Genomic DNA, 91,890 nt, shown 5'->3' on the forward strand with positions numbered 1-91,890 from the left:
CATCAACAAGGAAGATGCAGCTGGCTTCTTCAATCTCATCAACACTATGCATGAGCATACCTCCATCATCATAACTACAAATAAGGCTCCTACAGAATGGGCCCAGACCCTCGATGATGAAGTGCTGGCATCTGCCTTGCTCGACCGAATTCTCTACAGATGTGAGGTGATAAATCTCAAAGGTACAAGCTATAGAATGGAGAACAGACAAACCATTTTCGACAAACAAAACATTAAAAAAACAGAAAAATGAAACTGGTTGGTTAACTTTACGAAAAACTGGTGTGTTTAGATTTGCTTATTACACGATTTGCATGGAAATGGGGCTATGGTGATGATTTTGAGCGAGAAATGGGGTGGATTGAGGCGGATTTTAGGCAATTTGAGGGCAATTTTACGAGGGGGCGAAATGGGTTGACGAGGACATGAAACGCTGAAAAACACCGATTTTGCAAAGAAAAGAGAGCCGTAACTTCCTCGTGGGAAAGAATATTTTTCCTCGCCTGAAAGATAACGTTTATCTACCTGAAAGTAACGTACTATTAATTCGAGCATTTTTAGCACAAAACGTCACAGATCCCAGTATCCCAGTTTTCTAAACGCACCTTGCCTCTTAATAATACATATATATTTATATAATTATACATATATTAACATTTATAAAAGAGTATATTAGGGTAGGTGGGCTGAAAAAAAACTGGGATACTGGGAAACTGGGACAGGCAGCACTACCACCGCACTCGGCTCGAAGATAACAACAGAGGATATGCCTGATACTCAGACATATCCTCTGTTTTAATTAAAGTGGAGCTGGAGGGAGTCGAACCCTCGTCCGCACAAGGAAACCATACGCTTTCTACACGCTTATCTTGGCCTTCATTTTCGAGCTGCAGCAAGACCCAAGCCACCAACTGCAACCTTATCTCCTAAAGCTTCATCCCTGCATCGGAGCCTACATGGACTATTTCCGATTTAACCTGCGCCGCTTGATCTCTGGATTCGGAACCACATCCTCGGAGCGACGTCTCGTTCCTCTACCTTGTAAAGGAATAAAGCCAGTAATCTACTATACTTCGATTAGGCAGCGAGAGCATACTCATTGTTGCCAATTATAATTTCCTTGACTCAGATTATGGAGGGAACCAAAGAAGCCTCCGCGTGCTTACGTACCATTTCATCTCGCCGTCAAATCCAGTCAACCCCAAGATGAAAATCGTCGTAACGAGAAACGCTCGCTTGCGATTTCGCCTGCAAAGATACCACTTTTTCTGTTACAAACAACATTTTTAGCCATAAAAATAGTATTTTTGCCACGATTTATATAATAAAAAAGGGCAAACGAGCGTTTAAAAGTATAATGAATACTAAGAGTTTTATAGCAATATGCGCTACAGTGGTGTTAGCAAGCTGCTCAACACCACAGAATTTCAACTATCTGCAAGACCTGGAAAACGGTCAGCAGACAGCAATCACCGTTGATGGTCATATCAGATTGCAGCCAAACGATCAGATAACAGTCATTGTGAAAAGCAAAGACCCACAACTGAGCAATCTGTTCAACAAATCGTTAGCCACCCAGATCAGTCAAGGCACTACTGCTGGCAGCCAATATATCGCGCCATACACGGTGAGTCCGCAAGGAACCATCGAGATACCCGTTGTTGGCGAGATTCAGATCAGCGGGATGACTCGCTATGAGGCCGAACAAGCCATCAAACGAGAACTGCAGAAAGAGCTACTGAAAGATGCCAACGTGACAGTAGAGCTACATAACATGACCTACACGGTAACAGGTGAAGTAAAAGCACCTGGTGTTTACAAGATTGAGAAAGACCAGCTGACCCTCATGGAAGCATTAGGTAAAGCAGGCGATCTATCGCAATATGGTAAGCGCGATTCAGTTATGGTGGTTAGAACCGAAGGTAATATGCAGAAGACATACATTCTGAGCCTCAACTCAGCAAAAGACCTTTTCGGCTCAGAAGCCTACTATATCCACCAGAACGACATTATCTACGTGAAAGCAAACGATGTGAGAGCACGCCAATCGACTGCAAACGGCAACGAAACCCGCAGCATATCATTCTGGTTATCAATCGTTTCAGTACTCACTACGGTAGCCGTTCTCGTATTTAAATAAACAACGAAGAAAAAATGGATTTACAACAGTATCTGTACGAATGCAAGAGACATTGGCGGTGGTTTGTAGCATCAACCACAGCCACAATCCTTATAGCCATCCTATTTCTGCTGACAACCGTATCGCAATACGAACGCAGCGCCACCATATTAGTAAAGGACGAGAATGGTGGCAGCGGACTATTGTCGTCGATGTCAGCCAACATGGGCATGCTGGCAGGAATGGCTGGAATCAATATTGCCTCGAATGTGAACAATGAAATGGAGATTCTTTCGAGTCCATCGCTGCTGATGGAAGTTGTGAACCGATTGGGACTCGATACCCATTATGAGATGTACGACGGATTGATGAAACGCGAGTTATGGGAGGAGACACTGCCAGTAAAACTATCTTTCCCTAAGCTATCAGATAAAGACGGTGCCAGTATGAAAATGGACCTGCACCAGGACGGCACCTTTACCCTCTATAAGATACGCAAAGACAAAGACAAGGTAGATGAAGAGATTCCTGGCAAGGTAAACACCATATGCCAGACGCCCATCGGCCCCATCAGCGTCATCGCCACCAAGCACTTCAAGCAAGTGATGGACAAAAACGGCGATATGACCATACACATCACCAAGGAGAAAAAGTTCGACCAGGTAGAAGGCTGTATGAAGACATTGGATGTTTCCTTAGCCAACGACCAGACGAACATCATCCATATAGGCTATCAGGATCAGATAGCCGAACGAGCAGAACTGATCATCAACACCCTCATTAAGGTGTATCAGGATGAATGGATGAAAGACAAACAGAGCACGGCTGACATTTCGACCAAGTTTATCAATGAGCGCATCAAAGACATTGAGCAGGAACTGAGCGGACTCGATAAGAACATCGCACAGTTCAAGGGCAGCAATCTGATGCCCGACTATGAAGAGGCAGCCAAGATGTATATGGCCAACGCAGCACTCACCTACGAACAGCAGGTGAAGGTGAACAACCAGCTATACATCATGGAGCAGATGCGCCAGCAGGTGAACCATACGGAAGGCAGCAATCAGGTATTGCCAGCCAATCTGCTTCCTGACAACGATAACGTAGCCAAGCAGATAAACGAATACAACAAGCTGCAACTGCAGCGCAACCAGATGGCCGACAACAGCAGCGAAAACAATCCGCTGGTAAAGGATCTGGATGCGCAGCTGGGCAGCATGCGCAAGGCGATCGTTAACTCACTGGACCACAGCGTAGCTCAACTCAAAGCCAGTCAGAAGGCCGTGAACCGTGAGGACCAGAAACTGAAGCAGCAGATATCGGCAGCTCCATCAGAAGTTACCAAGGTGCTTCCCGCCGAGCGTCAGCACAAGATCATCGAGGCCCTCTACATCTATCTTTTAGAAAAGCGCGAGGAGAACAGCCTCACCCAAGTGTACAACTCGCAGAATCTGCGCATCGTATCGCCACCTATGGGAAAACTCAAGCCTATATTCCCCAAGAAAGGCACGAGCCTGCTCATTGCCCTATTCCTCGGCCTGGCTATTCCTGCCTTCTATTTCTATCTGAAGCTAAATGTCAGGAGCATATTAAAAGAGGCATAAAAGCAAGGAAGCGATGGTGTTGGTTTTTCTTTATTTTGCCCTGTTTCTTATAGTACACTTAGTGGCAAAGCAGTTTAAAACCGTTGGAGCAGCCCGTCTGTTCCAATTGGTGGCATGTTTTGTGCTGCTATTTGGCTTCTTTGGATTCAGAGATATCTCTGTACTTAACGACACCTCGCATTACTATGGTTTTTACTATCTGAAGGCTCACCTGTTAAGCTACAAGACTGAGCCTGTCACCACCTTTCATCTACTGGACAAATTTGAGTATGGATTCCAGATACTCATCCACATCCTGGTGCGATATGTATCTGACAATCCCTATACAATCATCATTTTTTCGAGCCTGGTAATTACCATTGGCGAACTATGGATTATCGACAAAAATGCAAAGAGCATAGCCTACGCGTGCTTCTATATGTTAGTAGCCAGCATGTTTTTTTCCCACTATTGCATTATCCGTCAGACATTTGCATTGTTATTATTCTATATTGCATTCGGATATTTAGAGCAAGGAAAAAAAGTAAAGTACTGCATATTGGTACTATGTGCCAGCATGTTCCATATTTCGGCCTTATTTCTGCTTTTCCTACCAATTGTTGTACACATAAAGCCCTCCAAACGCCACGCAGCAATAGCTATAAGCACAGCATTAGTGCTGGCTGTATTTCTTTTTGAAATCCTTTCGCTATTGGGACTGCGCGATCACCCCTACTATCAAAAGGCCATACAAAAAGGTACACTCTCAATGATTGGTTTAGTTGACTTGCTGTTTATGTGCCTATTCGTAGCGCTATGTCTTTTGGCTCAAAAGCTTAACAAGGCACTCTCAATGAAGCCCATATACTTTTGGGTCTTCCTAACAGCCTTTTGCGTTTCCCTTTTGGCCCCAGTCATCTACCCTATTTCGCGAATTAATGAATATCTGTGGCCCTTCATGATCTTCCAACTCCTACGGTATATCGAACCTGCTGCTATGCGCCAACCATACGGACAGCCTAGCAACAAATTCAACAAATTACTTCGCATAATTGTTATTGCTCTATTTGCCATTAGGCTGATAGGCATTAACACCATCCGTCCGGAATGGTTGCATATTGATGATTATAAGTTTTACGATTTCTCGAAAACTCATCACACCTACAATCTGTATCCACTAAAATGAAAGATAACATAAAAACAATATACTCACAGATAAAGGCCTCGGACATTGCCCTGAGAATGAGTAACGGAGCCATATGGTCGTTCACAGGAACAGCCTTAGGTAAGTTTCTGGTTTTTCTGAGCGGCATATTATGCGCTCGCATTCTCGGCAAAGAGCAGTTTGGCCAGTTGGGAATGGTACGCTCCACACTTGGCATGTTTATTATTCTTGGAGCAGGTGGAATAGGCGTAACAGCCACAAGATACATAGCGGCATTCAGGAAAGAACAGCAAGCACATGCAGCCTCAATCTATCGCATGTCTTTCATCTTCTCACTGGTACTTGGCATTACCATCACCACTATTGCACTTGCCACATCACCATTGCTATCTGCAGATTATCTAAAAGCCCCTGAACTAACCAATCCATTGCTCATTGGCAGTGTAATATTACTGTTATCGATACTAAACAGTTCGGAAAACGGCACGTTGGCTGGACTCGAAGATTTCAAATCAATAGCCATCAATACGCTAATAGGTAGCTTTTTCGAGGCTGCCTGTATGGTTGTTGGGGCTTATTTCTATCAGTTAGAAGGTGCAGTAGCAGGTTTTGCGATTGGAGTTTTGTGTCTTTATATAGCCAACAAGCTGTCAGCTATCAGGGCGCTCCAAAAAGCAGGAATATCAGCCTTTGCAAAGAGTGTTAATCGTGAAGACTGGGCTTTGATATTAAGTTATAGTATACCCGCCACCCTATCGGCACTCACAGTTACACCTGTTTTCTGGTTAGTTCGCTCCATGTTGGTAAGAGTAAGTAATTATGGCGAATTAGGTATTTTCGAGGCTGCAGACCAATGGAAAGTAATACTACTGTTTATACCAGGCACTATCTGCCAGATTGTACTTCCGATTATGTCGAGTATTACCGACTATCACACATTCCGCAAAGCCCTTATAGGCAATCTTGCTCTTATTGGTGGCATAGCAACCATACTGGCTTTTGTATCATGGTTTGTTGCTCCACTACTAATGCCTCTCTATGGCAAAACCTTTACTGATACTACCACTCTAACGGCTTTGGCATTTTCTACCATCCCCACAGCACTTGCACAAATACTGGAGATGACGCTCTATAGTCGAGAAAAAATGTGGACATGCTTTGGATTTAATATCGTATGGGGCATATCAACAGTAGCATTAGCCTACCTTTTTCTTGAAAATCAGCAAGGAGCCTTTGGCATTGCAATGGCCATACTTCTGGCATATATATTAAAGTTACTATGTATGGGTAGTTATCTATCGATTATAACGAAAGGAGGCAAGCAATGATTATGTTCAGTATCGTGATACCAACCTATAATCATCTGCCACTGCTTAAACGTGCACTTGATTCGGTTCTGCAGCAACAGGATGCAGACTATGAGGTGATTGTGACTGATGATTCTGACAACAATGAGATTTCAAACTACATCAAATCTATCGATAAACCGATTAGATACTTTCGCCACGAATCAAGCGGAAAAGCTGCTGATAATTGGAATTATGGCCTATCGAAAGCTGAAGGGAAGTTTGTGATACTGATGCATCATGATGAAGCAATGGTTAGTAAAACACACCTTAGACTCATCGCTCAGCAAATGGAGAAATCAGAGGTTGTCATTACAGATGTGGAGGTATTGCAACATGGAAAGAAGAGACACAGACTTACAACAAATTTCACACAACGTTTTGCCTGCCAGCATCCAAAGCTTTTGTTCTTACAAAATACCATTGGCCCTACAGCCTGCTTAGCATTTAGGCGAAATCAAATGCAACAGTTTAATTCCAACCTAACATGGCTGGTAGATGTTGAATGGTATTATCGAATGCTACAAGGGAAGCAAGTTTCTTATTATAAGAGTTGCAAGATACAGTCTTATCACGGACACGAAAGACAAATCACTCAGCATCTGAACGTCATGAAGGAATTCAGAAAAGACAAAGTCATCATCAACAACACATATGGAAGAAAAATACAATTAGCCATCTGGTTATATGAACACATAATACTTGGAACCAAAAAGCTATTAGGGAAAATATGAAAATCGTGAAAGTCATAGGTGGTCTGGGTAACCAGATGTTTCAATTTGCTCTTTACAAGGTGCTGCAACAACAGTTCCCAAACGAGCGGATTCTTTTAGATCTGCACTGTTTCAATGGATACAAGAAACACTATGGCTTTGAAATCACCAGAATATTCCATGCAGGATATGAGGAAGCAAAACTGCTGGAGATAGCACGATTAGCCTATCCCTACCCCAACTTTCAAACCTGGAGAATAGGCAGCCGACTGCTTCCCGTACGCAGAACCATGCTGAAAGAAAAAGCGAATCTAAGTATCGAGAAACATCTGCTTGACGATACAGGTGATAAGTACTATGACGGATATTGGCAGCACGAAGACTATTTCATCAATCAGCGGGAACTAATACTCAAAACGTTCAGATTCCCGGACTTTACGGATGAAAGAGATCTCAATCTGGCACAACAAGCAGCAAACTGCAATAGCGTGGCCATCCATGTGCGACGAGGCGACTATATTACCGATAAGCTCTTTAAGGACATCTGCACCATCGACTATTATACAGATGCCATACATGAAGTATATTCAAGAACGACGCCAGATTTATTCCTGATCTTCTCAAACGACATCTCATGGTGCAAGCAGAACCTATCAGCACATATCAAACATCCCATTATCTATGTAGATTGGCATAGAGACTATGAAAACTATAGAGACATGCAGCTGATGACCTACTGCCAGCACCATATCATTGCCAACTCTTCCTTCTCGTGGTGGGGCGCCTGGCTTCATCAAGGCAGCCAGCAAATCGTCATCTGCCCGGAAAAATGGATGAATATCAATCATCTGGTGTCGCCAGCTTCCCCAACATGGATAAAAATCAGCTCAAATCCATGATTTCCGGATGGCATGATATGCATACTTTACAAAATAGAAGAGAGACAGATACAGATTCAGACTCTCCACACGACGATAAATGAACCACTGCCAACGCATGGTTACAAATTTATTTGAAGAGATAGAGGCTTTTCGCACTCTATATAATGCATCTACATAACCTGTATTGACAGCCTCGCCACCATGACGCAATAACGAAAGCCACAATGCATAGTCTTCATGTCCACAGGAAGGAAAGAAGCATTTTCCAATCTTTTCCGCATCATAGATAGCTGTAAGACAGCCTATGACATTTCCTTCCAACAGTTTTCTGTACCCTACTTTCATTGGCATAGAGAGCACGCGATTATTCCGAGTGCCAGTCTGACTGACTTTCTCAAAATCCGAAAAAACAAGAAAAGCTTCGGAATGCTTCGCAAAGCAATCTAATTGATGCTGCAATTTCGAAGGCAACCAAACATCATCACTATCCAGAAAGGAAATATAACGACCTTTTGACTTTTCTATGCCCAAATTCCGCGGCACAATAGGAGAACCAGAACATGCAGGCGTTCTATATAGATGGATTCGATCATCTACTGAAGCAAATCTCATCACTATTTCAGAAGATGAATCAGAGGAGCAATCGTCAACAACTATCAGCTCCCAGTTGGGATATGTCTGATTAATCACTGAAGAAATAGAACTCTCCAGATAGTCAGCATTATTATAAACGGGCATGATAATTGATACCAATTGATTCATATGCATATATAAAACCGACGCAAAATTACACTTTTTTCCTGAGATAAGAACTATTTGAATTATTTTTTTTAGAATACATAATAAATAAATGGAGGTAACGTTATAATAAGTATAACAATAAACAATAAATATCTGGATGAACCAAAGCTACTCGTATATATTTGATGGTATGAACGCTTTTGAAAAAGAAGTCAAGCGATGGATTGATTTCTTTTTTGCAAGCGTGTGCTTAATAGTTTTCTCACCACTATTTCTGGCTTGCTATATTGCTATCAAACGCAATCACGACGGTCCTGTGATTTTCAAACAAGAACGTATCGGACGATTCGGGCGGCCTTTCACCATCTATAAATTCCGTAGCATGCGAATCAATGCAGAAGAAAACGGTCCTCAATTATGTAATGACGGTATCGACGAGCGCCTTACAAAGACCGGGAAATTCCTGCGTGAGCATCATCTTGACGAACTACCCCAACTATGGAATATCTTTCTTGGCGATATGGCATTTATCGGACCACGACCAGAGAGAGCATATTATATTGAACAAATTATCAAACAAGATCCACGATATACATATCTCTACCAAATACGTCCAGGCATTACCTCGATGGCTACACTATATAATGGTTATACTGACTCTATGGAGAAGATGCTGAAACGTCTGGAAATGGACCTTGACTACTTGGAGCATCGCTCATGGTGGTTAGACATCAAGATACTTGGGCTGACATTTCTTAGAATTATCTTTGGAAAGAAGTTTTAGTATTTTCTGAATTCCAAAGTATTGTTAGCATCATCAAGCACCATATGGCTACTTGTTAGTTTCACGATATTAAACTCGGCAGAAGTACTGCCTATACCATAAGGAACCAGCAAGTCAGCGTCCTCGAGGGCAACATCGTCTAAGTCGCGATCCACTCTATAAGGGGCCGACAACTTCAGTTTGTTACCTTCGCGAGTAAAACTCATCACAATATCCTGATGCACCTTATTCACATCGCGCAATTCCAGGATATGCCCCTGGAATGACCACGTGATACCAGGCGAAGAAGTCAGCTGCCAAAAGCCGTCAAGATGACCATTGTCAGAGTATTCCTTATCACAACCTGTCAATAACAAGGTTACACCTATTATCATATATAATATACGTTTCATCTTCATGAACTGTTACTTTATTAATCCTTTTTTGACGATTGACAACTGAAAACCGAAGTTGTCGCCTCGCAACTTGCCAAAATCAGCAGCTACAGCACCTTTTATGCTCCAGCCTGCTTTTAGAGTATAATCAGCCTCAGCCATACAACTCACATTCTCCATAGGGCAGGTTGGCAGATAATAATACGAGCCATAACTCTTTTGCCAGGAAGCCAACACACGATAGTGCAATTGTTGTAAGGGCGAGCCACTAAAACCTAAGTGCCAAGCCACAAAGCGGTTATGCTCCACCTCAATATGGCCATCGGCATTATAGAGCGGAGAAACGTAAAGCGGATTACCCATCACCTGCCCCCAATGCTGCCAACCAGTATAGAGATGGTGATTATAGTAATTATCGCGACCACTAATCTGGTAGCCTACATGACTGGTCTGATCATGATAAACCGGACCGCCCTGATACTTGGTGTACAGATACTCTACAACAATATCGTTAAGCCACGCATTAGCTTTTAGTTGTAATTCGGCACCTAACAGCCAATCCTTAAAGTCGTACCAGAAGAACTTATCGCCACTCTTGTTTACATGAAACATCATCGAGTTATCCTCAAAAAACTGATCGGCATATACAGCCAGATTCCAGGTGGGCTGATCGTAACTAAAACGTGCTACCCACGAGCCCAACTGATTACCTTCTACATTCTTGAAATTGCCATCAGTAGCATCAGTACCTCCAGGAATAAAGGCATTCTTAAAGGATTTCAGTCCTTCATCGTTGACATACACCGTTTCTACGCCATTCTCAAACAAATGCGAGGTACCTCCAAACTGGCAGGCCATTTCCAAACCCAACTCTGCTGTAAAGTTACCTGGTCCTATCTTCAGATAACCTGCCTTACTATGATAGAGCGTACCCTCGGTGTAACGGTTCTGGGGAGCTACAAAATCCTTTTGCCAACCAGCGTCGGTGGATTTGCCGTAGGCTATATGTCCTTTCAGCGCTAACCAGTTATTTGTACCAGGGATTGTCCAGTATTCAGGCAACGCCAAACGTACCTGAGGCACTGGGCGGGCATTGATACCAAGCGTCTGTGAGCCTGTACTCAACTCCTGGTTCTTCAGTTCCATGGGATATTCCTTGGCTCCGACAGTCAGCGTCCCCTTCAGCCATCGGCCTTCTACATATGCCTGCTGTACAATCACTGTACTTGTAAAACCAGCAGCTACCGCGATATCAGCACCATAACCTATCCCCCACTTCCGATTATCATCAGCAGAAAGCGGGCGCTCTATAGATCCACGCAGATAGCCATTGGCTGTTTTGAGTGAACTGAGTCCATACTTATTAGCATTCAGCCACAAAGGGGTATGGTCACCATCGGATAGCGTAGCCTGCATCTCCGCCCGATAATGAATGCTATCGGTAAGCGAACGTTGTTGAGCGCTCATAACCAGAGAGCTACACATTATTAATAATATAGATACAAATTTCTTCATATTGGGGGCAAAATTACACAAAAATATTCATAATTAAAAGACATATAGGGATTTTCCTCTGCCCATTTAGGGAAAATCCTTTGTATATGAGATAGAAATGTTGTTTCTTTGCAACGTGAAACAATAATTTGAATGTCGAACCAATTAAAAAGATACGATTATGAAGAAGATGATATTCGCACTGATGGTGATGCTGACCTCAACAATGACAGCAAGTGCAATGAGCTATGAGCAGGCTCGCAACGAAGCCCTGTTTCTCACCGATAAGATGGCGTACGAGCTGAACCTCACTGACGAACAGTACGAGGCTGCCTATGAAATAAACCTCGACTATCTGATGGGAGTAGCTGGACGCGATGATGTATTCGGCACTTATTGGGAGCGCAGAAATCTCGATTTGAGCTACATCCTGTTCGACTGGCAGTGGAATGCTTATATTGCAGCATCCTACTTCTACCGTCCACTTTATTGGGAGGCTGGATACTGGCACTTCGGCATCTATCGTCGCTATCCACATCGCGATTTCTTCTACTTCGGTCGTCCTCACTTCTATGCAACTTATCGTGGTGGACACGCTTGGCACATCCACGGTACACATGGCTACTACTATGGACGTAGAGAGCACTTCCGCCCTACTCACAGAGAGCACTTTGGCATGCACGATCGTTGGAATCGTGGCGACTTCCGCAATCTTCGTCACAGTTCTACCCGCGTAACTGGTCGTCACGATAGTCATCGTTTCGAGAGTCGTCCCAATAGCCATCGCATTGAAAGCCGACCAGAGAATCGCCACTACGAGAACCGCAGCAACGGCATCAATCGTCGCAACGACAGTTCTTTTGGAGGTTATCGCGGTGGTTCGCACAGCAGTTCACACAGCAGTTCGCATGGAACCCGCAGCGTAGGCAACAGTTCGCATAGCAGCTCTAACAACTCTTCTTCAGGCTCAAGCCACTCTGGTGGTAGCCGTATGGGAGGTCGTCGATAGGAACTATAACTCAAGGATGCGGACTTCAGCGTTCTGCATCCTTTGAATCTCGCTCATTGGTTTTTGATAGTAATATGATTGTATAGCTTTGTTGATGATGCCATGGCCTACGGCCAATACCTTCTTTCCCGGGAATGTCTCTCTGACATAAGCGATGAATTCGCCTGCCCTGGAAAGAAGGTTCTCTAATGTTTCAATATCATCAGGCCATGTCTCACCTTTTAAATCCGGAATATAACGACCAGTAAAACTACCCCAGTCGCGTTCGCGAAGCAAGGGTGTCGTCAGTACCTCCAACTGATGTGGTTCGGCAATGATACGTGCAGTATCAATAGAGCGTTTCAAGTCGCTGGCCAGAACAACATCAAGTGGTTTATCCTGCCAATCACGACTGAACTCCTGAGCCTGGCGAATACCATTCTCGTTCAGTTCACCTTGGGTCTGTCCCTGCATAATCTGATTGGCGTTATCTATCGTCTCGCCGTGTCTAACCAAGTATAAAGTTGTCATCATCTTTTAAAATTTGCTGCAAAATTACAGAATTATTTGCTCATTCCACCTTATTTTACTATATTTGCACCGTAAAACCAAGAAATTATGAAGATGAAGATACTACAAAGTTCCATTTTCCGTGCCATTTGCGCCATAGCCATTGGTATCATGCTGATTAAGTACCCAGATAACACCGTTACATGGATCACAGTTGCTATTGGCATTCTGTTCCTATTATCAGGTGTCATATCGATGGTTGTGTATTTCAACGCCAACAAACATGTATCCGACTATAAGATTTCCGATGCTGAAGGCAATGTCATCACGGGCGAAAAACCAACATTTCCACTTGTTGGATTAGGTAGTATTATCTTAGGATTGCTGTTAGCCATCACCCCACACATCTTTATTACAGCGCTCATGTATATCATTGGAGCGATACTGATACTTGGCGCTATTAACCAGTATATGGTACTTGTAAAAGCACGCAGATTCGGAAAAATGAGTTTTGCTTATTGGATATTTCCATCTGTAATCCTGCTTACAGGTCTTTATGTCATGCTCAGGCCAATGAGCCCTGCCAGCATGGCTATGCTGATACTCGGTTGGTGCTCACTGTTGTATGGTATAACAGAAATCATCAACTCGCTGAAAATCCAGTCAAACAAGCGAAAAGCAGAGAAAGCACAGGAGATCCCTGTAGCTGAGGAAGTAAAAGAAGATGTTACGGAAGTGACTACACTCCCGTAACGATTCCTTCGATATATGTTTTGAGGATGTGGATTCCCGTACGGTTATCACCTCCCCAGGGAACTATCAGATCAGCGAACTTCTTGGTTGGTTCGATAAACTGTTCGTGCATGGGCTTCAGTACCTTTTCATAGCGGTCCAGAACCATATCTACCGTACGTCCACGCTCTACAACATCGCGACGGATGTTACGAATCAGTCGTACATCGCTATCCGTATCCACAAAAATCTTCAAATCCATCATATCACGGAGCTTCTTGTAATGCAAAGCCATGATTCCCTCAATGATAATCACAGGCTTAGGCTCTACATGGATGGTTTCCTTCAGACGGTTGCTCTCTATATATGAATAGGTAGGCTGTTCAATTGTTTCACCATTCTTCAGTTTCTTGATGTGTTCCGTCAGGAGCTTCCAGTCGAAAGCATCAGGATGGTCGAAGTTGATAGCCTTACGCTCTTCGGGCGTCAACCCTGTAGTGTCGTTGTAATACGAGTCGAGGGGCACAACTGCTGCACAATGTGGAGGCAGAGCTTTGGATATTCTCTTAACAACGGTAGTCTTACCAGAACCTGTACCTCCTGCAATTCCAATGATTGTCATAATCCTAAGTATTTAAACACAATATTATAAAAGTCTGCTTTACGTTCTGTTTTCATGGGATAGGCCCTCGAACTGCTGGGCATGCGATAAAGACGCAGCATTCTGCCATCGAGCTTAAAATCTGCATACTCCCCCACCTTGGGGCTCATGATTCCATAATGATTACAAAACAAATCTGTAGCCAATTGGCCTGCTGTTATCACAGCCTCGCAACAAGGTAAGCTTCTGAGCATAGCATCGAGATCGGTTGGTTCAACAATCTCCAGATCCTTATCAGATGCATTATCCTTGGTTCTGCGAATACGGGTGGCGGTATCATACATGGCTATTCCCTTCTCATTCAAGAAAGGAATGATACGTTCCAAGTCGAACCGCTTCTCCTGTTCAAGCACAAAATGCTGCTTGTCATCAAAGAAACAGATGCCAAAAATACGCCACATATCATTAATAAAATTGGGATAATAGAAACGCATACACCATCGTTTCTCTGCAGGCGGGAAAGTACCAAGCATCAACAACTTGGCATTCGCAGGCAGAAACGGTTCGAATGGATGTCGCTCTACTATCTCACTCATTTCTCCTTCATTAAGTAAACCAAAGTTGGCAAATGATCACTATAACCGTTCAACCACTTACCACCAGCACTTGTACGCAAGGTATTTCCCCTAAACGGTCCATCTTGCTGAATCAGATAATCGCGGCGGAAAATCTGATAATCCAGAAGTTTCAAGGTAGAGAAGTCCTTCTGACCAGTCTGATTGAGGAGATTAGATGATAGGATAATCTGATCGAACAGATTCCAAGAACCTTGGAACTGGAGTGTACCCTGACCAGAAGCCAACATATTCCACCAAGGATTAAATAGACCCCCCTCTTCTACTTCACTCATTTCGCGCTTAGCACCTAAGCACTTCGACATCGACAAATCCTGAGGATCGTCGTTCATATCGCCCATAATGAATAATTTCACATTAGGATCGTCTTTCTGTAACGAATCCTTGACTGCGCGTAGCTGCATTCCACCATCCTCACGAGTATAAGAAGCAGCTCCACGCGAAGGCAGATGGTTAACGATAATAGTTACATGCTCTTTTGCCAGCATGCCGCTCACCACCAGGAACCCACGGGTGGCACGGCCCGCATCCTCAGGCCTATTATATATATAAGGTACGAGCTTATAGTTCTTCACCTTAAACAGTTGGGGATTATAGAGCAATGCACAATCGATGCCACGCTGATCGGGACCTTCCACATGTACGAACTGGATACCGCGCGCTTTGAGTGCCGGCTGGTTCACAAGATCGGTCAAGCACTTGGCATTTTCCACCTCAGCCACACCAATAGCTGCACAACCTACATCCGGAAGCTGATCTGTTCCCATATCAGCCAACACACGAGCCATATTCTTTAACTTATTGGTGTATTTTTCCGTATCCCATTTAAAATTACCCTCTGGCAGAAATTCGTAATCATTCTTTCCTTCATCATGAGTCGTATCAAACAGGTTTTCCAGATTATAGAAACCGATACCATACACCTGCTGTCCTTTTTTGTTTTTGGCATGGCATCCTACCAAAACGAGGAGTAAAAATAACGATAAAAACTGAAATCTTCGCATATTAGTACTAATTATGATGCAAAAATAGCACAAAAATCTGAGTAAACAAAGAAAAAAACACAAAAAGTTTGTAAATTCAGAAAAAACTTCGTAACTTTGCACCCGCTTTATGCGAAATTTATATTTATAACATTAATATTTAAACTCAAAATGAAAAAAGGTATTCATCCAGAAAACTATCGCCCCGTCGTATTTAAGGATATGTCCAACGGCGATATGTTCCTTACGAAGTCTACTGCAAAGACAAATGACACTGTAGAATTCGAAGGCGAAACTTACCCAGTGGTAAAAGTCGAAATTTCAAGCACCTCTCACCCATTCTATACAGGTAAGAGCAAGCTCGTTGACACTGCAGGACGTGTCGATAAGTTCATGAGCCGCTACGGTAAGGCTGCGAAGAAGTAAGATAAAACCGCAAAGAACATTAAAAGATGCGTCCATGGTAGTTGCATATGCCAAGGCCGCATCTTTTTTTATTATATTACAATAGGAATATTATTACAACACGATATGAAAACAGTTTATGACTTCACTGTCAAAGACAGAAAAGGTAAGGACGTATCTCTGAAGGAATACGCCAACGAGGTGTTGCTGATTGTAAACACAGCAACAAAATGTGGATTTACACCACAGTACGATGAATTGGAGAAACTTTATGAAAAGTACCACAGTCAAGGTTTTGAGATTCTCGATTTCCCATGCAACCAGTTTGGTCAGCAGGCTCCTGGTACTGATGAGAGCATCCATGAGTTCTGTAAACTGAACTTTGGTACAGAATTCCCTCGCTTCAAGAAGGTAAAGGTAAATGGCGACGACGCTGATCCTCTTTACAAGTTCCTTCAGGAACAGAAGGGATTCGCCGGTTGGGACATGACCCACAAGATAGCCCCCATCCTCGACGACATGCTTTCAAAAGAGGATCCTGACTATAAGCAGAAAGCAGATATCAAGTGGAACTTCACTAAATTCCTTATTAATAAGAAAGGACAGGTAGTTGCACGCTTCGAGCCCACTGAGAACATCGACAATATTGCCAAGCAGATCGAAGAACTGCTCAAGTAATAGCCAACATCATAATAAACAGTTATCATATGGAACATACCAAGTGTTTAATTATCGGTAGTGGCCCCGCAGGTTATACTGCAGCCATTTATGCCTCACGTGCCAACTTGAGTCCAATCGAGTATAGCGGCATGCAGCCAGGCGGACAGCTCACCCAGACCACAGAGGTTGAGAACTTCCCAGGTTATCCTCAGGGTGTTGACGGCAATCAGATGATGATGGATCTGCTGGAACAGGCTCAACGCTTTGGAACAGATATCCGTAGTGGAGAGATTGTCAAGGTTGACTTTTCGAAAGCTCCATACGTTTGCACTGCCGACGATGGTACAGAGATTGAAGCTGATACCGTAATTATTGCCACTGGTGCTTCTGCCAAGTATTTAGGACTTGACGACGAGCGCAAGTACAACGGACAGGGGGTTTCTGCATGCGCTACCTGCGATGGTTTCTTCTATCGCAAGAAGACTGTGGCAGTAGTAGGTGGCGGCGATACCGCTTGCGAAGACGCTCTCTATCTGGCAGGACTGGCCAAAAAGGTCTACCTGATTGTCCGCAAACCTTTCCTTCGCGCTTCTCAGGTGATGCAACAGCGCGTAAAGGAGAACGAGAACATCGAGATTCTTTTCGAGCATAATACCCTTGGTCTTTATGGCGAGAATGGTGTTGAAGGTGCCCATCTGGTTAAGCGTAAGGGTGAAGCCGATGAGGAACTGGTTGACATTGCTATCGACGGATTCTTCCTTGCAATTGGCCACAAGCCCAACACCGACATTTTCAAGGAGTGGTTGGATATGGACGAGACAGGCTATCTGAAGAAGATTGACGGTACGCCAAAGACCAAGATTCCAGGCGTATTTGTTGCAGGCGATTGCGCTGACCCCGTATATCGACAGGCTATCTCCGCTGCAGGTTCTGGCTGCCAAGCAGCTATCGAAGCTGAGAGATTCTTGTTGAACAGGTAATATAATTTGAAAAGGCTCGTCTCACGACGAACCTTTTCACCAAATTACTTAAAAAACTAAATTAATCAACCATAAACCTTAACCATTAAAATCTTTTTCTGCTGCAAATATACATCAAGTTTTTTAAATACGTGTTTAAATTAAGATTTTTAATGTTTAAAATGCGTGATTTAACTAAAAATCAACATAAAATCATCATTTTTAAACATTTTAACGCTTCAAAAAGCAAATTTTATCGAAATAATTAGGCTCGTATTAAAAAAATAACTATTTTTGCACAAGTCAATTTTATCAATAATGGACAGCCGTTTACTATTAACCCTCCTAATAATGGCGATAGTGACCATTATTTTCTTCGCAGGAAGACGTCTGTATCTGCGAAGCCAACAAGTACGGAGAAGAATTCAGATGAGTGCGATTTTTACAAATATCACGCACGAGTTACTCACCCCGCTTTCAGTCATCTCTGCTTCAGTAGACAAACTTCGTGATACGGAACCCCAGTATTGTCACGAATATGATCTGATGCAATTCAATATCCAGCGCATGGTAAGGCTACTGCAACAGATATTGGAAACCAGCAAATCAGAGGCTGGCCAACTCAGACTGATGGTTGCTCAAGGCGATGTGATGAAATACATCCGCCAAACAGCAGAATGTATTGGGCCACTCATTGCCAAAAAGGACATGAAATTCACCATCACCTGTCAACCAGAGAGCATGATGGGGTGGATTGATACTGACAAATTGGACAAAATCATCTATAACCTTCTGTCGAATGCTGCAAAATACGGCAAAGAAGGCGGTAATGTTTCCATCAGTGCCATCACCAATACCAATTACGACGAGATAGAAATCACCGTGAGCGATGATGGAGACGGCATATCCCCCAAACAGATGAAACACCTGTTCAAGCGTTTCCATGATGGTGACTATCGTCAACATCAAACGATCGGCACAGGTCTGGGCCTCTCATTGACACGTGATCTGGTGTATCTGCACAAAGGAACCATCAATTGTAAAAGCGTAGTTGGGCAAGGAACCGAGTTCATAGTAAAACTACCTATTAATAAAGAAGCGTTCGCTCCTAATCAGATAGATGAACAGCACAAGATAGACTTCAATATTCCAAAGAATGCGATTGTTGATATCAACACGATTATACCAGATATAAATGCAGACCCAGAAGAGCCTACAGAGGATGGCTACAAGCTGCTTGTAGTTGAGGATAATCTGGAACTTCTGATGCTGATGCAACAACTGCTTAAGTCGAGCTACCATGTGTATATAGCCCGAAATGGCAGCGAAGCCATGAAAGTGATTCGCGAAAAGGATCTCGACTTAATCATCTCTGATGTGATGATGCCCGAGATGGATGGACTGGAACTGACAAAAGCCATCAAAACAGACCCCAATTTCAATCACCTGCCCATCATCCTCCTGACAGCAAAGACCCAGGAGGAAGACGAGAAGGAGGCACTCCAATGCGGTGCCGACGAATATCTCAGAAAACCATTCCGCCTGGGTGATCTGAAACTACGCATCGATAATATCATTGAGAACCGAAAGCGAATGCAGACGGAATACAGTCAGATGTCGGCAGAAGAAGAGATACACCATATTTCGAAAGCCCCAAATCCTGACGAGATCTTTGTCAACCACGTATTAGAACATATTCATGCCCATATTGATGACGAATCCTACGATAGAGACGCATTAGCTGCTGATATGGGAACCAGTGCTTCTACCTTATATAACAAGCTGCGCTCAATTACAGGCATGAACGTATCGACCTTCATCCGCGATGTCAGAATGAAAGAGGCCAGACGACTGGGCATGGAGAATCCTAATCTGAGAGTCAGCGATTTGGCATACAGTGTTGGATTCCACGACCCACGTTATTTTGCCACATGCTTCAAGAAGCAGTTTGGCACTCAGCCGAAGGAGTTTTTGGAGAGTTTGCAGAACTTGAGACGAGGAGGCCAAGAAAAGTAAACGCACCATTCATCATCAATAGTTCATAACCGAAGTGATAGCCTGCCAAATACCAGGTTAATGCATCAATGGCATAACACACCAATGGCGATGCTATACAGATATATGGCACATAATGGTCACGAGGCATACGCTTGGTCAACATGCCAAAGGCAAAGAGGCCTAAAAGCGGACCGTAGGTATATCCGCAGATGGTATAGATGGCATCAATAACGCTGGTAGAGTTCAGCATTCTGAACAACAGAATCATCACCACAAACATCAGACTGATCATCAGATGCGCCCGTTTGCGTAGTATTTCGTCACCTGCCCTACCCCTGATATCCACACAATAGCTGGTAGTTAGCGAGGTCAAGGCAGAATCAGCACTCGAGAACGATGCCGCCACGATACCTATTGTAAAGGGAACCAATACCGACAGTCCGCTACGCTGAACGAATCCAGGCAGCAGCGCATCAGACACCCCACTCTCGCCCAGCATCACCAACAGAGCCCCCAGCGAGAGGAACAACAAATTAGCAGGTACAAAAGCCACGCCATACGTACACATATCCTTCTGGGCTTCGCGCAGCGATTTGCAAGTCAGGTTCTTCTGCATCATATCCTGATCGAGGCCCGTCATCACAATGACGATGAACACACCACTCAGAAACTGCTTCCAGAAATTCTGCTTCGAAACCCAATCATCCATCACAAACATCCTGCTATGTTCATCGGCAGCTATGGCACTAACAGCCTCAGGTATCGTCAATCCCAATTCGCCCACCACCTTATATATAATAAGGAGAAGAGCAGAGAACAGACAGATGGTTTGAAATGTATCCGTCCAGACCAGCGTCTTGATGCCCCCGCCCCGTGTGTATAACCAGATAAGGGCAACCATCGCCGATACGGTTACCACAAACGGGATGCCCATCTCATCGAATACGAACTGCTGCAGAATCATACAGACCACATAAAAACGCACCACGGCGCCTATCATCTTAGATAGCAGGAAAAACGAGGCCCCAGTCTTGTAGGCACGCTGCCCCAATCGCTGTCCCAGATAGGAATAGATGGTTGTCAGGTTCAGGCGATAATAGAGGGGAAGCAGAATGAAAGCCACAGCGATATAACCCAATATAAATCCCAAACAGGTTTGCATATAAGTCATATCGATTTGGGTCACCATACCCGGCACTGACACAAAGGTCACACCAGATATCGAGGCTCCCACCATGCCAAATGCCACCATATACCAAGGCGACTGACGATTGCCGCGAAAGAAGGTTTCATTCGTAGCACGCCGTGCAGTCAGTCGGCTGATAGCGAACAAAACTGCAAAATAGCCTAATATTATTGCAATCATCCACATAATTGGGTGCAAAGTTACACTTTTTTTCAAAATTATCAATTACCAACTGTCAATTATCAACGAAAAATGTTATCTTTGCAGTCGGAATTCCAAATTCTAAAACGTATTATATTATGTCTAAACAAAAAAAATTCATCCTCCAAGAGAGTGAGATTCCCACACAGTGGTACAACATTCAGGCAGACATGCCAACCAAACCAATGCCTCCCATCCATCCTGCCACCAAGCAGCCTCTGGGTGTAGACGATCTGGCACACATCTTCCCTCGTGAGTGCTGTGTACAGGAGCTTGATACTGAGCATCGCTGGATTGATATTCCAGAAGAGGTGCTCGAGAAGTACAAGTTCTATCGTTCTACTCCATTGGTACGCGCCTATGCACTTGAAGAGGCTTTGGGAACACCTGCCCATATCTATTTCAAGAACGAAAGCACCAACCCATTGGGTTCACATAAAATCAACTCTGCCATTCCTCAGTGCTACTATGCCAAGCAGGAAGGCACCACTAACGTAACCACCGAAACCGGTGCCGGACAGTGGGGAGCAGCCCTTTCATACGCTGCCAAAATCTATGGTCTCGACTGCGCTGTTTATCAGGTAAAGATTACCATGCAGCAGAAGCCATACCGTTCAAGCATCATGCGTACCTTTGGTGCTGTGGTAGAGGGTTCACCTTCGATGTCAACCCGCGCCGGTAAGGACATCCTGACTAAGGATCCTACCCATTCAGGTTCATTAGGTACAGCCATCTCTGAGGCTGTTGAGCTGGCTACAACTACACCAAACTGTAAATACACCTTAGGTTCGGTATTAAACCACGTAGGTTTGCATCAGACCATCATCGGTCTTGAGGCCGAGAAGCAGATGGAGATGGCTGGCGAGTATCCTGATATCGTGATTGCTTGCTTTGGTGGTGGTTCAAACTTCGGTGGTATCGCCTTCCCATTCATGCGCCACAACCTGTGCGATGGCAAGAAGACCGAGTTTATCGCTGCCGAGCCCGACAGCTGTCCTAAGCTCACACGTGGTCAGTTCCGCTACGACTTCGGCGACGAGGCTGGTTATACCCCACTGCTGCCTATGTTCACCCTGGGTCATAACTTCAAGCCCAGCAACATCCACGCTGGTGGTCTGCGCTATCATGGTGCAGGTATGATTGTGAGCCAGTTGCTGAAGGACGGTCTGATGCGTGGTGTCGATATTCCACAGCTCGAGACCTTCGAGGCTGGTATGCTGTTTGCACGCACCGAGGGTATCATCCCTGCTCCAGAGAGCTGTCACGCTATCGCAGCCACTATCCGTGAAGCCAAGAAGTGCAAGGAGACAGGCGAAGAGAAGGTTATCCTCTTCAACCTCTCAGGTCACGGACTTATCGATATGCCAAGCTATGATTCATTCATCAAGGGCGACTTGCAGAACTACACCGTTACTGACGAGATGATTGCCCAGAACCTGGCCGAACTGGATAAGCAGTAATCCTATTTTATCTGAAATAGTAATCCCCACTCGTTTGTGAGTGGGGATTATTGTTTTTGTTTAGAATATGCGTCCTGTTATCGTAAGTTTCAGCACTGGATAAACTGTCAACTTATCAATAAGCTTCGAAATGTCGTCATCGCTATCATTCAACTCGTTTATCTTAACCTCCTTATTGTCCTGATATACTTTAAGTTTTCCCATAAACTGGCAGCCAGCCTCGAAACGGAAACCTACGCGATGCTTGGGTACCAGGCGTCCCACACCCAGTCCGACATATGGACGGAAATTCTTTACGCGGATGTCACCGTTGATATCACCCTTGTCGTCAAACTTAACATTATATTTGTCAAGTTCGGCAGAGATGCCATTCAGAATCACGTCTTTAAATGCAGGATAATCTTCGATAATACCCTGTATAGCGTCGCTGTGACCATTCAGTTTGCCAAGCTTCTCGCCGCCAAACGAGAAACCACCAGCCACGAAGAAAGTGGAATTACCTCCGAATGGATAGATATTCAGCTTCACATCCATCGTTGTGCGCTTCAGGTTTCCTGTAATTTTTACTTTGTCTTTGCTGGGTACATATACTGGTATGTCGGGAGAAATGTTGTAATTTACGTTAACGTCTCCTTTAATCTTGATGCCTGGCATAAAGTTCACACCAGCACTCAGTTCCAGATAGTCGGTAATAGGTGCAGCTACACCCACACCGATACCCTCGGTGCTTGCCGATACATTCAAACCTACGTGGTTAAAAACCCCACGCTCATAAGACTCTTGTGCCGATGCAGTAGTTATTCCCATCAACAGCATTAAACATGCAATCAGTCGTTTTTTCATAAGCTTAATTATTTCAGTTAGAACTCTTTCGATATTTCTCAATTGCAAAGATAAAGATTATTATTGATATTTGCAAGAAATTATATTTAAATTCTAATTAAACTATTAGTAAATGCCATTCTGAGTATATAAAAATCTACTTCTTCTCCATCTTCATTCAAGTTAGATAAGAATCCGCCTCAGGCTTCCTATTCTCATTCACCAACTTATATTCGACTTGTAGAAATAGGCTATGGTCAGACGGTGATGGGTTTCGTTGTCTGAGGTGGTGGCGATTTGGCCTTGGCTTGCGTCGTAGTATTGCGGCTCCTTGAGGAAGAAGAGGCGGCTGGCCGTGTCGCGCACCCAGAATGTAGAATCGGGGTTTATGGGCATTCCTGCCTTCTCGAATATATTGAGGAGGCTTGGGTCTTTTTTTAGGATATCTAGCACAGTCTGTAGTTCTTTCATCAACGGGAAACGGAAACTGTAATATGTGTCGAAGTTAAAGCCCTCGTACTTGTCGTCCTTACAAAAAGGTTTACCACCCTGCATCGTGATATACTTACGGGGTGTCTTGCCCAGTACTTTCAGCAGAATGCCGCGCTGACCCTCGGATTCCTCACGTATGCAGATGTATCGCGAGGTTATCATATACTCATATTTCTTGTTGATTTGTGAGGTCAACCATGGTAAATCTGCGATTTCGCCTAATGTAAAGCTCTTCTTGTCTGTTTCCATTCCTATTAAATATACCAATCTATGTTCAGAGATTTTTAAAATTTCGGCAAAAGTACTGCTTTTTTGTGAGGTGTACAACTATTGCAGAAATAAAATATTGTCGATTCTTGTCCTTTTATTGTCAAAAAGTGTGATTTTCTGATGAAATTTGAAATAAAAGTTGTAATTTTGCAGCCATAAATGTCAAAAGAATGATGCAGACAGAGCCAACGTTAGCACAGTTGTTACAGTTCGTTGAGCAAAACGGAGTGCGTGTGGATAAGGAGATACACGGTTTCCACTTTACGGGCGAGGATATCGTGTTTCCTCATGTAGTTTCTCTTTTATGTCTTCGCGGTAGTGCGCGTGTCAAATTCGACATGCAGGAGTTTACAATTGAAAAAGACGACTATGGAATCCTCATGCCCGGCCATGTGTATCGAAGCATCGCGTGTTCAGACGATTTCACTTATACACGCGTTTTTATCTCTGCAGAAATGATTAGCGAGCTGAAGGCGCATGCCTTTAGTCATGATTCACACAAGTTCAACTACGCGCCACACTGCCATCTTACCGATGTGCAAGCCAAGCGCATGATGGCGTTGCTCGAACTGTTAGAAGCCATTGCTTCGCACGACACCACTGACCTGCAACTGCGGCGGCAGATATTATTGTCGCATCTGGCTGTGGGCTACGAGTTTGTCAATTACTATCGTCGCGAGCAGGACAGACAATGGACGGAGAGCCGTCCGGCTACGATTTACAAACAGTTCTGCGATCTGGTGGTAGAACACTACCGCGAGAATCGCAATGTAAATTACTATGCGGGGCTGATGCACTACGATCCGCGTTATTTCTCAAAAATATTCCGTCAATACAGCAACGGTCTCTCGCCTTTGGAGTGGATTCAGCAGTATGTAGCAACACAGGCGAAGCTTATCATGGATATTCATCCCGAAAAGACGGTCAAGGAGACAGCCTACCAACTCGGTTTCTCATCCACCGCTAATTTCTGCCGATACTACAAGCGTGCCACCGGCATATATCCGCAGGAGTATAAAAAGAAACATGCATAAATAACGTGGTAGGTGATTGCCGATTTTGAAGGATTTTTACAAGGCGGTACTTATCTAGGAGATTGCCGTAACTTATCTATGAGATACCCGTAATCTATCTACCAGATACATTACGGCTCGTTTTTTGCGGGCCCGTGAGGAATTTTTTTCTCTCTAACTAGGGAAATAATTTTTCTGTATTTGAGCGCTGGCACGCATAGCAACACGCAAGATTTCTGCTCCGTACAAGCGGCAGCCACGAGCTATACACTCACAACGAAAAAACAATACATTTGAGCCGCACAAACAGTACATTTTCACCATCCTGAGCACACACACGCTAACAGGTAAACGTTGCAGCGTTGCCGTTGCAACGTTGCAATAAGGACTATCCTACCCCTACACAGGATGGATATCCGATATATATTAGCGGATTATGATAAATAGAAATAATTTAAAATAGTTATTATACTCCTTCATGCAACGTTGCAACGGCAACATTGCAACACTTGCTCGCAACAATAGCCTCGAAAACATTTGGTGGGTTAAATAAAAAGCCGTACCTTTGCAAGCAGTAACAGTAAACTTACCCAAATTTATGCAATACAAAATAGAATCACTTGAAAAGCTTGACCAACTATTGGCCGATCCGCAGTTTGACATTTGCCGTCGCGAGGGGCAAACACCGCTGCAAGCATTGGCTTGGCACTTGATAACTCACAAGCCATTCGATATTAACGTTATATTAAAAGGTACGTGCGCGCGCGAAGATACCATAGTTTGCGAGCCGCATTGGAACGACGATGACTTTACGGAGCAGATAAACGCCATGTACGCCCCACAGTTCACACTCGACAACAAAGAACTGCGAACATGGCTGGAAACCACACCGCTGCACGATGTTGCCGCATGGACAGCCTACATAGTACGACGTGTGGAGTTGGATAAGATATCGAACTATTACGATGCCGCCCAGGATTTTTATGCCGACAGCTGGTACGAATGGAGCGACTACGAGAGTGGCAAGCTGGCAGCAAAAGATTTTGTAAACGTAGTGATAGCCAAAGTTGACGAGGTGAACGCTCACATAGCCGATGGCAAGCAGCACGGCTTATCGATGGACGAGATAGTACTGCACGATGCCATGTGGGGATTGCTACCTAAGAACATCGACGACGAACTGGGTGCTATTGCACGCGACACCCTGAAAACCGCCATCAGCAGTCTGCCCTCACGCCCATACATCTGGAGCGAGGCTGGAAAAGAAAACTATGCACAGGACATGGTAAAAATGGCAGCCGAAAAACTGCAAGCACAGGGCTACGACATTAATTACGGCAAAGGCTACTCGATAGAACAAGGCTACCTGCTGGATTACTTCAGCCGCCTGTATTGGAGAGAAGCTGCAGCAAAACCCGAGGATTAACCACACAAAAGCTAGCAACACTATGAGAAGTTTTGACGAAGAAGCCCCCCACTCAACAGCGCGCAAAGAATTCGTAAATCTTTCAGATAGCGAACTCAACAAAACATTTGATTTAACCGCAATAAGAAGTGAGGTTTACAGATTGATACGCAATGAGGGCACCAAGCCCTGGAATATAAAAGAACAAGAACTGCTGGAGACCGACAGCGACAAGCGTGCCGAATGGATATTTGCCACCCGGCTATTAGCTTCGTACGGCACATCCATACCACAGATTGAGCATCTGCTAAAATCGGCCCCACCTGCATTAAAACTCCAAATGCTAAGTAAGAAACGTACCGAACTCATTAACCAGTTTGCTGGCACCGAGGCAGGGCAACATTGGATGATGTGCATGAAGGAGCAAGATGGATGGAAATATGTAGCGCAGTATGCCTATGGTGCAAACGGCATACAGGATTCGGGGTTGTTGGATAGATTTATGCTGATGCTCGACCAGATAGCGATTATCCACGACGTAATTAATGGTCGTGGTCGGAAATATGGTTTCGACATAAGTATAGTAAGTACAGAGAGCATAAATGCCACCAAACAATACTGCAAGCATCCAGAGCATGCACATTTAATTTTGCAACTACTGCACAAGATGATTGATGGCCAAAACACGCCTAAACGTTCATCGCGCCCTATACGCGCAGCACTCCAATCGGGTGCATTCTGCGAAAGGCCCTCGTACGCATGGTTCGACAACGAATTTGGTAACTCATGCAAGAACGACAGTTCAAGCTATTACTCATATACCGACATGGAGAAAGAATGCCCGTACGACGACAAGCTCTATGATGAATACAAAAACGATTTCAAGAAATTCAAATAAAGAATTATGTCCGAGCGGGTGTCCGAAAAACCACCCGTTCGGACTACACAACAAACTATTTTCGGACTAAGAAACCACCCATTCGGACACCTCCGGAAGAATCCAATCTTGCATTATTTTTATTACTAGTTTTGCACTCGCTAAGGTCAAACGAAGGCACGGTGCCGGGGAGGCCTAACCAGCAATACTAGTAATATATGCGACGTATTTTTATTGTGAATGGAAAAAAGATGGCACAGCCCATCAACTCGAAGGAGGAGTACTTTAACCTGCGCAACAGCGAGCAGAACCGAATGCGCCTAGCACTCGCCAGAAAGGGCGACGAAGTGGCCAAGAAACAGCTACTGCAGATGGCCTACAACGACTTGATGCCCGACGGCAAAGTAGAAGGCGCCTGCCACCCCAGCTCGATGTTTGCCTACGACATTGATTGCGAAAGTCTGGTAGAGAGCAACCGCATCGCCAAGAAGCTGATGGAGATGAAAAGCGAAATCGGCCTGCTGGAGATGAGCCGCTCGGCCCGCTACGGCCTGCACCTGGTGCTGCGCCGCGAGAAAGGTAAGACCATCCTGGAGAATCAGGTACGCGTATCCATCCTCACCCAGACCGAGATGGATAATGGGGCGCACGACCTGGGACGTGTGATGTTTACCACCACAGCCGATGCCGAAGAACTGCTGTACCTGGACGACGCCATCTTTGATGAGACAATGACCATCGAAGAGAGCGAACAGGAGTACAAAACATTGAAGGAGCGCGAGAAGCTGGGACTTGAAGAGGTACCCGCAGGCGCCAAGAAGGCCAACAAGCACTATCGCCCTTGGGAGGACAGCTGCACCAAAACAGCAGTCCAGCCCGCGATGGAAGTTACTACTATTAATGATGTACCCGCGAAGCCCGACATGCGCTACCTGAAAGTGTTCGACCTGTTTATGGAAGAGGCAGGACTCACAGAGCGTTCGCTGCAGATAGAGGGTGTACGCCACAACTCGCTGCTAAGCATTCTCTCGATAGGTGCCAGCCGATTGATTTCTAAGGCACAGATGATTGCAGTAGTGCGCCATCGCATGCCTGAGTATGCTACTGAGGATGATTGCCAGAAGCTCATCGACGACTTCTACAAGAAAACCGATCCCAACGCAGCCCTTACCAAGCGCCAGCGTGAGATACTGGCCGAGGCCTTTGGCGACAACGACGATGAAGAAGCCATCGAAGCCGAAGATGCCCAGGAAACCAGCAACAAGCACCGCCGCAAACTGATAGCCAAACTGCTGCCCTCAGGCCTGCGTGAGCCCGTAATGGCTGCACCTAAGGAGATGCAGATGAACGTACTGTGCGCCATCATGCCCATTGCAGCCACCTATGCCGACCAGGTAGAAGTGATGTATGCCGACGAGAAGAAGCAGTACCTCGGACTGATGTCGATTATCGTAGCCCGCCAGGCAGGTGGTAAATCGGGCTGTAAAGAGGCCGTAGAGTGCTGGATGAAGATTCTGAAAGACGAGTCGGATGCCTATCGCCGTCAGGAGGATGAAATCAAGCAGAAGAACAAGTGCCGCAAAGCCAACGAGCGCGCACAGGAGATGCCTCAGTTACCTATCCGCAAGCTGCCTATCACGGTATCGAACTCTACCTTGCTTAAGCGATTTAAAGGTGCACCCGGACATTGTCTGTACTCGTTCTGCGAAGAGCTCGACACCCTGCTGAAGACCAATTCGGCAGGCAACTGGAGCGCCAAGTACGACATCTATCGCTACTCGTTCGACCGTGCTGAATGGGGCCAGGATTACAACAGCGATCAGGCCGAATCGGGTGATGTACAGGTTATCTACAACTGGACCATCTTTGGCACCTACGGCTCGTTCAACAAATGTTTCCAGCGCGACAATGCCGAGAACGGACTAGGAGGCCGCGTACTGATATCTGAGCTGCCCGACACCCGTTTTGCCAAGATGCCCAAGTACCGTCCCTTGTCAGACGAAGAACAGGAAGCCATCCAGCAGGCAGCACGCCGACTGAGCGAACTGAAAGGCTACGTTGACACGCCTCGCCTGCGCAAAGCTATCAGCAAATGGGTTGAAGGCAAGCGCATACTGGCCCTGAAGAACAACGATGAAGTGATGGATAACTTCCGCCGCCGTGCAGCAGTCATCGCCTTCCGTTGTGCCGTAGTGTTCTATCTCCTTTCAGGTGAGGAGCGCGAATCAAAGGTCTGTGTAGATTTCATGCTGATGATGGCCGACTACTGTCTGGACACGCAGATGCGCATGCTGGGCAATATGATTGAGAGTCAGCAGGCACAGAACGCCCCCGCCGAGGTTCGCACCATCAGCGACAAAACCACCTTCGACAAACTGCCCAAGGAGTTTACCTACGCTGATGTGAAGGATGCCAAAGGCCCTGGCTACAGCGACTCATCCTATCGCAGCTCAGTAAGCCGATGGAAAAAGTTCGAACTAATTGAAGAAATCGGAGTTGGCGCAAACAAAAAGTTCCGAAAGAAAGTGGCATAACCTTAACAATAATCCCCTCCAAAATGTGGAGGGGATTACTGTGTTTATCGGATTCTGTCCATCGAGCGGACCAGCTTTTCATCTGCCAGGATAGCTCGGCGCGCCATCAGATAGAGTATCAATGCGATAGCCGGGAACACAGCCGGCCATGTGGGACGGAAACTAACGGCTCCCCACGACTTATCGCCCACCATCTGACCTACAACAAAGAATACCACATACCAACCAATGATAAACAACACATTGAAGAGACAGAACAACGCCTGCATCTTGCGGTTGTTATACATAAATATGGTATAGGCAGCAATCGCTGTAGTAGGCAACAGCACAGCCATAAGAGGCCAGGTATCGAAATGGTGCTTGCCAACTGGATCGGTAAACCAAAGATTATACACTCTGGCCACCTCGATGCCTCCCAGCTTAAACGAGCCTATCTGCATACAAAGACAAATGACGGTCATAATAATGGCCGCCAAAAGATATAATGTCTGCTTACGCTGTATCATATTAATCTTCCTGGTTCTGGTTCTCGCGAGAAGGATCACGCCAGTAAACCTTATCCTCAATAAACTCCTGAGTAGCCAGAAGACTTGGTTTTGGCAGCTTTTCGTAGTAACGAGAAATCTCGATCTGCTCACGATTCTCGAATACCTCCTCGAGCGAATCGTTGTATGAAGCGAACTCAGCCAGCTTCTTTGAGAGATCGTCCTTAATCTGCAGGCTGATCTGATTAGCACGCTTGCCAATGATAGCTACGCTCTCGTAGATATTACCTGTGTCATCACACAGATCCATAATGTTACGTGTTACGGTGTTAACCGGTGCTTTTGACTTCTTATAATCCATATCTTAATCTTTAATAACTTTTTTGCACTTATTGATATATTTCTCTGCCAACTGGGCATTCTTTGACTCGGGGAACTCGTTCAGGAATCCATAGCACTCATCCTCTGCATCACGATAGCGGTCCAAGCGTTTCTCTTCCGAACTGTTCTCAGCCAACTCGAACTTTGCTTTCATAATCAGCAGCATCAAGTCCTCGCGAATACTGCAATAAGGATAGCTCTTCAGACAATTCTGAGCCGTAATGATGCAGGCATTATAGTTACTCTCATCATTCGAGTTGATATTTCCGAAATAGCCTCCCAGATTGTAGTAGAGTTCTGCTGAGAGATACTCCTTCTGAATCAGTTTATCATGCAGCTCATAAAGACGAGCCTGCGCCTGAGAACGGAGTTGCGACTCAGGGAAGAGATCTATGAACTGCTGATAGGCAGTGATGGCACCATTGGTAGGCGACTGATCGAGACGGGGTTCTGGCGCACTCTGATAGAGCGACTGACCAACATAGAAATAAGCCAGTTCAGCATAAGTACCACGAGGATAGCTGGACGTATATTTCCTGAAGGTCTCCGAAGCAGCATCGTAATCCATATTACCATACTGAGCCATACCTAACATATAAAGACATTCCTGAGCCTCATCAGAGCCCTTCTTGATAGTCACCAGTTCTTCCAGAAGCGTAGTAGCCTGCTGGAACTTTCCACATGCGAATGCCTCTTTTGCGTACTCATACTTATAATCAGCGTCTCCATACTTGTAGACACTGTTAAACTCAGAGGCGCAACTGCTAACAAGCAAGGCCACACATGCTAATGTTATGATACCTTTATTCATATTCGGGGTGCAAAATTAGCACTTTTCGCGCAAATAACAAAGTTTTAATACATGTTTTTGGTGTTTTTTGATGTTTTTTTAATAACTTATTCGTATCTTTGCACACTCAATGAGTAAATTTATACTAACATCGGAATACAAACCTACAGGCGACCAGCCTGAGGCAATACGCCAACTGACTGAAGGATTGGATCGCGGAGACCGTGCTCAAGTACTACTTGGAGTCACGGGCTCAGGTAAGACGTTTACAATGGCAAACGTCATTGCCCAGCACAACCGCCCCACCCTGATTCTGAGTCATAACAAGACCCTTGCTGCCCAGCTATACGAAGAAATGAAGGGCTTTTTCCCTCAGAATGCAGTCGAATATTATGTAAGCTATTATGACTATTATCAGCCAGAGGCATATCTACCGAGTACAGACACTTATATCGAAAAAGACCTGGCTATCAACGACGAGATCGATCGCCTAAGACTATCAGCCGTATCTAACTTATTATCAGGCCGCAATGACGTAGTCGTTGTATCATCAGTTTCATGTATTTATGGTATGGGCAGCCCCGTTGCCTTACAGGAGAACGTGATAGAACTGAAAAAAGGCCAGATTCTCGACCGCAACGCCTTGTTAAGAAAGTTAGTACAGGCTTTATACGTCAGGAACGATCTGGATTTGCAGCGCGGCAACTTCCGCGTAAAAGGCGACACCGTTGACATAGCAATGGCTTATAGCGAGGTGGTGCTCCGCATCACATTCTGGGACGACGAGATTGACGCCATCGAAGAGATGGATGCTGTAACCTTCGACCGTCTGGCCAGCTTCGACGAATACCGCCTCTACCCCGCCAACCTCTTCATGACCTCGCAAGAGCAGACCAACATCGCCATCCACCAGATTCAGGACGACCTGATGAAACAAGTACTCTTCTTCGAGGAAGCAGGCGACTCCATCAAAGCCCAGCGCATCAAGGAGCGTGTAGAGTACGACATGGAGATGATCAAAGAACTGGGGCATTGCTCTGGCATCGAGAACTACAGCCGCTATTTCGATGGCCGAAAAGCCGGAGAACGCCCGTACTGTCTGTTGGATTTCTTCCCCGATGACTACCTGCTTATTATCGATGAGAGCCACGTCAGCGTGCCTCAGATCAGCGCCATGTACGGAGGCGACAGAAGTCGCAAGCAGAACCTCGTAGAATATGGTTTCCGCCTGCCTGCAGCCTTCGACAATCGCCCGCTGAAGTTTGAGGAATTCCAGGAAGAGGTCAATCAGGTCATCTACGTCAGCGCAACACCAGCCGACTACGAGCTAAACGAGGCAGAAGGCGTTGTCGTAGAACAAGTCATCCGCCCCACAGGACTGCTTGACCCGGAAATCGAAGTCCGCCCCAGCGAGAATCAGATAGACGATTTAATGGACGAGATCCTGACCCGCAGAAATCGTGGCGAACGCGTACTCATCACCACCCTGACCAAACGTATGGCCGAGGAATTGACCGAGTATCTACTGAACCACAGCGTAAGCACCGCTTATATCCATAGCGACGTAGCCACACTTGATCGTGTAAAAATTCTAAGCGACCTACGCCAAGGCGTCTACGACGTATTGGTAGGCGTCAACCTGTTACGCGAAGGCCTTGACCTGCCCGAAGTATCGCTCGTAGCCATCCTCGATGCCGACAAAGAAGGATTTCTGCGCAGCCACCGCAGCCTGACACAGACAGCAGGTCGAGCCGCCAGAAACGTCAATGGAAAAGTGATTATGTACGCCGACACCATCACAGCTTCAATGCAACTGACTATCGACGAGACATTACGTCGCCGCATCAAGCAGATGAGGTATAACGAGGAGCATCACATCACTCCAAAGCAGATTATTAAGAACCTGACGTTCAGCGCCTTACAGAAAGAGAACAGAGCCGATACCAAGGAACTGATACGCGACATCTCCCTGGCAGCAGAGAATGGCGACACTGGCAAAATGATAGCAGCCGATCCAATTGAGCAACGCATGACCAGACCACAGATGGAGAAGCTGATAGAAGAAACGACCAGGAAAATGAAAGAAGCCGCTAAAGCACTCGACTTCCTACAAGCTGCGCAATACCGCGACGAAATTGTTCGCCTACAAAAGGAACTGGAACTGAAGTAAGAAGTAAAAGCAATTAGAAATAGTGGATAGTTAAACGTGAAAATATACAAAAAAAACAAAAGCAGTAGCAAATTATTCACTATTCACCTTTCACTATTCACTAAAAATTAGTACTTTTGCACGGTTTTATTAATATAACAAAGAAAATGAAAAAGTTTTTGATAGCCATCCTGATGGCAATGCCCATGTTAGCAGCAGCTCAGGATAACACCTGGGAACGAATAGAACAGGAACCCGTTCAAAAAGAGAATCCTGATGCCAAATATCTGGCAGAAGGCGCAGTCCCCGTTGTTGACGGCAAAGTTTGCTGGCAGACAACCATCACTGCTCCAGGCAAGTCAGCTCAACAAATCTACGACATCCTGCTCAAGCAGATGACCAAGATGGTGAACGAGCCCAACCAGATTGCCAATAGCACCATAGCCCTTCAGAATTCAGAGACCTACGAATTGGGCGCCGTCTTTCATGAGTGGTTGGTCTTCAAGAGTTCAGCGCTTTCGCTTGACCGCACGAAATTCAATTTCCAGCTATTTGTTAAGTGCGCTAACGGAAAGGCTGAAATCAAAATAACACGTATCACATACGATTATGATATGGATCGCAAGCCTGTTCACTATGATGCAGAAACTTGGATCACAGACAAGTATGCAGTCAACAAGAAGCGCACTAAGCTTTATCCGCTCTCTTCTAAATTCAGAAGAAAAACAATAGATCGTAAGGACTTCATCTTCAACAAGTTCAATACGCTGCTTAACGAAAATAATTAATAATGAATAAAGATCAGATACGCAACATACTGAATATCATTTTTATGATTATGGCCGTAGTGGGAGTCATCTGGTACCTGACTTCCGATAAGACTACGGGAACCTATATTATCCTGTTTTCGATGTGCTTTAAGATAGCAGAATCATCAATGCGAATGATCAAGTAATCCATGTACAGAAGACTTACTACACTTATTTTAGCACTGCTGACACTTAGCCAACTAAGTGCCCAGACTGATCGTCAGTTTAATCAAATTGACGAGGACGGAAACATCTCTCAACGAAGTGGTAACGGAAACTTCAACAAACACAGCAAGGATACGACCCAGAATAAAGTAATCCCCAAGGGACTCTATTCATGGACTATCGATAGGAGATTCGGCGATGTAATTCCTACAGAGCCAGACACCCTGTCCCATCTGTTTATGAACACCACCTTCAACACCGGCATGTATGGCGACTACAACACCACTGGTAACAACTACAGTGCCCGCATGAGTCGTATATTCATTGACCGTCCATATGGCGAGTATCATATATTCACAGAGCCCTACAGTTTTGTCAAGAAGCAGCCCGATGCATTTCTTTTTATGAATACTCTATCGCCATATACCAGTATACTCTATGACAATTGTGGCGACAAGACCAATGGCGAAGACCATATAGATGCAAAATTTGCCGTCAACGCCAATAAACGTCTGAATTTCGGCTTCGACCTTGATTATGCCTATGCTCGTGGCTACTACAGCAACCAGAGTATCGCGCATTTTAACGGAACCATCTTCTCCTCTTATCTGGGCGATCGTTATCAGATGCATTTCTTCTTCAACGCCGCTCACCAGAAGACTGCCGAAAACGGAGGTATCACTTCTGACGACTATGTGACCCATCCTGAATCATTCACCGACAACTACACAGAAAGCGAGATTCCTACCGTACTTTCTAAGAACTGGAACCGCAACGACCATCAACACATCTACCTATCCCATCGCTATAATCTGGGATTCTATCGCATGGTCAAGATGAGTGATGAAGAAATAAAGGCACGACAGTTTGCCAAGGAATCACAAAAAGAGCATGAAGCTGACATAGAAAAACAACATCAGGACATAAAAGAAAGCCGTAGGAACAAGGAGCAGCCCAAGCCTACAGGTCGCCCTGAAGGAGCAAAGGTGATGGGCAAAGAACCTCAGCAAGACCAACTCACCATAGCCGCAGATACCACACGTATCAAAGTTGACGGACAAGCCGCTATCGATAGTCTGAATCATCTTCAAGCCATCCAGGATTCTATCGATGCGACCATGAAGAGAGAGTATGTACCAGTGACAAGTTTCATTCACACACTCGACATCGACAATTACAACCACATCTATCAGGCATACAACGCCCCTGCGGACTATTATAAGGACACCTATTATAATCAGGGCCTGAAATACGGCAATGACTCCATCTACGACCAGACCAAGCATTTCCGTATCAAGAACACCCTTGGACTGGCACTTCTTGAGGGATTCAATAAATATATGAAGGCAGGCTTAAAGGGATTTGTCACCTATGATTATTGCACCTATTCCATGCCTGATATCGAAAATGGCAACCTATTCTGGAATAATTGGAACGAATACGATCTGAGCATAGGCGCCCAACTCAGCAAAACTCAAGGCAAGACGCTGCACTTCAACGCGACTGCAGAGACATGGATAGCCGGAGCCGACAAAGGCGACTACACCATCGACTTCAGCACCGATCTGAATTTCCCATTGTTCGGCGATACCGTTCAACTGGCAGCATCAGCCTATTTATACCATTGCTACCCAGTGTTCTTCCAGTCAAAGTATCATTCAAAACACCTCTGGTGGGACTTGAATCTTGATCAGGAGACACGTAGTCGCATTGAGGGCACATTCAGTTACCAGAAAACCGATACGAAGTTACGTGTAGCTATCGATAACATCAAGAACTACACCTACTATGGCATGAGTTACGACTTGACAGCAGACGGAGGACGCAAGAATATGACGGCATCCGTACTTCAGGAGAGCAAAAGCCTGAATATACTCACAGCCCAGATTCATCAGAACTTCCGCATAGGCGCATTAAACTGGGAGAATATTCTCACATATCAGAATTCAAGCAATCAGGATGTACTGCCATTACCCGATTGGAACATCTTCTCAAACCTCTATCTGAAGTTTAAGATTGCCAAGGTTCTTGGAGTTGAATTGGGTGCTGATGCCACCTTCTTCTCAAAGTATTACGCCCCCGACTTCTGCGCGGCCATCAACCAGTTTGCTGTTCAGAAGAACGAGGAAAGTCGCATCAAGTTAGGTGGCTATCCGTTTGTAGACGTTTATGCCAACATGACGTTAAAGGGTGTCAGATTTTTCTTAGTGATGAGCAATGTAGTAAATGGTGGAGGCAATCACATGAAATTCCTCACGCCACACTACCCCGTCAATGGTTCAGTACTTCACTTCGGCGTTTCCTGGCCATTCTTCAACTAAAGAAGAATCACTCCTAAGCTAACGCAGACACCATAGATAAAGATATTACGCGCTGTTTCTCCTAAGCAGAGATTCAGCGCTTTTCCTTGGTATATACGCTTCATCTTCAAATAGGTATAGAAATGAAGCATCAGGTATATAAAAGGGAATAAGAATGCCAACACGTGTCCGTTCATTAGGAAAGTACCGCCCAAGATGACAGCCCCGACACCAACGCCAACATACAGCTGCAAACCAGCCTCAGCTCCCAAACGCACAATAATCGTTTGTTTACCCGCTTCACGGTCATTATCCCTATCACGGAAATTATTTACTATCAAGAGCGCATCAATGACCAAGCCACAGGCTATCGAAGCCAGAAAGACCTGCCAACTGACAGTATGCAACTGAACATAATATGTACAGCAAACCGGCACTATACCAAAGAATACCAGCACCAGGATATCACCCAATCCCTGATAAGAAAACCAAGTAGTATAAAGAAAGGCGAAAACCACGCACAACATACCGATAAGCACCATTTCCCAACCACCAAAGTAAACGAGCGGTAAGCCAATCACACACGCCAAACAGGTAGTCAGAGCAATAGCTTTCTTCATAGAATCAAGTTTCACCCATCCTTGTGCACAGGCTCTACGCGGCCCCAAACGCGTTTCGGCGTCATCGGTACCATTGACAAAATCATAGAAGTCATTGATGAAGTTCGCATCAATCTGCATTGCGAAAGCAAAAAGCAGACATAGTATGGCAGCTGTCCAACTGAAAATGCCTTCACCATACAAAGCCGAATCAGCATAGGCTAAAGCCACACCAATCATTACAGGAACAGCCGCTCCAGACAACGTTTTAGGACGAGCCGCCAGCAACCACGCTTGAGCCGAATCTATCACAATTTTCTTATCTTCTGCCATTATTTTCCAATTTTTCTTGCAAAAGTAACTACTTTTTTGTAAATTTGCAAAGAAAAATAAAACTTTTTATGACAAACAATACACCAAGTCTGGACCTTGTGGAGTTTATCGAAACACAGATTCTCCCTAAATATGCAGAATTTGACCGTGCACATAATCTGGAGCACGTAACAAGGGTTATACGTAATTCTCTCGAGCTGATCAGAGCAACAGGAGCAGACATCGACATGGTTTACACCATTGCAGCCTACCACGACTTGGGAATGTGCGGACATCGTGCCGACCACCATATCCGAGGTGGCAAGATATTAGCCTCAGATGCACGACTGAAGAAGTGGTTTTCCCCCGAACAGATCAAGATTATGAAGGAGGCCGTTGAAGATCATCGCGCCTCAGCCAGCCGAAGTCCCAGATCTATCTATGGAAAAATTGTAGCTGAAGCCGACAGGGATATCGATCCAGAAAGAATCATCCGCCGTTGCATCCAGTTCGGAATGGCCAACTATCCGGAAAAGACAGAAGAAGAACACTGGATTCGTTTTAAAGAACATATGGCCAACAAATACTCCAAGGAAGGATACATCAAACTATGGATTCCCAATTCACCGAATGCCAAACGTCTCAGCGAACTGCAGAACATCATCGAACAGCCTCAGCAATTACGCGAAGCCTTCGACCGGATTTTTGCCGAAGAGATTGCTACCCCAGATACAAATAGTAAATGATAGCCAGAGCAACTGCCACTGCTATCAGAACAGCTGACTTGATGAGACAAGAAGCCGCCTTCTTAATCACCAAGAAAGCAACAATGATAGCAACGAGTACAAATATGTAATAACCGATATTTCCCATATTCTACTTAAATAATTTCTTGAATGGTGTGGGCACAGGCGTTTCGAATTCCATGGGCTCACCTGTTATAGGATGATGGAAACATAGCAACCAAGCATGCAGACACAAACGGTGGATAGGATCATCACCATTACCATATTTGGTATCACCACAAACAGGATGTCCCATATCAGAAGAGTGTACACGAATCTGGTTCTTCCGTCCTGTTTCAAGTTTAAACTCCACCAACGTATGCTCGGTTGTGCGGTCGAGCACATGATAATGGGTTACGGCATATTTTCCACCATTATCAGTAGGTGAAGAATAAGTAACGTATGCCTTGTTATCTTTCAACCAGTTAGCAATTGTACCTTCATCGTTCTCCATCTCACCAGAGCATACTGCCACATAGCGACGATCATACACGATATCATGCCAGTTATGTTCCAGTATCTGCTCTGTCTCCATGTCTTTTGCATACACCATCAGGCCACTCGTATCGCGATCCAGACGATGAACCACATGAGCCGTACATTTCTGGCGTGACTTCTTGAAATAATCATCGAGTACAGTCTTCACATTCAACGTTGAATGACCAGCTGCCATTGAAAGGATACCCTCGGCCTTCTCAATGACTATCAGCCACTTATCCTCATAGACAATCTTAACGTAACGGCTCTTAAACGACTGCTGGTTACGTTTGGTCTTACTAATGGCCACCTTCATGCCGGGCTCCAACTGGAAGTCAAACTGGCTCACGGTCTTACCATTCACCTTGATACCTCTACCCTGCAGAGTCGCCTTAATCTTCGTACGACTTTGCTGAACATTGGCCAACAGCCATTCTAACAATGGCATCGACTCGTTGACTACGAAGTGCTCGTAGTCACCCTCACGATTATATCCTGCGTTATATCTCATATTGGCGGCAAAGATACAAAAAAAACCGCAGATATTCGAATCTGCGGCATTTTTTTTATTAATCGAATGGATTAATAGAACTTGAAGTATCTTCTGGCATTGTTGTAACTGATATCCTCTACCATACGTCCGAGGATTTCCATATCACAAGGCAACAAGCCTTTCTCAACATCGTTTCCAAGGATATTACAGAGAATACGACGGAAGTACTCATGGCGTGGATAGCTCAAGAAAGAGCGACTATCAGTCAGCATTCCAACGAAGCGGCTCAGCAGTCCAAGTACAGAAAGCGCATTCATCTGACGTACCATTCCATCCATCTGGTCATTGAACCACCAACCAGAACCGAACTGGATTTTGCCTGGCTCACCACCCTGGAAGTTACCCAGCATTGTAGCAATCACCTCGTTAGCACAAGGATTCAATGTATATAATATGGTACGCGTGAGCTTATCCTTCATATTCAGTTTGTTGAGGAAGGTCGACATAGCCTTGGCTGTATTGAACTCTCCGATAGAATCGAAACCTGTATCAGGACCAAGCGCGTTATACATCTTAGTATTGTTATCACGGATAGCACCATAGTGGAACTGCTGTGTCCAGTCTGCATCAGCATCCATCTCTGCCATAACCGTCAGGAAACAGTTCTTAAACTGACGGATCTCCAAATTAGAAAGCTGCTGACCACGCATAGCCTTCTCGAAGATGGTCTCGATCTCAGAATCGGTATATTCCTCATCGTAGAACTCCTCGATACCATGATCCGAGAGTTTACAACCATTCTCAGCAAAGAAGTCGTGACGCTTCTGCAGGGCATCAACCATATCAGCAAACTTCACGATATTAACACCACTCACCTCGCTCAACTGCTCTACATACTTCGAGAACTCAGGCTTCTCAATGTTCATGGCCTTGTCAGGGCGCCATGCTGGAATCATCATAGGATCATCCTTTGCCTTTGTCTTAGCATACTCAATATGGTTATGCAGATCGTCGACGGGATCATCGGTTGTACAAACACACTCTACGTTATAGTGTTTCATCAGACCACGAGCAGAGAATTCTGGCTGCTGCAGTTTCTCGTTACATTCGTCAAAGATTTCGCGAGCAGTCTTGGGAGAAAGCTGCTTAGTGATACCGAAAGCGGTCTTCAACTCAAGATGAGTCCAATGATAAAGAGGATTACGGAAAGTGTATGGAACGGTCTCTGCCCACTTCTCAAACTTCTCCCAGTCGCTGGTATCCTTACCAGTGCAGTACTTCTCATCGATACCATTAGTACGCATGGCACGCCACTTATAGTGGTCGCCACCCAGCCACAACTCGGTGATACTCTTGAACTTGTGGTCTTTAGCCACCATCTCAGGAATCAAATGACAATGATAGTCGATAATGGGCATCTTAGCCGCATGATTGTGATACAAGTCCTGCGCCACCTGGGTCTCCAGAACGAAGTTATCATCATTGAATTGCTTCATAAAACTGTATGTTTATAGGTTCTTCTTAAATTTTTCTGCAAAGTTAATTAAAATCTCGAATAAAAGCACTATCTTTGCAAAAAAATAAAACGTAAACGATGACGTACCGAAGCAAAGTACTCCTGATATACACAGGAGGCACCATTGGCATGAACCGGAACCCACGAACAGGGGCACTGGAGCCATTTGATTTCGAGCACCTATTATATAATGTGCCCGAGTTGAAGCAGTTTGATATTGCAATTGAGACCTACCAGTTTGACCCTCCGATTGATTCGAGTGACATGTCTCCCCGTATGTGGACCGACATCTCGCATTGTATCGCAGATCATTATGACCAATACGACGGTTTTGTTGTGCTGCATGGCACAGACACCATGGCTTATACAGCCTCTGCCCTATCCTACATGCTCGAGAATCTGACAAAACCTGTCATTTTCACAGGTTCCCAACTTCCTATCGGGCAGTTGAGGACAGATGGCAAAGAGAACCTGATTACGGCCGTCGAGATTGCAGCCGCTAAAGACCGTGAAGGTCATGCGCTGGTACCCGAGGTAGGCATCTATTTTGGTGGGCATCTGCTTCGTGGCAACCGAACCACCAAACAGAGTGCAGAAGAATTCAATGCGTTCGAATCATTCAACTACCCACACCTGGTTGAGGCAGGCGTCAATATCACCTATCATCAGGACCGTATACTAAAACCAGATTGGGGAAAACCAATGGTTCCCCACTTCCGATTAGACAACAACGTGATTATATTCTCGCTCTTTCCCGGTATCCGCGAAGACTTGATCCGCCACATTATCCACACCCCAAATCTGAAGGCCATCGTCATGCGCACTTTCGGTAGTGGTAATGCGCCTCAACGTCCCTGGTTACTGAAAGCTCTTCGCGAAGGAACGCGCAATGGCAAAGTAATCGTCAACATCAGCCAGTGTATGCAGGGAGCCGTAGAGATGAGCCGCTACGATTGCGGATATCATCTGCAGGAAGCCGGAGTCATCAGTGGACGCGATTCTACCGTAGAAGCAGCTGTTACCAAACTGATGTTCCTACAGGCACATTATCCTGACGATCCGGAAACAGTTCGGAAGTATATGCAACAGAGTATAAGAGGAGAGATATCATATTAACGATATCTCTCCTACTTTTTCCAGAAACGGAATGTAATGTCCTCCATTCCTCCATCCGCTTTGATCCGATACAATCGCTGATTAGTCTTCGGATTTTTCAAGGGGCCTAAATGTTTGATAAAAGGTCCGATCTTGATATAATCGAAATCACATTTATTGATGGCAGATGATATAACGGTTTTTCCACTATACCAGGCAATCTTAAACTCAGGGTGCGCCTCGCGAATATACAATGCCAGCTGATTGACCGACTTCGGATCGCCATCTCCACCCATAAACGAGATACAGGTTATATCAGTACCGAACTTACCAACAAGAGTGTCGATGGCCTCTGTATCAAGAGGCAATCCGATATCCTCCCAAAGATAATAGCTATGACACCCAGGACAGCGACACGGGCAATTACTGATGTTAATTGCCAGTGTCACTTCGTCCGGTATCTCCTGAAAAACTATGCCGGTATTAACGTATTTCAGCATAGTTTATTCTCCCCTGCATAGTAGCGACGAGCAGCCTCTTCCTGACGAGCCTGTGAGAAGTTGCTAACACGCTTCAAGTAGCCGATAATGCGGGTCATATAGTCTACATTCTTAGAATGGCAATGTGGACATTCTTTCAGATAGCGCTTGTCAATGTAACCACAATCGTTGCAGACTGTATTGGGAATATTGAATGTAAAATAGTTACAGCCTTCCTTAGCAGCCACCTTCAACAAATGCAGATATTGTTCCTTTGACAAATGCTCATCCAAATTCATATGCAAAGCCGAACCACCAGTCAGATGTTCAATATATGGAGCACCATGGAGTTTGAACTTGTCAATGATGGTGAGCGAGTCATCCTCAACTACATAGAAGTAGCTGTTGTAACAGTCACGTGGCACAAAATAGCCGTCCTCACGATCCCACTTAGCATGCTTCACACCAACATTCTCGGCAGGAATCATCTCGCAGTTGAACATAACATCCTTAGAGCGATACTGACGATTATATTTCTCTACCAAGCCAAGGATACCCTGTACAAAGTGCAGATACTCGTCATTCGGTGTAATCTTCAGCCCCATAAACTCAGCAGCCTCAACCAAACCGTTGATACCGATAGTCAGATACTGACGGGCAATGTTGATGTAGCCTGCATCGAACAATGGCAACATACCCTGCTGCTGAAGATCTTTCAGATTCTCATTGTAAGCCAACTGAACCTTATGACAGAGATCAATCACACCACTCAGATACTCCAGATAGTCAAGCTTATGATTCACTGCATACTGAATACAGCGGTTCAGATTGATGGTAAGCACACTTTTAGAACCTGTGCTGACACCACCCGCTCCAAGGGTATAGCTGAAACCATTGTCGGTAATCTCATTACGGAGACGGCAACAACTTGACAACGAATCAGCATTATCGCTCATATAAGTAAAGAACGAGTGACCTTCAGAATACATTTCGGCCGTAAACTCCCCCCACTCTTTATCCTTACATTCACCATTTTCATCAACCAACAAGGCCATGGTTTCTACAGGGAAAGTCAACAGAGTCTTGGTACGTTCCTGGTTAAACCACTTCATAAAACGCTTCTGGAGCCAAGAAAGACCATCCCAATCGGGCTTAGAACCATCGGGGAAGTAGAACTCGCCAAAGATGCTCTCGAAATAGTAACGATCGTAGTAAGCAATATTCCAGAATACAGCCTGATAGTTACGAGCACCTGTTGGCTGATTCAAGGTATAGACAATCTGCTCAAAGTAATCGGTAATGATCTTGTCGATGGTACGTTTCTTCAAACTGAGGTCAGCCTGATCATTAGCACGCTTGTAGTAATCCAATCCATACTCCTTTCCCATGAAATAGTTCATATACATGAGGAACTCCGGCGTAGCACATGCACCACTCAGCATAGAACTAACCATAAAGACCATATTCACAAAGCCTCCAGCGAACGATTTCATGTTGGTTGGTGCAGTTGAATTTCCACCAATAGCTATAGTACCACCAATCAACCAAGGATACATGGTGATAGAAGCACAGTAGTTGGCCAACGATGTTTCGTCGTTCTTATATATAAAATGGTGTGTCAGCTTGTCGATATACTCATCAGCCAACTGTTTACCATACATTTTCTTAATTCGGTCGGTCAGGAGTCGGCGATTCAAACGGATAAAGTTAGATTTAGGCAGTTCACCGATCAAAGTAGCAATATTCTTATGTTCAACATTGGCATTAGCATCGTACTTTGAACCTGTAGCAGCATTAACCGACTCACAATACTCTGAAAGGAAAACCATCTTTTCAAGGGTTTCACGATCCTCTGAGTGGAGCTGTCTATATAGAATGAACGACTTAGCCACCTTATAATATCCTTCGCGCATCAATGCTTCCTCCACTTGGTTCTGGATATCCTCTACAGTGATATTGTCGTGCATATCAAGGTGATTTAAGATTTTAGACACGATGGCCAGGTCAGCAGGTTCCTGTACACTTTCAAATGCCTTCACGATGGCATTCATGATTTTGTCGAGTGAGAACAAGTCTTTCGAACCGTCTCGCTTAGTGATAGTAAAGTTTTTAATCTCCATTTTGTTGCCAATAATTATTAAATTTGCAATTTTAAATTCTTTCTGTAAGTTTTCCTTTTTAGGAAACTTTTTTGTTTTTTAATTCGGAAAAGTTTTCCAAAAAGAAAAACCGAATTCGGATGCAAAGATATAAAATTATCACAAAAAAGCATTCTTGGCAGAAATAAAAGATGTATAAAAGAAAGTTAAAAAAGAAATACCACACTGCAATAATCACGCATAACACACTGATATACAAACATATTCAAATCAAACAAAACAAACATGTCGCGCCAGAAAGTGTTTACAAAAGCAAAATCAAGCCGAACATTCAGTCTCCGTATTTTTACACACCAACAAGTGAGAAGATTTTCTTTTTGGAAAACTTTTCCATTTTCAAAAATCAAAAAGTTTCCACTTTTCTACCAACATGAGTTATTATTCACCCTCTCATCGTATACCTTAATAATATATAAAAGCAGCCCAAAATTTGGTTTATTCGAATAATTATATTAACTTTGCAGAAAATACAATTTTTCACTCAACTAAACAAGTACAATTATGAAAGAATTAAAAGGAACAAAAACTGAAAAGAATCTGCAGGATGCATTCGCAGGTGAGTCAATGGCACGTAACAAATACAGTTATTGGGCATCAAAGGCCAAGAAGGATGGCTTTGTACAGATAGCCGCCATTTTTGAGGAGACCGCCAACAACGAGAAGGAGCATGCCAAGATGTGGTTCAAGCTTTTGGAAGGTGGAGCCATCAAGAGCACACCAGAGAATCTTGAAGCAGCAGCAGCCGGCGAGAACTACGAATGGACCGACATGTATGCCCGTATGGCCAAGGAGGCCCGCGAGGAAGGATTCAACGAGATTGCTGCCAAATTTGAGCTTGTAGCCAAAGTAGAAGCAGAGCACGAGGCTCGTTATCGCAAATTACTCGACAATGTCAAGAAGGAACGCGTATTTTCAAAGGACAACGACGTTATCTGGCAGTGCAGCAACTGTGGTCACATCGTCATCGGCAAGAAAGCCCCACAAGTATGTCCAGTATGCGATCATCCACAGGCTTACTTCCAAGTAAAAGCCGAGAATTATTAATAGAATATTTTTCTAAGTACTTTGCAATTGAAAAGTACTTAGATTACAATTGTTCTCTAAGTACTTTTCAAAATATGCCTATTTAAGATAAAATAATCTGCACTATGCGCTCTGCTGTTCTACCATCCCAACGGTCAGGCAGAGCGCATTTTTTCCACTCTCCACTCACCATTTTCTTTACCGTTTCTCTCAGTTTGTCAGCATCCTCACCTACCAACACATTAGAACCTACATTCACCGTTTCCTGATGTTCCGTATAATTGTTGAGAGTGATACAAGGCACGCTGTTAAAGGTTGCCTCTTCCGACACATTACCTGAATCCGTAATAATACCAAGCGCATGAGCCGTGAGCCAGCCGAACTCCAGATAGCTTAACGGCTCAACGATCTCGATTGCCAGTCCCATATTCTCTACAACCTTACGAGCATTACCTCGCAACGGTGCAATAATACGTATACCATTAGCCGATTCAACCAAAGCCCGCAGCATACGCTCCAGATTATCCACATCAGCAATAAGCGCCTTGCGGTTCAGGGTAAACACCAGGTATTTCTGCTCCTCTAACGAGGGGATTGAGACCGGCTTCTTCAGTCTGTCGTAATTATAGCGGAGGGTATCCATCAAGATATTACCCACCATATAAGTCTGCGAATTCTCCGACTGTTCACGTGTGGCCACACCAGTACTCTTCACACCAGCAGTAAACAGATAGTCTGACAATGCATCGATCACAAGTCGGTTAATCTCCTTGGGCATGTTGATATTAAACGAGCGGGTTCCTGCTACCAGATGTGCCAAACGTATGCCACGCTTCTTGGTCACAATAGCAGCAGCCATGGTCGAAGCCAGATCATCTACCACGATTACCACATCAACAGGATGCTCATCAAGAAATGCATCGAAACGAGCCATCACCTGACTGGTAATCTCATTCAGACTCGTCGAATCCACACCTAAATAATATTGAGGGCGAGGCATCTGCAGGTCGTCAAACAGCGAAGGCTCCAATGTAGGATCATCTTCACGTCCGGCATAAACCAACAAACAAGTTGCCTCAGGATATCTATCGATAGCCCTTACCAAGGGCGATACTTTCACAAAATTCGGGCGTGCGCCCGCAATGATACAAACAGTCTTTGCCATACTCCTTCTTTTTTTTGAGTGCAAAGATAAAGAAAATCTTCATATTTACCAAGAAAAATGCCAAAAGGTTTGGATAACTCATAAAATAGTTGTATCTTTGCAGCAGAAACAGTGGGTCGTGCCTGATAGATCGGGATACTCTACATTAACAAAACAAAATCGGGATCGTTTCCCTTGCCAATGGCGGGCCACGATTATCCTCCACGAGGAGAGCAGCAATGCCGGTGGATTACAACAGCAGGGAGCCCCCACATCGTGTGAAACAGGAGTTTTCACCAAATCATCGGCACGTACCCTTTTCTTTTTATATTAAACATTATATTGATATGTTTTCCGGAATCATCGAAGAATTTGCTACCGTAACAGCTATCCGTAAGGATCGCGAAAATATTGATTTCACATTGAAGTGTTCATTTGTCGATGAATTGAAGATCGACCAGAGTGTCGCTCACAATGGCGTATGTCTGACCGTTGTTGCTATTGAGAATGGCACCTATACCGTCACAGCCATGAAAGAGACACTGGACCGCACCAACCTTGGATTACTTCAGGTTGGCGACAAAGTGAATGTAGAACGCTCAATGATGATGAATGGCCGTTTGGATGGCCATATTGTTCAGGGCCATGTAGACGAGACGGCACGATGCATTGCCATAGAAGACGCCAATGGTTCCACCTATTTCACCTTCGAATACCCCGAGAATAGAGAGATGGCATTAAAAGGCTACTTCACCGTGGACAAAGGCAGCGTTACCGTGAATGGTGTCAGCCTGACGGTTTGCAACCCCACAACCAATACTTTCCAGGTAGCTATCATCCCATACACTTTTGAGCACACAAACTTCTGCGACATTCGTGTCGGTTCTGTGGTCAATATCGAATTCGACATCCTTGGCAAGTATATTGCCAGATTACAACAACTTTAAATTGGTATCCTACAATAATTCTGATGGAGCGGAGACGAAAGTCTTCGCTCCATGTTGTATCAGGAACTCACGATCACGGAATCCCCACAACACAGAAATACAAGGCATACCAGCATTTGCTGCTGTCTGGATATCCACATCACTGTCACCTACATATACAGCACCGTCCTTTTCTACTCCAAGCTGTTTCAAGGCTGCGAATACCGTATCGGGAGCCGGTTTCTTCCGGATTCCCTCTGCTTCATGTTCACCTATAGCCACCTCTATGGTATCAGGAAAGAAATGGCGACAAAGTTCCACCGTCGCTGGCATCATTTTATTGCTCACTACTGCCAAACGACAGCCACGAGCTTTCAAAGTGGTCAACATCTCCGGTATACCAGAATAAGGACATGTTGTATCCTGTGAATGATGCATATAATGCTCACGAAACGTTGCAAAAGTAGCCTCAAAATCCGGATGACTCGCACCACCAGGAACAGCTCGTTCCATGAGCAATCTAACACCATTACCAACAAACCGACGTACATCCTCAATGGAATGCTCCGGCATACCATGCTGACGTAGAGCATAATTGCACGATGCCGCTAAATCTGTAAGAGTATCAAGTAAAGTTCCATCAAGATCAAATATATAAGTGTTGTACATCAAAGTTCAAGCCTTTATAAAATAAAACATCAAATAACAAACATTAGCGTTTAGAACGCTGAATCATGGTTTTCACCTTATTATTATATTTCTCCGCTTTCAACAAATCCTCAATAGTGATATGCATGCGATATTTCCAACGGTTATACGGATCGCTGGGCACGTTGATACGTTCCTCGCGAGGATTCTTTCCGCGTAATTCACTATCCATCGACAGCCAATCCTGTAACGACAGCATACACAGCATCGAAGGACAATACAGATGACGAGCAATAATCTCTTCTGCCAGATGGGCTGGCAACTGTTCTGGTGCACGTCCCTGCTTCTGAAGCATTGATACAAAAAAACGTTGCGTACGTTCCGGGCTCTCAGTCCACCAAAGCCGCAAAGGCGACATATCATGTGTCGAAATGGTAGCTACCGAACGATAGGGATTTGCATCCAGATGCGCAAATTCATAGCCGCTTTGCTTGGGCATAGACTGGATTTCAAGCGTCAGAATACGCAACTGATCGAGTACGGGAGCCACACAATCCGGCAGCATCCCCAAATCTTCTCCACAACAAAGCATACGGGTTTCACCGAACACGTCAGTCAACTTATGCAACGCCTCTGCCCCCCAGAAAAAATTATGACGCTGATAATAATAATGATGATAGAGGCGCATGAACGCATCCTTCTCTTCGGAAGAAAGCGCATCGAATACCGGCTCACCGATAACGCCCATACGCGGATGATACATCTCAGCCTGCTGAGGATCCTCCAAGAACAGGACATCACTAATCAATCGGTAAAGCCCATCACGAATCCAAAGGCTATTCTCATCGGTGCGTCCCTCGAAAGCACACTGTACCTTTTTCTGAGAATCATACGCTGTCTTCAAATCATAGAGACCATAGCTCTTGGCTACAAGGAAATGCTCCTTGACGTAAGGAACATGCATGCCAAAAAGACGCTCAAGCACTCTTTCATTAATAAAAGGACGAGTATAGAGCTCTTTACGGAAAGGCAATCCGAAATACTCGATTTCACCTATTGTCATAGGCAACGAAGGCGAGAAATGCCCCAATAACCCGTAGATAGCATCAGCCGGAATCTCCCAAATTCTAAAGAAGCCCAAGATATGGTCTATACGGATGGCATCGAAATACTGCTCCATCCATTGGAGTCGACGACGGAACCACTCTATCACCTCACCCTTCCAGTTGTAGGTAGGAAATCCCCAATTCTGCCCCTGATGAGCAAATGCATCAGGAGGAGCGCCGGTCTGGGCATCAAGGTGAAAGAAATCCGGATGGATAGCTGTTTCCACACTATTACCATTTACGCCGATAGGCACATCTCCTTTCAAGAAGACACCTTTTGAACGAGCATAGTCAGCCGCGGCTTTCAGCTGTAAGTGAAGATGGTATTGTGTAAAGTAAACCACACCCAATGGCGCATCCAACCACTTGGCGTAAGGCACCAACCAATCCCGGTTTTCGGCAAACCAAGCTTTGAATTCCTTGGACTCAAGCATCTGTTGTCCTTTCTCATCAAAGAGTTCCTGAATATAAGCCCGCTTAACACGATCCACCGCCTCATAATCGCTATAGCCAAGTGCATTAAGTTCCTGGCGCTGACGATGATACGTAGTCATCCTTGTTTTATTCTTCAGCACCCCAACAGCCTCTACATCCAGATAATGAGGATGCAGAGCAGAAGCCGAAACGATATTATACGGATACGAATCACTCCAGTTTTTTGAACATGTTGTATCGTTAACCGGCAACAATTGGATAGCCTTCATACCCGTAGCCACACACCAGTCAACGAATCGGTAGAGATCGCCGAAATCTCCCACACCATACGACTGCTTACTACGCAACGAGAATACTGGCACAACCACTCCAGCTGCACGCCATATATGCTCTTTCATTCGCAAGTTCTCACCATAAGCCACCAGTACAGTACCATCAGGCACCATAGTCTGGTCAGCAGGCAGCAAACCCGCAGTCGTACGATTATCGCCTTCTTCCCAAGCCACAAGTGCATGGGTTTCATTGTCAATCACTACGTATTTATATTCTATGGGTAGCAACACCGCATCGACATTCACAGAAAGCAACCACTCGAAACGCCCTATAGGTTCCATCTTCAGGTATCGGGCCACATTCCAACTACCGAGAGCCGGATGAGAGCCAATTACAGCCACCGACTGTCCCTTTTGAAGCTGAGGGGCAGAAACACGGAACACCACGGTCTTACGATAAAGTGGTACACGGAGAGGTTCTACCTGATCAGAATCAGCCAATCCAGTAGTCGTATGATAAGCTTTACTATACAGATGATACTGCAATGGCACATCGCGCCACAAATCAGCCATCACATAATCCTTCGACGAATCAAAATAATATACACGAGGAATGGCATCCCATTCACGACGCAACACATGTCCTTCAGCATCTTCCACCTGATAATGATATGAGAACGAGGCTATTGGGTGTTTTCGGGATTCCAGAACGGTTGTTTCAAGCAACCATTCCATGCCATCAGCAGTCGTCATCATCAGCCGTTCAGACTTTTCAGTCTGGTCGATACTCCGATAACAGATCACCACATATAGGTTTTGCCCCCATTGAGTGCCATATTGTATAGAAAACTTGAGTTTCATAAGCTATATTTTAGGGCAAAGATACAAAAAAATGAGAAATTAGCGATAAGAGTGAAGAGATTTTTGTAACTTTGCAGCGTTTTTTCAAGATTATGAAGATGAATTGGATAAAAAAATGGCGCTATCTGGTTCCTGTCATTATATGTGTACTAGGAATCATTGCCATCGGTTTTTACTATTTTGTGGGGAGTTTTTCAAAACTCGACACCACCGAATACGTGTATATTGACGACAACGACAATCTCGATTCGGTATGTGTAAAGCTTGAGCCGATAGCATCTGATCATGGTCTGATTGCTTTAAAGATGCTGGCACGCCACGGCGGTTATTGCGCTCATATCAGAAGTGGACGCTACGCTATTAAGCCTGGCGATAGCACTATCCGGTTATTCCGCAACCTGAAGAACGGGCATCAGGAGCCTGTGCGTCTGACCATTCCAGAAAGCAGAACGATGGACCGCCTTGCTGGCGTTCTATCCAAAAAACTGATGATGGACAGTGTTGCTGTGGCCATCTTGCTGAGCGACTCATCATTCTGTGCACAGCAAGGCTACGATACTGCAACTATTGCCTGCCTGTTCGTACCTAACACTTACGAAGTCTATTGGAATATCTCCATAGAGAATCTGATGAAGCGCATGAAAAAGGAACACGAGAATTTCTGGAATGTTCAGCGCACCATCAAAGCTGAGGCACTGGGTCTGAGTACAGAAGAGGTATGTACCCTGGCCAGCATCATTGACGAGGAGACGGCGAATAATGCTGAAAAGCCCATGATTGCCGGCATGTATCTTAATCGTCTGAAAGCAGACATGCCACTTCAGGCCGATCCCACCATCAAGTATGCCTTAAAAGATTTCGCAATCAAGCGCATCTACCACAACATGTTACAATTCGACAGTCCTTACAATACATACAAAAATACCGGCCTTCCTCCTGGTCCTATTAAGATTGCGTCCATCGCAGGTATCGATGCCGTATTGAATCGTACTGCCCACGACTATCTGTACATGTGCGCCAAAGAGGATTTCTCGGGCACCCATAACTTTGCCAAGACCTATCAGGAGCACTTAAAGAATGCAGCCAAGTATTCAAAAGCATTAAACGAGAGAGGAATTAAGTAAGTTGAATATTGATATTGAAAGTTATATATGGAAGAGATTATTAAAAACGAAAGCGAGGAGAAGAAGGCTGCGAGTAAGCGAGAGCAGCGTCAAACTTGTTTGAACGATGCCGAGCGTGAGCAGGCTCGACCAGAGGTCAAGTCAGTTAGCTTCATTGAACAGAAAGTAATCAATGATCTGGCAGAAGGTAAGAACGGCGGCAGAATGCAAACCCGTTTCCCACCTGAGCCCAATGGCTATTTGCACATCGGACACGCCAAAGCAATTGCCATCGATTTTGGACTGGCCAAGAAATATGGCGGTCAGTGCAATCTGCGCTTCGACGACACCAATCCAATCAAAGAGGACACAGAATATATTGAAAGTATTGAGAACGATATCAAGTGGCTTGGTTTCAAGTGGGCAAATGTCTACTATGCCAGCGACTATTTCCAGGAGCTTTGGGACTTTGCTGTTTGGCTTATCGAACAGGGACGTGCCTATGTCGACGAACAGAGCGCCGAGGTGATTGCCCAGCAAAAGGGAACAACCACCAGCCCTGGTACCAACAGTCCCTTCCGCGACCGTCCTGTAGAAGAGAATCTCAAACTGTTTGAGTTCATGAATAGCGGCAAATGCGAGCCTGGCACATTGGTACTTCGTGCCAAGATCGACATGGCTCACCCCAACATGCTATTCCGCGATCCACTCATCTATCGTGTACTCAACATCCCCCACATCCGCACTGGCAACAAATGGAATGCTTACCCCATGTACGACTTCACCCATGGCCAGAGCGATTACCTGGAGGGCGTTACCCACTCATGGTGTACGCTCGAGTTTGTAGAGCATCGCCCCCTTTACGATCTGTTCGTAACATGGATGAAGGAGTGGAAGGGCGAGACCGACAACATCGAGGACAACCGTCCCCGCCAGACCGAATTCAATAAGCTGAACCTCAATTACACGCTGATGTCAAAGCGTAATCTGCTGGCATTGGTTCAGAATAACATGGTAAGCGGTTGGGACGACCCCCGCATGCCAACAATATGCGGATTCCGTCGCCGTGGTTATAGCCCTGAAAGCATTATCAAGTTCATCGATAAGATTGGCTACACCAAGATTGATGCGCTCAACGATATGGCACTGCTTGAGAGCGCCGTTCGCGACGACCTGAATAGTCGTGCCATCCGTGTAAGTGCTGTACTCGACCCTGTAAAGGTAGTGATCACCAACTATCCTGAGAATCAGATTGAACAGCTCACAGCCATCAATAACCCCGAGAACGAAGCCGATGGTACCCACACCGTTGAGTTCACTCGCGAGCTCTGGATTGAACGCGATGACTTTATGAAGGAAGCCGAGAAGAAATTTATGCGCTTGGCCCCTGGCAAGGAAGTCCGCCTGAAGAACGCCTACATTATTAAATGTAATGAGGAGCACCCCTGCGACGAGGACGAGAACGGCAACGTTACCACCATCTATTGCACATACGACCCAGAATCACGCAGTGGTCTGCCCGGTTCTAACCGCAAGATTAAGGGAAAGACCCTTCACTGGGTAAGTTGCAAGCACGCTGTCGAGGCTGAGGTTCGTCTTTACGACCGTTTGTGGAAAGTAGAGAACCCACGCGATGAGATGGCAGCCATCCGCGAAGAAAAGAATTGCGATGCAGTCACAGCGATGAAGGAGATTATCAATCCCGATTCCCTGCACATCATCAAGAAGTGCTATATTGAGCCATATGCTGCTGGCATGAAACCGCTGACCTATCTGCAGTTCCAGCGCATTGGTTACTTTACACCTGATTCTGAATCTACAGCCGAGAAGCCCATCTTCAACAAGACGGTGGGACTCAAGGATACCTGGAAAAAATAAATTAAGAAACAGTGACAGACAATCATGAATATTTCTCGAGCGAGGATTTCAAGGAGATCCTACGCCAATACGAGGAGTCAGTCAAGTCGGGCGAACGCATCTACATGGATGCCGACGACTTGGCTGACATCGCCGATTATTACCACTACAACAATCGACCAGCCGAAGCCGAGCAAGCTATTTCTCTCGCCATGGAGATTAATCCAGACGCCGTTGGTCCCATTCTATACAAAGCCCGTGAAGCTTTGAATGCCAAAGACTACGAGACTGCCGAGCAATATGCAGAAAAAGTCCAATCTTTAGATCCACTCGAAGCAGTTTATCTACAGGCAGAGATTCTGGTTTCGAAGGAAGACACAGACAGTGCTGACAAGTTGCTGACACAGTATTTCCAAGACGTTCCAGATGAGGACAGAAACGATTTCTGCAAAGGCGTTGTTAGCCTGTATCTCGACTACGAACAGTTCCATAACGCCTTCGAATGGCTAGCTCTAATCACCGATTTCAAATCGGTTGAGTTCAAAGAGACATTGGCTCGTACGCTTTTCGGGATAGGAAAATTTTCGGAAAGCGAGAAAATTTTTAATGAGTTACTCGATAATGACCCCTACTCTGCCACTTATTGGAATGCCTTGGCTGGCGTCCAGTATATAAATGAAGACTATGGAGCAGCTCTGACAAGTTGCGATTTTGCCATCGCTATTGACCCGAATGAGGTCGATGCCTTACATACGAAAGGTAACATTCTGTTCAGTCTAAAGAATTATGAAGAGGCTATCGAATGTCTTCAAAAATATATTGAAAAAAGACCTGATGACGCCACTGCTTACTTGCAGCTTGCAGCTTGTCAGAATAATAAGGGGCAGCTCAATGAAGCCTTACAAAATCTACAAAAAGCAGCCAGTATATGTGCTACAGACTCTTTCTTTCTACCAGAAATATATCAGGATATGGCATTAGTCTATAACACATTAGGCCAAATGGACCAGGCCCTCTGGTGCCTGGACATGACAGACAAGCTTGACTGCAATCACTTTCAGTTTGCCGTAATCAAGGGACATATTCTCTTAGCAAACAAGTTGGACGAAAAAGCCAGACAAGTATTCGACGACGTTTTGAAAGCATCAGACAATGATCCCAATATCCAACTCCGAATCATCATCTCTTATCAGGACAACAACAAATTGGAATATGCATACAAGGCATATAAAGAGCTTTTCAAGGCGATGGGCAACGACTATAAGGAAGGTTATTCCTATATGGCATTATGTTGCCGAGATTTAAACAAGAACGATGAGGCTCTCTATTATCTCAAGAAAGCTTGTGACTGCAATCCCGAAGAAGCTAAAGATGTATTAGGAAATCTCTTCCCCGAAGATCTGTCCCCCAAAGATTATTACGATTATACACTAGATCACCCACTGGATTGATATGAATTTCATCAACAACATTCTCAACACATTAGGTTGGTATCCAACCATTTTCATTCTGATGTTATTAGAAAGCACAGTTGTTCCCGTACCATCAGAGTTTGTTGTCACCCCTGCCGCATACCATGCAGCAAGCGGCTCACTGAACGTATTCCTGGTCATTCTATTTGCGACATTAGGTGCAGATGTAGGTGCAAGTATCAACTATTTTGTAGCATTATATGTGGGACGTCCTGTCATTTACAAGTTTGCCAACAGCAAATGGGGCAAGATGTGTCTTTTGAATCAGGAGAAAGTCGAAAAAAGTGAGAAATACTTTGACGACCACGGCATTGCAGCAACGTTAACAGGCCGTTTCGTTCCAGTTATCCGCCACTTGATCTCTATCCCAGCCGGACTGGCAAGAATGCACTACGGTAAATTTCTGTTATTCACCACAATTGGCGCTGGCGGCTGGCATAGTGTTTTAGCCTTAATGGGCTGGTACCTACATGCTATTGTTCCCGAGGAGCAGTTGAACGACAAGATCAGCGAATACGCCGAATATATCAAGTTCGCCATCATAGGATTAATTATTGTGGCTGTCATTTATTTCGTCATCAAACGAAAACTTAAGCAGAAATAAGAAAAGAACATGTAAATAGCAAATATTTACTTAATTATTCTTTATTTTCCATTATTATTTGTATTTTTGCGCAAGATTATCAGCAAACAACGATTATGGCAAGAACAAATAACCATTTAGTCATCATGGCGGGCGGCGTAGGAAGCCGCTTCTGGCCAATGAGTACTACCGAGAACCCTAAGCAGTTTATTGATGTCCTCGGCGTTGGCAAGTCATTACTCCAATTAACAGTAGAAAGATTCGGCAATCTGGTTAAGCCAGAGAATATCTGGGTAGTTACCAACCAGAAATATCAGGATATCGTAAAAAAGCAATTGCCTGATATGCCAGCAGGAAACATCCTCTGCGAGCCATGTCGCAGGAACACAGCACCATGCATCGCCTATGTCAGCTGGCGCATCAAGTCAAAAGACCCCAAAGCCAACATTGTAGTCACACCAAGCGACCACATTGTAACCGACAAGACAGAATTTCAGCGTGTCATCAAAGAATGCATGCAATTCACCAGCGAGACTGATGCCATTGTGACATTAGGTATGAAGCCTAACCGCCCCGAGACTGGATATGGCTACATACAAGCCGATCTCAGCACCAGCTCTCTCCGCAACAAAGAGATTTTCAGAGTCGATTCGTTCCGCGAGAAGCCCAATCTCGAGACAGCTCTTGGCTACATTAAGAAGAATAATTACTTCTGGAATGCCGGCATCTTTATCTGGAATGTCAATACGATTGTCAATGCATTCCGTATCTACCAGCCTTCGATGGCAAAACTATTCGAATCGTTACTCCCCATATACGGAACAGACAAAGAACAGGAAGAAATCAACCGTTTGTTCCCTGAATGCGAAAACATCTCTGTCGACTATGCCATCATGGAAAAGGCCGAAGAAATTTTTGTATGTCCTTCAGACTTTGGTTGGAGCGATTTGGGAACCTGGGGTTCTCTTCACGAGCAAACCAAGAAAGACCTTTATGGCAACGCCTGCATTGGCGAGAATATCAATCTCATTGAGAGTCACAACTGTATTGTGCATACCGTACAGGAAAAGAAGGTGGTCATCCAAGGTCTTGATGGCTATATCGTAGCCGAGAACGACGACACCTTACTCATTTGCAAACTATCAGAGGAACAGCGCATCAAGCAATTCTCTGGAAATAATTAAAACTATATGGATAAAAAAGTTGCCCTTATTACAGGTATTACCGGTCAGGATGGATCATATCTGGCCGAGTTTTTGATTGAAAAAGGTTATGAAGTTCACGGACTGATGCGCCGTTCTTCATCATTCAATACTGGAAGAATTGAGCATCTCTATCTCGACGAGTGGGTTCGCGACATGAAGAAATCACGCCTCATCAATCTCCACTGGGCCGACATGACCGATTCATCATCACTGATTCGCGTCATTTCTAAAATCCGACCAACAGAGATTTACAATTTGGCAGCCCAGAGTCACGTCAAAGTATCATTCGACGTTCCAGAATATACAGCCGATACCGATGCTAATGGTGTACTCCGCTTGTTGGAGGCTGTTCGCATCGCTGGTCTGGCCGACACCTGTCGTATCTACCAGGCATCAACATCTGAGCTTTATGGTAAGGTGCAGGAAGTTCCCCAGTCTGAGACAACCCCATTCTATCCTCGTTCACCATACGCTGTAGCCAAGCTCTATGGTTTCTGGATTATGAAGAACTATCGTGAGTCTTACAACATGTTCTGCTGTAATGGTATCCTCTTCAACCACGAGAGTGAGCGTCGTGGCGAAACTTTCGTCACCCGAAAGATTACACTGGCAGCAGCCCGTATCGCTCAAGGCTATCAGGATAAGCTATATTTAGGAAATCTGAATTCACTGCGTGACTGGGGATATGCCAAGGACTATATTGAGTGTATGTGGCTCATTCTCCAACAGCCCGAGCCCGACGACTTCGTGATTGCAACTGGCGAATATCATACCGTTCGAGAGTTTGCCACTCTTGCCTTTAAAGAGGTAGGCATCGAACTCGAGTGGCGCGGTGACGGCGTCGACGAAAAGGGTTACGACAAGGCTACCGGCAAAGCCTTAGTCGAGGTCGATCCTAAATACTTCCGCCCTGCCGAAGTAGATCAGCTGCTGGGCAACCCCGCAAAGGCTAAAGCCAAGTTAGGCTGGAATCCCCAGAAGACCTCATTTGAGGAATTGGTCAAGATTATGGTTCAGCACGACATGAAGTTCGTTAAGAAATTGTTTTTAAAAGCCCAAATGGACGATGCTCAGTAAAGATAGTAAGATATACGTAGCGGGTCACCATGGACTTGTGGGTTCCGCTATTTGGAATAATTTGCTCCAGCGAGGCTATACCAACCTGGTGGGTCGCACACACAAAGAACTCGACCTCACAGATCAAGTAGCTGTTAAACAGTTCTTCGACGAAGAACGCCCTGACGCAGTCGTTTTGGCAGCAGCTTTTGTAGGTGGTATCATGGCCAACTCACTCTACCGCGCTGATTTCATCATGATGAACATGAAGATTCAGTGCAACGTCATTTCCGAAGCATACGCTCACGGTGTCAAGAAATTACTCTTCTTAGGTTCGACCTGCATCTACCCCAAGAATGCCCCCCAACCTATGAAGGAAGATTGCCTGTTGACCTCGCCCTTGGAGTATACCAACGAGGAATATGCCATTGCCAAGATTGCTGGCCTGAAGATGTGTGAATCATACAATCTGCAATACGGCACCAACTATATTGCCGTAATGCCGACCAACCTATATGGTCCCAACGACAATTTTCATTTAGAAAACAGCCACGTCATGCCGGCTATGATGCGCAAGATCTACCTTGCCAAGCTTATCCATGATGGCGCTTGGGATAAGATAGCCATCGACTTGAATAAACGCCCGGTCGAAGGTGTCAACGGCGAAGCTTCTCAGCAAGAAATCTTGACAGTCTTAGCAAAATATGGCATTGAGAACAATAAGGTTACATTGTGGGGAACTGGCACGCCTCTTCGCGAATTCTTATGGAGTGAAGATATGGCCGATGCATCCGTACACGTCCTGTTAAATGTCAACTTTAGTGACATTATCGGCATCGAGAAATATTCATCTGTTCACTATGGTGCATCTACAGATGGTGCTGTCGACCGCAACCACTCTGCAGGTCGTGGTGGAGCTATTCCTGCACTCGGCGAGATTCGCAATTGCCACATTAATGTAGGTACTGGAAAAGAACTTACAATTCGCGAACTTTCACAATTGGTTGTAAAAGCAGTTGGTTTTGAAGGAGAAGTAAAGTTCGACACTTCTAAACCCGATGGTACAATGCGTAAACTCATCGATGTTTCTAAGCTTCACTCTCTCGGCTGGACCCACAAAGTAGAGATTGAGGATGGCGTATGCAAGCTTTTCAATTGGTACAAGGATAGTTTAAATTAATTCTATCATTTATACCGCATACAAAAAAAACAAGCCCTCGCCGTTAAGCGAGGGTTTATTTTATTACAAATTTTTCTTTAACGTAGCTTTCCAAGCTTCATAAGCCGCCTGATATTCTGCACGGTGTGCAACATCCGGCTCAATCACCTCCAGCTTATCCAAAGAAGCAAAAGCCTCAGCAGCATTCGCATAGATACCGGCACCCAAGCCAGCACCCTTGGCAGCACCTACAGAGCCATCTGTATCATACAGTTCGATGGTAGCTCCACTTACGCCAGCCAGTGTATTGCGGAACAAGGGACTCAAAAACATATTGGCTTTACCTGCATGAATCTTCTTGATATCCATACCCATCTGCTGCATAATTTCCATACCATAGCAGAATGAGAAAACGATACCCTCCTGAGCAGCACGAACCAAATGAGCTTTATTGTGCTTATTAAAGTTGAGCCCATTGATAGAGCAACCTATCTCCTGATTCTCCAACACGCGCTCAGCACCGTTTCCGAAAGGAATAACAGTAACACCCTCACTACCAATAGGCACGCTGGCAGCCAGCTCATTCATCTCTGCATAACCGATTTCAGGAGTGATGTTACGATGAGTCCAAGCATTCAGGATACCAGTACCATTAATACACAGCAACACACCCAATCGAGTCTGATCTGCAGTATGATTCACATGAGCAAAAGTATTGACACGACTCTGCTGATCATAGTTTACATCACCAAGCACACCATATACCACACCTGAGGTTCCTGCAGTAGCAGCAATCTCGCCAGGATTCAACACATTCAACGACAGTGCATTGTTAGGTTGGTCACCACCTCTATAAGTGATTGGCGTACCGGCCTTCAAACCCATTTCAGCTGCAGCCTCTGCACTGACAACGCTCTGCTGCGCAAAAGTTGGAACAATGTCAGCTATCAACGAGTTATCGAATCCATAATAATCCATCAGGAAATCAGCCACACGATTGTTCTTGAAATCCCAGAACATACCCTCTGACAATCCGCTAACTGTCGTATTAGCAACACCGCTCAATCGCATAGCGATATAATCACCAGGCAGCATGATCTTGTAAATCTTATTGTACAACTCTGGCTCATTCTCCTTCACCCAAGCCAACTTGGCTGCTGTGAAGTTACCAGGTGAATTGAGCAGATGGCTCAGACACTGGTCTGCACCCAGCTCTTTAAAAGCCTTTTCTCCATAAGGAACAGCACGTGAGTCGCACCAGATAATAGCGGGACGCAAGGCTTTGAGATCCTTATCCACGCAAACCAAGCCATGCATTTGGTATGAAATACCAATTGCCTTGATTTCATCAGCCGTAGCCCCTGAATCCTTCATAATCTTCTGCAGGCTCAACTTGGCATTATCCCACCACATCTGAGGATCTTGTTCTGCCCAGCCAGCCTTCACAGCCATAATAGGAGCTTCCTTTTCTGGATAGAAAGCTGTTGCAACACACTTGCCATTATCGGCGTTAACCAATGATGCCTTCACTGACGAGCTACCGACATCAAAACCTAATAGATATCTATTTGCCATAATACTATATGTTTGAATCACTTCTAATTATAATACGTTTCAACTGCAAATTTCCCTAAAAAATCTCAATCAAACAACTTTTTTCCATAAAAAAGTGATTTTTTTACGTAATTTTGAGCTGAATTTAATTTTTTTGTTTACCTTTGCACAATAGAATAACGTAATTACCAGAATTAATATAATTCATATATGAAGAAAAAAATACTAATACTTGACGACAAAGAGACTATCGCAAAGGTTCTCTCTATCTATTTGATGAGCGACTATGATGTACAATGGCTGCCCGATGGTTTACAGGGAGTAAAATGGTTGCAGGCGGGAAATACCCCCGATCTCATCATTTCTGATATTCGTATGCCTGGAATGCGTGGCGATGACTTTTTGGAGTGGATCAAGCAGAACGAGTTATTCAAGCAGATTCCTGTCATTATGCTATCCAGCGAAGACTCCACCAGTGAGCGTATCCGCTTGTTGGAGATTGGTGCAGAGGACTATATCGTCAAGCCCTTTAACCCCATGGAGTTAAAGATACGAGTAAAGAAGATTATTCCCTAAATAGAATAATATGATAGGTGTTGTATATCTTGGCAGCAATCCCAAAACCGAGGAGCGGTTAAAATACATCCCCGGCCGATTGGTGCAATACACAAGGAATTACAAAGATGCGGCCTCGGCGTGCTCTACGCATGTCCGTAATGAGCATTTTATCGTCTTTTATGAACAAGGCGAGCAAAGTGAAGACATTAATGCTATCACCTATTTAAAGAAAAAGAACAAGCACATCTATATTATTCTACTCACCAAGGAACTTACACCAGAAAACCGTTCAAAATATCAAAGAAGTGGTATCAACGACACTCTCGATACCAACGCGTCTATTACCGAGTTCAATAAGAAGATTCAGTTCATCTCAGACCGTGAAAACATGCTATTCGACGATCAGCAGCCCAAATATCGTATGCTGCGCTTTAAGATACCAATGTGGAAGAGAGTATTCGATGTCTTTTTTGCATTGACAGCGCTTATTCTCTTGTCTCCTATCTTTATCCTCACAGCGATTGCCATTCGTTTGGAGAGCAAAGGTCCTGTTATCTTCAAGTCTAAACGTGTAGGTGCCAATTACACCATCTTCAATTTCCTGAAGTTCCGCTCTATGTATCAAGATGCGGAGGAACGCCTCAAGGAAGTAGCCAAAGAAGCTGGGAATCAGTATACTGAGACGACAAAGAAGGAAGAAAAAACCGTCAAGAAAATCAGCAAACTGGATTTGGAAGCCGATATGATGATGAGCATTGGCGACGACACCGATATGATGATCAGTGATGATGAAGTGATGCTGGTGGGTGACGATTTCGTTATTTCAGAAACCGACTATAGCCGAGAGAAGAAAGAAGAGATTGAGAATGCGTTTGTCAAGATTGAGAACGACCCACGCGTCACGAAAGTTGGAAGATTTATTCGTAAGTTCAGCATCGACGAGCTGCCCCAGCTCCTCAATATCCTCAAGGGCGACATGTCAGTCGTTGGAAACCGCCCTCTCCCACTCTACGAAGCTGAGAAGTTGACCATCGATACAAGTATCGACCGCTTTATGGCCCCTGCAGGTTTAACCGGTCTCTGGCAGGTTGAAGAGCGCGGCAAGGGCGGCATGATGTCAGCCGAGGAGCGTAAGCAACTCGATATCAAGTACGGTCAGACCTACAACTTCTGGTTGGATATGAAGATACTGTTCCGTACCTTCTTTGCCTTCGTACAGAAGGAAAATGTGTAACTAAATCCAGATTGCAATGAACAAATTCAGACGTCTGATATTTATTTTTGCTACAACCTTTGCAAGCACTACAGCCTTTGCTCAATTCAATGAGAGCGGCATTAGCGCCGGTTTCTTTGATTCCAGCAACGAAAAAGACATCAACTTTTCTGAATTTCACCTTCCTCCATTGGCAGTTTTGTTCGAGAACGCAAAGACGAATCCCCAGATATTAACATTAGAAAAGGCTCGTCAATTAGCTGAGATGGAGGTTGCAAAACAAAAACGACACATTTTTTCTTATGTAACCGGACATGCCAGTTATAGTTTTGGTATGGCAGACATGTATGGCAACAATTCTTCAGCCTACAGCCCTGTTATCTATCAATATCAAGGTTCTCAACAATCATATTGGAATATCGGTATTAATTTAGCGATACCTGTTGAAGACATTTTGGATTTAACTGCTGCCGTTAAAAGAAAGAGAATTGATGTTGAGCAAGCTGTTATCAAAAAAGATATTGCATATGATGAGCTTAAGCTACAGATTGCTACCCTATTTATAAAAATCACGAATAACTTAATAACATTGAAGACCATGGGAGAAGCTGCAGCAGCTTACCAAGGTGCAGGCGCACTTGATCGTGAAGATTTTGAGAATGGCAATATGGATATCTCATCCTACGCAGCAACTAAAAGATTTGAGAGTGGTGAAGTTGCTAATTATCAACAGTTGCAAACAACTATAACAACAGATATCATCACGCTTGAAATTTTGACACATACGCCCATTATAACGAATGCTACTACAGAGATAACGCTTGATAAGAGTATTCATAAAACGCCTAAAGAACTAGCCAAAGAAAATAAGGCGAACGAGAAACGAATCAAGGCTTTAGAGAAAGAAGAAAATGACAAAATTAAAAAATTAGAAAAGGCAGAGGCAAAAGCAGAAAAAGCAGCAGCCAAAGCAGCCAAAAGGCAAAAGTAACAATTAAAGATTTGAAACGATGGATCTATTTCGATATATTGTTAGATTTCTATTTAAGATTAGATGGTACCTCGTCATCCTGCCCATGATAGCATTGGTGGTGGCTTGGTTTTCTACCCGAAACATGGAACGTATTTTCAATACAAATACGACCATTTACACTGGTATGATTACAGCATACAATATCGAAGGTGGTTCTGGTACTGCTGGTGGAAATCCGCAAACCAACATGACCAACCTCATATTACTCATCACTACAGATGCAACCATCCATGAGGTATCCCTACGCCTATTTGCACGCTGTATGATGTATGGTAATCTGAATAAAGATAACAACTACATATCTGCAGAACATTTCCGCCAACTTTATAATAGTGTTCCTGCAGAAGTTAAAGCGCTCATTAACCATAATAGTGAAAATGCGACGTATGCAAACTTGAAGGCATACGAGCGCCCTTCTGCTGACAACTATATTTTTGGTTTAACCAATTATCATCCCTATTTTGGCATTAACAGTATTACTGGTAGATTAAAAGTTGTACAACTTTCCAGAAGTGATATTATCGACATCGGTTATTCTGCTAATGATGCAGGTATTGCCTATAACACCTTAGATATATTAAATGACGTCTTTGCACGTCAATATGCTTTACTTCGCTATGGAGAGACAAACAATGTTATCAAGTTCTTCGAACGTGAGGTAGCCCGCTTGTACCGCATTTTGACAAATGCAGAGGACGATCTGATCCGCTATAACGTAGAGAAGCGTATCATCAACTATGCTGAACAAACAAAATTATTGTCTGGAATGGATGCGACTCAAAAAACGACAGACAATAATTTGATGATCACAAAAACGACCACACGCGCACTGATGAACTATTTGGAGCGTCAGTTAGGTGATCGTGCAAAGGTTATTAAAGCCAATAAGGATTTCACTAATCAAGTGACTGATATTTCACGCATCCAGTCACGTATTTCAAATCTCCGTCTCATGAGCAGTGAGGGAGGAGGAAGTGAGGTTGAAACCCAGCAAGAACTTGCTAAAGCACAAAGAATGCTTCAAGAAGCCTCAAATAACGTAAGAGGGCTTGTAAAGGATATCGAAGCAGGAAACTACAACACAGAGACTGGTACCAAAGCGAGCGGCATGATTGACAAATGGCTTAACGAAGTATTAAAATTAGAAGAAGCGAAAGCCCATGAAAGCGCTCAAGATGTCATGCGTGAAAAGATAGACAAGGAATTTCTTTTCTATGCGCCTATTGGAGCTACGATTTCCCGTAAAGATCGCCACATAGCCTTTATTGAGGGGAACTATATGTCAATGCTCGGCGCATTAAATTCCGCTCGTTTGCGCCAGAAGAACTTACAAATGACGACAGCAACACTCCGTGTATTAAACCCACCCATGTTCCCCATGAACGCCCAACCAACCAACCGTATGATGGTTCTATTGGGTGCATTTATGGTTACGTTCATGTTGACAGCTATGTATTTCTTCATCATAGAACTGTTAGACAGAACACTTCGCGACCGTATGCGTACAGAGCGTATCACCAAGATACCAGTTATGGGTTGTTTCCCTAAGGAGAGTAATTTACGTTATCGCCGCTTCAATAAGACCATTGCCGACATGGCACTACGTCAGTTAAGCAAAGCGCTCTTGCCTCAATTCGAAGAAGGCAAACAAAATGTGCTTAACCTCATATCTACTGATGCCGCCAATGGTAAGAGTTATATTGCACAAGAGCTCGAAAACTATTGGATATCAATAGGTTTGCAGGTACGTCGTATCACTTACGATGAGGACTTCTTGGCAGAAGACAGCCGTTTCATCATGGCAAAAGATATCAAAGATATATGCCCAGATATTTTGCCTAACGAAATTGCTATTGTCGAGTATCCCAATTTGGACGACAACTCTATTCCATCAGCTCTACTCAATATGGGCACCATCAATCTGATGGTAACGAGAGCCAACCGTACTTGGAAAGATGTAGACCAAAAGGCGCTCAAAGAATTGAATGAACGTTTAGTGAACAAGAATTCTCTCTTTATGTACTTGACAGAATGTCAACGCTATGCGGTTGAAGAATTTGTTGGACAGTTACCACCATACACATCGTTCAACAATTTCATCTATCGCATGTCACAAATGGGTCTGACTGCAGTTGAAAATAGTCATGCAAAATAATGGTAAACAAAGTTTATTCCAATAGAATATCCGAATACGCCCATGAAAACGGAGGAAGAGTCTTAATACTCTTTCTCCTGTTTTTGCTTAGTTTGTACTCATTTAAGAATTCTGGAGTAAACGGCATGGCTATGGTACTGGCAGTCCCAATATCCATAGTCGTAGTATATTTAGCATTCAGTTATAGGATGTTCTCATTTTGGGCGCTGTTTGTCATCAACTATTATGTCATGTTTCTTGGCAAAGAGGGTATGCTGCCTTTACCAGCCTCCTTACCGAATGAACTACTTGAATTAGTACTTATCGCTATTGCCATCATCGATTTGCGTGAAACAAATTTTGGGAACTGTGCCAATTTCATGACTCTTGCAGTTTTAGGTTGGTGTGCATTCTGTACGCTTGAAGTCCTCAATGACACATGTGGCTTAGGTATGAATGTAAACGCCTGGTTTACAGGCATCCGATTAATGGCATTTCAATTACTTTACGCAGTCATTGTGTTTGCCTTATATATTAACACCCCACAACGAATATATCAACTATACAAAGCATGGGCCTTTTGTGCATTATTTGCTATTTTTTGGTGTTGGAAACAAATAAATATCGGTTGGGACGCAGCAGAGATGAATTGGCTATTTGCACAAAATCATGCAAAACAACACATAGTTAATGGTATAGTCAGATATTTTGGAACTTTTACTGATGCTGCTAATTTCGGCATCCACATGGCGTGTGCCTCCGTATCGTTCTTTGTTATTGCAATTACAAATAAAGTAAGAAAGCATAAAATTTTCTTTGGTGTAGTAGGACTCCTAACAACATGGGGTATGTTTCAATCTGGAACACGAACAGCCATTTTCTGTATGATGGCGGGATTTATGGTATTCCTCATACTATCAAAATCAGTAAAAATCATCGTTCCTGTTTCTATCATCTTCGGTTTGTTTATTGGCATGCTGATGTTCACAGACATTGGCCAAGGAAACAACCAAATTCGACGCATGAGATCTGCATTTAACCCAGAAGACGCTTCCGCAAATGTACGAGACGTCAACAAAGCCGCCATCTCAAAATACATGAAAGATGCGCCATGGGGCATCGGTATTGGTATTTTTGAGAGAGATATTCCCGCATGGAACAAATTCAAGATTGTATCTCAGATTCCGCCTGACTCTGAATATGTATTTATATGGGTAAGAACAGGATGGATTGGAGTTTCATGGTTTGCTATTTGCAATCTTATCATCTTAATAGCAGGAAGCTCTACCGTGTTCTTTAAAATCAAGAATCGTTCACTCATGGGCATAGGAGCAGCTTGGTGTGCATCATTCGCAGCGCTCCATCTTGGTGGCTACGCCAATCAGATCTTGATGCAGTTCCCCAATATTGTGATTTTCTATGGTGGTATGTCCACAGTATTCCTCTTACCCCAAATAGAGAAAGACTTTGAACTATTCGAAGCAAAAGAATTAGAAAAAGAAGCAGAAAAGAGACGATTAAAATTAGAGAAGAAGCGTGCAAAACGAGTATAGATTATCTATCATCACAATCAATTATAACGGGTTAAAAGACACCTGTGAACTAATTGATTCAATCCCCTTCAGCGACGATATGGAGGTGATTGTGGTAGATAATGCCTCCAAAGAAGACGAAGCGAGTGTCATTTCCTCACTCTATCCCCACGTAAAGGTCATTCGCAGCGAAAAGAATCTTGGCTTCGCTGGTGGCAACAATCTGGGCATCAAAGAGGCCAAAGGAAAATACATCTTACTTATCAACAACGACACCTTCTTTAAAGACTTCAATATAGAACCACTCATCAACAGATTGGAATCATCTGATAAGATTGGTGTAGTCTGTCCTAAGCTTCGTTTTTCATGGGGCACGAATCCTATTCAGTTTACAGGCTATACGCCATTATCACCAATCACAGTGAGGAACCAAGCCATTGGCTTCGGTGAAGAAGATCGTGGGCAATACGATACACCTCATAAAACACCTTATGCACATGGTGCCGCCATGTTAATTAAGCGCGAAGCCATCGCTAAGACCGGACTCATGCCAGAGTGTTTCTTCTTATACTACGAAGAACTTGACTGGTCGATGATGTTCACTCGCGCTGGCTACGAAATCTGGTACGATCCTGCCTGCACGGTTTATCACAAGGAAAGTCAGACAACAGGACAGAACAGTCCACTACGCACCTACTACATCACTCGTAACAGGCTGCTATTTGTAAAACGCAACTATCAAGGTATCAACAAATACCTATCTTATATATACTTGATTGGCCTCGTTGCCATTCGAGATATCATCAAATACCTCTCCCAAGGCAGATTTGATTTAGTCAAAGCCGTCTGCAAAGGACTAGTCACTTTTCACTCATCATTATTCACTAAATAATTTATGGATTTCTGGATTCTATTAAATATTATCGATTGGTTTCTATTTATTATTGTAGGTGGAACGGTACTCTACCTTGGCGTATTTTCTATTGCCTCTCTATTTACCAGAGATACGGTGAATACCAATATCAAAAATCAGAACCGCTTTGCTATCATCATTCCTTCACATAAACAAGACCATGTGATTGAACAGGCTGTAGTATCGATACTAAGTCAGGACTATCCACAACGCCTATTTGACGTCGTAGTGGTTTCCGACCACCAATCAGAGATCACCAACATGCGATTGGCTCAATACCCCATCACCCTGCTTACACCAGATTTTGCAGAAAGTTCGAAAGCAAAATCACTACAATATGCAATCATTAAGCTACCAGAATTCAAAATTTACGATATAGCATTAGTGTTAGATGCTGACAACATCGTTGAACAAGATTTCCTGACCAAGGTGAATGATGCCTTTGAGACAGCAGCCACTAAAGCCATACAAATGCACCGCATCTCTCGAAACAGAGATACGGCTGCCGCACGTATGGGGTCTATCTTCGAAGAAATCAACAATAACATCTTCCGTAAAGGTCATATCAATTTAGGCATTTCTGCCGCCTTGGCTGGTTCTGGAACAGCATATGATTTCAACTGGTTCAAGGCTAATGTCATGAAAACCAGAACATCAGGTGAAGATAAAGAGTTAGAGGCACTCTTACTGAAACAAGGTTATTTTATAGACTATTTTGATAACATCTTGCTTTATGGTGAAAAGAAAAGAACCACCAGCAAGATGAATGAACAGCATGGGCGTTGGACATTACAGCAGTTTCAAAACCTTCTTAAAAATATCAGATACCTTCCTGGAGCGATATTCAGGAAGCAATACGATTGGGCCGACAAACTGATTCAGTGGATGTTGATGCCACGTACAAGTATGATGGGAATCATCATGTTGATGAGCATAGTTCTTCCATTCATTTATCTGACATTAGTCATCAAATGGTGGATATTAGGCTCCTTGGCACTATTCTTCTTTGCACTGGCCACTCCTGATTATCTGGTAGATGAAATGTGGGATCGCACGTTCCTGCGCTCTCCATTTATAACACTTTGGGGCATCATCACCACCAAACTATTTAACAAGAAAAAAGAAACAAATTAAAGTTCTGTATATATTATGATTTGGCAGATACTACACATTCTCGACATTACACTTTGGGTGATTATCTTAGGTTCCGTAGCCTATGTTGTGTTTTTCGCAATCATATCCCTCTTTTACGAGAAAGAGGACCGCATAGCCATTCATGCTGCAGCCCTCAGTAACAGAATGACAAAATTTCTCGTTCTCTACCCTGCATATAACGAGGACCGCGTCATCATCAATGCCGTAGAGCATTTTTTAGAACAAGATTATCCTGCCGACCTTTATACGGTTGCCGTAATCTCAGACCATATGCAACCTGAGACTAACGAATATTTGCGTACGCTCCCTATTACATTGCTTACACCGACTTTTGAAAAGAGTTCGAAAGCAAAGGCTATGCAGTATGCCATCAATGAGATACCAGAGACATTTGATAATGTCGTTGTACTCGATGCAGACAACGTAGTGCGTCCAGAATTTCTGTCACAACTGAATATCTTGTGTTCTGTATATGATGCTATCCAGTGTCATCGCTGCGCCAAGAATGCCAACAACGACGTAGCCGTACTTGATGGTGCCAGCGAAGAAATCAACAACACTTTATTCCGTAAGGCTCATAATCGCCTTGGGTTGTCTTCTGCCCTTATTGGTTCTGGCATGTGCTTCAATTACGAACTATTTAAGAAGAATGTTTTCCAGCTCTCAACAGCAGGCGAAGACCGTGAAATGGAAGCCCTCCTACTCCATCAGGAAGTTTTCATCAAATATGCACCAGATATTCATGTATTCGACGAGAAAGTCAGCAATCAGGATAATTTCCAGAAACAGCGTATGCGCTGGATGACAGCGCAGGTACAGAGCCTTATGAGCAATCTACCCAAAATCCCAGGTGCACTAGTTCATGGAAAGGTCAACTTTGTTGACAAAACCATTCAGCAAGCATTGATTCCAAGATCCATTTTGATTGTACTATTAACAGTCATTTCTATTTTTATGACCATTGCCATGCCATCATGGTGCGAGAAATGGTGGATTACGCTGGCCATCTTAGGACTATCATTATTCGTAGCAATTCCCAGTGAGATTCGTTTCCGTTCATTCTCAAAAGTCCTGACTATTCCAGGACTCGTCCTTCGCATGCTCAAAAACGTTCTTCACATGGACAGAAAGAATACCGACTTCATCCACACCGAGCATACGACATAAAGAAACAAATAAAATATGTAAATTCCTTTGTAATATCATATAATAATTGTATATTTGCAGATAACAATGAATAAATGACTAATGTATGAATAAAGACTGGGATATCATTATAACAAATAAAATTAATCTCCTGAGCATAGACTTAGGTGAAGTATGGCGCTATCGTGATCTGTTGGCGATGTATGTCAAACGCGACATCATTACATTCTACAAACAAACTATTCTGGGGCCACTCTGGTTTGTCATCCAGCCCCTCTTCACCACCATCATGTTTATGTTTGTATTTGGCGGTATTGCTGGTATTTCCACAGATGGTATTCCTCAGGCGGTCTTTTATTTAGCAGGCCTTGTATGCTGGAACTACTTTCAGGATTGTCTAAGTAAATGTTCCGATACATTCAATGCAAACCAAGCCATTTTCGGAAAGGTCTATTTCCCGAGATTGGTAGTGCCACTCTCTATTGTCATCTCCAATCTTATCAAGATGGCCATCCAATTCACATTGTTCCTGGCTGTTTATATCTATTATTTTGCGACTGGCATAGATTTTCATATCAATCTGGCTATCCTCCTTGTTCCTTTACTCGTTGTGATGCTTGGTGGCTTGGGCCTTGGATTTGGTATGATTATCTCTTCAATGACCACTAAATATCGCGATTTACGATTTATGATCACCTTCGGTGTTCAGTTGTGGATGTATGCAACACCTGTCATTTATCCCCTTTCTGTCATGAAGGAGACCTATCCGAAATATATCTGGGTATTGGTAGCCAACCCGTTAACAGCAATTTTAGAAACCTTCAAATATGCTTTTACGGGCGTCGGCGAATTTAATTGGTTCTATTTAAGCTATAGTATTGCGTTTACAGCAACAATACTTCTACTCGGAATAATCATTTTCAACCGAGTACAGCGTAACTTTATGGACGTAATCTAAAACCATCGATTTATGAGCAAGACTGTCATAGAATTCAACAACGTAGGCAAGCAATATATTCTCGGCACCATCGGTACCGGCACATTAAGTCAGGACCTCAACCGTTGGTGGGCAAATATTCGTGGAAAAGAAGATCCGTATCTGAAGATTGGAGAAACGAATGACCGTACCCAAAAAGGCGACAGCCGTTTTGTGTGGGCATTACGCGATATCAACTTCAAAGTAGAACAAGGTGATGTGGTTGGCATTGTTGGTAAGAATGGTGCCGGAAAATCTACACTCCTCAAGATCTTATCACGAGTCACCTCTCCTACCACTGGCGATATTAAGATCAAAGGACGTATAGCCTCGCTACTTGAAGTTGGAACCGGCTTCCATCCAGAGATGACTGGTCGTGAGAATATCTTCATGAACGGTTCCATCATGGGTATGACCAAAGCAGAGATCAAAAGGAAATTCGACGAGATTGTCGACTTTGCAGGTGTCGCCAAATACGTAGACACACCAGTAAAACGATATTCATCAGGTATGATGGTGCGTTTAGGCTTTGCCATCGCCGCACACTTGGAACCTGAGATATTAGTCGTTGACGAAGTTCTTGCTGTTGGTGATGCAGAATTCCAGAAGAAAGCCATCGGCAAGATGCAAGATGTCAGCAAAGGCGAAGGCCGCACAGTACTTTTCGTAAGCCACAATATGGCAGCAGTCCGCAGCCTCTGCACACGTGGTGTCATGCTTAAAAACGGTACTATAGATTATATAGGCAGTATACCCGATACACTTGATCATTATTTAAAGGATGATGACGGAGATCACGATGAGTTAATTGTCAATAATATAAAATGGAAAAAGAACACTATCAAGATCAACAATATTGAAATTAACAATAGTAAAGAATCATATTCGTTAATAAAGAATGGTCAGGAGTATCTTGACATCCTTATTGAAGGTTCATCTGAGGAAGACATGGTCTACGACATCATGATGGTCTTGAAGAGCAAAGAAGGCATTCCTTTTGCGACCTATGCTAAAGGTCATTATATGGGGGACATTCAACACGCCTCAAAAGGTCATTTTACTATTCACAAGCAAGTCAAATTACCCGAGATACTGACAAAAGGTATTATCAACGTAGATCTTTATATTCACCATCCTATGGTAGAATATTATTTCAAAGCACCAAATTGCTGCGTTCTCGAATGCGAAGGATTCCAAAAAGGATTTGGAAGGACGATGAATCAAGATAGTTGCGGTTTCATGGGATTAGAGGACACAAATTCCGCACCATTATGATTTTACTATTAACAGGTTGTATTAATCCAAACGGAATGACAATGACCGCTCTTTCTAATCAAGAAGAGCGTAAAAAACAATATGTAGAAGCTATTCATTTCTATCTCTCAAATACAAGTTTTCCAATCGTATTTTCAGAAAACTCCGGGACCGACATAAGCCTGCATTTTAAGAAAGAAATCAAATCAGGCCGCTTAGAATATTTGTCCTTTCCTGGTAATCAAAACAAAGAAAAAGGTAAAGGCTACGGAGAATGCGAAATAATACAATACGCATTGAACAATTCAAAGATTATACATTTTGCAAAAGACAAACGCATTGCAAAAATAACAGGCAGACTCATTATTAGAAATATCAAAAGTATAGTGCGGCTTCATAGCCTCCTATTCCCCAAAAATACCGTTTTCTGTGCAATCAATTCCGATTTGTCTTTCCCTGACAGTCGATTTGTCATTGCACCAGAATGTTTCTATCATACATTTTTAAAATCAAAAGAAATCATTGACGACATACAAGGATACTATTTTGAGCATGCACTACGCGACACAATAAGAAAAGAGAAACAAATTCCCTATTCCCCATTCCTTCTGATGCCGCAAATTGAAGGGATGTCAGGTTCTAACGGTGAAATATATAAAAAAGAAAAACTATCTATTTCTTTCGCCATCAAATATTTAAAATACACATATGCACAACGCCGCTGCTTCAACAGACAATATCGTTGAGGTATTATACTCCATCATTATAACTTATAACCAACAGACTTCCATATATAATACATTATCTGTCCAAAGATGTAAAAGTGACTCAACCCAGCCTTCCGCATAATGCGATATTCTTCACAGAACAACTTAGTATCCTTCCACAAATGTCTAGTGAAATTATAGACACGATAATCATATTTGGGCAATTCAAAAGGAATATGATTGTCTAAAAAGAATTTCTTCCAACCTGCATACACCTTCAGTTCATCCATTGAAGCTTGATAACCGACGCCACGACTTACGGAATTCTGACGAGTGGTTACACAATACAATTGTCGATCATCTACAATAATTGTTTTTGCATAATGCCCAACCAGATATGAATACCTAACATCATTTCTAATAATCGTTTCATCAAACGTTATATGATAATGCTCTATAAGTTTTCTCTTAACCATCTTACACCATGGCTCGGTAAATAGATATCGCAAAAGCATTTCTCCTTTTTGGGGATCTTGATGATAATCTTCAAAAAAATCATGCAGATGGTCAACTCTCTTACTTGGTTCATACGTTTCCGAATCTACACTATTAGCATTAAAATATACGATATCCGCATCATTACTTTGATATTCATTAAGGAAATCATTAAAACCGGGGTTGAAGAAATCATCAGAGTCTGCAAATAATATCCATTCCCCTTTTGCCATTGGCAGAGCACAGTTTCTTGCATGTCCAGCCCCATGAGATTGCTCATTCATTACTATAGTAAGTCCCACCCTATCATTACAAGGGAAATGATTGAAATCAACAACATCAGTATCACTATGGTCATCCACCACAATTATCTCCAAATCATCACGTATTGGAATTGACTTAACAAGTCTTTCTAACAATTTCGGTGTATTCTTGTGAGGAATAATAACTGTAAAATTTGTTTTCATATTTATGACCTTTTGATTTTATTCATAATTACTTTCCAAGCCGCATTTAACAACAGCGGAAGAACAATTCCTATTGTGCAATACAGAATCCACCAGTATGCATGAGACATACTGACATCCTTTATAACCGGATGTTCTGCAACATGAGAAACATTTAATCCGTATAATAGTACAATGCAAAAACTAACAAGTCTGAACGAAAGGAAATGAAGAGCAAGAATGTCAAGTGTATGATTACCTATATAGTACAATATACGTTTTACAATTTGCAATCGTCTCTCAATAGCACTTGATATATATATCGTAAATAGTGTACCAGATAGAGCAGAAATTGAAAAAGTCACCACTTTATTATAGCCACATCCCATCGATATACCATCTCTGAAATATAAATATGACAAGAACAGTATAAAGCAACAAAGTATTGCTCCATATTTATTATGCCAATAACTTTTATAACGCATTAACAGATATCCCGATATATAGAAGAATGCTCCTAATGTCCCCATTGAAATATCTCTCCAAAACTCTATTTCCGGAGCAATCCTTCTAATAACAACCGTTAATAAAAGAGATAGCAGGCATAGCAATTCATATTTTTTTCTTGGCACCTTCTTCAACAATATTGAAAACATAGCCATTAATACAGAAGTAATAAATAATGCACGAATAAACCAAAAACCTCCTAATAGTTCTTCATAGTCGTGCATGGTAAACATTATTAAATAGAGTTTTTGAAATACATCTGATAAAGTATAAAAAGAAGAACCACCCTCATAACCATAATAAGGATTATAAACTCCCACTAACATCAATAAATTATGAAGAAGCAAGAAGAAGACTGACCATTTCACAAAAGGAACATACAATCCTTTTATCCTCTTTTTCAAGAATTGAATTACAGCTTCCGAACCCGTCATTTCTTTGTAAAAAATGCCAGAACAAAAGAAGAATAGTGGCATATGGAAAAGATAGATAATCTTAAAAAGAAATTGAGGGCATCCAGAATGACCTATTACCATAAGAATGATACCTATAGCTTTTGCTATAGTTATACCATTATTATGATCTTTCTTTGCCATATTGCTTATCATCACATACCTCGTAGCGCCATTTATTTTGCAAAAATATAAAAAAATAACGAAACTATTTAATTATTTTCAAAAAAAATATCTTTGCAAAAAGATATCAGCGAAATTACGCATACAATCTGCTGAGCTAACTCGATTTATCAAATGAGTTAATTCATTTGATCGATTGAATTAATTCACGGTTTTAAAGCATGCTGATAGTGATTTTACTGCATAAGCTCAAAATATATATAATAATGACCAATATTTTCAAAAAAATAACTATCTTTGCAAAAAAAATATAGTCAAATGAGATATTCTGTTATCACGATCAATTACAACGATAGACTGGGATTGAAACAGACGATAGAAAGTGTTACATGCCAGACAAATAAAGACCTTGAGTTCATCGTCATTGATGGCGGGTCAACTGATGGTAGTGTGGATGTCATCAAAGAACATACGAACAGTATCAACTATTGGGTTTCAGAAAAGGACAAAGGTGTTTATAATGCTATGAACAAAGGTGTAACTCAGGCTCATGGTGATTATCTCATTTTCATGAATTCCGGCGATTGTTTCCATTCCCCGGATGTTTTGGACTCTTTCAAAGAATACAAAGAGGATATCATCTGCGGAAAGGTACTGAAGGGGAACGCCCCAAAGCCAAGTGGTCCTAGAAAATCAACAATCACATTAGTCGATCTGATAAGAGGTAGCCTACCCCATCAGGCTATGTTCATTAAAAGGGAACTTTTGATAGCTCATCCATACGATGAGAACTATAAGATCATGTCTGACTGGAAGTTTTGTCTCGAAACCATCATCTTCGGTAATTGTACCTTTAGGGCTTGCGACATCATCGTGGCCGACTATGACACCAGTGGCATCAGCACCAATTCAAACGGTCTGCTTCCTAAAGAAAGAAACATGATTCTTCAAGAAATGTTTCCACCACGAGTTATTACCGATTACGAGCGATTAGCCCCCGTTGATGACGAGCTTCTTGACCAGTCATTACTCCTGACCCAGACTGTTGTAGCCAGGAAATGGGCAAAGAGATTTTTGAACCTTATTTTGCGATTCACTCAAAAGAAGTAAAGAATATGGATGTCAGCGTCATTATACCTGTATATAATACTGAGAAATATTTAGCGGCCTGCATTGAAAGTATTCTATGTCAAGTCCATGTATCGTTTGAAATCATTCTCGTTGATGACGGATCTACAGATTCTTCGGCAAGTATCTGTGACCGTTATGCGCAAGAGTACAATAACATTACGGTATTTCACATACAAAACTCTGGACCTGCAACAGCCAAGAACGTTGGTCTTAAGCGAGCCAAAGGCAACTATATTGCCCTTACTGACAGCGACGACAAGATGGAGCCATTCATGCTCCATAAGATGGTTAGTGCTGGTTACGAACATGATGCAGACATCATCTGTTGCAACTATAAACAGATTGATGAACAGGGCCGTATATCGCATTTGAATAGTACCAACCAACAATATGTTCTTAATCACGAAGAAGGACTCATCCATTTCTTTTCGAAAGATAAGATCTATTCTCAGTGTTGGACTAAGCTTTACAAGCGCCAGATGCTCACTGACAACCATATCGAGAATGATTCTGGTCTGCGTACTGACGAGGACTTTATTTTTAATATCCGCGCTTTTATTCATGCAAAGACAACGGTTATCGTGGATGAGCCTCTTTATGAATATACACACCGTAGCAGTTCACTTGCTCACGCTTACTACAAAAAGAACATCAGTCAGTATATCGATAACAGAATACAGAGGGTACAAGTTACACAAGATGCTGTACAGAACGAGACTGATACGGTCAGAGAATGGAGTATCGTACATATCATCATGTACTACAATGAGCTTCTTGGGAAAGTTTCACAATACCCCAAGTATTATTCCGACAAACGTATCCATGATATTCTCCGTTTTATCAAAAAGAACAAAAGTACTCTCAATCAGCACTATCATTTATGCGGATTCAGTAAGGCTGGCAAATATCTGATTACTTACCTTCCCAACTATCTCTATATGAGATATAGGAAATTAAAGAACTGAAGACACCATTTGAAGATATGTGTCGTACAATTGTTCTGTTACAACAGCTGTTGAATATTCGTTCAGTTGCCGTTGCATATTTTGTCGGGCCACACCTGCCTTTTCCATTTGCAATGCTTCTTTGACACACGGCCCCACATCACTCAGGTCATCAACAGAAAAAGCAGGATAATCCCAATGACGCAACAAAGGACCAACGTTTCCACAATCAGGACCAACAACCATTTTTCCAAAAAGCATCGGCATCAAAGCATTACCTGAATTTAGGATTTTTACACGCTGGATAAGAACCACATCTGCAGCCCCATAATAATACGGCAAATCACAATCCTTAACAGCGCGCCAAGTTCTACCTGTACAATAAATGCGATAAAAATGTTCATAAAACCATTTTTTTAAGCGCTGGTGAGGCATACGGAATCTGCGCCACCATACATTCATGAAACTTGGCGCAAGTATAACAACTTTTTTGTCGGCCAGCTGCCGACTCAGATTGAGAATCAACTGTTGTTCCTCTTTTGCCCGGAATGTGCCAAAACACAAAACATAAGTACGGTTCTCAGGCAGGTTCAAGAACTTTAATGACTCTTCTCTTGATGGGAATTGGTGATAAACTGTATCATAGAGATGATGCGGTATTAGAATATGCATAGCATCAGGATATCGTTTCTCAAAGAGTGCTTTACTATATTCACCAAGGTGGATTATCACATCACAATGGGCATATACAATCTGCATAGAACCACCTTGATCAGCAAATTGGTTATAATGCGGTTCCAAATCATGACATGTTGCAACTATCTTCACACCAGCTGCCTTCATATGCTCAATATGATGCAAAAGATCTGTCTCCGTATGAGTATCATTCCCCATAAAAGTCTGAGGCCAATGAAAATGAACAATATCATAAGAACATATATTGTCCTGCCAGAAAGGTTCCCTTCCCCACCCGATCTCACAGTCAGGATGAGACTTTTGTATTCCTTCAATCAGTGTATATATATATGGATTCCCCGCATGCCAAGGATCCTCATGTACCATAAAAACCTTCATCGGCTCAAAAACTTTTCAAACATTAAACACCAATTAGATACATATTTCTCCGAATCTCGCAGGTTTCCTCTTGGACCGACTTTTCTTCCGCCTTTTAGGAATTCGCCATTGATACCATAACGTAATTTAGCATTTTGGGGAGACTCTGTGCAATGGATGATAACCGAGTTCTGATCGATTGTGACATCAGAAACAATATCCACTCCATCTCTACGAACGACATTAAAGCCATAGTTATCGATCTTTTTGACCTGAATGGTATCAAAACTTAATGGCGGACAGGGCACATTGAAATCAATGCGGATATCGTTACCCTCCACCTCATACGTCATCGGAACTAAGCCCTTATTTCGCTTTTGATTCCGAATAATCCCTAAAGCTGACTTTGCAGCAAGCCTACCTATATTTTGCTGACCAACAGCATCGATATGGAGCGATTCATTCACAAAGTCATAAGGATATGTAGGACCACTTGCCCAAATCAACGAATCATCACGTATCAATTCCATCTGGGCAGTAGGCGCCTTAGGTTCTGTTGCATCATAATTATTAGCTTTGTAGCGAAGACCTTTGGTAATGGTAGAAGCCTGATAGCAGATGATGCGTATATCCTCTTTCTGATGCGTCACCTGTTTGATATCAGTATTCAGATCGTTATACATACGATGGAAATACGCCTTATAGTCGTAATCAGGATATTCCACAATGTCCGATTCACCCTGCATCCAGCAAACTGCTGGAACGATAAACTCCCATCCCCTATCCTGCGCCTTGTCGTATGCAGTCGCAATCTCCCTGATAAACTTATTATATGGTTCTACCGGCTTCATCAACTGCTGGATTGTATTCATACCATGACCTCCAGGAAAGATACAGATAACCGTGTCTTCACCCAGTTGCAGAGCCAGTTCTTCTGCCATACTATAAACAGAGAGTTCAAAAGCCTTCTTATCGTAATGAAGTACACGTTTCAACCATTGTTTAAACTGGCTGCTGTGATCGAAATAGCCAAAGGTATAGTCCAACTTCTCAGTTACGATTCTTCCATTATATTTTATTCTAAGTGAATCAAAATTAGTTATTCTAGTTGCTTCTTCTCCTAAAGCATAGCTCTGACCATACACAGGAATACAAACCACGACCTTATGGCCATAGTTTTTCGAGCATGCCTTATCAATGAAATAATAAGAAAGCCCTAAGACACCTATCAGATATACAATCCAAAATAATCTTTTCATTGAGATCAACTGTCACGATATGACTTCAAAACTTTGCAAATATAGTCATTTTTAATCATAAGTCCAAACAATTTACAAAAAAAATCGTGTGAGGCAATATTCCTCACACGATTCCTATTATCAATTTAGAAAATATTACTTTGTATAAACCTTTCCTTTCACAGGCTGGGTATACCAATTTGTTTCGACTACAGTTTTATCCAGATTTGGATTTTTATTATACCACTCATTAAATTTCTTATAGGCATCCTTGATACAAACCTTCTCAAGCGGATACTTAAAGTCGTATGGCAACATGATGCCGTGAGGATCCTCGCCTCTCTTCGACAACTTCACTTCCATACCAGTAGTCTTGTCGTAGAGATATGGCTGAGTAGCCTCATCCAGGAAACTGAATGATTCACTGACTTCCTTCGTCACTACGATAGGCTCTATATAATCAGCTGAACTCTCCGTATTAATAAACTGACTCGTACTCTTACCGAAGAGAGAGTGAATCTCTGTATTATCGTTGATAACACCTGCTTTGATATTCTTCACAAACAGTTTATCATTTGCACCGCATGCCACAATAGCATATTGTACATGAGTCTTGTCCAGACGCTTTGCCTTAATAACGACATCATTCATATCGTAATCGCCTAACTGTCTGTCCTCGAAGCAATAGGTATAAGTATTATACTCAAACTCTATTACTGTCTCAGGATCGGTAACACTACCTTCAACCTCCATAAGGATATCATTGTAGTCACTATCAGTACCCGACTCCCAGCAGAGAAGGATTCTGTCTTCCATTTTGAACCATGTGGCACGAGGCTGACCTTCTTTAAGACCAGAACTTTCAAAATTATAATTCTTATCGCTATTAATCTTTGTATTCAAACGACCATCAAAATACAGTTCGCCCTGCTTTCTTGGCTTTTTCTCCTTTACACCATTCACAGTCTTTTCTTCAGCATAATCGGTCTTGGCACGCACCATAAATCCAATCTTATAACCAGCAGGGAACTGGAATGTACCCTGTTTTCCTACCTCAGGAGCACCATCGCCAAAATAGAGACATGCATAAGCAGAACGCTTTTCGAGCACGTCATCCTCTTCATCGCGGAAATGCTGGTTAAACGGAATCAGTTTATATTTTGGCAGATTCTGTAAGAAAGCTACTTTATTTGCAGCTGCATTCAAATCAGCCTCCTTAAAATAATAATAGTACAAATCTGAATTATACACCTCATTACCATAAACTTTGGCACGATCACACTTGTAAATCGGGCAAACTACAATTGGCTTATTCTCACCCGTTGTCGTACGATAAGCATTGTCATCGGTATAACCTGTTGCAATAACCTTACTATAATTCTTATGACTTCTGCCATTGGGGAAGTAGGCGAAAATCAAATCTCGCAGTCTCTCTGCATAACCATCCGTATAAGCAGGAGCATCCATTTTCAAACCTGCATAATTATCGATAGAATACAATCTCTCATCGGTAACACCATCAACCAAATAGCCCTCACGCTGTGCAGCATAAGACGATTCACTTGAGGCAATCTTGAACTCACCTGTTGGGATTTGGAACACATCAACGGCACGAGTCTGCGCAGGCTGACTTAATGCAACCGAGTTTCCTTCTATCTTTTCATAATAACAACCTTTATCTGTATAGAAAGCAGCATACAAGCCTTCAATCTTACCAGGAGCATCATAATTGATACTCAATGAAGACTGACCGTTGGTTGCTGTTTCATTCAGAATGGTCATAGAGTTGAATGTCTCACCATCTTCATCAGTCTGAGCAACCAAAGCCATAATAGCGACCTTTTTCACAGCAGAGTTTGCACTGACATTAACAGAGCCTTTTTTAGTTGTAATCCAATCCTGCTCAGTAGAATACGAAGCACCAAAAATCTTTTTAAAGTTTGCTTGGATATCTTCATCCGTTACTCCCTGTGTTGGTTTAGTCCCTGTATTGGGATCTTGCTCAGGAACATCAAAGCCCTTGGCGCAGCTGGATAATATGATACCCACGACTGCAATAGAAACAAATTTTTTCATACGCGTCAAAATTAAATCGATTCTTATTGTTTTGTGCTGCAAAGATACACATTTTTTAGTCAAATACGAAAAAATCTCCTATTAATCTTCTACCTTTAACATTTATTACAATAGTCAGTTATTAAGATTATTCATGCTATTTCGACCTACAAACGCATCATGAGCAACATACAACTACAATAGTTCATAAGAAAAATATAGGTGATAAATATGAATTTCAGCGCTTTTTTGATGATATAATTTGGACTTAAGGAAAAAAATACCTAAATTTGCACGCACGAATAATAAATCCAGTAATAAATGAAGAAAGGCTATTTAATTAAGATTAGTATTGCATTTGCATTATGCAGCATGAGCCAAGTGTCTTGTATAAAAATGCCCGAAGGGAATATTAAATCAGAAGTCGAGATCCCTAAAGGTGCAGTTGATTACTTTAAGAATACCATGAACTTCGGTTTTGAAGCCAGTGAAATTGAGATGTCCTTCAGTGCCAACTTGAAGTGGTCGATGAATATTGCAAGTACCCAAAATGGAACACGGTGGCTCACCATCAGTCCAACCGAAGGTAGTTCTGGTAGTAAAAAGGTCAAGTTTACAGTCACTGACAACCCTACATACGAAGACCGTAGTGTGATTGTCCAGTTCGTTTGTGGCGATACCATCCGCAACATCAGAGTAACCCAAAAGCGCCTTGAAGCCATCACGTTAACCACCGACGTCTTTAAGGTAGCAAATGATGGCGCTATCATCAATGTAGAGGTAAACCACTCCAAGGATTACACTTATACAATCCCAGAAAACTATAAAGACTGGATACATCCGAGGGAAAATGGCACGCGTGGTTTATTAGACCAGTCTATCTTATCCTTTTCCATCGACCCCAGTGAAGAATACGATAAGCGCGAAGGTAAGATATACTTTCATGCCGGAAATGAGGAAGAAGTGGTGACTATCTACCAGGCTGGTGAAGGCAAGTTAGTATTGTCGGAAAATGAACTCAATCTCACTGGAGCTGAACAGGACTTTACTGTTGACATCAGCAGTAACTTTGATTTCAGCATACAGATGCCCGATGTAGAATGGCTGAAGGAAGATATAAGTGCAACACGTGGCATGTCGTCGCACCAACTGAAATTCAAGGTTACCCAAAATGATGATTACAATGAGCGCACAGCTAAGATTAAATTCTTCGACAACAACAGCACTGTGTATGATGAAGTTGTAATTAAGCAGAACTCATTAGGCCCCATCATCACCTTAAACACTTCTGAATATACCGTTGATAGCCAAAAGCAGGATCTTGATATTGAGGTAAAAAGTAATTTCGATTATAACATCGACTTCCAAGGCGCTTCATGGGTCAAGCAGCGTTCCAATAAATCACGTGGTGTAACAAGCAGACTGCTCAGCCTGTCGATTGATGAGAACAAGACCTACGATGCCCGAACAGCCAATATCAAGTTATATGATAAAAAGAGCAATGCATCCGAAATAGTGACGATTACTCAAGAAGCCAAGAAGGGAATCGAAATACCTACCAAGGAATTCAAGATCAACGAACTTGGCGGTACGATTACGCTTACCGTCAATGCAAACACAGACTACCAGTTGACCATTCCCGACGAGTATAAGGACTGGATCCAAGAGGTTGCCACAACCCGTGGACTTGCCTCTCATGAGCATCAGCTAACCATTGCACCACTTGGCGAGGGCACTGATAGAGAAGGTTCTGTCACCATCTCTAATGATAAGCTGGATTATAGTGCTTCTGTTACCATTAAGCAGAACAACACCTTCTACTTCGAGACCAACAACATTGAAGTACTGATTGATAAAGAGAAGAAAGTGACCGTGAAGAACCTGACCAAGCAGGACATTCAATGGAGCACAGACAAACCTGCCATTGCTACAGTCAACAACGGCACCGTAAAGGGTATCAGCAAAGGCAACGCAACGATTACTGTCAAGACTGCCGATGGCAAGCATATTGCCAAATGCAAGGTAAAGGTATGTGAGATAACAGACATGGTGAGCGCTAAAGGCAGAGGAACCGCCACCTTTGACGGAAATCTGGTTAAGGCAGATAGCAAACTCAAATGGATCTTCACTAACAATAGTCCTGTAACAGTCAAGTTGAAGAGTCTGCAACTTTCTGGCAGTGCCGACGGCGAGACTGCTAACGAGTTATACATTAATCAGGATGTTACCGCCGGTGCTTCTTATACAGAAACCACGAAAATCCTTGATCCAGGCCTTCATCTGCCAGTCAAATGTGTTTTCACCTTTGTATATAATAATACAGAATATACAACGGAGGCCATTTACGAGAAGCCCAACATCTAACAAACAGAACATAAAAAAAATCATGGAGACTGGTTGGTCTCCATGATTTTTTTGTTGCTTACTTTACCATGAACTTCTTTCCGTTCACGATGTAAACACCTGATGGCAGTCCTTTCAGTGTGGTTACTTTCGACTTTACCTTACGTCCCTGCATATCGTAAACGTCGAATGGTGTACCTTCTGAAATAACGATACCATTGATAGCAGTTGTTCCGATTGGCAGGATGTTATGGAAGTCACCCCAAACAGGTGCGTTTCTATACTTTTCCACACAACCGGCAGGAACATAGAGTACACAGGTACTCTTGTCAACACCTTCGAATATCGAGCTACCAACAGTCCTTGTCAGCATGTCACGAGCTGCTGCCGATGACAAGTCGAGAGGTTCATCCCAGTAAACCGTTATCGACTTGAGGTTTGTACATCCTGCGAATGCTGACTCACCAATAGACTCAATCGTACTTGGGATAGTGATATCGGTCAGATCGGTGTTGTCCTCGAATGTGCTTGCAGCAATCTTCGTTACCGTGTAATCCTCACCATTCATTTCCACCTTTTCAGGTATATTGAATTCGCCTTTCACGTCAGAACCATCAATGATAGCCATGGTATGCTCAGCATCTCCACCGTCAGGTGTCGTATCGACATAGTCAGCGATGTTACCGTCATCCGTTTCATCCGAGATAGACGCTATGATACCGAGTATTGTTGTGAACTCACCCCAAGCCGTATCATTCTTATAGGTGGTCACCACATCCTTAGGAACATTGATGGTAATGTCTGGAGACGGGAACGCATCGCTACCGATAACAGCAGGTGTCAGACTCTTACAGGTAACAGATACCAGATGTGTACATCCATCAAAGGCTTCATCACCAATCAGCTTCAGAGTTGATGGGAACTCAACCTTCTCTAAGTTACTACAATTCTGGAAGGCCTTAGCACCGATATTCTCAATATTTTCAGAGATAGTCAGTTCCTCGATAGATGTCTTACCTTTAAATACCGACTCTGCAATCGCTGTTACGGTATATTCACCCTTACCAATCTTGAATGTTCCACTGACTGTCAGGCTCTTGCCAACACTGCCAGCCTTAGTCAAGATGGCCTTCTTGTCGCCTGTAGAGTAGATATAAGTCCAGCCATCGATGGTCTGTTCCTTCTTTTCTCCTACATAGATATTCAGGAAGTTCCAGCCCTTCGCACGATATGCCTCCGCCTTAGCCGATGGGATAAACAATATTGGCGTGTTAATTGCGAATACATTCTTGTTCAGGATATCAATAGGATTCTCTATCTTACTCTGTATCCATACCAGCTTGCTGCAAGCGCTGAATACACCGGCATCGATGGTCTCTACCCCTGCAGGAATAACCAGACTGGTGATAGCGGTCTTGCCCGCAAAGGCCGACTTACCAATAATGGCAACGGTGTAAGCGTCGCTACCCAGTGAAACCGAAGCAGGAATCACCACATCATTCGACGAAGCAGCGTACTTTCTCAGGATGGCCTTCTTCTGATTATCTATCTTGAAGCAGTCGTAAGTCACGTCAGCCACTGTGCAGACGTCAACCAATTCACCCTCTGCCACGTATGCGAAGTTGTTCCAGCCGCTCTTGTTATAATTAGTTTTCTTACCCTTCGGTACAAATAATGTAGCAGTTTGTGGGAACCTATCAGCGTCATTAGCAACAGGATTCTCGATGCTGCTCGACACATGTGTGATGTTATTACAGCCATCGAAGGCCTTAGCGGCAATAGAGCTCAACTTAGCAGGCAGCCATACCATCTTCAGGTTACTGCAACCCTGGAAGGCATTGGCACCGATGGTGGTGATATTTTCGGCAATCTTGAGCTTCGTCATCTTAGCCTTATTGGGGTTATTCTTGAATGCCGACTCTGCGATTGTCGTCACAATATAGGTTTCACCATCAATCTTAACCGTACCATCGATAGTCACCTCAGCCGTATTAACCGAAGATCCAGTCAAGGTAGCCGTACCAACGCCTACTAAGTAATCGTAAGTCATACCACCCACAGTTCCGGTCTTCTTTTCACCCTGAGCCCAGTTATTCTGACTGAAATAATTCCACTTATTCCGGTACTCAGCCAGTGTCAAGCCATCCTTATCATAAGGCACATATACCATTGCTGTACTATAGATGGCCTCTGGGAATACATTCTTATTAAAGGTAAACAGGTCTTCCTTCTTCACCCTACTGGTAATGACAGTCAGTTTTGTACACTGCTCGAATGCCTTCTCCTCAATCATTCTCAAAGTCTCGGGGAATATAATCTTCTCCAGCTTCTTACTGTTCTTGAATGCATTCTGGCAGATGGTACGCATCTGATAGACCGTGGTATCACCTTCCAACAATATTGTTGCAGGAATCTCAATGATGGCTTCATTCTCTGCCTTTGTCAGAATGGCAACTTTCTCTTCCTCACCAACAGTCAGGCAGTCGAATGCCAAGCCATTTTGTGTTGTAGCACCTTCGAAGTATCCCTCTCTTCTTACAGGGAATAGCTTCCAAACATCATTTTGCTCATAACGGCTTAATGCACCATCAGGCACATACAGTGTCGCTGTATAAGCAGAGAACACATTCTTATTAATCGAAAGTGGCGTATCGCCTGTACTACAGATATAAGCAATGGCATTACAACCATCGAAGGCCTTCTCACCAATATTCTTCAGGGTAGCAGGCAGCCATATCTGATTCAGGTTGCTACAGCCTTGGAAGGCATTTGCAGCGATAGCGGTTACCTTACACTCCAAGTCCTTGGCATCCTTGTCCTCACCTATCTTAATAGTAATAGCTCCAGGTATGGTCAAATCATTACCCAACTGGTCAGCCGAGCCTTTAATCAAGACAGCTGTTTGATCGCCAGTTGCACAGATAAACGACATACCATTTTGTTCAGCTTTCACTCTCTCGCCAACAAAGATCTGTGCGAACTTCCATTCAGTATCCACGTACTTTGCACGATCGGATACATATAAGATAGCGTCAGGCAACGACAGTGCAATACTGTTGATGATTTCAGTAGAATCAATTTTGCTGACTACCTCTGCCAGATTGGTGCAGCCTTCGAAAGCTGTAGGATCAATACCCGTCAGTGTTGCAGGCAGTTCTACCAACTTCACCTCAGTGTTACCACTGAAGGCTTTACTTGCGATAGCAACTACATGGTAATACTTCAGAGCATCATCCTCTCCCATCGAGACTGAATCAGGTATGAGAATCTCTCCATCTGCCCAGGCCTTTGCGAGTGCCGTTGTATCTGTTGCATCTACCAAGATAGCCTCTTGGACTTCTGTCAGGCAAGCGAAACGCAAACCTTGCCATTCCAGTTCAACTCTACTTCCCGCATAGATATGGGCACACTCCCATCCGGCCTGCTCGTACAAGTCCTGAGTATTTTCAGGAACGTAAACAGTCGCATTCGGCAGAGAGAGTTTATTGTTTTGGATAAAATCATTATCCCTATTATGGCTCACAACTTCTGCAATGTTGTCACAACCATCAAAGGCTTTCTCGCCAATCGACTTCAACGTAGATGGCAGTTCCAGTTTTCTCAGGTTAGTACAGCCCTTGAAGGCATTGGCACCGATGGTCGTGACATTCTCACCAATAACCACACTCTTTATGTCAGTTTTTTCTACGAAGACATCCCTTTCGATGGCAACCACCTCACACTCGATACCATCCAGAGTTATAGTACTTGGAATATCGATATCACCACCAGTAAGTTCTGTGTCAACATCAATCAGGATAGCCTTCTTCTTTTCACCACCAGTAGAATAAGCATAGTATAGTCCATTAGCATTACCTAATTTCCTATCACCTTCTACGATATGTGAGAAAGTCCATCCTCCGTAATAACTCCTATAACCTTCAGGAACATACAATATTGCCTGAGCGACAGATTGTGTTGAGCTACTAACCACGTCATTCTTAACTTTGCTGATAACGGCAGTCAGATTGCTACAACCATCGAAGATATTATCACCAATAGTCGTCAGAGATGCTGGCAATTCCATCTGTGTAAGAGCTCTACAGTTCTGGAATGCTTTTTCTTTAATCTCATTGAGGCCATTAGGAAGAACCAACTCCTCCAGATTAGTATTACCAGCAAAGGCCCTTGCACCAATAGACGTCAGCGTTTGTGGAAGTGCAATCTGCTTCAGAGCACTACAGCCGTTGAAGGCATCATCACCGATAGTCTTCAGCTTGTCCGATAGCGTCAGGACCGTCAGGTTTCTATTTCCACTAAAGGCACCATCACCAATCGTCGTCAGATTTGATGGCAACTTAAATTCCTTCAATCCGGTATTCTTAAACGCATTCTTCTCTATCTTCACAATGCTTTCGGGCAATTCTCTCCAATCCTCCAGATTCAGTCCTTTGCCACTGAATGCCGACTCACCAATAATGGTCACCTTGTATCGAACGTTATCAAACGTGATATAGTTCGGAATCGGCTCACTGGTTTTCGATGCCAATAATACAGCAGTTCTATCATTATTCTTCTGCTTCAGATAGATATAGGTCTTGTCATTATTTGGCGTTGTCTCACCCATATAATAACCATCATATACTCTGGCAAAATCTCCCCAACCAGTTACGCCCTTAACCGATGTACCAGTAGGAACAAACAGGAAGGCACTATACTGTGAGAACACATCCTTATTGATAGTGAGTGTAGTCTCAGTACATACTCGTGTCAACTTACAACCGTTGAAAGCCTTGCTGCCAATCGTTTTAAGCGATGCCGGCAACCATATCTTCTGCAGATTTTCACAATTCTGGAAAGCATTGGCTCCAATCGTCTCCAACTTAGATGGCAACTTGAGCTCTGACAGATTAGTACAGTCCTTAAATGCTCCGGCTGCGATTGTCTTGATACCATCTGATATATATAAGGTATCAACAGCAGCTCTATCAAAATGAGTATCTGATGTCAGAGCAATCTCAGTTACACTATAACTATCCTCATCTGCTTCATCCAGTTTGAAAGTGTTAGGAATAATGAGCTTGTTCGGGTTTTTACTTGGAGAAATAATCTCAATCACTTTTGCAATAGTCTTCTGAACCGTGTGATAGCGGAATCTCAGACTATAGCCGTAATCCTTAATTACCTCTTCCCATTTGCCTTCCTCATATTTACCAAATTTGTACCAAGCGCCATATTGTTCTTCATTCTGAGTCTTATAAACTTCAATGCTCTTTGCCGGAATATTCACCTGAGCAGCTATATAGGTTTGGGCATCGAATACATTCTCTGAAATCTTGAACAGATCCTTTCCTTCAATATCAGAAACAATCTCTTTGATAGCACCACATCCAGCAAAGGCATTATCACCTATGCCGATCAGACTTGAAGGCAATTCCAGCTTAGCCAAGTTTTTACAATTCTGGAACGCATTCTTTCCGATTGAGAGAACTGTATACGTCTCATCCTGGTCTGTGACAGTTTCTTTTATCAGAGCCTCAGTAATGCTGGTAGCTGCTTTCGTGAGGATGGCCGAATGCGTGTAAGTCTCAGGCTGCCCCTCTACTGGCTCATTCTTCACTTTATAGCAAGCGAAAGTCATATCACCTGGAATATCTGTCTCATACTCTCCCTCAACAATGTTTGCGATTTTGCTTATCCAACCACCTGTATAGTTCATCTTCTCCCCTACTGGAACAAACAGCGTGGCTGTATTGTTAACATTGAGTGAGAAAACATTCTCGTTAACAGGCAATGGAGAAGCGACATCGCTACAAATATGAGTAATGTTCGTACAACCAGTGAATGCCTTTTCACCAATAGATGTCAACGATGCAGGAAGCCATACTTTCTGCAAAGCGCTTAAGCCTTCGAATGCATTTTCATTAATCGTTTTAACACCATTCTGAAGTTTCAACTTCTTAATCTTCGATTTATCAACATTCTTGAAGACGTTGCTACCAATCGCCTCTATGGTGTAAGGCTTGCTATTATAATATACCTGATCGGGAATCACGAATAGGCCTTCCTCATCAACCTTGAGTTCTGTAACATTAGTCAACGTGGCTGTATATTCACCTGTCAGGAAATCGAAAGTCAACGTATTATATTCACCTTCCGCAGGAGCATTCTTTCTTTCTCCCTGAATGTAGCAATCCGCATAAGCTGACCAACCAGTCTGAGTTTGATACTTCTCCTTTGTACCTTCTGGAATAAATATCTCGATCTTCGTGTCAAAAGAAGCTGGAAATACATTCTCCTTCAGTTCTGGCAGCATATCATTTACTACAATTAGGTCACTATGAATAGTCTTTATTTTCTTACTATTGACAAATGCACCCGTACCAATTTCGGTAAGCGTCTTGGGCAGCCATAGTTCTTCCAGTTCTGTACAACTACTGAATGCATCTTCCTTAATGAATTCAACTAAGTCTGGAATAATCAGTTTAGTGATATTCTTATTACTTGCACTATAAGCACTACTAAAGGCATCCTTAGCAATAGTCGTCACATTCTTACCATCAACCTGAGCATCAATTTCTACAGTAGTTTTTAAAACTTCAGCCTTAATCAGTGTTGCATAATGCTCATCTTCTGCATATTCATAAGTCAAACCATTATCCGGATTCTTTGTCTCTTTTCGCAGGCCCTTATGCATCTTGAAGCGAGTCCAGTTATGCGGATAATCAAATTCATATTTATCATAAACAGAATATGGCACATAAAGAGCCATTGACATTTCAGGAAACGCATTATCTCCGATAAACATCTGGGCAGGATCAGAGACTTTGCATGAAATATTTGTCAAACCTGTACAGCTTGCAAAGGCTTCCTTACCAATCGATTCAACATACTCTGGAATAGTGATATTCTTCAGGTTGCTGCTACTGCTGAAGGCGGACTTGTCGATCTCTGTCACAGCGTAGCTCACATCATCCAAGGTTACAGATGTAGGAATAACTACATCTTCTGTGCTGGTCTTAGACTTGCTCAGAATGGCGGTGTGGGGCTGAGCCGCACCATCACCTTTATCGACACAGATAAAGGTCATGTCCTTATATTCCGAAGTTGACGGAGTGAACTCATTTACGAAATGACCCTCATATACCTTGGCAAAGTACTGCCAGCCCGTCTT

General features: G+C 43.5%; 76 protein-coding genes and 1 other RNA gene. 48 read left to right on the top strand and 29 right to left on the bottom strand.

Annotated elements, in window-relative coordinates; genetic code table 11:
• A partial coding sequence (locus tag T491_RS0110470; RefSeq protein ID WP_028903843.1) for an ATP-binding protein occupies positions 1 to 253 on the top strand: 253 nt, incomplete at its 5' end.
• A 549-nt stretch (positions 254 to 802) separates the two neighbouring features.
• Here the strand turns inward: T491_RS0110470 and ssrA are convergent.
• Positions 803 to 1,203: a transfer-messenger RNA gene (gene ssrA / locus T491_RS17450) on the bottom strand.
• Between the two features lie 154 nt (positions 1,204 to 1,357).
• Between ssrA and T491_RS0110475 the strand changes: the two genes are divergently transcribed.
• The 6 genes from T491_RS0110475 to T491_RS0110500 all read left to right on the top strand — a co-directional run bounded on the left by T491_RS0110475 (position 1,358) and on the right by T491_RS0110500 (position 7,825).
• Positions 1,358 to 2,140: a polysaccharide biosynthesis/export family protein gene (locus T491_RS0110475; RefSeq protein WP_028903844.1), complete on the top strand. Its 783-nt coding sequence runs from the start codon at positions 1,358 to 1,360 to the stop codon at positions 2,138 to 2,140.
• A 14-nt stretch (positions 2,141 to 2,154) separates the two neighbouring features.
• The gene (locus T491_RS0110480; RefSeq protein WP_028903845.1) at positions 2,155 to 3,723 is read left to right on the top strand and encodes a Wzz/FepE/Etk N-terminal domain-containing protein; all 1,569 of its coding nucleotides are present in this window, start codon (positions 2,155 to 2,157) and stop codon (positions 3,721 to 3,723) included.
• A 61-nt stretch (positions 3,724 to 3,784) separates the two neighbouring features.
• Positions 3,785 to 4,888: an EpsG family protein gene (locus tag T491_RS0110485; RefSeq protein WP_231480236.1), complete on the top strand. Its 1,104-nt coding sequence runs from the start codon at positions 3,785 to 3,787 to the stop codon at positions 4,886 to 4,888.
• Positions 4,885 to 6,195 carry an oligosaccharide flippase family protein gene (locus T491_RS0110490; RefSeq protein ID WP_028903847.1) on the top strand — a complete coding sequence of 437 codons (1,311 nt, stop codon included), beginning with the start codon at positions 4,885 to 4,887 and terminating at the stop codon, positions 6,193 to 6,195. The genes T491_RS0110485 and T491_RS0110490 overlap by 4 nt, the downstream gene beginning before the upstream one ends.
• Positions 6,196 to 6,197: 2 nt before the next feature.
• The gene (locus T491_RS16310) at positions 6,198 to 6,947 is read left to right on the top strand and encodes a glycosyltransferase family 2 protein (protein ID WP_197018851.1); all 750 of its coding nucleotides are present in this window, start codon (positions 6,198 to 6,200) and stop codon (positions 6,945 to 6,947) included.
• On the top strand, positions 6,944 to 7,825 hold the full coding sequence (locus T491_RS0110500) for an alpha-1,2-fucosyltransferase (RefSeq protein WP_028903848.1): 882 nt from the start codon (positions 6,944 to 6,946) through the stop codon (positions 7,823 to 7,825). Before T491_RS16310 ends, T491_RS0110500 begins: the two co-directional genes overlap by 4 nt.
• On the opposite strand, the gene T491_RS0110505 is transcribed toward T491_RS0110500, so the two are convergent.
• Positions 7,814 to 8,569, bottom strand: a complete 756-nt coding sequence (locus T491_RS0110505) for a glycosyltransferase family 2 protein (protein ID WP_028903849.1) — start codon at positions 8,567 to 8,569, stop codon at positions 7,814 to 7,816. The genes T491_RS0110500 and T491_RS0110505 overlap by 12 nt on opposite strands.
• Positions 8,570 to 8,705: 136 nt before the next feature.
• Here T491_RS0110505 and T491_RS0110510 point away from each other — a divergent pair, with 136 nt between their 5' ends.
• Positions 8,706 to 9,332 carry a sugar transferase gene (locus T491_RS0110510; protein WP_036915937.1) on the top strand — a complete coding sequence of 209 codons (627 nt, stop codon included), beginning with the start codon at positions 8,706 to 8,708 and terminating at the stop codon, positions 9,330 to 9,332.
• Here T491_RS0110510 and T491_RS16315 read toward each other — a convergent pair.
• Together T491_RS16315 and T491_RS0110520 are read right to left on the bottom strand one after the other, a co-directional pair.
• On the bottom strand, positions 9,329 to 9,724 hold the full coding sequence (locus T491_RS16315) for a lipocalin-like domain-containing protein (RefSeq protein ID WP_197018852.1): 396 nt from the start codon (positions 9,722 to 9,724) through the stop codon (positions 9,329 to 9,331). The genes T491_RS0110510 and T491_RS16315 overlap by 4 nt on opposite strands.
• Positions 9,725 to 9,736: 12 nt before the next feature.
• Positions 9,737 to 11,221 carry a capsule assembly Wzi family protein gene (locus tag T491_RS0110520; RefSeq protein WP_028903851.1) on the bottom strand — a complete coding sequence of 495 codons (1,485 nt, stop codon included), beginning with the start codon at positions 11,219 to 11,221 and terminating at the stop codon, positions 9,737 to 9,739.
• A gap of 160 nt (positions 11,222 to 11,381) precedes the next feature.
• Here T491_RS0110520 and T491_RS17125 point away from each other — a divergent pair, with 160 nt between their 5' ends.
• Positions 11,382 to 12,209, top strand: coding sequence for a hypothetical protein (locus tag T491_RS17125; RefSeq protein WP_051523117.1), 828 nt, complete (start codon positions 11,382 to 11,384; stop codon positions 12,207 to 12,209).
• A gap of 3 nt (positions 12,210 to 12,212) precedes the next feature.
• On the opposite strand, the gene T491_RS0110530 is transcribed toward T491_RS17125, so the two are convergent.
• On the bottom strand, positions 12,213 to 12,719 hold the full coding sequence (locus T491_RS0110530; RefSeq protein ID WP_028903852.1) for a histidine phosphatase family protein: 507 nt from the start codon (positions 12,717 to 12,719) through the stop codon (positions 12,213 to 12,215).
• Positions 12,720 to 12,806: 87 nt separating this feature from the next.
• On the opposite strand from T491_RS0110530, the gene T491_RS0110535 reads away from it, so the two are divergent.
• Complete coding sequence (locus T491_RS0110535) at positions 12,807 to 13,451, top strand: DUF308 domain-containing protein (RefSeq protein ID WP_231480238.1); 645 nt, start codon at positions 12,807 to 12,809, stop codon at positions 13,449 to 13,451.
• Here the strand turns inward: T491_RS0110535 and udk are convergent.
• From udk to T491_RS0110550, 3 genes are read right to left on the bottom strand one after another with little or no spacing between them, the layout of a single operon-like run.
• Positions 13,438 to 14,052 (bottom strand): uridine kinase, encoded by a 615-nt coding sequence (udk, locus tag T491_RS0110540; protein WP_028903854.1) that lies wholly within the window; start codon positions 14,050 to 14,052, stop codon positions 13,438 to 13,440. The genes T491_RS0110535 and udk overlap by 14 nt on opposite strands.
• Positions 14,049 to 14,627 carry a uracil-DNA glycosylase family protein gene (locus tag T491_RS0110545; RefSeq protein ID WP_028903855.1) on the bottom strand — a complete coding sequence of 193 codons (579 nt, stop codon included), beginning with the start codon at positions 14,625 to 14,627 and terminating at the stop codon, positions 14,049 to 14,051. Before T491_RS0110545 ends, udk begins: the two co-directional genes overlap by 4 nt.
• Positions 14,624 to 15,670, bottom strand: a complete 1,047-nt coding sequence (locus T491_RS0110550) for an endonuclease/exonuclease/phosphatase family protein (protein ID WP_028903856.1) — start codon at positions 15,668 to 15,670, stop codon at positions 14,624 to 14,626. Before T491_RS0110550 ends, T491_RS0110545 begins: the two co-directional genes overlap by 4 nt.
• A 150-nt stretch (positions 15,671 to 15,820) precedes the next feature.
• Between T491_RS0110550 and T491_RS0110555 the strand changes: the two genes are divergently transcribed.
• The 4 genes from T491_RS0110555 (at position 15,821) to T491_RS0110570 (ending at position 19,689) form a co-directional block, all read left to right on the top strand.
• Positions 15,821 to 16,075: a type B 50S ribosomal protein L31 gene (locus tag T491_RS0110555; RefSeq protein WP_013064062.1), complete on the top strand. Its 255-nt coding sequence runs from the start codon at positions 15,821 to 15,823 to the stop codon at positions 16,073 to 16,075.
• 105 nt (positions 16,076 to 16,180) lie between these two features.
• Entirely contained in the window at positions 16,181 to 16,732 is a 552-nt protein-coding gene (locus tag T491_RS0110560; RefSeq protein WP_028903857.1) for a glutathione peroxidase, read from the top strand.
• A gap of 29 nt (positions 16,733 to 16,761) precedes the next feature.
• Positions 16,762 to 17,694: a thioredoxin-disulfide reductase gene (gene trxB / locus T491_RS0110565; protein ID WP_028903858.1), complete on the top strand. Its 933-nt coding sequence runs from the start codon at positions 16,762 to 16,764 to the stop codon at positions 17,692 to 17,694.
• 408 nt (positions 17,695 to 18,102) lie between these two features.
• Positions 18,103 to 19,689, top strand: a complete 1,587-nt coding sequence (locus T491_RS0110570) for a response regulator (RefSeq protein WP_197018853.1) — start codon at positions 18,103 to 18,105, stop codon at positions 19,687 to 19,689.
• Here the strand turns inward: T491_RS0110570 and T491_RS0110575 are convergent.
• Positions 19,610 to 21,043 (bottom strand): sodium:solute symporter, encoded by a 1,434-nt coding sequence (locus T491_RS0110575; RefSeq protein ID WP_028903860.1) that lies wholly within the window; start codon positions 21,041 to 21,043, stop codon positions 19,610 to 19,612. The two genes, T491_RS0110570 and T491_RS0110575, sit on opposite strands and share 80 nt — an antisense overlap.
• 113 nt (positions 21,044 to 21,156) lie before the next feature.
• Between T491_RS0110575 and T491_RS0110580 the strand changes: the two genes are divergently transcribed.
• Entirely contained in the window at positions 21,157 to 22,518 is a 1,362-nt protein-coding gene (locus tag T491_RS0110580; protein WP_028903861.1) for a TrpB-like pyridoxal phosphate-dependent enzyme, read from the top strand.
• Positions 22,519 to 22,578: 60 nt separating this feature from the next.
• Here T491_RS0110580 and T491_RS0110585 read toward each other — a convergent pair whose 3' ends face one another.
• On the bottom strand, positions 22,579 to 23,361 hold the full coding sequence (locus T491_RS0110585) for a hypothetical protein (RefSeq protein WP_028903862.1): 783 nt from the start codon (positions 23,359 to 23,361) through the stop codon (positions 22,579 to 22,581).
• A 198-nt stretch (positions 23,362 to 23,559) separates the two neighbouring features.
• Complete coding sequence (locus tag T491_RS0110590) at positions 23,560 to 24,081, bottom strand: hypothetical protein (protein ID WP_028903863.1); 522 nt, start codon at positions 24,079 to 24,081, stop codon at positions 23,560 to 23,562.
• 191 nt (positions 24,082 to 24,272) lie between these two features.
• Between T491_RS0110590 and T491_RS0110595 the strand changes: the two genes are divergently transcribed.
• The 4 genes from T491_RS0110595 to T491_RS16325 all read left to right on the top strand — a co-directional run bounded on the left by T491_RS0110595 (position 24,273) and on the right by T491_RS16325 (position 29,931).
• Positions 24,273 to 25,136 carry a helix-turn-helix domain-containing protein gene (locus T491_RS0110595; protein ID WP_028903864.1) on the top strand — a complete coding sequence of 288 codons (864 nt, stop codon included), beginning with the start codon at positions 24,273 to 24,275 and terminating at the stop codon, positions 25,134 to 25,136.
• A gap of 577 nt (positions 25,137 to 25,713) precedes the next feature.
• A complete protein-coding gene (locus T491_RS0110600; RefSeq protein WP_028903865.1) occupies positions 25,714 to 26,541 on the top strand; it encodes a hypothetical protein in 828 nt (275 codons plus the stop codon).
• Between the two features lie 22 nt (positions 26,542 to 26,563).
• The gene (locus T491_RS0110605; protein WP_155950111.1) at positions 26,564 to 27,418 is read left to right on the top strand and encodes a hypothetical protein; all 855 of its coding nucleotides are present in this window, start codon (positions 26,564 to 26,566) and stop codon (positions 27,416 to 27,418) included.
• 197 nt (positions 27,419 to 27,615) lie between these two features.
• A complete protein-coding gene (locus tag T491_RS16325) occupies positions 27,616 to 29,931 on the top strand; it encodes a hypothetical protein (protein WP_155950112.1) in 2,316 nt (771 codons plus the stop codon).
• A 44-nt stretch (positions 29,932 to 29,975) separates the two neighbouring features.
• Here the strand turns inward: T491_RS16325 and T491_RS0110615 are convergent, their stop codons facing one another.
• The 3 genes from T491_RS0110615 to T491_RS0110625 are packed head-to-tail and all read right to left on the bottom strand — an operon-like array spanning position 29,976 to position 31,608.
• Positions 29,976 to 30,437, bottom strand: a complete 462-nt coding sequence (locus T491_RS0110615; RefSeq protein WP_028903867.1) for a DUF4293 domain-containing protein — start codon at positions 30,435 to 30,437, stop codon at positions 29,976 to 29,978.
• Position 30,438: 1 nt separating this feature from the next.
• Complete coding sequence (locus tag T491_RS0110620; RefSeq protein WP_028903868.1) at positions 30,439 to 30,777, bottom strand: DNA-directed RNA polymerase subunit omega; 339 nt, start codon at positions 30,775 to 30,777, stop codon at positions 30,439 to 30,441.
• A 3-nt stretch (positions 30,778 to 30,780) separates the two neighbouring features.
• Positions 30,781 to 31,608: an outer membrane protein assembly factor BamD gene (locus tag T491_RS0110625; RefSeq protein WP_028903869.1), complete on the bottom strand. Its 828-nt coding sequence runs from the start codon at positions 31,606 to 31,608 to the stop codon at positions 30,781 to 30,783.
• A gap of 109 nt (positions 31,609 to 31,717) precedes the next feature.
• Here T491_RS0110625 and uvrB point away from each other — a divergent pair, with 109 nt between their 5' ends.
• The 4 genes from uvrB to T491_RS0110640 all read left to right on the top strand — a co-directional run bounded on the left by uvrB (position 31,718) and on the right by T491_RS0110640 (position 37,031).
• Complete coding sequence (uvrB, locus tag T491_RS0110630) at positions 31,718 to 33,757, top strand: excinuclease ABC subunit UvrB (protein WP_028903870.1); 2,040 nt, start codon at positions 31,718 to 31,720, stop codon at positions 33,755 to 33,757.
• Positions 33,758 to 33,903: 146 nt separating this feature from the next.
• Positions 33,904 to 34,524, top strand: a complete 621-nt coding sequence (locus T491_RS0110635) for a DUF4468 domain-containing protein (protein ID WP_028903871.1) — start codon at positions 33,904 to 33,906, stop codon at positions 34,522 to 34,524.
• A 2-nt stretch (positions 34,525 to 34,526) separates the two neighbouring features.
• Positions 34,527 to 34,691, top strand: a complete 165-nt coding sequence (locus tag T491_RS17925) for a hypothetical protein (protein ID WP_197018854.1) — start codon at positions 34,527 to 34,529, stop codon at positions 34,689 to 34,691.
• Between the two features lie 3 nt (positions 34,692 to 34,694).
• Entirely contained in the window at positions 34,695 to 37,031 is a 2,337-nt protein-coding gene (locus tag T491_RS0110640; RefSeq protein ID WP_028903872.1) for a putative porin, read from the top strand.
• Here the strand turns inward: T491_RS0110640 and menA are convergent.
• On the bottom strand, positions 37,028 to 37,942 hold the full coding sequence (gene menA, locus T491_RS0110645; RefSeq protein WP_028903873.1) for a 1,4-dihydroxy-2-naphthoate octaprenyltransferase: 915 nt from the start codon (positions 37,940 to 37,942) through the stop codon (positions 37,028 to 37,030). The genes T491_RS0110640 and menA overlap by 4 nt on opposite strands.
• Positions 37,943 to 38,010: 68 nt before the next feature.
• Between menA and T491_RS0110650 the strand changes: the two genes are divergently transcribed.
• On the top strand, positions 38,011 to 38,667 hold the full coding sequence (locus tag T491_RS0110650; protein ID WP_028903874.1) for an HD domain-containing protein: 657 nt from the start codon (positions 38,011 to 38,013) through the stop codon (positions 38,665 to 38,667).
• 130 nt (positions 38,668 to 38,797) lie between these two features.
• Here the strand turns inward: T491_RS0110650 and T491_RS0110660 are convergent, their stop codons facing one another.
• Together T491_RS0110660 and uxaC are read right to left on the bottom strand one after the other, a co-directional pair.
• Positions 38,798 to 39,694: an RluA family pseudouridine synthase gene (locus tag T491_RS0110660; protein ID WP_028903875.1), complete on the bottom strand. Its 897-nt coding sequence runs from the start codon at positions 39,692 to 39,694 to the stop codon at positions 38,798 to 38,800.
• Positions 39,695 to 39,765: 71 nt separating this feature from the next.
• Complete coding sequence (gene uxaC, locus T491_RS0110665; protein WP_028903876.1) at positions 39,766 to 41,172, bottom strand: glucuronate isomerase; 1,407 nt, start codon at positions 41,170 to 41,172, stop codon at positions 39,766 to 39,768.
• 98 nt (positions 41,173 to 41,270) lie between these two features.
• Here uxaC and T491_RS0110670 point away from each other — a divergent pair, with 98 nt between their 5' ends.
• Positions 41,271 to 42,308 carry an asparaginase gene (locus tag T491_RS0110670; protein ID WP_028903877.1) on the top strand — a complete coding sequence of 346 codons (1,038 nt, stop codon included), beginning with the start codon at positions 41,271 to 41,273 and terminating at the stop codon, positions 42,306 to 42,308.
• A gap of 11 nt (positions 42,309 to 42,319) precedes the next feature.
• Here T491_RS0110670 and nrdG read toward each other — a convergent pair whose 3' ends face one another.
• Together nrdG and nrdD are read right to left on the bottom strand one after the other, a co-directional pair.
• Complete coding sequence (nrdG, locus tag T491_RS0110675) at positions 42,320 to 42,787, bottom strand: anaerobic ribonucleoside-triphosphate reductase activating protein (protein ID WP_028903878.1); 468 nt, start codon at positions 42,785 to 42,787, stop codon at positions 42,320 to 42,322.
• Positions 42,781 to 44,886, bottom strand: a complete 2,106-nt coding sequence (gene nrdD, locus T491_RS0110680) for an anaerobic ribonucleoside-triphosphate reductase (RefSeq protein ID WP_028903879.1) — start codon at positions 44,884 to 44,886, stop codon at positions 42,781 to 42,783. Before nrdD ends, nrdG begins: the two co-directional genes overlap by 7 nt.
• A gap of 540 nt (positions 44,887 to 45,426) precedes the next feature.
• On the opposite strand from nrdD, the gene rbr reads away from it, so the two are divergent.
• A complete protein-coding gene (gene rbr, locus T491_RS0110690) occupies positions 45,427 to 45,969 on the top strand; it encodes a rubrerythrin (RefSeq protein WP_028903881.1) in 543 nt (180 codons plus the stop codon).
• A gap of 82 nt (positions 45,970 to 46,051) precedes the next feature.
• Here the strand turns inward: rbr and wecB are convergent, their stop codons facing one another.
• Complete coding sequence (wecB, locus tag T491_RS0110695) at positions 46,052 to 47,113, bottom strand: non-hydrolyzing UDP-N-acetylglucosamine 2-epimerase (RefSeq protein ID WP_028903882.1); 1,062 nt, start codon at positions 47,111 to 47,113, stop codon at positions 46,052 to 46,054.
• A gap of 326 nt (positions 47,114 to 47,439) precedes the next feature.
• On the opposite strand from wecB, the gene T491_RS0110700 reads away from it, so the two are divergent.
• Positions 47,440 to 48,039, top strand: coding sequence for a riboflavin synthase (locus tag T491_RS0110700; RefSeq protein ID WP_028903883.1), 600 nt, complete (start codon positions 47,440 to 47,442; stop codon positions 48,037 to 48,039).
• Positions 48,040 to 48,048: 9 nt separating this feature from the next.
• Here the strand turns inward: T491_RS0110700 and T491_RS0110705 are convergent, their stop codons facing one another.
• Together T491_RS0110705 and T491_RS0110710 are read right to left on the bottom strand one after the other, a co-directional pair.
• Positions 48,049 to 48,687 (bottom strand): HAD family hydrolase, encoded by a 639-nt coding sequence (locus T491_RS0110705; protein WP_033147745.1) that lies wholly within the window; start codon positions 48,685 to 48,687, stop codon positions 48,049 to 48,051.
• A gap of 43 nt (positions 48,688 to 48,730) precedes the next feature.
• Complete coding sequence (locus T491_RS0110710) at positions 48,731 to 51,340, bottom strand: 4-alpha-glucanotransferase (protein ID WP_028903885.1); 2,610 nt, start codon at positions 51,338 to 51,340, stop codon at positions 48,731 to 48,733.
• A 92-nt stretch (positions 51,341 to 51,432) separates the two neighbouring features.
• Between T491_RS0110710 and mltG the strand changes: the two genes are divergently transcribed.
• The 7 genes from mltG to T491_RS0110745 all read left to right on the top strand — a co-directional run bounded on the left by mltG (position 51,433) and on the right by T491_RS0110745 (position 59,796).
• Positions 51,433 to 52,464 (top strand): endolytic transglycosylase MltG, encoded by a 1,032-nt coding sequence (mltG, locus tag T491_RS0110715; RefSeq protein WP_028903886.1) that lies wholly within the window; start codon positions 51,433 to 51,435, stop codon positions 52,462 to 52,464.
• A gap of 27 nt (positions 52,465 to 52,491) precedes the next feature.
• Complete coding sequence (locus tag T491_RS0110720; RefSeq protein WP_231480239.1) at positions 52,492 to 54,321, top strand: glutamine--tRNA ligase/YqeY domain fusion protein; 1,830 nt, start codon at positions 52,492 to 52,494, stop codon at positions 54,319 to 54,321.
• A gap of 11 nt (positions 54,322 to 54,332) precedes the next feature.
• On the top strand, positions 54,333 to 55,751 hold the full coding sequence (locus T491_RS0110725) for a lipopolysaccharide assembly protein LapB (protein ID WP_028903888.1): 1,419 nt from the start codon (positions 54,333 to 54,335) through the stop codon (positions 55,749 to 55,751).
• A gap of 1 nt (position 55,752) precedes the next feature.
• A complete protein-coding gene (locus T491_RS0110730; protein WP_028903889.1) occupies positions 55,753 to 56,376 on the top strand; it encodes a DedA family protein in 624 nt (207 codons plus the stop codon).
• Positions 56,377 to 56,471: 95 nt separating this feature from the next.
• Positions 56,472 to 57,539, top strand: coding sequence for a mannose-1-phosphate guanylyltransferase (locus T491_RS0110735; RefSeq protein WP_028903890.1), 1,068 nt, complete (start codon positions 56,472 to 56,474; stop codon positions 57,537 to 57,539).
• Positions 57,540 to 57,545: 6 nt separating this feature from the next.
• On the top strand, positions 57,546 to 58,637 hold the full coding sequence (gene gmd, locus T491_RS0110740) for a GDP-mannose 4,6-dehydratase (protein ID WP_028903891.1): 1,092 nt from the start codon (positions 57,546 to 57,548) through the stop codon (positions 58,635 to 58,637).
• Complete coding sequence (locus T491_RS0110745) at positions 58,627 to 59,796, top strand: GDP-L-fucose synthase (protein WP_028903892.1); 1,170 nt, start codon at positions 58,627 to 58,629, stop codon at positions 59,794 to 59,796. The genes gmd and T491_RS0110745 overlap by 11 nt, the downstream gene beginning before the upstream one ends.
• Before the next feature lie 63 nt (positions 59,797 to 59,859).
• Here the strand turns inward: T491_RS0110745 and T491_RS0110750 are convergent, their stop codons facing one another.
• Positions 59,860 to 61,350 carry a xylulokinase gene (locus tag T491_RS0110750; RefSeq protein WP_028903893.1) on the bottom strand — a complete coding sequence of 497 codons (1,491 nt, stop codon included), beginning with the start codon at positions 61,348 to 61,350 and terminating at the stop codon, positions 59,860 to 59,862.
• Between the two features lie 189 nt (positions 61,351 to 61,539).
• On the opposite strand from T491_RS0110750, the gene T491_RS0110755 reads away from it, so the two are divergent.
• The 11 genes from T491_RS0110755 (at position 61,540) to T491_RS16330 (ending at position 73,989) form a co-directional block, all read left to right on the top strand.
• Positions 61,540 to 61,905 carry a response regulator transcription factor gene (locus T491_RS0110755; protein WP_013063705.1) on the top strand — a complete coding sequence of 122 codons (366 nt, stop codon included), beginning with the start codon at positions 61,540 to 61,542 and terminating at the stop codon, positions 61,903 to 61,905.
• A gap of 10 nt (positions 61,906 to 61,915) precedes the next feature.
• Positions 61,916 to 63,121, top strand: a complete 1,206-nt coding sequence (locus T491_RS0110760; protein WP_028903894.1) for a sugar transferase — start codon at positions 61,916 to 61,918, stop codon at positions 63,119 to 63,121.
• A gap of 16 nt (positions 63,122 to 63,137) precedes the next feature.
• Positions 63,138 to 64,091: a TolC family protein gene (locus T491_RS0110765; protein ID WP_028903895.1), complete on the top strand. Its 954-nt coding sequence runs from the start codon at positions 63,138 to 63,140 to the stop codon at positions 64,089 to 64,091.
• A 124-nt stretch (positions 64,092 to 64,215) separates the two neighbouring features.
• On the top strand, positions 64,216 to 66,288 hold the full coding sequence (locus T491_RS0110770) for a hypothetical protein (RefSeq protein WP_231480240.1): 2,073 nt from the start codon (positions 64,216 to 64,218) through the stop codon (positions 66,286 to 66,288).
• A 125-nt stretch (positions 66,289 to 66,413) separates the two neighbouring features.
• Entirely contained in the window at positions 66,414 to 67,820 is a 1,407-nt protein-coding gene (locus T491_RS0110775; protein ID WP_197018855.1) for an O-antigen ligase, read from the top strand.
• A complete protein-coding gene (locus T491_RS0110780) occupies positions 67,804 to 68,691 on the top strand; it encodes a glycosyltransferase family 2 protein (RefSeq protein WP_028903898.1) in 888 nt (295 codons plus the stop codon). The genes T491_RS0110775 and T491_RS0110780 overlap by 17 nt, the downstream gene beginning before the upstream one ends.
• Before the next feature lie 3 nt (positions 68,692 to 68,694).
• Positions 68,695 to 69,846 (top strand): glycosyltransferase family 2 protein, encoded by a 1,152-nt coding sequence (locus T491_RS0110785; RefSeq protein ID WP_028903899.1) that lies wholly within the window; start codon positions 68,695 to 68,697, stop codon positions 69,844 to 69,846.
• A gap of 15 nt (positions 69,847 to 69,861) precedes the next feature.
• Complete coding sequence (locus T491_RS0110790) at positions 69,862 to 71,034, top strand: glycosyltransferase family 2 protein (RefSeq protein ID WP_028903900.1); 1,173 nt, start codon at positions 69,862 to 69,864, stop codon at positions 71,032 to 71,034.
• Positions 71,035 to 71,119: 85 nt separating this feature from the next.
• The gene (locus T491_RS0110795) at positions 71,120 to 71,971 is read left to right on the top strand and encodes an ABC transporter permease (protein WP_028903901.1); all 852 of its coding nucleotides are present in this window, start codon (positions 71,120 to 71,122) and stop codon (positions 71,969 to 71,971) included.
• A 12-nt stretch (positions 71,972 to 71,983) separates the two neighbouring features.
• The gene (locus T491_RS0110800; RefSeq protein ID WP_028903902.1) at positions 71,984 to 73,264 is read left to right on the top strand and encodes an ABC transporter ATP-binding protein; all 1,281 of its coding nucleotides are present in this window, start codon (positions 71,984 to 71,986) and stop codon (positions 73,262 to 73,264) included.
• Positions 73,261 to 73,989, top strand: a complete 729-nt coding sequence (locus T491_RS16330; protein ID WP_155950113.1) for a hypothetical protein — start codon at positions 73,261 to 73,263, stop codon at positions 73,987 to 73,989. The genes T491_RS0110800 and T491_RS16330 overlap by 4 nt, the downstream gene beginning before the upstream one ends.
• A gap of 17 nt (positions 73,990 to 74,006) precedes the next feature.
• Here the strand turns inward: T491_RS16330 and T491_RS16335 are convergent, their stop codons facing one another.
• Both T491_RS16335 and T491_RS0110815 read right to left on the bottom strand, forming a co-directional pair.
• Positions 74,007 to 74,912, bottom strand: a complete 906-nt coding sequence (locus tag T491_RS16335) for a glycosyltransferase family A protein (RefSeq protein WP_051523120.1) — start codon at positions 74,910 to 74,912, stop codon at positions 74,007 to 74,009.
• A gap of 2 nt (positions 74,913 to 74,914) precedes the next feature.
• A complete protein-coding gene (locus tag T491_RS0110815; protein WP_197018856.1) occupies positions 74,915 to 75,994 on the bottom strand; it encodes an acyltransferase family protein in 1,080 nt (359 codons plus the stop codon).
• Positions 75,995 to 76,291: 297 nt separating this feature from the next.
• On the opposite strand from T491_RS0110815, the gene T491_RS16340 reads away from it, so the two are divergent.
• Both T491_RS16340 and T491_RS0110830 read left to right on the top strand, forming a co-directional pair.
• On the top strand, positions 76,292 to 77,083 hold the full coding sequence (locus T491_RS16340) for a glycosyltransferase family 2 protein (RefSeq protein WP_033147736.1): 792 nt from the start codon (positions 76,292 to 76,294) through the stop codon (positions 77,081 to 77,083).
• 5 nt (positions 77,084 to 77,088) lie between these two features.
• The gene (locus T491_RS0110830) at positions 77,089 to 78,069 is read left to right on the top strand and encodes a glycosyltransferase (RefSeq protein WP_028903904.1); all 981 of its coding nucleotides are present in this window, start codon (positions 77,089 to 77,091) and stop codon (positions 78,067 to 78,069) included.
• Here the strand turns inward: T491_RS0110830 and T491_RS0110835 are convergent.
• The 3 genes from T491_RS0110835 to T491_RS0110845 all read right to left on the bottom strand — a co-directional run bounded on the left by T491_RS0110835 (position 78,058) and on the right by T491_RS0110845 (position 82,415).
• Positions 78,058 to 79,122, bottom strand: coding sequence for a hypothetical protein (locus T491_RS0110835; RefSeq protein WP_028903905.1), 1,065 nt, complete (start codon positions 79,120 to 79,122; stop codon positions 78,058 to 78,060). The two genes, T491_RS0110830 and T491_RS0110835, sit on opposite strands and share 12 nt — an antisense overlap.
• Complete coding sequence (locus T491_RS0110840; protein ID WP_028903906.1) at positions 79,119 to 80,360, bottom strand: sialate O-acetylesterase; 1,242 nt, start codon at positions 80,358 to 80,360, stop codon at positions 79,119 to 79,121. The genes T491_RS0110835 and T491_RS0110840 overlap by 4 nt, the downstream gene beginning before the upstream one ends.
• Positions 80,361 to 80,495: 135 nt before the next feature.
• Positions 80,496 to 82,415, bottom strand: coding sequence for a DUF4842 domain-containing protein (locus T491_RS0110845; RefSeq protein ID WP_155950115.1), 1,920 nt, complete (start codon positions 82,413 to 82,415; stop codon positions 80,496 to 80,498).
• A 375-nt stretch (positions 82,416 to 82,790) separates the two neighbouring features.
• On the opposite strand from T491_RS0110845, the gene T491_RS0110850 reads away from it, so the two are divergent.
• Positions 82,791 to 84,758 (top strand): BACON domain-containing protein, encoded by a 1,968-nt coding sequence (locus tag T491_RS0110850; RefSeq protein ID WP_028903908.1) that lies wholly within the window; start codon positions 82,791 to 82,793, stop codon positions 84,756 to 84,758.
• Positions 84,759 to 84,816: 58 nt separating this feature from the next.
• On the opposite strand, the gene T491_RS0110855 is transcribed toward T491_RS0110850, so the two are convergent.
• The gene (locus T491_RS0110855) at positions 84,817 to 91,806 is read right to left on the bottom strand and encodes a leucine-rich repeat domain-containing protein (protein WP_231480241.1); all 6,990 of its coding nucleotides are present in this window, start codon (positions 91,804 to 91,806) and stop codon (positions 84,817 to 84,819) included.
• Positions 91,807 to 91,890 lie beyond the last annotated feature (84 nt).

Origin of the sequence: Prevotella sp. P6B4, assembly GCF_000619985.1 — a bacterium.
Classification (GTDB): Bacteria; Bacteroidota; Bacteroidia; order Bacteroidales; family Bacteroidaceae; genus Prevotella.

Coding starts and splice junctions, on each gene's coding strand:
- T491_RS0110475 (WP_028903844.1), top strand. CDS start 1,358: ATGAATACTAAGAGTTTTATAGCAATATGCGCTACAGTGGTGTTAGCA.
- T491_RS0110480 (WP_028903845.1), top strand. CDS start 2,155: ATGGATTTACAACAGTATCTGTACGAATGCAAGAGACATTGGCGGTGG.
- T491_RS0110490 (WP_028903847.1), top strand. CDS start 4,885: ATGAAAGATAACATAAAAACAATATACTCACAGATAAAGGCCTCGGAC.
- T491_RS16310 (WP_197018851.1), top strand. CDS start 6,198: ATGTTCAGTATCGTGATACCAACCTATAATCATCTGCCACTGCTTAAA.
- T491_RS0110500 (WP_028903848.1), top strand. CDS start 6,944: ATGAAAATCGTGAAAGTCATAGGTGGTCTGGGTAACCAGATGTTTCAA.
- T491_RS0110505 (WP_028903849.1), bottom strand. CDS start 8,569: ATGAATCAATTGGTATCAATTATCATGCCCGTTTATAATAATGCTGAC.
- T491_RS0110510 (WP_036915937.1), top strand. CDS start 8,706: ATGAACCAAAGCTACTCGTATATATTTGATGGTATGAACGCTTTTGAA.
- T491_RS16315 (WP_197018852.1), bottom strand. CDS start 9,724: ATGAAACGTATATTATATATGATAATAGGTGTAACCTTGTTATTGACA.
- T491_RS0110520 (WP_028903851.1), bottom strand. CDS start 11,221: ATGAAGAAATTTGTATCTATATTATTAATAATGTGTAGCTCTCTGGTT.
- T491_RS17125 (WP_051523117.1), top strand. CDS start 11,382: ATGAAGAAGATGATATTCGCACTGATGGTGATGCTGACCTCAACAATG.
- T491_RS0110530 (WP_028903852.1), bottom strand. CDS start 12,719: ATGACAACTTTATACTTGGTTAGACACGGCGAGACGATAGATAACGCC.
- T491_RS0110535 (WP_231480238.1), top strand. CDS start 12,807: ATGAAGATGAAGATACTACAAAGTTCCATTTTCCGTGCCATTTGCGCC.
- udk (WP_028903854.1), bottom strand. CDS start 14,052: ATGACAATCATTGGAATTGCAGGAGGTACAGGTTCTGGTAAGACTACC.
- T491_RS0110545 (WP_028903855.1), bottom strand. CDS start 14,627: ATGAGTGAGATAGTAGAGCGACATCCATTCGAACCGTTTCTGCCTGCG.
- T491_RS0110550 (WP_028903856.1), bottom strand. CDS start 15,670: ATGCGAAGATTTCAGTTTTTATCGTTATTTTTACTCCTCGTTTTGGTA.
- T491_RS0110555 (WP_013064062.1), top strand. CDS start 15,821: ATGAAAAAAGGTATTCATCCAGAAAACTATCGCCCCGTCGTATTTAAG.
- T491_RS0110560 (WP_028903857.1), top strand. CDS start 16,181: ATGAAAACAGTTTATGACTTCACTGTCAAAGACAGAAAAGGTAAGGAC.
- trxB (WP_028903858.1), top strand. CDS start 16,762: ATGGAACATACCAAGTGTTTAATTATCGGTAGTGGCCCCGCAGGTTAT.
- T491_RS0110570 (WP_197018853.1), top strand. CDS start 18,103: ATGAGTGCGATTTTTACAAATATCACGCACGAGTTACTCACCCCGCTT.
- T491_RS0110575 (WP_028903860.1), bottom strand. CDS start 21,043: ATGTGGATGATTGCAATAATATTAGGCTATTTTGCAGTTTTGTTCGCT.
- T491_RS0110580 (WP_028903861.1), top strand. CDS start 21,157: ATGTCTAAACAAAAAAAATTCATCCTCCAAGAGAGTGAGATTCCCACA.
- T491_RS0110585 (WP_028903862.1), bottom strand. CDS start 23,361: ATGAAAAAACGACTGATTGCATGTTTAATGCTGTTGATGGGAATAACT.
- T491_RS0110590 (WP_028903863.1), bottom strand. CDS start 24,081: ATGGAAACAGACAAGAAGAGCTTTACATTAGGCGAAATCGCAGATTTA.
- T491_RS0110595 (WP_028903864.1), top strand. CDS start 24,273: ATGATGCAGACAGAGCCAACGTTAGCACAGTTGTTACAGTTCGTTGAG.
- T491_RS0110600 (WP_028903865.1), top strand. CDS start 25,714: ATGCAATACAAAATAGAATCACTTGAAAAGCTTGACCAACTATTGGCC.
- T491_RS0110605 (WP_155950111.1), top strand. CDS start 26,564: ATGAGAAGTTTTGACGAAGAAGCCCCCCACTCAACAGCGCGCAAAGAA.
- T491_RS16325 (WP_155950112.1), top strand. CDS start 27,616: ATGCGACGTATTTTTATTGTGAATGGAAAAAAGATGGCACAGCCCATC.
- T491_RS0110615 (WP_028903867.1), bottom strand. CDS start 30,437: ATGATACAGCGTAAGCAGACATTATATCTTTTGGCGGCCATTATTATG.
- T491_RS0110620 (WP_028903868.1), bottom strand. CDS start 30,777: ATGGATTATAAGAAGTCAAAAGCACCGGTTAACACCGTAACACGTAAC.
- T491_RS0110625 (WP_028903869.1), bottom strand. CDS start 31,608: ATGAATAAAGGTATCATAACATTAGCATGTGTGGCCTTGCTTGTTAGC.
- uvrB (WP_028903870.1), top strand. CDS start 31,718: ATGAGTAAATTTATACTAACATCGGAATACAAACCTACAGGCGACCAG.
- T491_RS0110635 (WP_028903871.1), top strand. CDS start 33,904: ATGAAAAAGTTTTTGATAGCCATCCTGATGGCAATGCCCATGTTAGCA.
- T491_RS17925 (WP_197018854.1), top strand. CDS start 34,527: ATGAATAAAGATCAGATACGCAACATACTGAATATCATTTTTATGATT.
- T491_RS0110640 (WP_028903872.1), top strand. CDS start 34,695: ATGTACAGAAGACTTACTACACTTATTTTAGCACTGCTGACACTTAGC.
- menA (WP_028903873.1), bottom strand. CDS start 37,942: ATGGCAGAAGATAAGAAAATTGTGATAGATTCGGCTCAAGCGTGGTTG.
- T491_RS0110650 (WP_028903874.1), top strand. CDS start 38,011: ATGACAAACAATACACCAAGTCTGGACCTTGTGGAGTTTATCGAAACA.
- T491_RS0110660 (WP_028903875.1), bottom strand. CDS start 39,694: ATGAGATATAACGCAGGATATAATCGTGAGGGTGACTACGAGCACTTC.
- uxaC (WP_028903876.1), bottom strand. CDS start 41,172: ATGAAGCAATTCAATGATGATAACTTCGTTCTGGAGACCCAGGTGGCG.
- T491_RS0110670 (WP_028903877.1), top strand. CDS start 41,271: ATGACGTACCGAAGCAAAGTACTCCTGATATACACAGGAGGCACCATT.
- nrdG (WP_028903878.1), bottom strand. CDS start 42,787: ATGCTGAAATACGTTAATACCGGCATAGTTTTTCAGGAGATACCGGAC.
- nrdD (WP_028903879.1), bottom strand. CDS start 44,886: ATGGAGATTAAAAACTTTACTATCACTAAGCGAGACGGTTCGAAAGAC.
- rbr (WP_028903881.1), top strand. CDS start 45,427: ATGAAAGAATTAAAAGGAACAAAAACTGAAAAGAATCTGCAGGATGCA.
- wecB (WP_028903882.1), bottom strand. CDS start 47,113: ATGGCAAAGACTGTTTGTATCATTGCGGGCGCACGCCCGAATTTTGTG.
- T491_RS0110700 (WP_028903883.1), top strand. CDS start 47,440: ATGTTTTCCGGAATCATCGAAGAATTTGCTACCGTAACAGCTATCCGT.
- T491_RS0110705 (WP_033147745.1), bottom strand. CDS start 48,687: ATGTACAACACTTATATATTTGATCTTGATGGAACTTTACTTGATACT.
- T491_RS0110710 (WP_028903885.1), bottom strand. CDS start 51,340: ATGAAACTCAAGTTTTCTATACAATATGGCACTCAATGGGGGCAAAAC.
- mltG (WP_028903886.1), top strand. CDS start 51,433: ATGAAGATGAATTGGATAAAAAAATGGCGCTATCTGGTTCCTGTCATT.
- T491_RS0110720 (WP_231480239.1), top strand. CDS start 52,492: ATGGAAGAGATTATTAAAAACGAAAGCGAGGAGAAGAAGGCTGCGAGT.
- T491_RS0110730 (WP_028903889.1), top strand. CDS start 55,753: ATGAATTTCATCAACAACATTCTCAACACATTAGGTTGGTATCCAACC.
- T491_RS0110735 (WP_028903890.1), top strand. CDS start 56,472: ATGGCAAGAACAAATAACCATTTAGTCATCATGGCGGGCGGCGTAGGA.
- gmd (WP_028903891.1), top strand. CDS start 57,546: ATGGATAAAAAAGTTGCCCTTATTACAGGTATTACCGGTCAGGATGGA.
- T491_RS0110745 (WP_028903892.1), top strand. CDS start 58,627: ATGCTCAGTAAAGATAGTAAGATATACGTAGCGGGTCACCATGGACTT.
- T491_RS0110750 (WP_028903893.1), bottom strand. CDS start 61,350: ATGGCAAATAGATATCTATTAGGTTTTGATGTCGGTAGCTCGTCAGTG.
- T491_RS0110755 (WP_013063705.1), top strand. CDS start 61,540: ATGAAGAAAAAAATACTAATACTTGACGACAAAGAGACTATCGCAAAG.
- T491_RS0110760 (WP_028903894.1), top strand. CDS start 61,916: ATGATAGGTGTTGTATATCTTGGCAGCAATCCCAAAACCGAGGAGCGG.
- T491_RS0110765 (WP_028903895.1), top strand. CDS start 63,138: ATGAACAAATTCAGACGTCTGATATTTATTTTTGCTACAACCTTTGCA.
- T491_RS0110770 (WP_231480240.1), top strand. CDS start 64,216: ATGGAACGTATTTTCAATACAAATACGACCATTTACACTGGTATGATT.
- T491_RS0110775 (WP_197018855.1), top strand. CDS start 66,414: ATGGCTATGGTACTGGCAGTCCCAATATCCATAGTCGTAGTATATTTA.
- T491_RS0110785 (WP_028903899.1), top strand. CDS start 68,695: ATGGATTTCTGGATTCTATTAAATATTATCGATTGGTTTCTATTTATT.
- T491_RS0110790 (WP_028903900.1), top strand. CDS start 69,862: ATGATTTGGCAGATACTACACATTCTCGACATTACACTTTGGGTGATT.
- T491_RS0110795 (WP_028903901.1), top strand. CDS start 71,120: ATGAATAAAGACTGGGATATCATTATAACAAATAAAATTAATCTCCTG.
- T491_RS0110800 (WP_028903902.1), top strand. CDS start 71,984: ATGAGCAAGACTGTCATAGAATTCAACAACGTAGGCAAGCAATATATT.
- T491_RS16330 (WP_155950113.1), top strand. CDS start 73,261: ATGATTTTACTATTAACAGGTTGTATTAATCCAAACGGAATGACAATG.
- T491_RS16335 (WP_051523120.1), bottom strand. CDS start 74,912: ATGAAAACAAATTTTACAGTTATTATTCCTCACAAGAATACACCGAAA.
- T491_RS0110815 (WP_197018856.1), bottom strand. CDS start 75,994: ATGGCAAAGAAAGATCATAATAATGGTATAACTATAGCAAAAGCTATA.
- T491_RS16340 (WP_033147736.1), top strand. CDS start 76,292: ATGAGATATTCTGTTATCACGATCAATTACAACGATAGACTGGGATTG.
- T491_RS0110830 (WP_028903904.1), top strand. CDS start 77,089: ATGGATGTCAGCGTCATTATACCTGTATATAATACTGAGAAATATTTA.
- T491_RS0110835 (WP_028903905.1), bottom strand. CDS start 79,122: ATGAAGGTTTTTATGGTACATGAGGATCCTTGGCATGCGGGGAATCCA.
- T491_RS0110840 (WP_028903906.1), bottom strand. CDS start 80,360: ATGAAAAGATTATTTTGGATTGTATATCTGATAGGTGTCTTAGGGCTT.
- T491_RS0110845 (WP_155950115.1), bottom strand. CDS start 82,415: ATGAAAAAATTTGTTTCTATTGCAGTCGTGGGTATCATATTATCCAGC.
- T491_RS0110850 (WP_028903908.1), top strand. CDS start 82,791: ATGCCCGAAGGGAATATTAAATCAGAAGTCGAGATCCCTAAAGGTGCA.
- T491_RS0110855 (WP_231480241.1), bottom strand. CDS start 91,806: ATGACCTTTATCTGTGTCGATAAAGGTGATGGTGCGGCTCAGCCCCAC.